Source organism: Pseudomonas sp. AIG (genome assembly GCF_977020205.1).
Genome location: NZ_CDROCK010000006.1, coordinates 1 through 113,031 on the forward strand (window position 1 = coordinate 1; position 113,031 = coordinate 113,031).

106 protein-coding genes, 2 pseudogenes and 1 riboswitch (1 of these 109 only partly in view) are annotated in these 113,031 nt (G+C 59.0%); of the genes and pseudogenes, 57 read left to right on the plus strand and 51 right to left on the minus strand.

The genetic code is table 11. The features are described from left to right. Positions 1-341: pseudogene (locus ACWR1S_RS05655) on the plus strand (TetR/AcrR family transcriptional regulator); the annotation flags it as partial. Here the strand turns inward: ACWR1S_RS05655 and msrA are convergent. Then, the gene (gene msrA, locus ACWR1S_RS05660) at positions 304-810 is read right to left on the minus strand and encodes a peptide-methionine (S)-S-oxide reductase MsrA (protein ID WP_454562751.1); all 507 of its coding nucleotides are present in this window, start codon (positions 808-810) and stop codon (positions 304-306) included. The pseudogene ACWR1S_RS05655 and the gene msrA overlap by 38 nt on opposite strands. Before the next feature lie 169 nt (positions 811-979). Between msrA and ACWR1S_RS05665 the strand changes: the two genes are divergently transcribed. Next, on the plus strand, positions 980-2,188 hold the full coding sequence (locus tag ACWR1S_RS05665; RefSeq protein WP_454562752.1) for a hypothetical protein: 1,209 nt from the start codon (positions 980-982) through the stop codon (positions 2,186-2,188). Between the two features lie 21 nt (positions 2,189-2,209). Here the strand turns inward: ACWR1S_RS05665 and ACWR1S_RS05670 are convergent, their stop codons facing one another. The 3 genes from ACWR1S_RS05670 to ACWR1S_RS05680 all read right to left on the minus strand — a co-directional run bounded on the left by ACWR1S_RS05670 (position 2,210) and on the right by ACWR1S_RS05680 (position 6,504). Continuing rightward, positions 2,210-3,220, minus strand: coding sequence for a S1C family serine protease (locus tag ACWR1S_RS05670; protein WP_454562753.1), 1,011 nt, complete (start codon positions 3,218-3,220; stop codon positions 2,210-2,212). A 12-nt stretch (positions 3,221-3,232) separates the two neighbouring features. Continuing rightward, entirely contained in the window at positions 3,233-4,873 is a 1,641-nt protein-coding gene (locus ACWR1S_RS05675) for a hypothetical protein (protein ID WP_454562754.1), read from the minus strand. A gap of 413 nt (positions 4,874-5,286) precedes the next feature. Then, complete coding sequence (locus ACWR1S_RS05680; protein ID WP_454562755.1) at positions 5,287-6,504, minus strand: MFS transporter; 1,218 nt, start codon at positions 6,502-6,504, stop codon at positions 5,287-5,289. Between the two features lie 131 nt (positions 6,505-6,635). Between ACWR1S_RS05680 and ACWR1S_RS05685 the strand changes: the two genes are divergently transcribed. Beyond that, positions 6,636-7,271 carry a TetR/AcrR family transcriptional regulator gene (locus tag ACWR1S_RS05685; protein ID WP_454562756.1) on the plus strand — a complete coding sequence of 212 codons (636 nt, stop codon included), beginning with the start codon at positions 6,636-6,638 and terminating at the stop codon, positions 7,269-7,271. Positions 7,272-7,323: 52 nt separating this feature from the next. On the opposite strand, the gene ACWR1S_RS05690 is transcribed toward ACWR1S_RS05685, so the two are convergent. Both ACWR1S_RS05690 and ACWR1S_RS05695 read right to left on the minus strand, forming a co-directional pair. Continuing rightward, positions 7,324-7,632 carry a plastocyanin/azurin family copper-binding protein gene (locus ACWR1S_RS05690; RefSeq protein WP_454562757.1) on the minus strand — a complete coding sequence of 103 codons (309 nt, stop codon included), beginning with the start codon at positions 7,630-7,632 and terminating at the stop codon, positions 7,324-7,326. 15 nt (positions 7,633-7,647) lie between these two features. Further along, a complete protein-coding gene (locus tag ACWR1S_RS05695; protein WP_454562758.1) occupies positions 7,648-8,616 on the minus strand; it encodes a metallophosphoesterase family protein in 969 nt (322 codons plus the stop codon). 153 nt (positions 8,617-8,769) lie between these two features. Here ACWR1S_RS05695 and ACWR1S_RS05700 point away from each other — a divergent pair, with 153 nt between their 5' ends. Further along, the gene (locus ACWR1S_RS05700) at positions 8,770-9,282 is read left to right on the plus strand and encodes a sigma-70 family RNA polymerase sigma factor (protein ID WP_454562759.1); all 513 of its coding nucleotides are present in this window, start codon (positions 8,770-8,772) and stop codon (positions 9,280-9,282) included. After that, positions 9,275-10,018, plus strand: coding sequence for an anti-sigma factor family protein (locus ACWR1S_RS05705; RefSeq protein WP_454562760.1), 744 nt, complete (start codon positions 9,275-9,277; stop codon positions 10,016-10,018). The genes ACWR1S_RS05700 and ACWR1S_RS05705 overlap by 8 nt, the downstream gene beginning before the upstream one ends. A 233-nt stretch (positions 10,019-10,251) precedes the next feature. Here the strand turns inward: ACWR1S_RS05705 and ACWR1S_RS05710 are convergent, their stop codons facing one another. Together ACWR1S_RS05710 and ACWR1S_RS05715 are read right to left on the minus strand one after the other, a co-directional pair. Further along, on the minus strand, positions 10,252-10,506 hold the full coding sequence (locus ACWR1S_RS05710; RefSeq protein WP_454562761.1) for a hypothetical protein: 255 nt from the start codon (positions 10,504-10,506) through the stop codon (positions 10,252-10,254). A 94-nt stretch (positions 10,507-10,600) separates the two neighbouring features. Continuing rightward, the gene (locus ACWR1S_RS05715) at positions 10,601-10,966 is read right to left on the minus strand and encodes a hypothetical protein (RefSeq protein WP_454562871.1); all 366 of its coding nucleotides are present in this window, start codon (positions 10,964-10,966) and stop codon (positions 10,601-10,603) included. A gap of 400 nt (positions 10,967-11,366) precedes the next feature. On the opposite strand from ACWR1S_RS05715, the gene ACWR1S_RS05720 reads away from it, so the two are divergent. The 6 genes from ACWR1S_RS05720 to ACWR1S_RS05745 all read left to right on the plus strand — a co-directional run bounded on the left by ACWR1S_RS05720 (position 11,367) and on the right by ACWR1S_RS05745 (position 16,725). After that, a complete protein-coding gene (locus ACWR1S_RS05720; RefSeq protein WP_454562762.1) occupies positions 11,367-12,158 on the plus strand; it encodes an enhanced serine sensitivity protein SseB C-terminal domain-containing protein in 792 nt (263 codons plus the stop codon). Positions 12,159-12,160: 2 nt separating this feature from the next. Continuing rightward, complete coding sequence (locus ACWR1S_RS05725; RefSeq protein ID WP_454562763.1) at positions 12,161-12,769, plus strand: hypothetical protein; 609 nt, start codon at positions 12,161-12,163, stop codon at positions 12,767-12,769. Positions 12,770-13,401: 632 nt separating this feature from the next. Continuing rightward, on the plus strand, positions 13,402-13,764 hold the full coding sequence (locus ACWR1S_RS05730; protein WP_454562764.1) for a DUF6124 family protein: 363 nt from the start codon (positions 13,402-13,404) through the stop codon (positions 13,762-13,764). Between the two features lie 202 nt (positions 13,765-13,966). Beyond that, positions 13,967-14,509 (plus strand): PAAR domain-containing protein, encoded by a 543-nt coding sequence (locus ACWR1S_RS05735; RefSeq protein ID WP_454562765.1) that lies wholly within the window; start codon positions 13,967-13,969, stop codon positions 14,507-14,509. After that, entirely contained in the window at positions 14,509-15,237 is a 729-nt protein-coding gene (locus tag ACWR1S_RS05740; protein ID WP_435036963.1) for an N-acetylmuramoyl-L-alanine amidase, read from the plus strand. Before ACWR1S_RS05735 ends, ACWR1S_RS05740 begins: the two co-directional genes overlap by 1 nt. A 507-nt stretch (positions 15,238-15,744) precedes the next feature. Beyond that, the gene (locus tag ACWR1S_RS05745) at positions 15,745-16,725 is read left to right on the plus strand and encodes a hypothetical protein (RefSeq protein WP_454562766.1); all 981 of its coding nucleotides are present in this window, start codon (positions 15,745-15,747) and stop codon (positions 16,723-16,725) included. A 227-nt stretch (positions 16,726-16,952) separates the two neighbouring features. Here ACWR1S_RS05745 and ACWR1S_RS05750 read toward each other — a convergent pair whose 3' ends face one another. Continuing rightward, entirely contained in the window at positions 16,953-17,765 is an 813-nt protein-coding gene (locus tag ACWR1S_RS05750; protein WP_454562767.1) for a 2OG-Fe(II) oxygenase, read from the minus strand. Positions 17,766-18,031: 266 nt separating this feature from the next. Between ACWR1S_RS05750 and ACWR1S_RS05755 the strand changes: the two genes are divergently transcribed. Then, entirely contained in the window at positions 18,032-19,003 is a 972-nt protein-coding gene (locus tag ACWR1S_RS05755) for a helix-turn-helix domain-containing protein (RefSeq protein WP_454562768.1), read from the plus strand. A gap of 668 nt (positions 19,004-19,671) precedes the next feature. Here ACWR1S_RS05755 and ACWR1S_RS05760 read toward each other — a convergent pair. Next, the gene (locus tag ACWR1S_RS05760; protein WP_454562769.1) at positions 19,672-21,591 is read right to left on the minus strand and encodes a tyrosine-protein phosphatase; all 1,920 of its coding nucleotides are present in this window, start codon (positions 21,589-21,591) and stop codon (positions 19,672-19,674) included. A 649-nt stretch (positions 21,592-22,240) separates the two neighbouring features. Between ACWR1S_RS05760 and ACWR1S_RS05765 the strand changes: the two genes are divergently transcribed. Continuing rightward, entirely contained in the window at positions 22,241-23,758 is a 1,518-nt protein-coding gene (locus tag ACWR1S_RS05765) for an EAL domain-containing protein (RefSeq protein ID WP_454562770.1), read from the plus strand. A 63-nt stretch (positions 23,759-23,821) separates the two neighbouring features. Here the strand turns inward: ACWR1S_RS05765 and ACWR1S_RS05770 are convergent, their stop codons facing one another. Beyond that, positions 23,822-24,088, minus strand: a complete 267-nt coding sequence (locus tag ACWR1S_RS05770; protein ID WP_331691229.1) for a hypothetical protein — start codon at positions 24,086-24,088, stop codon at positions 23,822-23,824. Positions 24,089-24,231: 143 nt separating this feature from the next. On the opposite strand from ACWR1S_RS05770, the gene tspO reads away from it, so the two are divergent. Together tspO and ACWR1S_RS05780 are read left to right on the plus strand one after the other, a co-directional pair. Beyond that, complete coding sequence (tspO, locus tag ACWR1S_RS05775) at positions 24,232-24,672, plus strand: tryptophan-rich sensory protein TspO (protein WP_077572574.1); 441 nt, start codon at positions 24,232-24,234, stop codon at positions 24,670-24,672. After that, positions 24,672-25,649 carry an alpha/beta hydrolase gene (locus ACWR1S_RS05780; protein WP_454562771.1) on the plus strand — a complete coding sequence of 326 codons (978 nt, stop codon included), beginning with the start codon at positions 24,672-24,674 and terminating at the stop codon, positions 25,647-25,649. Before tspO ends, ACWR1S_RS05780 begins: the two co-directional genes overlap by 1 nt. On the opposite strand, the gene mug is transcribed toward ACWR1S_RS05780, so the two are convergent. Both mug and ACWR1S_RS05790 read right to left on the minus strand, forming a co-directional pair. Then, on the minus strand, positions 25,637-26,152 hold the full coding sequence (mug, locus tag ACWR1S_RS05785; protein ID WP_454562772.1) for a G/U mismatch-specific DNA glycosylase: 516 nt from the start codon (positions 26,150-26,152) through the stop codon (positions 25,637-25,639). The two genes, ACWR1S_RS05780 and mug, sit on opposite strands and share 13 nt — an antisense overlap. A gap of 8 nt (positions 26,153-26,160) precedes the next feature. Further along, positions 26,161-26,784 (minus strand): TetR/AcrR family transcriptional regulator, encoded by a 624-nt coding sequence (locus tag ACWR1S_RS05790; protein WP_454562773.1) that lies wholly within the window; start codon positions 26,782-26,784, stop codon positions 26,161-26,163. A gap of 269 nt (positions 26,785-27,053) precedes the next feature. On the opposite strand from ACWR1S_RS05790, the gene ACWR1S_RS05795 reads away from it, so the two are divergent. The 5 genes from ACWR1S_RS05795 (at position 27,054) to ACWR1S_RS05815 (ending at position 33,318) form a co-directional block, all read left to right on the plus strand. Beyond that, on the plus strand, positions 27,054-28,184 hold the full coding sequence (locus tag ACWR1S_RS05795; protein WP_454562774.1) for an HlyD family secretion protein: 1,131 nt from the start codon (positions 27,054-27,056) through the stop codon (positions 28,182-28,184). Positions 28,185-28,189: 5 nt separating this feature from the next. Continuing rightward, positions 28,190-29,653: a DHA2 family efflux MFS transporter permease subunit gene (locus ACWR1S_RS05800; RefSeq protein WP_454562775.1), complete on the plus strand. Its 1,464-nt coding sequence runs from the start codon at positions 28,190-28,192 to the stop codon at positions 29,651-29,653. A gap of 19 nt (positions 29,654-29,672) precedes the next feature. Next, complete coding sequence (locus tag ACWR1S_RS05805; RefSeq protein WP_454562776.1) at positions 29,673-31,139, plus strand: efflux transporter outer membrane subunit; 1,467 nt, start codon at positions 29,673-29,675, stop codon at positions 31,137-31,139. Between the two features lie 22 nt (positions 31,140-31,161). Then, a complete protein-coding gene (locus ACWR1S_RS05810) occupies positions 31,162-32,115 on the plus strand; it encodes an aldo/keto reductase (protein WP_454562777.1) in 954 nt (317 codons plus the stop codon). Positions 32,116-32,382: 267 nt separating this feature from the next. Continuing rightward, on the plus strand, positions 32,383-33,318 hold the full coding sequence (locus ACWR1S_RS05815) for a LysR family transcriptional regulator (RefSeq protein ID WP_454562778.1): 936 nt from the start codon (positions 32,383-32,385) through the stop codon (positions 33,316-33,318). A gap of 44 nt (positions 33,319-33,362) precedes the next feature. Here the strand turns inward: ACWR1S_RS05815 and ACWR1S_RS05820 are convergent, their stop codons facing one another. Next, positions 33,363-33,620 (minus strand): DUF2790 domain-containing protein, encoded by a 258-nt coding sequence (locus tag ACWR1S_RS05820; RefSeq protein WP_454562779.1) that lies wholly within the window; start codon positions 33,618-33,620, stop codon positions 33,363-33,365. Positions 33,621-33,783: 163 nt separating this feature from the next. After that, positions 33,784-33,978, minus strand: coding sequence for a hypothetical protein (locus ACWR1S_RS05825; protein WP_108225435.1), 195 nt, complete (start codon positions 33,976-33,978; stop codon positions 33,784-33,786). 235 nt (positions 33,979-34,213) lie between these two features. Here ACWR1S_RS05825 and ACWR1S_RS05830 point away from each other — a divergent pair, with 235 nt between their 5' ends. Then, positions 34,214-36,073, plus strand: a complete 1,860-nt coding sequence (locus ACWR1S_RS05830; protein ID WP_454562872.1) for an ABC transporter ATP-binding protein — start codon at positions 34,214-34,216, stop codon at positions 36,071-36,073. Positions 36,074-36,626: 553 nt separating this feature from the next. Here the strand turns inward: ACWR1S_RS05830 and ACWR1S_RS05835 are convergent. Continuing rightward, complete coding sequence (locus tag ACWR1S_RS05835; RefSeq protein ID WP_454562780.1) at positions 36,627-37,040, minus strand: PaaI family thioesterase; 414 nt, start codon at positions 37,038-37,040, stop codon at positions 36,627-36,629. Between the two features lie 215 nt (positions 37,041-37,255). On the opposite strand from ACWR1S_RS05835, the gene ACWR1S_RS05840 reads away from it, so the two are divergent. Next, positions 37,256-37,783 (plus strand): ATP-binding protein, encoded by a 528-nt coding sequence (locus tag ACWR1S_RS05840; protein WP_454562781.1) that lies wholly within the window; start codon positions 37,256-37,258, stop codon positions 37,781-37,783. A gap of 18 nt (positions 37,784-37,801) precedes the next feature. Here the strand turns inward: ACWR1S_RS05840 and gbdR are convergent, their stop codons facing one another. From gbdR to ACWR1S_RS05860, 4 genes are all read right to left on the minus strand, one after another. Further along, entirely contained in the window at positions 37,802-38,902 is a 1,101-nt protein-coding gene (gene gbdR / locus ACWR1S_RS05845; RefSeq protein ID WP_454562782.1) for a choline metabolism transcriptional regulator GbdR, read from the minus strand. 88 nt (positions 38,903-38,990) lie between these two features. After that, on the minus strand, positions 38,991-40,391 hold the full coding sequence (gene gabP / locus ACWR1S_RS05850; protein WP_454562783.1) for a GABA permease: 1,401 nt from the start codon (positions 40,389-40,391) through the stop codon (positions 38,991-38,993). Positions 40,392-40,673: 282 nt separating this feature from the next. After that, positions 40,674-46,154, minus strand: coding sequence for a trifunctional serine/threonine-protein kinase/ATP-binding protein/sensor histidine kinase (locus ACWR1S_RS05855; protein WP_454562784.1), 5,481 nt, complete (start codon positions 46,152-46,154; stop codon positions 40,674-40,676). 71 nt (positions 46,155-46,225) lie between these two features. Further along, positions 46,226-46,903, minus strand: coding sequence for a response regulator transcription factor (locus tag ACWR1S_RS05860; RefSeq protein WP_454562785.1), 678 nt, complete (start codon positions 46,901-46,903; stop codon positions 46,226-46,228). 200 nt (positions 46,904-47,103) lie between these two features. Here ACWR1S_RS05860 and ACWR1S_RS05865 point away from each other — a divergent pair, with 200 nt between their 5' ends. From ACWR1S_RS05865 to ACWR1S_RS05890, 6 genes are all read left to right on the plus strand, one after another. After that, on the plus strand, positions 47,104-48,120 hold the full coding sequence (locus ACWR1S_RS05865; protein WP_454562786.1) for a GlxA family transcriptional regulator: 1,017 nt from the start codon (positions 47,104-47,106) through the stop codon (positions 48,118-48,120). A gap of 129 nt (positions 48,121-48,249) precedes the next feature. Continuing rightward, positions 48,250-48,606, plus strand: a complete 357-nt coding sequence (locus tag ACWR1S_RS05870; RefSeq protein ID WP_454562787.1) for a response regulator transcription factor — start codon at positions 48,250-48,252, stop codon at positions 48,604-48,606. Positions 48,607-48,837: 231 nt separating this feature from the next. Further along, positions 48,838-50,040, plus strand: coding sequence for an NAD(P)/FAD-dependent oxidoreductase (locus tag ACWR1S_RS05875; RefSeq protein WP_454562788.1), 1,203 nt, complete (start codon positions 48,838-48,840; stop codon positions 50,038-50,040). A gap of 53 nt (positions 50,041-50,093) precedes the next feature. After that, the gene (locus ACWR1S_RS05880) at positions 50,094-51,023 is read left to right on the plus strand and encodes an MBL fold metallo-hydrolase (protein ID WP_454562789.1); all 930 of its coding nucleotides are present in this window, start codon (positions 50,094-50,096) and stop codon (positions 51,021-51,023) included. A 235-nt stretch (positions 51,024-51,258) separates the two neighbouring features. Continuing rightward, on the plus strand, positions 51,259-52,578 hold the full coding sequence (locus ACWR1S_RS05885) for a HEAT repeat domain-containing protein (protein ID WP_454562790.1): 1,320 nt from the start codon (positions 51,259-51,261) through the stop codon (positions 52,576-52,578). Positions 52,579-52,683: 105 nt separating this feature from the next. After that, positions 52,684-53,160, plus strand: coding sequence for a short chain dehydrogenase (locus ACWR1S_RS05890; RefSeq protein ID WP_454562873.1), 477 nt, complete (start codon positions 52,684-52,686; stop codon positions 53,158-53,160). A 47-nt stretch (positions 53,161-53,207) separates the two neighbouring features. On the opposite strand, the gene ACWR1S_RS05895 is transcribed toward ACWR1S_RS05890, so the two are convergent. Beyond that, entirely contained in the window at positions 53,208-53,642 is a 435-nt protein-coding gene (locus tag ACWR1S_RS05895; RefSeq protein ID WP_454562791.1) for a DNA methylase, read from the minus strand. 195 nt (positions 53,643-53,837) lie between these two features. On the opposite strand from ACWR1S_RS05895, the gene ACWR1S_RS05900 reads away from it, so the two are divergent. Further along, entirely contained in the window at positions 53,838-54,086 is a 249-nt protein-coding gene (locus ACWR1S_RS05900) for a DUF6555 family protein (RefSeq protein ID WP_077572547.1), read from the plus strand. A gap of 140 nt (positions 54,087-54,226) precedes the next feature. Here the strand turns inward: ACWR1S_RS05900 and ACWR1S_RS05905 are convergent, their stop codons facing one another. Then, entirely contained in the window at positions 54,227-54,544 is a 318-nt protein-coding gene (locus ACWR1S_RS05905) for a DUF7677 family protein (RefSeq protein WP_454562792.1), read from the minus strand. Positions 54,545-54,643: 99 nt separating this feature from the next. Then, a complete protein-coding gene (locus ACWR1S_RS05910) occupies positions 54,644-55,135 on the minus strand; it encodes a hypothetical protein (protein WP_454562793.1) in 492 nt (163 codons plus the stop codon). Between the two features lie 176 nt (positions 55,136-55,311). Between ACWR1S_RS05910 and ACWR1S_RS05915 the strand changes: the two genes are divergently transcribed. Continuing rightward, positions 55,312-55,599, plus strand: coding sequence for a hypothetical protein (locus tag ACWR1S_RS05915; RefSeq protein ID WP_454562794.1), 288 nt, complete (start codon positions 55,312-55,314; stop codon positions 55,597-55,599). Position 55,600: 1 nt separating this feature from the next. Beyond that, positions 55,601-56,029: a hypothetical protein gene (locus ACWR1S_RS05920; RefSeq protein ID WP_454562795.1), complete on the plus strand. Its 429-nt coding sequence runs from the start codon at positions 55,601-55,603 to the stop codon at positions 56,027-56,029. A 110-nt stretch (positions 56,030-56,139) separates the two neighbouring features. On the opposite strand, the gene ACWR1S_RS05925 is transcribed toward ACWR1S_RS05920, so the two are convergent. Further along, a complete protein-coding gene (locus ACWR1S_RS05925; RefSeq protein WP_454562796.1) occupies positions 56,140-57,147 on the minus strand; it encodes an NAD(P)-dependent oxidoreductase in 1,008 nt (335 codons plus the stop codon). Positions 57,148-57,642: 495 nt separating this feature from the next. Between ACWR1S_RS05925 and ACWR1S_RS05930 the strand changes: the two genes are divergently transcribed. The 4 genes and pseudogenes from ACWR1S_RS05930 to ACWR1S_RS05945 all read left to right on the plus strand — a co-directional run bounded on the left by ACWR1S_RS05930 (position 57,643) and on the right by ACWR1S_RS05945 (position 60,381). Beyond that, complete coding sequence (locus ACWR1S_RS05930; protein ID WP_454562797.1) at positions 57,643-58,005, plus strand: DUF6124 family protein; 363 nt, start codon at positions 57,643-57,645, stop codon at positions 58,003-58,005. Positions 58,006-58,251: 246 nt separating this feature from the next. Then, positions 58,252-59,385 (plus strand): annotated as a pseudogene (locus tag ACWR1S_RS05935) (polymorphic toxin type 44 domain-containing protein). Beyond that, positions 59,366-59,758, plus strand: coding sequence for a hypothetical protein (locus ACWR1S_RS05940; protein WP_454562798.1), 393 nt, complete (start codon positions 59,366-59,368; stop codon positions 59,756-59,758). Before ACWR1S_RS05935 ends, ACWR1S_RS05940 begins: the two are co-directional and overlap by 20 nt. 476 nt (positions 59,759-60,234) lie before the next feature. After that, the gene (locus ACWR1S_RS05945) at positions 60,235-60,381 is read left to right on the plus strand and encodes a DUF6124 family protein (protein ID WP_404942996.1); all 147 of its coding nucleotides are present in this window, start codon (positions 60,235-60,237) and stop codon (positions 60,379-60,381) included. Between the two features lie 136 nt (positions 60,382-60,517). On the opposite strand, the gene ACWR1S_RS05950 is transcribed toward ACWR1S_RS05945, so the two are convergent. Then, positions 60,518-61,732 (minus strand): aldose 1-epimerase family protein, encoded by a 1,215-nt coding sequence (locus ACWR1S_RS05950; RefSeq protein ID WP_454562799.1) that lies wholly within the window; start codon positions 61,730-61,732, stop codon positions 60,518-60,520. A gap of 389 nt (positions 61,733-62,121) precedes the next feature. On the opposite strand from ACWR1S_RS05950, the gene ACWR1S_RS05955 reads away from it, so the two are divergent. From ACWR1S_RS05955 to ACWR1S_RS05970, 4 genes are all read left to right on the plus strand, one after another. Then, a complete protein-coding gene (locus ACWR1S_RS05955; RefSeq protein WP_007916145.1) occupies positions 62,122-62,340 on the plus strand; it encodes a hypothetical protein in 219 nt (72 codons plus the stop codon). Positions 62,341-62,581: 241 nt separating this feature from the next. Further along, positions 62,582-63,142 (plus strand): nucleotidyltransferase family protein, encoded by a 561-nt coding sequence (locus tag ACWR1S_RS05960; RefSeq protein WP_454562800.1) that lies wholly within the window; start codon positions 62,582-62,584, stop codon positions 63,140-63,142. A gap of 140 nt (positions 63,143-63,282) precedes the next feature. Then, on the plus strand, positions 63,283-64,284 hold the full coding sequence (locus ACWR1S_RS05965; protein WP_454562801.1) for an acyltransferase family protein: 1,002 nt from the start codon (positions 63,283-63,285) through the stop codon (positions 64,282-64,284). A 135-nt stretch (positions 64,285-64,419) separates the two neighbouring features. Then, positions 64,420-64,887, plus strand: coding sequence for a thiol-disulfide oxidoreductase DCC family protein (locus ACWR1S_RS05970; protein ID WP_454562802.1), 468 nt, complete (start codon positions 64,420-64,422; stop codon positions 64,885-64,887). On the opposite strand, the gene ACWR1S_RS05975 is transcribed toward ACWR1S_RS05970, so the two are convergent. The 3 genes from ACWR1S_RS05975 to ACWR1S_RS05985 all read right to left on the minus strand — a co-directional run bounded on the left by ACWR1S_RS05975 (position 64,871) and on the right by ACWR1S_RS05985 (position 70,508). Next, positions 64,871-65,362, minus strand: coding sequence for a DUF2269 family protein (locus ACWR1S_RS05975; protein ID WP_454562803.1), 492 nt, complete (start codon positions 65,360-65,362; stop codon positions 64,871-64,873). The genes ACWR1S_RS05970 and ACWR1S_RS05975 overlap by 17 nt on opposite strands. A gap of 1 nt (position 65,363) precedes the next feature. Beyond that, complete coding sequence (locus ACWR1S_RS05980) at positions 65,364-66,491, minus strand: saccharopine dehydrogenase family protein (protein ID WP_454562804.1); 1,128 nt, start codon at positions 66,489-66,491, stop codon at positions 65,364-65,366. A gap of 186 nt (positions 66,492-66,677) precedes the next feature. After that, a complete protein-coding gene (locus ACWR1S_RS05985) occupies positions 66,678-70,508 on the minus strand; it encodes an autotransporter outer membrane beta-barrel domain-containing protein (protein ID WP_454562805.1) in 3,831 nt (1,276 codons plus the stop codon). Positions 70,509-70,673: 165 nt separating this feature from the next. Further along, positions 70,674-70,879: riboswitch (cobalamin riboswitch) on the plus strand. A gap of 92 nt (positions 70,880-70,971) precedes the next feature. Between ACWR1S_RS05985 and ACWR1S_RS05990 the strand changes: the two genes are divergently transcribed. The 7 genes from ACWR1S_RS05990 to ACWR1S_RS06020 all read left to right on the plus strand — a co-directional run bounded on the left by ACWR1S_RS05990 (position 70,972) and on the right by ACWR1S_RS06020 (position 77,833). Next, positions 70,972-72,909: a TonB-dependent receptor plug domain-containing protein gene (locus tag ACWR1S_RS05990; protein ID WP_454562806.1), complete on the plus strand. Its 1,938-nt coding sequence runs from the start codon at positions 70,972-70,974 to the stop codon at positions 72,907-72,909. Further along, positions 72,909-73,268, plus strand: coding sequence for a (2Fe-2S) ferredoxin domain-containing protein (locus tag ACWR1S_RS05995; protein WP_454562807.1), 360 nt, complete (start codon positions 72,909-72,911; stop codon positions 73,266-73,268). The genes ACWR1S_RS05990 and ACWR1S_RS05995 overlap by 1 nt, the downstream gene beginning before the upstream one ends. Continuing rightward, complete coding sequence (locus ACWR1S_RS06000) at positions 73,265-74,185, plus strand: ABC transporter substrate-binding protein (RefSeq protein WP_454562808.1); 921 nt, start codon at positions 73,265-73,267, stop codon at positions 74,183-74,185. Before ACWR1S_RS05995 ends, ACWR1S_RS06000 begins: the two co-directional genes overlap by 4 nt. A 50-nt stretch (positions 74,186-74,235) precedes the next feature. Next, positions 74,236-74,436, plus strand: coding sequence for a PLDc N-terminal domain-containing protein (locus ACWR1S_RS06005; RefSeq protein ID WP_077572531.1), 201 nt, complete (start codon positions 74,236-74,238; stop codon positions 74,434-74,436). Positions 74,437-74,675: 239 nt separating this feature from the next. Then, positions 74,676-75,152 carry a hemerythrin domain-containing protein gene (locus tag ACWR1S_RS06010; protein ID WP_454562809.1) on the plus strand — a complete coding sequence of 159 codons (477 nt, stop codon included), beginning with the start codon at positions 74,676-74,678 and terminating at the stop codon, positions 75,150-75,152. 104 nt (positions 75,153-75,256) lie between these two features. Beyond that, positions 75,257-76,321, plus strand: coding sequence for an NAD(P)/FAD-dependent oxidoreductase (locus ACWR1S_RS06015; protein WP_454562810.1), 1,065 nt, complete (start codon positions 75,257-75,259; stop codon positions 76,319-76,321). Positions 76,322-76,423: 102 nt separating this feature from the next. Further along, positions 76,424-77,833 carry an aminotransferase-like domain-containing protein gene (locus ACWR1S_RS06020; protein ID WP_454562811.1) on the plus strand — a complete coding sequence of 470 codons (1,410 nt, stop codon included), beginning with the start codon at positions 76,424-76,426 and terminating at the stop codon, positions 77,831-77,833. Here ACWR1S_RS06020 and panB read toward each other — a convergent pair. Continuing rightward, positions 77,821-78,636, minus strand: a complete 816-nt coding sequence (gene panB / locus ACWR1S_RS06025; RefSeq protein ID WP_454562812.1) for a 3-methyl-2-oxobutanoate hydroxymethyltransferase — start codon at positions 78,634-78,636, stop codon at positions 77,821-77,823. The two genes, ACWR1S_RS06020 and panB, sit on opposite strands and share 13 nt — an antisense overlap. 264 nt (positions 78,637-78,900) lie before the next feature. On the opposite strand from panB, the gene ACWR1S_RS06030 reads away from it, so the two are divergent. The 5 genes from ACWR1S_RS06030 to ACWR1S_RS06050 all read left to right on the plus strand — a co-directional run bounded on the left by ACWR1S_RS06030 (position 78,901) and on the right by ACWR1S_RS06050 (position 83,062). Further along, positions 78,901-79,383: a GNAT family N-acetyltransferase gene (locus ACWR1S_RS06030; protein ID WP_454562813.1), complete on the plus strand. Its 483-nt coding sequence runs from the start codon at positions 78,901-78,903 to the stop codon at positions 79,381-79,383. Positions 79,384-79,402: 19 nt separating this feature from the next. Next, positions 79,403-80,119, plus strand: coding sequence for a phytanoyl-CoA dioxygenase family protein (locus ACWR1S_RS06035; protein WP_454562814.1), 717 nt, complete (start codon positions 79,403-79,405; stop codon positions 80,117-80,119). A gap of 17 nt (positions 80,120-80,136) precedes the next feature. Next, a complete protein-coding gene (locus ACWR1S_RS06040) occupies positions 80,137-81,678 on the plus strand; it encodes a class I SAM-dependent methyltransferase (protein WP_454562815.1) in 1,542 nt (513 codons plus the stop codon). A gap of 174 nt (positions 81,679-81,852) precedes the next feature. Further along, on the plus strand, positions 81,853-82,761 hold the full coding sequence (locus ACWR1S_RS06045) for an alpha/beta fold hydrolase (RefSeq protein ID WP_454562816.1): 909 nt from the start codon (positions 81,853-81,855) through the stop codon (positions 82,759-82,761). 145 nt (positions 82,762-82,906) lie between these two features. Beyond that, the gene (locus ACWR1S_RS06050; RefSeq protein WP_077572520.1) at positions 82,907-83,062 is read left to right on the plus strand and encodes a DUF2986 domain-containing protein; all 156 of its coding nucleotides are present in this window, start codon (positions 82,907-82,909) and stop codon (positions 83,060-83,062) included. Between the two features lie 108 nt (positions 83,063-83,170). Here ACWR1S_RS06050 and ACWR1S_RS06055 read toward each other — a convergent pair whose 3' ends face one another. Then, entirely contained in the window at positions 83,171-84,055 is an 885-nt protein-coding gene (locus ACWR1S_RS06055) for an ETX/MTX2 family pore-forming toxin (RefSeq protein ID WP_077572519.1), read from the minus strand. A 243-nt stretch (positions 84,056-84,298) separates the two neighbouring features. Here ACWR1S_RS06055 and ACWR1S_RS06060 point away from each other — a divergent pair, with 243 nt between their 5' ends. Both ACWR1S_RS06060 and ACWR1S_RS06065 read left to right on the plus strand, forming a co-directional pair. Continuing rightward, complete coding sequence (locus tag ACWR1S_RS06060; RefSeq protein ID WP_176091719.1) at positions 84,299-85,021, plus strand: helix-turn-helix transcriptional regulator; 723 nt, start codon at positions 84,299-84,301, stop codon at positions 85,019-85,021. Between the two features lie 149 nt (positions 85,022-85,170). After that, on the plus strand, positions 85,171-85,722 hold the full coding sequence (locus ACWR1S_RS06065) for a GNAT family N-acetyltransferase (RefSeq protein ID WP_454562817.1): 552 nt from the start codon (positions 85,171-85,173) through the stop codon (positions 85,720-85,722). Here the strand turns inward: ACWR1S_RS06065 and ACWR1S_RS06070 are convergent. After that, positions 85,719-86,603: an EamA family transporter gene (locus ACWR1S_RS06070; protein ID WP_454562818.1), complete on the minus strand. Its 885-nt coding sequence runs from the start codon at positions 86,601-86,603 to the stop codon at positions 85,719-85,721. The two genes, ACWR1S_RS06065 and ACWR1S_RS06070, sit on opposite strands and share 4 nt — an antisense overlap. A 108-nt stretch (positions 86,604-86,711) precedes the next feature. On the opposite strand from ACWR1S_RS06070, the gene ACWR1S_RS06075 reads away from it, so the two are divergent. Next, positions 86,712-87,479 carry an AraC family transcriptional regulator gene (locus ACWR1S_RS06075; protein WP_454562819.1) on the plus strand — a complete coding sequence of 256 codons (768 nt, stop codon included), beginning with the start codon at positions 86,712-86,714 and terminating at the stop codon, positions 87,477-87,479. On the opposite strand, the gene ACWR1S_RS06080 is transcribed toward ACWR1S_RS06075, so the two are convergent. Continuing rightward, positions 87,476-88,186, minus strand: coding sequence for a class I SAM-dependent methyltransferase (locus ACWR1S_RS06080; protein ID WP_454562820.1), 711 nt, complete (start codon positions 88,184-88,186; stop codon positions 87,476-87,478). The two genes, ACWR1S_RS06075 and ACWR1S_RS06080, sit on opposite strands and share 4 nt — an antisense overlap. Before the next feature lie 214 nt (positions 88,187-88,400). On the opposite strand from ACWR1S_RS06080, the gene ACWR1S_RS06085 reads away from it, so the two are divergent. From ACWR1S_RS06085 to ACWR1S_RS06095, 3 genes are all read left to right on the plus strand, one after another. Next, the gene (locus ACWR1S_RS06085) at positions 88,401-88,634 is read left to right on the plus strand and encodes a hypothetical protein (protein ID WP_454562821.1); all 234 of its coding nucleotides are present in this window, start codon (positions 88,401-88,403) and stop codon (positions 88,632-88,634) included. A 168-nt stretch (positions 88,635-88,802) separates the two neighbouring features. Then, positions 88,803-91,187 (plus strand): DUF3772 domain-containing protein, encoded by a 2,385-nt coding sequence (locus ACWR1S_RS06090; RefSeq protein WP_454562822.1) that lies wholly within the window; start codon positions 88,803-88,805, stop codon positions 91,185-91,187. Between the two features lie 108 nt (positions 91,188-91,295). Continuing rightward, positions 91,296-91,757: a DUF3574 domain-containing protein gene (locus ACWR1S_RS06095; RefSeq protein WP_454562823.1), complete on the plus strand. Its 462-nt coding sequence runs from the start codon at positions 91,296-91,298 to the stop codon at positions 91,755-91,757. Positions 91,758-91,906: 149 nt separating this feature from the next. Here ACWR1S_RS06095 and ACWR1S_RS06100 read toward each other — a convergent pair whose 3' ends face one another. The 19 genes from ACWR1S_RS06100 to ACWR1S_RS06190 form a co-directional block, all read right to left on the minus strand. Continuing rightward, positions 91,907-93,307, minus strand: coding sequence for an APC family permease (locus ACWR1S_RS06100; RefSeq protein WP_454562824.1), 1,401 nt, complete (start codon positions 93,305-93,307; stop codon positions 91,907-91,909). Further along, a complete protein-coding gene (locus ACWR1S_RS06105; protein WP_454562825.1) occupies positions 93,297-95,684 on the minus strand; it encodes a TonB-dependent receptor plug domain-containing protein in 2,388 nt (795 codons plus the stop codon). The genes ACWR1S_RS06100 and ACWR1S_RS06105 overlap by 11 nt, the downstream gene beginning before the upstream one ends. 453 nt (positions 95,685-96,137) lie before the next feature. Then, a complete protein-coding gene (locus tag ACWR1S_RS06110; RefSeq protein WP_454562826.1) occupies positions 96,138-96,803 on the minus strand; it encodes a sulfite oxidase-like oxidoreductase in 666 nt (221 codons plus the stop codon). Between the two features lie 148 nt (positions 96,804-96,951). After that, positions 96,952-98,007 carry a substrate-binding domain-containing protein gene (locus tag ACWR1S_RS06115; RefSeq protein ID WP_454562827.1) on the minus strand — a complete coding sequence of 352 codons (1,056 nt, stop codon included), beginning with the start codon at positions 98,005-98,007 and terminating at the stop codon, positions 96,952-96,954. 23 nt (positions 98,008-98,030) lie between these two features. Beyond that, positions 98,031-99,056: an ABC transporter permease gene (locus ACWR1S_RS06120; protein ID WP_454562828.1), complete on the minus strand. Its 1,026-nt coding sequence runs from the start codon at positions 99,054-99,056 to the stop codon at positions 98,031-98,033. Next, complete coding sequence (locus ACWR1S_RS06125; RefSeq protein ID WP_454562829.1) at positions 99,049-100,605, minus strand: sugar ABC transporter ATP-binding protein; 1,557 nt, start codon at positions 100,603-100,605, stop codon at positions 99,049-99,051. Before ACWR1S_RS06125 ends, ACWR1S_RS06120 begins: the two co-directional genes overlap by 8 nt. 8 nt (positions 100,606-100,613) lie before the next feature. Next, positions 100,614-101,285 (minus strand): methionine ABC transporter permease, encoded by a 672-nt coding sequence (locus tag ACWR1S_RS06130; RefSeq protein WP_007950374.1) that lies wholly within the window; start codon positions 101,283-101,285, stop codon positions 100,614-100,616. Next, positions 101,282-102,082 (minus strand): methionine ABC transporter ATP-binding protein, encoded by an 801-nt coding sequence (locus tag ACWR1S_RS06135; protein ID WP_454562830.1) that lies wholly within the window; start codon positions 102,080-102,082, stop codon positions 101,282-101,284. Before ACWR1S_RS06135 ends, ACWR1S_RS06130 begins: the two co-directional genes overlap by 4 nt. Further along, positions 102,079-102,888, minus strand: coding sequence for a MetQ/NlpA family ABC transporter substrate-binding protein (locus ACWR1S_RS06140; RefSeq protein WP_077572497.1), 810 nt, complete (start codon positions 102,886-102,888; stop codon positions 102,079-102,081). Before ACWR1S_RS06140 ends, ACWR1S_RS06135 begins: the two co-directional genes overlap by 4 nt. Before the next feature lie 27 nt (positions 102,889-102,915). Then, positions 102,916-103,962, minus strand: a complete 1,047-nt coding sequence (locus ACWR1S_RS06145) for an isopenicillin N synthase family dioxygenase (protein WP_454562831.1) — start codon at positions 103,960-103,962, stop codon at positions 102,916-102,918. Positions 103,963-104,329: 367 nt separating this feature from the next. After that, a complete protein-coding gene (catA, locus tag ACWR1S_RS06150; protein WP_454562832.1) occupies positions 104,330-105,247 on the minus strand; it encodes a catechol 1,2-dioxygenase in 918 nt (305 codons plus the stop codon). 162 nt (positions 105,248-105,409) lie between these two features. Next, positions 105,410-105,700: a muconolactone Delta-isomerase gene (gene catC, locus ACWR1S_RS06155; protein ID WP_105707701.1), complete on the minus strand. Its 291-nt coding sequence runs from the start codon at positions 105,698-105,700 to the stop codon at positions 105,410-105,412. Positions 105,701-105,715: 15 nt separating this feature from the next. Further along, entirely contained in the window at positions 105,716-106,837 is a 1,122-nt protein-coding gene (locus tag ACWR1S_RS06160; protein ID WP_454562833.1) for a muconate cycloisomerase family protein, read from the minus strand. Between the two features lie 22 nt (positions 106,838-106,859). Beyond that, positions 106,860-107,621 (minus strand): 1,6-dihydroxycyclohexa-2,4-diene-1-carboxylate dehydrogenase, encoded by a 762-nt coding sequence (locus ACWR1S_RS06165; RefSeq protein WP_454562834.1) that lies wholly within the window; start codon positions 107,619-107,621, stop codon positions 106,860-106,862. Positions 107,622-107,642: 21 nt separating this feature from the next. Further along, positions 107,643-108,656 carry a benzoate 1,2-dioxygenase electron transfer component BenC gene (gene benC / locus ACWR1S_RS06170; protein ID WP_454562835.1) on the minus strand — a complete coding sequence of 338 codons (1,014 nt, stop codon included), beginning with the start codon at positions 108,654-108,656 and terminating at the stop codon, positions 107,643-107,645. A 20-nt stretch (positions 108,657-108,676) separates the two neighbouring features. After that, the gene (gene benB, locus ACWR1S_RS06175; RefSeq protein WP_454562836.1) at positions 108,677-109,165 is read right to left on the minus strand and encodes a benzoate 1,2-dioxygenase small subunit; all 489 of its coding nucleotides are present in this window, start codon (positions 109,163-109,165) and stop codon (positions 108,677-108,679) included. Continuing rightward, positions 109,165-110,520, minus strand: a complete 1,356-nt coding sequence (benA, locus tag ACWR1S_RS06180) for a benzoate 1,2-dioxygenase large subunit (protein ID WP_454562837.1) — start codon at positions 110,518-110,520, stop codon at positions 109,165-109,167. Before benA ends, benB begins: the two co-directional genes overlap by 1 nt. A gap of 152 nt (positions 110,521-110,672) precedes the next feature. After that, positions 110,673-111,629: an AraC family transcriptional regulator gene (locus tag ACWR1S_RS06185; protein ID WP_454562838.1), complete on the minus strand. Its 957-nt coding sequence runs from the start codon at positions 111,627-111,629 to the stop codon at positions 110,673-110,675. An 879-nt stretch (positions 111,630-112,508) separates the two neighbouring features. Beyond that, positions 112,509-113,031 carry the 3' portion of a bifunctional helix-turn-helix transcriptional regulator/GNAT family N-acetyltransferase gene (locus ACWR1S_RS06190; protein WP_454562839.1) on the minus strand. 401 nt of this gene lie beyond the right edge of the window, so 523 of the gene's 924 nt are visible here — the last part of the coding sequence; its start codon lies beyond the right edge, outside the window; it ends in the stop codon at positions 112,509-112,511.

A 113,031-nucleotide genomic window follows, 5' to 3' on the forward strand; every position in this document is an offset into this window, starting at 1 on the left:
ACGAAGCGCAGATGCGCGGCGCACTGAACGACGCCGCCCCGCTCTACCGCAACGCCCCCGAGGCCCACGCAGTGCGCGCGGCCGGGCGGCAGATTTTCGCCACGTTCATGGACGAATTGCTGCCTGAGGTCGGTGAGCAGATCCGTACCGCAGCATGCGATTTGATCCTGACCACGCTCAGTTCGGTCGGCAAGGATTTTTCCGGCAGCCCGCGTACCGAGGAAGAAATCTCGGTCTGCGCCGACGGGCTGGCGGATATGTTCAGTGCTTATGTGCTGGCGCTGAATGAGCGGCGTGCACCTTTCACGCGCGCTTCGGAAGCTTCCAGTTGGGGCGAATGAAATGGCAGGTGTAGCCATTCGGGATACGCTCGAGGTAATCCTGATGCTCCGGCTCCGCTTCCCAGAACGGCCCCGCCGGTTCGATCTCGGTGACCACTCGGCCAGGCCATAGCTTTGAAGCATCCACGTCGGCAGCGGTGTCTTCAGCGATATCGCGCTGCGCTTCGTTGAGGTAATAAATCGCCGAGCGATAGCTCGGGCCGAGGTCGTTGCCCTGACGGTTGGGTGTGCTCGGGTCGTGGATCTGGAAAAAGAATTCAAGAATCTGTCGATAGCTGATCACGGCAGGATCGAAGGTGATTTCGATGGCCTCGGCGTGGTCGCCATGGTTGCGATACGTGGCGTTCGGCAAATCACCGCCGCTGTACCCGACGCGGGTCTGCAACACACCGGGATAGCGCCGCAGCAAATCCTGCATGCCCCAGAAGCAGCCGCCAGCGAGGATGGCGGTTTCGGTTGGAGTGGTCATCTGTATTGCTCCTCTTGGGGACGGTGGAGATGTGTAATGTTATGTGGGTGAATTGGACGATTCCAAGGGGCATGCAAATAGATCTTGAAAGCATGCTAGCTACAGGCGAATTGCCACAAGCTGAGCTATACACATCCTTCATGGACATCCTGCCCGGAGGGATCTGTAGATGAACAACACCGCGCCAGCACGCCCGCTGACAAACCGGTGGGGATTTCGCCCCGAATCGTCACGAGTGTCATTCTTTTTGGTGGCGCTGTCTCTGACGGCGGTGTCCGGGCCGACAAGTGCGTATGACATGAACCCTGTAGACGTCGATTGCTGGGGCCTGGACGTGCTCTGCCCGGCAACCAGGTTGACGTCAAACATGAAACAACCTGTTCACGAGACCCTTACGCTACTGGCCTACGACTATTACACGCACCCGGAACTGGCCGCAGGGGGGCGCGCCAAAACATCAGCGGACAATTTGCGCAAAAGCGGAGTTTTCAGAGATCTGGTGTTAGGCAGTGAGTGGAATGACGACCCCGACTCGTTGCTCAGACAAAACATCGTGAAGGCCGTCCAGTGGAATGCACTTTTCAAGAACGCCCAGGACCAGGCACGATGCAAGAAAGACAGCCGTCAGGCTTTTTGCAAAAACATCACGATTACCGACACTCCGATGATGCTGTACCGAAGCCACTTCGGCGACTTCCAGTTTCTTCACGCCATGGCTTCCCAACCCTCTGAAACTGCGCAGGAAACCAAAGATAAGATCATGGCGTGGGCAAAGTTCACCTACACCCTTTCGATCTCCTCCAATGACCTCGGTAACGAGGCCATCGACGGCCCCGTGATCTCGTCCTTTTCCACAATTTCCGCCACTCTACTGAGACAGGGCTGGACGGTGGGGGCACTGTTCGACCCGGTTCCGGGAGGGGAATGGGAGCGCTCGTATAATCCGCTGAAGCTGGGCAGGTTTAAACCTTCCGGCGTGATGAGGACCCAGGCAAAAGGAGCGAGCGTTAAACATATCGCCTTGGGTTCGCTGCTTCATATGGTCCAGGACTCCTATTCCGATGCCCATGTAGAACGAGTGGATGGCTGTAATCCGCTCAGTAAACAGCGCTATGAAATCATTTCGTTCAGGGACTATGTCGCTCAATCGAGTGAAGACCACGGGCTGGCGGACACTCGCCCTGACTGGTTAGATACCGGCGATCTGGAGAAAAACAATCCCATCTGGGCGTCGGCGCAACTCATTCAGTATTCAATCAAAAAAGTGCCATGGGACAAGGGCGTAGAGCAGTTTCTCGACAAGGAGGTCTTCCCGCTGGCGAACCCGAACAATCCGTCCTCAACGGGAGATCTCAAATGCTACCTAGGCACCAGTTAACAACGGCACTCGATGCCCAGGTTATTGCAGACAGAATTCGGATTGGGCCAGTTTGTAGATAGGGCCCTCGAGTCGCTGGAACCTGCAGTAGTAAATATGCTCGCGCTTGCGGCCATTCATGCTGGTGTACTGGCCAGATTGCAGATACGTGAAATCTGATTTCGGGAATTGAGTTCTCAGTTCTGAAAGAAACCCATTGCAGAACACCGGGTTGCTGGACTTTTTCGTCTGCCACTCGCCCAGTTTGTCGACGGTCATATCCACGGCATAACGCTCAATTCCATGGATCTTGTCCCGACATGCCGGGAAAGTGGCACAACTACCGTATTTGACGGACTGAGCTCCGGCCTGATCGAGGAACGGCTTGGCGTAATAGATAGGGATGACATACGAAATCAACTGACTGGACCTTTTGTAGGCCACCGAAATACCAATGACCGTGCCACTGTTGCCAAATACGGGACCGCCGCTATTACCCTCGTTCAATGCCAGATTAGTTTGCCACCACGGTTTGTAGGCGCCATCGATCTCGGCCAGTTCTGCCGTTTTCATACCATTGGGGATCATGGCCAGCTCCCGCCCGGCGAATCCCAGCGCCATCAAGGGGTCACCCACCGGTGTAGCCACGGCCGGGCCGATCGCTACGGTCTGCCAGACCTCCCCATCGTCGCGCGCCGATAATTGCAGCAAAGCGATATCGTTGACCTTGTCACGCGCGACCACGGTGGCTCGCACGCTACTGGCACCCAGGGTGCCGACTTTGACATCGATTGCCTCGGATTCAACCGTACCATCGCCTGCTGGACGGATAACGTGATCGTTAGTGATGACCAGCCCTGATTCGGAAACAATGAAGCCCGAACCACTGCTTTCACAATTGCCATCGCCGTTGGCCAGGACGCAGGTGTAGTGAATTCGCGTCGTGGCTTCCCTGTTGCTATCAAACAGGCAGCCGTCTTCCATGGCGTAAGCGTTACTCAAAGGCACCGCCGCCAACAGCAGTGTGGTCGTGTACTGACTCCTGGCGCTCATGCGTTGCATCCTTCAGGGAATAAGGTCCAGTCGAGAAAGTGGTTTGTAGCCCGCTCGCATCAGCTCAGCCTCGCTGTAGGATCGGCGACAGACGCCACCGCAGGCCGCATTGGCCGCTGATTCAATCACCGTATGGAAGCGCCCTTTCGGACCGTTCGCGGTGCTTTCGAGAAGTCGAACATGGGACCCGGCCTTGTTGACAATGTCGCCAGGCTGCACCGCGTCCCAGCGCACCGCGGTGCTGACTTTGGCACTCGGCAGGCTGCTCGTGGTGTAGTAGGCCCCTGTCTGCCAGGCATAGGAGACGAAACCCGAACAGTCGAGCCCCGTTGCACCGGGATAGACGCAATCAGCGTTGCGGCAGGTGCAATCCGAACCTGCCAACCGGCCGTCATTGAGGTGTTTCTTGAAAGTCTCGAGTGAACTGGCGTAACCGCCCCATCGGTAGGGAATGGCGGTAACTTCCTTCTCCAGCAGCGCATCCAGCCGGCTTGGGCGGTGCCAGATATTAGCCGTGGGGTTACATTGGTTGAGAATACCCGCGCGGCTGTAGTTCTTTGCATGCAGGGTCCACTTCAGCTCAAGCGCCTCGTGCGCTTTGCTCACGATGCTCTGGCGGCTGACCTTCTGCAGGGCCACCAAACCCACGGAGCTGGTCCCGTTCAACTTTTCCAGCTGCTTGAGCGTGTCCTGCTGCGAGGCAACCAGCGCAACATCGGAAGACCGGGCGATAGCGATCGGTTTGGCGGTGCCGGCCTTAAGAAACGCCACAGGCTCGACGGTAACCTTCCCTTCCTTGGCAAATGAAAGACTGACGATCTGGCCGTTGGTTAATCGCGCAAAGGGGCGGCGGATATTGCACGCATAGGCATCGGGCGAAATATAGGCCTCAGTGGTGGCCGTGCCTTGCGCATCGGTGTTGATCAGCCGCACGAAGCTCAGCTCTTCGGGCTCCTTCACAGTTTCCTGCGTCGCGATCAAAGCACCGTCCTTGGCGCTAGCCCAGAGCATGCGCACATCGACCAGACGTTGCTGTGAGGAAATGTTCGTCTGCTTGAACCCTGTCGTGGAGAGCGTGTTGCTGCCCACAGCAAGCGTTGGCTTTTCCATTTTGAAATCAAAGGACGCTGCCGCCAGTTGGCCGGTGTCGGTAGGCGTGCCCAACTGCTTGCTGTCGATACCGACAGGCACCTGTTTTCCGGCGAGGTTCTCCAGTGTGTATTGACTGTCCGACAGCACCACCAAGCGCGGCGTGCCCGACTCGGGGTCATAGTTCGTCGACACGCGTGCGCTGATCGTGCCCGGCCCTGAAACCAGAGCGACATCGCCCAACGCCCCTACCACCAGAAAGCCAGACGTTGTCGAGATCAGATCGACAGGATCGAGCAAGTCGGACGGCAGTTTTATTTCCGTGATGGCCTTGGTACCGGCAAGCAGAATCTTCTGATTGACGCTATCCAGAATGGCCAACTGGCCATCGGGACCAGGAGCGATCGTGGTCGGCCCCCTGCATTCTTCGTTGGGAATGCGCTCGACGCCGATCTGGCCGACGCCATTGCCTATCGGCAAGTCAAACGAATCGATAACTTGAGCTTGGGCAGCAATGGAGGGAAGTGTCAGCAATACAAACCCGCAGTAAATCCTGGCGCGCATATGAACCTCCCACTGGAGATAGCGTAAGTGCCGTTTACTGCTGGCAAGGGGTGCTGTCAATACGCTAGCACCGCTTCGATTTTTCTCAAGGTGCGTTTGCTAAAAACGACCATGACGCGCCGAACGGTGTTCGAGGAAGTGCGTGATCTGCGCTGCGATGGGAGTGTCCCGATCAGTGACGCTGACGTTGGGAGCTGGGAGTTCGTCGAATCACCTGCATGAACAGGGGCTGGGGGAAATGATGAATCTTGAGTATGTGCCAGCGCTTCAGAGCTTGGTACATGCTCCGATGCCGTTGACGGGTTTGGTGGGGGGCGTTGATTTTGTGGAGGGGTTAAAGCGTTTTTACAAGTCCCACCTCGCCCAAGGCAACTTCTTGCGCACTTCAAAAAATGAGCTGCGTTGAAAAACCTTCAGTGCCCAACCACGGCCGCCGCTTCCGTCCCACGCGGCCCAGCTCTGAACCCATGCGCTCGAGCACTCCAGGCAATCACAAAACCCACCGCCACCAACACCGCCATCGCCCATGGGAAAGAGGCAACACCCCATCGATCCAGCAGCACCCCGCCGACCACGCCGCTGCCCGCAATCGCGCTATTCCACGCCACCACATTCAACGACAACGCCACGTCCGCGCCATCCCCCGCCGCATCCGCCAGAGCCGTCTGCAACAGCGTCGCCGCACCGCCAAAACTCAATCCCCACACCAACACGCCCAGATAAATCACCTCCGGCACCCGTCCGTAAAAGCCGAACCCTACGCACACCAGTGCAAACGTCGCCAGACTCACCAGCACGGTCTTGCGCAACAGCGGCTCAACCAGTTTCGCCGTCAACCAGATCCCCGCCAACGCTGCGAGACCAAACACCAACAACACCAGATCTACACGATCCGCCAGCCCCGCCGGCGCCACAAACGGTGCGATGTAGGTGTAGAGAATGTTGTGCGCCAGCATCCAGCTGATCACCACCGCCAGCACCGGCCGCACACCCGGCGTGGTCAACACGCGGCGCAGCGACAGACGTTGATGCGCAGGTTGCGGCGGATAATCCGGCACCTTCACCAACACCCAGACGATCAGGATCAAGGTCAGGGCCGACATCAGCCCGAACGTCGTGCGCCACCCGACGAGGCCACCCAGCCATGTGCCGAGCGGCACCCCCAAAGACAGGGCAATCGGCGTACCGACCATGGCCAGCGCCAACGCCTTGCCCTGCTGATCCGGCTCGACCATCCGCCGCGCATAACCAGCCAACAGACTCCACGCCAGACCTGCCGCAACCCCGGCGAAAAACCGCGCCACCAGCGTCACACCATAGTGCGACGACAACGCCGTAATCGAGTTGAACAACAGAAAACCGACAATGGTCAGCAACAACACATTGCGCCGACGCCAACCGCGCGTGGCGATGGTCATCGGAATCACCGCCAGCACTGAGCCCAGCGCGTAAGCGGTGACCATTTGCCCGGCCATCGAAGGCGAAATCGCCAAGCCTTCGCTGATCAGCGGCAACAGCCCGGCGGGCAAGGTTTCGGTGACGATGCAGATAAAACCAGTCATGGCCAGCGCCAACAGCGCGCCGATGGGCAGGCGTTTGGGCGCCGCCATTAGAGTCAATGAAGGTGTCACGGGAAACTCCTTGTGAGCAGATTGTCAGACTTGAATACCGATCGATATAAAATACTGGCGGCAGCCGAGGCACGTTGTCAACGACTTATGTATCGACTAGTATCCAAATCACTTTCCGAGGAGTCTTTGCTATGGCCAGAACCGGCCGCCCCCGCGCATTCGATCGCGACGACGCCGTCGACCAGGCCATGCAATTGTTCTGGCAACACGGCTACGACTCGACATCCCTCGCCCTGTTGAAGGCTGAACTGGGCGGCGGCATTTCCGCGCCGAGCTTCTACGCCGCGTTCGGCTCCAAAGAAGCCCTGTTCGACGAATGCGTGCAGCGCTACCTGGCGACCTTTGCCCAGGTCACCGAATGCCTGTGGGACGAAACCCTGCCGCCACGCCAAGCCATCGAAACCGCCCTGCGCCAGTCAGCACGCATGCAATGCGACGACGGCCACCCCAAAGGCTGCATGGTCACCCTCGGCGTCATGAGCGCACCCAGCCCGGAAAACGCCCACGTCGCTCAAGCCCTCACCCACTCCCGCGCCCGAACCCGCGCAGGGATTGTTGCGTGCGTCGAACGTGGTGTGAGTGAAGGACTGTTAGCGGAGGACACGAACGCAGCCGCCATGGCGACGGTGTTTGACAGCTTCCTGCAGGGGATTTCCATACTTGCTCGGGATGACACGCCGATTGAGAACATTGACGCGGCGATTACGCAGGTGATGCGCACGTGGGATTTGGCCCGTGCCACCGCACCTGCGTCCGGACAGTCATGAAAGTCGGCACGATACCTTGGCCGCACAAAAGTACGGACGTTTGCCGGGAAGATTATTGAGTCACGATAATCTTCCCGATCATCTGCGGATGCAGCGCACAGAAGTACTCAAACTCCCCCGGCGTATCGAACACCCAGGAAAAACTGTCGTCGGTGTCCAAAGCGCCCGAGCGAAACACCTTGTGGGTTTCCGCCACCGTGTGCGGGATCTGATCGTCATTCACCCACGTCACTTTGGTGCCCACGGTCACGGTCAGATCCTTGGGGCCGAACATGAACTGCTTGATGTCGATCTTCACGTCCTGCGCCCACACTGGCATCGATAACAGCAAACACAGCAGCCCCGCCAATCGCGTTTTCATCTCTGCGCCCTCCCCTTAAACCAATGTTGAATCGATCAGCGCCAACGGATGATCGCCCTGTGTCGCGCGCACATCGGTGAGCCCCAGATAATTGCGTAACTGATCCGCCGCCACCGTCATCGGCCCTGGTGACGGCGCCGCGCCCGGTGCCGGTTGCGGATACGCGGTGCCACGGGCGGTGTGGAAGGTGATGTTGCCTTCGACCTTCTGAATGACCTGATGAATGTGCCCGTTCAGCACCGTCACCGAACCGTACTTGCGCAGCATCGCGATCGCCTGATCGCCGTCCTCGGTGCCCCAGCCCCACGGCTGATAAATCGTCCACAACGGAATGTGCGTGAACACGACAATGGGCGTACTGCTCGACACCGCGCGCAGGTCATCGGCCAGCCACGCCAGTTGCTCGGCACCGAGGTTGGCTTCCCGTCCGGCCTGAAAATTGAAGACATTTACCAGCGCAATGAAATGCACGCCGTGGTCATCGAAGCTGTACCAGCCATTGCCTTTGGTACCCTTGCCGTAGCGTTCGAGGTACAGCGCGCCGCCGCCCGCATCGAGGGTGTCGTGCTCACCGGGCACGTAATGCACGGTGGCCGGCAGCGCCTTGAGCAACTGCGCGGCAGTATCGAACTCTTCGGCTTTGGACAGGTGGGTGATGTCGCCGGTGTGGAGGATCAGCGATGGCCGTTTCGGCAGTGCGATCACTTTGTCGATCGCCACCTGCAAGGTCTTCACCGGTTCAGGATTGGCTTCCTTGTTGAAACCGATGTGCGAGTCGCTGATCTGCACGAAATGAAAGGTGCTGGCCAACGCTTTGGGATCGCTGACGTTGCCCGCTGCATCCAGCGCAAAGGCTTTCGGAATGCCGCCGTGCAAGGCCCAGATGACCCCGGCTCCGGCCCACGCCGAGCACTTGAGCAGCGAGCGCCGGTCAGGGTTGAGCAAGCCGTCGGTGCGGCGTTGAGATTTTGTGTGCATGTCCATCGGTGTGTCCTCGCGGGCGAACTACAGTGAGGTAGCTGACACGAGGGAAACCCGGCGCGGCGGCGGTTTATTCCGCGCAAAAAAATAAATAATTTGGCGGGAATAAACGCCCACGCAGCACGGTTATAGAGGGGTGACGGTGCGGAACCGACCATGAAGCAATTCGAGGAACTGATAGCGCCCCATCTGGACGCCGCCTACAACCTTGCGCGCTGGCTGACCGGCAACGACAGCGCCGCGCGCGACGTCGTGCAGGAAAGCGCCTTGCGCGCCTTCAGGTTTATGCAGCGCTTTGCCGATGGCAACGCCAAGGCGTGGTTCCTGACCATCGTGCGCAACGAAAGCTACACCTGGCTCAAAGCCTCGGCCGGACGGCATTGGGTGCCACTCGATGAAGACCCCAGCGAACACGAAGGCGCGCTCAGCCACAGCCAGACCCCGGAACTGCTGGCCATCCACATGGAAAACGCCGCGTTGCTCCAGCGAGCCCTCAGCGTTCTGCCGCCAGCGTATCGCGAGGTGATCGTGCTCAAAGAACTCGAAGACCTGCCCTACAAAGACATCGCTCTGGTCGCCGACATTCCGATCGGCACCGTCATGTCGCGACTGGCCCGGGCCCGCGCGATGCTCAAGCTGGAATTACTGAAGTTGCACGATCATGAATGAACTTGATTGCCCGGTGTGCCGGGTACGGTTGCAGGGTTATGTGGATCAGGAGCTTGATTCGGCTTTGGCTGCGGAAGTGGCTGCGCATTTGGCTGCGTGTGCGGAATGTGCACGGGTGTGTGAGGAAGTGAGAGCGCTGAAGGTCAGCGTAAAGCGCCATGCTGCGTATTACCCGGCGCCTGCATCGCTGGCCGCCAGTCTCTTTACGCCTGAAGCACCCGCGATTGGTTTTATGGCGCGCTGGCGCAAGGGGTTCGCTCCAGCGTTTTCCGCAACGGCGTTAGCGCTGGCGGTGATGCTTTACGTCGCCACGCCCGGCAGCGAACAACCATTGATGGACGAAGCCGTCTCCAGCCACGTGCGCTCGCTGATGGGCGAACACCTCAACGACGTCGTCTCCTCTGATCGCCACACCGTCAAACCGTGGTTCACCGGCAAACTCGACTTCTCGCCACCGGTGTTCGACTACACCGCGCAAGGCTTCCCGCTGCTGGGCGGTCGCCTCGATTACCTGCAGCACCAAACCGCCGCAGCGCTCAGCTATGGCCACGCCAAGCACATCATCAACGTGTTCATCCTGCCCACCCCCGACGCCGACAAACCTCAGCAAGCCCAATCAATCCGAGGCTTCAACGTCGTCTCGTGGCAAGCCAACCACATGCGTTACGTCCTCGTCTCCGACGTCGAAAAAGGTGAACTGCAGACCCTCGGTCAGCTCCTGCAAAACACCCCTTAACCACCATCCGACACTTTTTTGCACCGAACCACACCCCCCGAACCACCCCAGATCCCTGTAGGAGTGAGCCTGCTCGCGATAGCGGTGGGACAGTCAAAAAAGAAGGTGGCTGGACGGACGCCATCGCGAGCAGGCTCACTTCTACAGGGGTTTGCGTGTTTGCCAAGGCTCTAAGCACGCAGCAGGCACTGTGGAAGCTGGTTTGCCAGCGAAGGCGTCCGCCCAGCCAACCGCTAGACAGAATCAGACGCAAGCTCCAGCATCCTGGTGAAGTGAGCAATGGCCAGATGGATTTCATCCTGAGTATCGCCATCCCAATCCTCAACCGTCGCCAACTCAGCCCTTAGCGCGCCAATTCGATCGCGTATTTCAGCAACCTCTTCGTCCCCACATTGCCGCGCAATTGCCGTCCACTGCTCTTCCGAAACACGCTGCTGCACGGAAAGCCCCGCACTCGCTTGCGCGATCATTGCTGACAGTTTGCTCATCAAAAACCCCTTATCTATTCCGGGTAGACCGTCGGCCCGATACTCCTACCGGTGACTTTGGATGACGTAGTCAATCGATATCGTTGCGCTCGCGCTAGGTAACAATTTCAACATAACTCGACTCCCCGCCCCCGCTGGCGCCGGACAACCACCCCCACACAAAACTCAACGTAGTTCGTCCTGCGTCATTCACGCCAACAATGCCGCGGGACCAACCGGACAGCATTTCACTCTCGGTTGTCAGGCAATGAAACAGTAACTCGATGGTGTCAGGGCCGGTCACGCGGCCAACCTGATGCCCCATACGAATCCGCCCGCCCTGGTAAGTGCCGGAAATGCCCGAACTCTCAACACGGTAATGAAACACCGTCCCACTACCCGACAGCCCCTGCGTGTTATCCGCTACCGCGAATCGGCGATCATGCAAACGTTCGCTGACTTGAGAAAAGAGGTTTTCCATAAATGTCGCGTCCTTGATGAAGAAGGCTATTCCAGTGTGTGAGCATCCTACCCCATCAAATTTCAGATTTATCAGAAGGCTTTTCTTCACGTTTTCACAGGTGCGTAAAAACCTGCTCACGATTCTGCCGGGCAAGCCGTTACAACAATGGAGGCGTATAAACGTTTTAAACGCGAAGAAATTACGCAACTTGCCAGCAAGATGATGCAACTTGCACATGTCGATGAGGCTGACCAGATAAGCGCCTTCAGATACGTAAAGGGGCATCCGGGTTATCCGGTTTTCTGGGAGTTTGCCTACGACGTACACGTTCTAGGGAAACGCTGGATCCTGCTAGGGTGCAGCAGCGACTGATCTACTCTTTGCCATTCATTTTTTGTCTGTTTTTATGGAACGACCGATGGACATCAGCAATACCCAGGAAGAAAACACCCTAGAACAATCGCTGGAGTTGGCTGCGAAAGAACCTGCCCGCCGACCTGATTTTTTCAAGACGTTGCTGAACTCAACAGTTTATATCCCAGGCTCAACCGGCGCAGGCAAGGGGCACATTGACCTTGAGGCTGGCAGCCAAATCAGCATCGCACATTGGGAAAAGCAGGACGGCACGGCAGTCATCCCGTTTTTTACCTCGTTGCAAACCCTGGAACAGTCCATAGCTCGTGGCGAGTCCTATCTGGAAATTCCGGCCAGATCCCTGTTTGAAATGACACTGGGCACTCCGCTGTTCCTGGAACCGAAGTCGCCCTATGGCAAAGAGTTTCTCCCGGAAGAAGTGCAAAACCTGCTGTCCCCCGAGATGGGCCGGACCACACAACGCACATTGGAAAAAGACGCCCACGTGCAACTCGGGCAGCCAGCGCAATATCCGACAAGAATGGTGAACGCGCTCACACCGTTATTCGCCAGACATCGCAACATCAAGCGTGGGTTTCTGGCGCTGATGTACAACGTAACGACGGATGAAAAGCCTCACCTGGTGGTTGGCATCGAAGCGGACGGCGATATTGAATTGATCTTGCGCGAAGCCAGTCAAGTTGCCAGGGACACCGCACCCGATGGCGAAGACGTTGGCCTGTATCGCATTCAGGAAGGTGAACAGGACCTGAGCGATTACTTCTTTACACAAACCACTCCGTTCTATCAGCGGACGTTGGGCAGCAAACTGCGTTCATTGTTTGGCTTTGGCTAAGCATGAGTGAGCGCAACGCCAAACTGACCGCAGATCAGGCGTGCACAATCGTGCTCGCGCTGTTTGACGGTGTGATGAGAGATGGCAAACCCGAGCGGTTTGTCATTCAGCACTGCGAGCTGTCCGCCAACGGTGATTACTGGGTCATTCGCAGCAACAGCGAGGACTGCGTCGTCCACGGCATGACAGAGTTCTGCTACGTCGGTGTCAATGCGCACTTGATCAATGTGGTGACCGGCGAGCGCGAGACGGTCGCCAGTTGCGTCGGAGTTGAGGAGTATCTGCAGGACAAATACGACCTCGACACTGCGGCGGGTAAACAGTACGTACTGACCCCGGCGCTCGACCGGGCCGATAAACCGGCACTGATCAATCTGCGCCGAAAACTGCAATGCACCTACCCGCAAACCCTCGCGTTGCTGACGGGCCCGCAACGGCTATGGCTCGCGGGTACACGCAGATGTCTGCAAGACGCACAGCGACTGCTTGGCGAGCAAGGGATCACCACTCAAATCGAGTTAGTGCCTGATGCCGGTGAAGCAGTCGTCATCGGCGTCGAAACCTGGTACATCGAAGCGGTGTTGAAAGCGGTGCGCAAACGCTTGGGTTAAGCGGTGAATTACCCGCCGCTGCCTTTCAGACTCAGTCGATCAATTTGCTCAAGACTCGGTGCCCATCAGGGTTGCATGCTGTCGGCGGGTGAAGGCAAGGTCTACCAAATGAAATGGGGCGAAAAAGCCGAACAAAGCTGCCGCATCGAACTGGACGTGAGCAAAGCACCGCTGGTGGATGGTTATCGCGTGGCGGATGCCGTGTGTCAGTAAAACCGGGATTTGATGCGCGTTGATGATCGACGCTGTTTAAGGATGCCAGGCCTCACACGCCTGGCATTTCAACGACAGGTTTAAAAACGTTCCGAGATACGTCCGACAGGCTACAACGCCTTGCGCCGTTGCCTACGACTACGCCAGAATCCGCCGGCTTGTGCGCCGGGTGGGCGGGTTCTATCGTGGGTCGGTCACTGAATAGCAGTGATCGGGTTTGGTAGCCCGTGTATACAAGGTGCGCAATTTCACTATTGGCGAAGATCTTCGCCTGGCTTTTATGGTGGTCATGCGCAGGGCGCTTTCGAGCGCGCCGGTTTTCCTTGTGTCCCGGTCTACCAACCTGTGCATGGCCGCCACCCATCGTTTGGTAGCGAGAGGGTGATGGCTCCTTTTTAAGCGACACAAGGAGTTACATCATGTTCAAAATCACACCGAATCCGCCAGAAATTGATCCTATCTCGGGCGACGAATCCCCAGATGCAAAGAAATTCAACGAAGCCGTCGACCGCGCGCTCTCCCACTACCTCGGCCCAGCCCCGGAAATCATGTGTACCCCGTACCAAACCAACAAGATGTTTATCGCCAACCCGAACACCAAGACTGAGGAATTGCTGGTAAATGCCAGTGAATCACTCGGCTCGGCTTCGGTGATGCTTGGAGATGTGATCGGGCTGGTGCAAGGACCGGCACGCAAGACGCTGCAAGGCATTGCGCAAGTGGTGATGCTTGGGGAGTTGGCGGTGAATCGGGCGTTGGATAACGTGGTGCCGGTGGAGTAATGAAGTCCCCTCCATTGCGGCGGTTGACCTGTCGCCATGGAGGGATCAGCCGAAAAAACGAAAGCGGGGACGCTCCTGCTTTCTGGCCAGTCTTCATACCTCATTACCTCGTCCTGCTTGCTCGCCCCTTCACTCCGTATGGTCCGGGCCCGGTCTTTTATGCCAAACTTCGACTGACGTAATTTCTACAAGGATGTTTGAGATGTCGGGAAAACCTGCAGCTCGTATTACTGATCCCACTTCCTGCCCTGTGCCTGGGCATGGGGTCAATCCAATAGCCTCTGGATCTCCAGATGTTTTCTTCGACGGCTTAGCCGCCGCACGACAAACAGACAAAAGCGCATGCGGAAGCGCAATTGTCGGAGACGTCGCCTCTACGGTTCTCATCAATGGCTTGCCTGCCGCAACCTTGGGTAGCACCGGCGCCCACGGCAACAATGTCATCGGCGGTTCCGGCACAATCATAATCGGCAACTCCCACACGCCCGCTCCATTTACACCACCACTGCCATTAGTCCTGCCAAATACCTTCGGTCAATCATTCAGCGTCCTTAACAGCGAAACGGGCGAGCCGTTGGCACTTAGGGATTTTGTTGCCATCGTCGACGGAGTGACGATTACGGGCGTGACGGACGCGAGTGGCGTAGCTCATATAAAAGCCCCATCGAAAGACTCAAAAATCTCACTGCATATCAAGTTCAGTGCGCCAGCGAGAACGCTTGATGAACTATCGGAGGGGCAGTAATGGCCGAAAATTTTTCAACGAAAGCAACTGCTCAAAAAATAAAGCCCGGTGAGTTCATGTGCCCCATCCCCGTGAAAGTGGATGATCGAGCGGCGACACGGGAAGCCATAATTAAAAATATTCGCTCATCGGGAGGCACCTTTACTGAGCGCTCTAGCTGGGGGGCAGCCAAGGCCAAGCCTGACATGGAGATGGATTGGGATTATTCAATGATTGCGCTGCATCATGCCGGCCGCTCATACGAATGCACCCCGGGCGGCGTCAAGCAAATGAAGGGAGTTCAATCTCATCACATGGGCAACGGATTTGATGATATTGGCTATCACTACGCGATTGCTTGTGACGGAACGGTTCTTGAAGGGCGTGACATCAGATTTTTAGGATCAAACGTTCATCTCTTCAATACAGGCGTAATCGGTATTGTGCTTCTGGAGAACTTGACTACCGCCGAGGAAGGCGGAGACATAGTAGCGAAAGGCAGGGAAACACTGGAGTACTTCGGGGTCAGCACAACAAACGTCATTCCTGCGACACAAATTGATTCGCTGCTGCGTTTGATCGATGTTTTGAAGGGAGTTTTTGTCATTAAGAATTTCGGTGGCCATCGTGAATACCCTGGCCAAGTGAGCGAAGGGAAAATCTGCCCCGGCAATATTGGTATGGAGCTTGTCAGAAACATCCGTACCAAGACCGGACTTTTACCGCCACCGAAGCCAGGTGCGGAATGAAATACTTCATACTCACTATTTTAACGTCGCTGCTACTCATTCTGAATATTGGCTTCTACAACGAAGTCTCTGATGCCGAAGTCAATAGAATATTTTTCATTAAAAAGCATCCAACGTTTCGAGTGCAGTTTTTTAACATTCACGCCAATGATGGCAATCTTCGACGCATAGAAAAACTGACGAGCGAGCAGAGACAGGACATAATCGACTATTGTAAATACAGGTTAGGTATCGATTCAGAGGTTACGACCCAAGCTGACATTGAAATGTGCGCGAGGAGGTAGGATCAAAAAACGGGAGCATTCAGTAAATACCTGAAGACAGTCCAATTCAGATAAATTATGAACCACCCCTTGTTATTTACTCGCTATTAAGAATAGTGGTTTAGCCGTATTTTCTCCCTCACTCTAGCTATGAAGTCAGGTCAGCCATCGCAAAGACTGAAACCTATAAATAAACTCAAATAACTACTTTATTCGCTAATTTTACTACTTGCATGAGGCTACTATGAGTACTGTGGTTCGCTCGGAAGCTGTAAAGTCGTTGCATACAAATTACGACACATTAATAAATAATTACAGGATACTCAAGGAAAAACTTGGATCTGGAGCTCCAGTTGAAAATACAAAGCTATGGCATTATAAAAAAGAGTTGAACCGAGTTGGCGAAATGGATGTGCCGGCAATTGCCAGGCTTTTCGGAATAGTAAATAAATATTGCGCCCTTAACGAGCTATTCAGGAACGACAGGAAGACAATAGTTGAAGATCAAAAACTGATAGATCTTCTAGGGGGCAAGTTTGTTTTAGATGACGAAAATGAAAAATACAACCACAGTTTCTTTGAAGTCTCTATGGCTGGTAGGTTTAGCAAGCTTTTTTCACACAGTGTAGAAGTCGACCTATCGACTGAATGCGATATAATCATAAGCTCTAAAGGACTTGCGATAGAGTGCAAATACTTACACAGCGAAAAGAAATTTAGAAGTGAATTTTCAGATGCCGCTTCTCAATTAAATAAACGTATTCAAGCAGGGCAAGCGAAAACCGGAATAATAGCTATAGATATCTCAAACATGGTTGACAGGCAAAGAATTTTTGAGTTTAGCCAAGAACTGTTTGCTACATTTGTTAGAAATTATGAGCTTCTTATAGAGAGCAGATGCTCGTTTTCCCATGGAATTGCTGAGGACGGAGTATCGGTATCAGTCCTTGAAGATAAAAATTTCGTACATCTTATAAATAGATACATCGGTCACGAACTAGAAATGGTATTCCACAGAAACTTCAAAAGATCTGAGCACGACAAGCTAAGCGCCGCAATTGTTGGCGCATTTTACCAAGCCAACTTAGACCTGTGCTTTGAGTATCAAGGACTTATCCATCCAGTCCCTCTAAGAAGCGCGGGTCATTTTGTCAACATGGCTCTCGAAGATTCTGCTTACGACAACATTCAAAAGCTTTTTAAATCCATGGCTGTCGGAAACTAGGTCGTACGCGGTGAATTCGTTAATAAATAGCTACTTAAAATCATCGAGCGAAACAAAATTAAGTAGATAAACGAATTAACCGCTCGCTACATTAGCAGCTGTGGGCGTTCCACCTTGGGCTGTTTCTAGCAAACAGGGTCGTCCGTGAAAGTTAGTTATTGGCCGAAAGCTGAACCACCACCAGCTGCTACCACCCAGTCCAAAAAAACGGCTGCTTCCCTGATTACTCAGCCTCTTCCCCCCTTTTTCTTAAACAATTTATTCAAGTAATACCTCAAACTCCACCGATCCTTCGGCCGCGGCTTATAGTGCGTTTTATTCCTCTGCCCCGGCTCAACCCCCGCCCCACTCGCCGTGTAGTAATAAAGCGCAATCGACCGCCGAGTGATGCCTTCCGGCGTAGTCAACGGCTCCGGATGCCCGTGATTGCTGTCCTTATCCGTATTGAAAATCACACACCGGTTATAAATCGGCAGCACCTTCTTCAGGCACTTCTTCATCCCCACATCCCAAAGCTCCAGGTTGCCGCCGTACGCCTCCTGCCAGTCCTCGGTCAGGTAAATAATCACGTTCAACCGCCGCTCAACGTTGAGCTTTTTGTTCAACCGAAAATCCGAGTGCACGCCGAGGAAGCCGCCGGTTTTGGTTTCATGTAAGCCACCGCCGGCGAAGTAAGGATCGGGGATCAGCCCTTGAATGCCGGTGAGTTTTTCGAGGAATTCCAGCATGGGTGCGGAGTTGAAGATGTTGAAGACGTTCTTCAGGTATGGGCTGCAGGCGTTGGGGCTGATTTGGCGTTTGAGTTGGCCTTTGTAGCCGCGCTCGTAGATTTGTTCGTTGTCGGTCGGTTCGACCGGGAAGTGTTCGCGGATGCTGGCGATGACGTCGGCTTGCAGGAAGTTATCGATGACGATGTGTGGGAATGGCGTGGCTTGGGTGTATTCGTGGGTCAGCGATTCGCCGAAAGCACTGGCGGCGTTTTGGTCGAAGTCGAGTTCCGGGGTCAGGGTGATGGGGAGTGTTTGTGTGTTGGCTTGCATTGCCGCTCCAATTAACTTGAATGCTTTCAGGTCTCGGTAAACAAGGCTGGGCGCTGGGCGCGGTGCCTTTGTTTTTTGCTGAGTACGAATGCGAGCAGGTTGCCATGTCGGCAATGGCCTGCCGAGTGTCCTTCGCTTAAACATGGCACGGCGGTGTTACGGCATGTTTCTGGCTGTCACAAACGCGTCATATTGCCTCTGCTAATCTCCTCGGCGCCCTGCCCTACACCCCAGTCCTAGAGCCCCCAACCGAAGGTGCCGCCAAGGTGTTTCCGACTTCCGTTCGCCAGCCAATCATCCTGCGCTCCGACAATCTCCGTTCCGATGACTTCGGCGCGTTGTTCTCCCGATTCTTCGGCAACCGATATTCCGACTCCCCGCCGCTGCCGTCGAACATCATTATCGGCGGCGTTTACGGGCGGCACGATGGCGTCAGTTTCCGGCGCATGCATTACCACGGTGATTTCAGCGTTTCGTTTCCCGATCCGCAGGATGAGATTACGTTTGTGATCCCCACGGCGGGCAAGATTGTTTTCAATCACGCGACCGAGTCCATCGGTGTGACGCATGTGGGCCTGGCGGTTGATAAGGCCGATATTCGCTCGATGCGCTTTGTTGATGATCATGCGCATCACGGCATGTCGATCAATCGTCATCAACTCACCGAGCGGTTGTCGATGCTGTTGGATAAACCGATTCTGGAGAAAATCGTTTTTGCACCCAGCGTGGACCTGAACACTGCAGCGTTTCAGGGGATTCGGGCGTTGATTGATCTGGCGACGGGGGCGGAGTTTGATCTGTTGCTCAACAGCGGGACTTTGATGCCGTCGCGGTTGCGCGAGATGTTGATTGATGCGGTGCTGGAGGCCTGGCCGCATAACTTTTCCGAAGCGTTGCGACGGCCGACGCCGTTGGTTGCGCCTCGGCATGTGAAGTTGGCAGTGGAGTTTATTCAGGCGCATCCGGAGCAGTTGGTCAGTGGTGTGGATCTGGCGCGGTTGAGCCATGTCAGTCAGCGCGCGTTGCAGGAGGGATTTCGGCGGTTTGTCGGGATGTCGATTGTGGCGTACCAGCGGCAGGTGCGGCTGGAGCGGGCTTATGAGGTGTTGAAGCAGCGGGGTTCGGGGTCGGTGACCGAGGTGGCGTTGCGGTTCGGGTTTAGTAATGTGGGTCGGTTTTGTCAGTATTTTCAGGGGGCTTATGGGGTGAGTCCGGCGGAGTTTCGGGCTCGGGGGTGATGGGGTAACAGGTTTGCAAGGTAACGTGTGGTGGGAAGATTTAGCTAAAACGTCGCACCGCGCCGATGGGTCGCTAAGCGTGGGGATGGCACGCCGGCGCGGTTGATCGAGGAGTGGGCGCGGAGGCGTTTGACCGAGTTGGCCAGTTGATTTTGCGGTGACTGCTTTCCCCTCACCCTAGCCCTCTCCCCAAGGAGAGGGGACCGAGCCGGGGATATTGAAGATCTACACCGACCTGAGAGTCTTGCTTTGAATCCATAATCGCCTCGATCTTTCAGGTCGATGCATGACGCAAGACGCCTCGGTAAGTCCCCTCTCCCACAACTTCATATACAAGCGCAAGGGACACTCGCAGGTTTTGTGGTGCGGCTGCCCCTCACTCCAGTGCTCTCCCGAGGGAGAGGGAGCGGATTGGTGGGCTTTTCAAAATTTGAGCTCGACTCGGTATGCCACGTCGGTGTAACTCTTCCAATCCACGCGGTCAGTCCCCTCTCCCTTCGGGAGAGGGTTAGGGTGAGGGGCTTTTGCGGGAGCGGGCTTGCTCGCGAACGCGGTGGGTCAGTCGATTTGATGTTGACTGGTCTGGCGCTTTCGCGAGCAGGCTCGCTCCCACAGTGGGTTTTGGGGTGTTTGTTGGATTGGGGGTCATCCTTGATCCCGTGTGTTTTTTAGAAGGCGTAACTGGCCTTGAGGCCGCCGTTGAAGCCGTGGCTGTCACCGCCGCCGTTGGCGCCCACTTCTGCACCCAGGCTCAGGGCGCCGAGGCTGGCCATGACGTTGACGCCGCCGCTGAATTGGTCGCGGTTGTCGAAAGCGGCGCGTTGTTCGATATCGAGGCCCAGCAGGTGGCTTTGGCTGTCGACCTGGTTGTCGCCCAGTGTGCGTTCGTAGCCCACTTGTACGCCCGGCACCAGTTGCCATGCGCCCATCGTCACCGGGGCGAAACCTACGTTGAGGTTGGCGACTGCGCTGCGGCGGGTGGCGGTGTTGTCGTCGACGTCGAGTGAGAGTTCGCTGCCCTTCTCTTTGAAGCCGTTGAGGTCGAGGTGGCTGACGCGAAAACCGAGGCTGGGTTCGAAGGTCATGCCGTTGACCGGGGCGCGGTAGCCGAGGGCGACGGTGGCGCCGCTGAGGTTGCCGTGGCTGTTGCCTTTCGCGGTGCCGAGGCCGCCGCCGAGCTCGCGTTTGCTGTCGTAGTCGACGTAGCCGGCGCTGGCATTGGCGTCGACGAACAGGCCTTGTTCGAGGCTGGTGAAGCCGTAGCGGGCGCCGATGTTGAGGAAGGTGAAGTCGGTGTCGGCTTCGCCACCCGCTCCGCCGACCGTACCTTTGCTGTAGCCGAAGCCGCCACGTGCGCTGAGTTGTTCGCTGAAGCGCTGGGTGATGCCGACCATCAGACCTTGGCTGTGTTCGTTGCTGCTCTCGGCGTGGGCCGAGCCGTCGGTGCCGAGGTAGCTGGCGAGCGCGGTGGTCCAGAGGCGATATTGGCCGACCTTGAGGTCAGTGCCGCTGGCGAATGGCGCGGCGGCTTGTTCGATCATCGCGTTTTGCCGCAGCAAGTAGCTGGCGGCGTCGGCGTGAACCTGGCCGCCGACCTGGGATTCGACACCGCCGAGGGTGCCGGCGTCGATGGCCGATTGCAGGTAGTAGTTGTAGGCGCTGTAGGTGCCGGACAGGTTGGTGTTCTGCAATTGGCGGAGCAATTCGGCGCCGGCGGCGGCGTTGCCGATCAGCCCGGCCTGACCCGGCAGGCTGTTGTATTCGACCAGTTTGCCGCGCAGCACATAGATGGTTTCCTGCGACAGACCGAGGCCTTGTTTAAGGTAGTTGTCCATGCTGCCGTATTGCGCGGTGACTTCGTCGAGGCCGGCTTGCAGGTAGCTGGCCTGCACGCCGAGCAGCGGCTCGTAGATGGCGGCCATGCTCGGCGGCAGCGCTTTGAGCGTGGCGGCGACGCGGGCGGCGGTGTAGTCGTTAGTAGCGAGGTAGTTGGCCATGATGGTCGCATTGTCGACCCCGGCGATGCTCTGCAACACGGCGGCGGTCCAGCCGGTGCGGTCCTTGCCGGCGGTGCAGTGGAACAGTTGGGCGCCGTCGGTGCTGGCCAGTTCGTTGAAGAGTTGGTTGAACTGGCCGCGCATGCCGGCGTCACTGACGAAGGCGCGGTTGGTCTGTTCCATCATGGCGATGGCGTCGGCGGCGCTTTTGAAGGAGATGTTGGTGATGTTCGAGCCAGAGGTGGTGCTGCCGATGATGTCGATGTTCTGCCAGGTCGCGCCGCTGATCATGGTGTCGGGGGTGGCGGCGATTTCGCTGGGGGTACGCAGGTCGTAAACGGCTTTGATGCCGAGGCCGTTGAGAATCGCCAGATCGGCGGCGGTCGGCGTCAGCGCGTTGGAACGGTAGAACACCCCGGCGCGCATCGTGCCGTCGTGGGCCGTGGTGTACGCGGTGGTGATGCCGGCGACGTCGCGGAAGTTGTCGATGCCTTGCAGGCGCGGCGTGTCGAGCGGTACAGCCTCGGCAGCATGGGCGGCGGCGATGGACAGGCTCAGTACGGACAGCGAACACAAAAGACGTTGAAACACGGTGCAGCCTCATTTCGGTTGGCGTTGGGCTGCCTACTATCTGCACCGGATTTAGACCGAATATGACAAATTCACGCCGCACGAAAATGCCTGCGCGAATGGGCCGTGGGGTGCGTGAATTGTCCATCGGGTCGGATGGTGGAGTTTGAGCGGCGACCCTGTGGGAGCGAGCTTGCTCGCGAATGCGGTGGGTCAGCTAAGGTGATGTTGGCTGACAGGGCCCCTTCGCGAGCAAGCTCGCTCCCACAGGGTTCTTCGGGATGCTGGATATCCTGGATTTGACACAAATTTTGTAGGAGTGAGCCTGCTCGCGATCGCGGTGGGTCATTTAGCAATAATGCGGCTGATAGACCGCGATCGCGAGCGGGCTCACTCCTACAGGGTTCTTTGGGCTATTGGATATCTGTGTTTTGCCACAAACCTGTGGGAGCAAGCCAGCTCACACAGGGATTGAAGGCCGGCAGTGGAATAGTTGATCTACAACAATATCCGCCGATCCCGGCGGCGTTATTCTGGTGTGGCTGAAAACAGCCGTGCTGTGCGCACGTCACAGGCCTTGTGGCCAAGGTGGCGCTAAATGAACAAAAAACGCATTGTCTGGGGGAGCGTTCTCCTGGGCCTTCCGTGTGTCTTGCTTCCGCTCCTTTTGATGGGTTACGTCGCCTGGATGTTGAATCTGGCGGCGGCGCAACAACGTCTGGAAACCCTCGCTTCCGTCGCCTCCAGTCGCGCCCACGGGACTTTCAGTGAAGCGGCCGGCGCACTGAAATCCATCGCGGGTTCGCGGCTCGCGCCGTGCACGCCGGAAAGCATCGACGAGATGCGTCTGCTGACCATCAACACCCTCTCCGTGAAGTCGATCGGCTACGTCGAAGAAGAGATTTACGCCTGCGGTTCCTGGGGACCGGTCGGGCAGCACGCGGCGCCATGGCGCGAGGATTTCACCACCTCGGACGGCGTGCGCGTGTCGCTCGGCGTGCAGTCGCGCATCGTTGCGGCGAAACCGATGATGGCGCTGCAGTATGCGGCGTTCAACGTGCTGGTCGATCCCGAGCAGTTTCTGCATGTGATGCTCGATGAGGATCTGCATCTGACGGTCGGCACCGCGTCCGGGCAATTGATCAGCACCTCGCGCCCGGGCGCGGAACACTTTCTCGCTCGTGTGCATTCCGGCCCGCATTCGGGCCTTGCCGACGGTTATCTCTACACCCTCGTGCACAGCGGCGACTGGGTCGCCATCGCCGCGCTGTCGCGCCATGAGCTGATGCAAGGCCTGATCCGCCGGGAGTTACTGCTGTTGCCCATCGGTGGCTTGCTCGCGGGGGTGCTGGTGTTGCTGATCGTGCGCCGCACCCGGCAACGTCTGTCACCGCTGGCGGAACTGCAACTGGCGGTGCGCAATCGCGAGTTCGTTGTTCACTATCAACCGATCATCCGCCTCAGCGACGGTGCCTGCGTCGGTGCGGAGGCTCTGGTGCGCTGGCAGCATCCGGATGGCTCGCGGGTGTGCCCCGATGCATTTATCCCACTGGCCGAGCACAGCGGTTTGATTCTGCCGATCACCGATCAGGTCATCGACAATGTGATGCGCGACCTCGGCCCGTTGCTGGTCAAGGAGCGCGGCTTGCACGTGGCAATCAACCTGGCGGCCAAAGACGTCAGCAGCGGCCGCTTTCTGCCGAAGCTGGAAGCCGCATTACGTCGCGCCGATGTCCAGCAACAGCAGATCTGGCTGGAAGCCACCGAACGCGGTTTCGTCGAGATCGACTCCGCGCGCACGACAGTCAATCGCGCCCGAGAACTGGGTTATCTGGCGGCCATCGACGATTTCGGCACGGGGTTTTCCAGCCTCCAGCATTTGCAGCAACTGCCGCTGGATGTGCTGAAGATCGACAAATCGTTCGTCGACAACATCGATCAGGATGCCGCGACCGGCACCGTGACCGGCCACATCATCGAAATGGCCAAGAGCCTGCGCCTGCAGATTGTCGCCGAAGGCATCGAGACTGAAGCGCAGCGCGAATACTTGCGTAATCATGGCGTGCATTTTGGTCAGGGCTGGCTGTTCGGCAAAGCGATGCCGGCGGAGGAGTTTTTGCGGTTCTATCAAGACTGCACGAAAGAAGCGGTTGAGCAGGATGCGCTGGAAGCAGCGATGCCGATTTAAGCGCGCATAAACACCTGGGCAAACCCATCTTCGGTCGCGCGATGGGTTTGCAGATAGCCCGCTTCAGTTGGTCTGGCTGACAACCTTGATGTCTGTAATCCCTACCCGCCTGGCCTGCTCGAGAATCTCCTCGGCCGTTGAATCCGCTGTGGGCATGATCAATCCGTTTTCCGCGTCGCCCAGATGTAGTTCCAGCAGATGCATCGCGGCCTCGTGCTCGGCCAGTTGCTGTTCTTTGAGTTCAAGCAGAAAGGTGCGAGGCTCGCCGTTGAATCGGTAATCGATGTGATAGGTGTACATGATGTCATCCGCGTCAGTAGGAAAAGGCAACTGATTATCCTGACGCAGTGGTCAGTTTTTAGTTCAAATTGAATAGCCTCTCCGGTCAATCTGGATTTCACAGCAAACTTTTCGCGCGCCGGGGCGTCCTTTTCTTAAACCCCTTAGCGGCTGATTTCAGCCAAGGATCGGCGATGACCTTCTTCATTTTTCTTCTGGCCTGCGCAGCAGCGGCAACCACTGGCGTGATGTTCAAACCGGGGCCGTGGTACGAAACGCTGAACAAACCCGGTTTTACCCCGCCCAATTGGGCGTTCCCCGTGGCCTGGACGATTATCTATCTGCTACTGGCCTGGGCCGGTTACCGCTTGAGCCTGATCCCCGGCAGCCAGACCGTGCTGGCCCTATGGGCGGCGCAGATTGCGTTGAACACGCTGTGGACGCCGGTGTTCTTCGGCGCGCATCAGGTGCTGGCGGCGATGGTGATTCTCACCGTGTTGTGGCTGGTGGTTGCGGCGATGGTGGTGCTGGCGATACAACTGGACCTGATCACTGGCTTGATCCTGTTTCCCTATCTGGCGTGGCTGTGTGTGGCCGCCGCGTTGAATTTCTCCATCCTGATCAAGAACCGCTGATGACCCATGCCAATTGGGGTGCTGCAACACCGTGGCCGCAAGGCGAGCGCGAGTTGGCGCAAGTGCGCGCCTTCAACCGCAAACTCGCCTGGCTGCCGCGTTTCAAGATCCGCAATCGCCTGACGCCGCGTTTGATTCAGGCGCTGTTGCGCGTCAGTCAGGTCGGCGGTGCGAGGAAGTTGCGCGAGCATGACCTGACAGCTGAGCAGAAGATGCTGGGTAACGTACCGGTGCGGATCATCCGCCCCAAAAGTCAGGCGAAAGCCGTGGTGCTGGACTTCCACGGTGGCGGCTGGGTGATCGGCAATGCGCAGATGAACGACAACTTCAACATCGCCATCGTCAACACCTGCCAGGTGACGGTGGTCTCGGTCGATTATCGATTAGCGGTTTCGACGCCGCTTGAAGGTCTGCTGGAGGACTGCCTCAACGCGACTCGCGGGGTATTGAGTGATGCCGAATTTGCCGGTCTGCCCGTCGTGGTGGTCGGTGAATCGGCGGGGGGTCATCTGGCGGCGGCGACCTTGCTGGCGCTCAAGCAATGGCCGGAGTTTTTGCAACGCATCAGCGCCGTGCTGCTGTATTACGGCGTCTACGACCTGACCGGAACCCCAAGCGTGCGCAGCGCGCTGGCGGATACGCTGGTGCTGGACGGCCCGGGCATGGTCGAGGCACTGCGCTTGCTGACCCCGGAACTGACTGACGAACAACGCCGCCAGCCACCGCTATCACCGCTGTACGGCGACTTCGCCGGTTTCCCGCCTGCACTGCTGTTTGCCGGTGAACTCGATCCGCTGCGCGACGACACCCTCGATATCGCCAAACGCTGGGCGCAATCGGCGCCGGTCGAGATGTACTTGCTGCCCTGCTCGCCTCACGGTTTCATCCACTTCCCCACGGCCCTCGCTCAGGGCGTTCTGGCCTACAGTCGGCAATGGATTTCGGCGCGCATCGAGGCCGACACTCAAGCGCTTTGAAGCGCTGTGGCTTGGTACAACTGCCGATAGGCCGCGACCAGTTGTTCGAGGGAAAACGCCAGATTGCGCCCGCTGGGATTGGGCAGCACCCAGACCGCCGCACCGCCGAAAGTTTCCGGCTGAAGCCCCCAGGCAATGGCTTTTTTCCCGGAGAGCCCCGCGTAAGCCGCTTTGCCGAGAAACGCCACATGCCGTGGTGTGTAGCGGGCCATCTTCGCTTCGAAATCAGCGGCGGCAGCGATGAATTCCTGCGCTGACACTTGATCCGCCCGCGCGGTTGGCCGGGCGACCACCGCCGTCAAACCGCACTGATGTTGCAGAATCGAGCGGTCGTTTTCCGGGCGCACTTCTTCGGGCGTGAACCCGGCCAGATGCAGCGTGCGCCAGAACCGATTGCTGCGCCCGGCGAAATGATGTCCCTGCTCCGCCGCGAGCAAACCGGGATTGATCCCGCAAAAGACCACTGACAGATCCTCCGCGAGAATGTCTTCGAGAGCGTTCATGTTCGCGCTCAGCCGCAAATCACGCTGACGGCGTTGCGCACAATCGCGGTCAGTTCTTCGCGGGACTTGCCCGCCCGCGCGCGGATCGAAATGCTGTGCAGCAGCGAAGAAGCAATCACCGCCAGCGCGGCCAAATCACTATCGGGCTTCAGTTCGCCAGCCTCGATTGCCGTTTGCAGGCGTGCTTGCAGATCAGCATCCAATTGGCTGAGGCGTGCCGACAGCACATTGCGGATTTCCGGGTCTTCAACCGCTTCGGTGGTCGCCGTGCCGATGGCAAAGCAGCCACGAGGTTGACCGTCGCCCGAGAAGTAGATCGCCAATTGCCCCTCATAAAAACCGCTCAGCGCCTGGGCCAGGGTCAGGCTGCTGTCGGTCAGCGCGGCCTGCATGGCGGCGTGCGCGGTGTCCCAATATTGATCGAGAGCCTTGATGTACAGCGCGTGTTTATCGCCAAAAGCGGCGTACAGGCTCGGCCGGTTCATCCCTGCCGCCGTGGCGATGCTGTCCAGCGAAGCACCGGAATAGCCGGTATTCCAGAACACACCGAGGGCCTGCTGCAGCGCCGTTTGCGGATCATAGGCGCGAGGACGGCCACGGCCTTTTCCTTCTGTCGGTTTATTTTGTGCCATGTCGTACAAATTCCTTGCATGGATGGGAAGTCGCTCATATTCTTACACCATCGCACAAAATTAAGGAACCAGAAATTCCTTGGTTAGCAGCTTTGTTATGGCGCAGCCCCAATGGGCTGTAGCAACGACGAACAGCGGTAAGGAGCGATCCTCCCCCACCGCGCACCGATTTGATTTTTCGCAGCCATTAATCACGTCGCGGCGACAGGCGATTGCCCCGGTCGGCCCGATGTTCCGTTTGCGCTTCAGCATTTTGGATAGAGCAGATCATGACCCAGCCAATTGATCTCACCGCAGCACATGCCAGCGCCCAGCCGATCCGCGATCTGCCGGACGCCCCATCGAAAAAACCGCTCAAGCAAAGGGTGCGACCACTGTTGATGGCAGGCGTGCCCGCGCTGTTCGCGGTCATCGGCTACAGCCAATACCGGGCGAACGAGCCTTTCGTTTCCACCGACAACGCCTATGCCCGCGTGGCCAAGGCATCGATCAATGCACGGGTGTCCGGGCAAGTGGTCGAGATTACCGTGGACGACAACCAGCCCGTGCGCAAAGGTCAGGTGTTGTTTCGCCTCGACCCGCAACCGTTACAGATCGCAGTCGACCGCGCCGAAGCGCAGTTGGGCAATGCTCGCCTGCGCATCGACGGCCTCAAGGCCAGCTATCGCCAGCAGCAGGCCGAACTGCAATCGGCGCGGGCGTCGGCGGACTACGATCAGAAAGAGTTCGCTCGCAAAAAAGCACTGATCGCCAGCGAGTTCGTCTCGCGGGCAGCCTATGAACGCGCCGACACCGACCTGAAAGTCTCACGCCAACGCATCGCTTCGATCGAGCAACAGATCGCCAGCACCGTAGTCGCCCTCAGTGGTGATCCGGACATCGCCATCGACCGACATCCAACCGTGCGCGAAGCCAAGGCCCAGCTCGACGAGGCGCAGCTCTATCTGTCCTACGCCACAGTGACCGCACCGGCCGACGGCATCGTGGCCAAGGTCGACGACTTGCAGGTGGGCAATTACGTCAGCAACGGCAGCGCGGCGTTCGCATTGATTTCCGACCATGAGACCTGGATCGAAGCCAACTTCCGCGAAACCCAGCTCAACCACATGCGCCCCGGCCAGACGGCGACGATCACCCTCGACACTTATCCTGACCGCCCCTTCAAGGCCCACGTGATCAGCATGAGCCCCGGCGCTGGCGCGGACTTCGCCCTGCTGCCGCCGGAAAACGCGACCGGCAACTGGGTGAAGGTGGTGCAGCGGGTACCGGTGCGCCTCGAACTCGACGACGCTGACCCGGCCATGCCGTTGTTCTCCGGCACCAGCGCCACGGTCGAAGTCGACACCGGCCACCGCACGCCGTGGTGGTATCCACTCAAGTCGTTGCTCAGCGCGGGGTAATGGTGATGAACAACACGGCTGATCTGCGCGCATTACGCTTCGTCGCCTTACTGACGACTTATCTGCAATCGATGAATCTGCCATTGCCCAATGCCGCCCTGCGTTTGATACAGGGCAGCCTGTCGATGACTGACGATCAGGCCGGGTGGATTTTCACGGCGTATCTGGCCGCCAGCGCGATCACTTTGCCGATCGCGCAGTGGCTCGCCGCGTCCTTCGGCTTGAAGCGGGTTTATCAGATTGCCCTGGTGTTGTTTGCCCTCGGCCTGTGGCTCGGCACGTTGGCGAGCACGCCGCTCGAGTTCATCGCCGCGCGCATTCTGCAAGGCCTGGCCAGTGGCGTATTGGCGCCGCTGTCGATGGCGATTGCCCTGAAAACCCTGCCCGCTGAAAAGCGTCCTGCGTTCGGCGCGAAATGGACGGCGCTGGTGCTGTTCGGCATCGTCAGTGGTCCGAGCATTGGCGGCCTGATCTGTGAGTACCTCGACTGGCGGCCGATGTTTTACCTGAGCCTGCCGCTGATCGCGTACATCTTCATGACGGTGGCGTTGCTGCTCGCCGAGAAAAAAGCCGAGCAGCGTCCGCCCTATGATTTCTTCGGCTTCGGCACGTTCACTGTCGGCATGATCGGCCTGCAGATGCTCCTTGATCGTGGCGAGCGCCTGGACTGGTTCGACTCGCTGGAAATCTGCATCGAAGCGCTGGCCTGCGCGCTCGGGTTGTACCTGTTCATCGTGCATCGGTGGACGGCCAAAGTGCACTTCGTCAGCAAGGCGCTGCTGCGCGATCGCAACTTCGTGCTGTCGACGGTGATGTTCTTCGCCCTCGGTTTTGTGCTGCTGTCGACCATGGCGCTGACCTCGCCGATGCTCGACGAAATCATGGGCTACCCGCCAGACACCACCGGGTTCCTGACCATTGCGCGCGGCATCGGCCTGGTCGGCGCGTTCCTGCTGATGGGCCGTGCGCCGGGCTGGATCGACACACGGGTGTTTATCACCGCCGGTATCGCGCTGGTGGTCTACGCCAATTGGCTGATGCTCGGCTACTCGCCGCTGATGGACTGGACGCCCGTGGCGTGGAGCGGATTCCTTCAAGGCGTCGGCCTCGGCGTGCTGATGCCGGCGCTGAGCAAAGTCGCGTTCAGCACGCTCAATCCGGCATTGCGCGCAGAAGCCACCGGCCTGTTCAACCTGATGCGCGTCTACGGCAGCACCCTCGGGGTGGCGGTGGTGCAGATCTTTTTCTTCAACAACACCCAAGCCATGCACGTCGCGCTGGTCAGCCAGTTGACGCCCTATCGAACGGCGCTGCCGACCTCGTTATCGGCGCTGGAAGGTCTGAACCACCTGGTGACCCATCAGGCTGCGTTCGTCGCGGTCATGGGCCAGTTCAAGATTTTGATGCTGGCGATGCTCGTGGTGAGCCCGCTGGTGTTGTTGCTGCGCAAACCGGCTGCGGCCAACTGATCTTTGTGGAGTCTGCAAAATGAAAACGTCTACACGCTTCACTCGCTCTGCAAGCCCCGGCGTTCTTAGCGTATTGGCCATGATGGTCATGCTTTCTGCCTGCACCGTCGGCCCCGACTTTCAGCGCCCTGCCGCTGATTCGTCACAGCACTACGATGAGCAAGCCGAGCAGTCGTCCGGTGCTCAGCGCTTCGACATGGGCCAGGGAATCAACGGCGATTGGTGGACCGCGCTGCGCTCGCCAAAACTCGATCAAGTGATGCGCCGCGCCATCGACGGCAACCTCGAACTGGTCGCCGCCGATGCGACCCTGCGCCAGGCTGCGGCCTCCGTTGCAGCGGCGGAAGGCGCGCTGTACCCGCAAGTGGATTTTGCGGCGGCGGGCGGTCGGCAACGCACTCACAGCGGACCGCAGCCGAGCGTTGCCAATGTCTACGCCATCGGCCCACGGGTGACATTCGACCTGGATGCTTTCGGCGGCATCAAACGTGAAGTCGAAGGCCAGCAGGCGTTGGCCGATTTGCACAAACACCGCTACGAAGCGGCCTACCTCACTTTGACCGGCGAAGTGGCCCGGCAGGCGCTGCTGATCGCTTCGGCCAATGCGCAAATTGAGGCTGTGCAAACACTGCTGGCCAATGACTCAAAAAACCTTGATCTGGTGCAGCGTGCTCAGCAAAGCGGCAGCACCACGCGCATCGATGTGTCGCTGGCCGAAACCCGCCTCGCGCAGGATCGCACGTTGCTGCCGCCCCTCGCCCAACAGCGTGATGCGGCGCGGCATGCCTTGTCGATCCTCGTCGGCAAAGGCCCGGCCGACTGGATCGCGCCGGATTTCACCCTCAGCGACTTTGCCTTGCCGACGACGCTGCCGGTCAGCCTGCCTTCGGAAACCGCCCGCAATCGCCCGGATATCTTGCAGGCCGAAGCCGAACTGCACATGGCCAGCGCGGCCGTGGGGGTGGCGACAGCCAATCTCTATCCGCGCATCGAGTTGTCGGCCTCACTGGCACAAGCCGCGTCCGGCAATGGCGGCGCCGCACTATGGGGGTTCGCGGCCGGCCTGACTGCGCCGATTTTCAATGGTGGCACGCTGAAAGCCGAACGTCAGGCCGCCATCGATGGCTACAACGCCTCGCTCGCGCGCTATCAGCAAACCGTGATTGAGTCGTTCGGCCAGGTCGCGGACAGCTTGCAGGCGATCCATCACGGCGCCGAACAAAATCTGGCGCAGGACGATGCGTTGCGCGCCGCCGACAGCAGTTTGCGCCTCAACCAACAGGCTTACGCCCAAGGCGAAAACAGCGTCCTGCAAGTGCTCGAAGCCGAGCGCGCGTACGAGCAAGCGCTGCTTGGGCAGATTCAGGCGAAAACCACGCGCTATCTCGACACCGTGCAATTGTTCGTGGCGCTGGGTGGCAATTCCGTAGGCGTCTTCGCGCAAAAACTCGCCGCCCGTGCAGGCACTGGGCAAACCCCGCTGTAACCATCGACACTGGAGAAAAACCATGACTTACGAAGCCTTTCACGATGCGCTTCGCGACACCCGCTGGCCACTGAACAACGGTGCAGGCTCGATGCCGGCCGTTGGCTTTGGCACGTTATTCCGCGACTTGAGCACCACCACCGAAGCGGTCAAATGCGCGCTGGAGGTGGGTTTCCGCCACTTCGACTGCGCCGAACGTTATCGCAACGAAGCGCAGATCGGCGTAGCGTTTCAGCAGGTTTTCGCTGCCGGGCAGATTCGCCGCGAAGACGTGTTCATTACCACCAAACTGTGGAACACCAACCACCGCCCCGAGCGGGTCAAACCGGCCTTCGAGGCGAGCTGCCAACGCTTGCAAACCGACTATATCGATTGCTACCTGATCCACACGCCGTTCGCTTTTCAGCCGGGTGACGAACAGGATCCGCGCGATGTATTCGGCCATGTCATCTACGATGGCGAGATCACGTTGCTCGACACCTGGCGTGCGCTGGAAAGTCTGGTGGATGAAGGTCGCTGCAAATCCATCGGTTTGTCGGACATTACTTTGGAAGCGCTGAAAGAAATCGTCGCGCACGCACGGATCAAACCGGCCGTGGTGCAGATCGAGTCGCACCCGTACCTGCCGGAATGGGACATGCTCGAGTTCTGCCAACAGCACGGCATCATTCTTCTGGCGTTCGCGCCGCTGGGTCACGGGATGCAGCCGAATGTGCTGGAGGACGCCGTGCTGACCGGGATTGCCCGGCATGTACAGAAAACCCCGGCGCAAGTGGCACTGGCGTGGGCGGTGCAGCGTGGCACGGCGTTTCTGACGACCTCGGCGACGCCAGCGCATATTCAGGAGAATTTTGATGTTGCGACATTGCCGCAGCGGGCGATGCGTGAGATCAAGGAAGACATCAGCACGCGGATCCGCTTCAATTCGGTGGTGGAAACCGGGGTGCCGGGGTTTATTCCCGGGCGCAAGTCTTGAAGTTTGTGGCGTGACGCAGAGTGTAGCCCTCACCCCCCGCCCTCTCCCGGAGGGAGAGGGAGCCTGATCGGGGGATGTTCAAGTGATGTGAACATCCAGAATGCTTTGTCGAATCCATAATCGCCAAGGCCTTTCAGGTCGGCGGACAGCGCGAGACACCTCGGTCAGTCCCCTCTCCCTCCGGGAGAGGGTTAGGGTGAGGGGCTGCCATTAGAAGTGAACACCGACCCACCAACACCACACAACCCACCATAAGGCGGAACAACGATGGACGTTTTCCAGAGCATGCGTTTCTTCGTCGCCGTCGCGCAAAGCGGCAGCTTTACGGCCGCCGCCGAGTTGCTCGACACCACCACAACCAACGTCTCCAAAGCCGTGTCCGCCCTCGAAGCCCGCCTGCACACGCGTCTGATCAACCGTACCACCCGCCGCCTCGCCCTGACCGAGGCGGGCCTGCGTTACCTGCAACGCTGTGAACGCATTCTCGACGATGTCCGCGAGGCCGACGAAGAGGCCGGCACCGCACAAACCCTGCCCGTGGGCCGCTTGAAAATCCACGCGATGTCGGCCATCGGCAACCACTACGTGATCGACGCCATCGCCCGCTATCGAGAAATTCACCCCACGGTGATGTTCGACCTGACCCTGACCAACCGCGTGCCGGACTTGCTCGAAGAAGGCTACGACATGTCCATCGTGCTGGCCCGCGAACTGCCGGATTCCGGCTTCGTCGCGCAACGTCTCGGCATCACCTACAGCATCCTCTGCGCGTCGCCGGCTTATCTGGAAAAACGCGGCACACCGCACTCGCCCGACGCCCTGGCCGAACATGAGTGCCTGCGCATCGTCAACACGGTGATGCCAGTGGAGCACTGGACGTTCGAGGGGCCGCAAGGCATGGAGACCATCACTATTCCCCTGTCACCCTTTCACATCAACACCGCCGACGGCATGACCATCGCGATCAGAAAAGGCATGGGTATCGGCATTCAGCCGATAGCATCGGCCGTGGATGGCCTGCGGGCGGGGACATTGGTGCGGGTGCTGCCGGAGTACCGGCTGGAGGAATTGAACCTGTTCGCGATCTATCCGTCGCGCAAGTTCGTTGATGCGAAAACCAGAACCTGGGTGGATTTTCTCAAGCAGTCGATCCCGGAATTACTGGCATCGGATGAAGATATTGCGGGAGCAAGTAAGCACTGAGCGCAGCAGACCAGGAGTGTCGACCCTCCCTTCTCTGCAGTGAATCAACTGGAGCAGCCAGTGCCCATGACCTGGTATTGCAAAACATGGCGCTCGCCATGGGAGTCTTCATAAGTCATCTGAACCGGCACGGGTGCGCATTCATTGGCCGGCTCAGTGATCGAGATCACGTGCTCGATGTCGAGTTTGCTCGAGTAGCCATAGGTTTCGACCGGCAGGTTTTGCGTTTCCGTCGTATCCGCATACGCCTGCGCGCCCAGACTGCCAAGCAGTAACGCCATTGCGATTTTCATTGTGTTCATGATGTTCACCGTCTCGTTGAGTGGGCCGCTTCAGCGTGATTGCTGCTGGCCTGGAGACGATGCTAGGGAATGACAGTGGCGGGAAAAATCGGGTGGTGGGACAAACACTGTTGCCGAATCGTAGGTGAATGGCAGCATACCTATAGCGGGCGTTCGACCAGACTCAGGCAAGGTAAAAGAAGTACAGCGCCAAACCCAGCAACTGCATGATCAACAGGATCGCAAGGACGTGGTTGCAGCCCTTCCACGCCTTGCTCACCGGTTGGTTTTTTGCCACTCGGTAACGAAGATAACTGTCGAGTGACAGCGAGGCCGTGGGGATGAGCACGAACAAAAACGTCAAAAAGAAATTAAACATTTCCCTTGCCCATCGACTCCCAACATGAAACCGGATTTGTTCGCTGCATCGTGCACTGCTCAAGTCGTCTGAGCAGACAGCTTAGCTGATCGGCATGTACCCGGAATCCTTGGGGTTGTGCACCGCAGTGATCCCGGGCGATAACACTTGGTGGGGACAAGTCAGTGACATGCAAACCCGCAACACCGCCATTCAATGGCAGAATCCCCTGACCCTGATGATTTCGGAGACCACAATGCTGCGCGTGTTTGAACAACGGCTCGACCCATTTCCTCCCGACGAAACACCACCCCCGCCGGTCGGCCTGATGCGGTTCCTGTGGGCCTGCACGCGCGGCGCACGCGGTTATATCCTCGCACTGGCGCTGCTGAGTGCCGGTGTTTCAATCTACGAAGCCTGGCTGTTTTCCTTTCTCGGCCAGGTCGTCGATCTGCTCTCGACCTGGCAGGCCGGTGGCGGTGTCAACGCGCAGGAAAGTCGTGTGTTGTGGGGCATCGGCATTGTGTTGTTTATCAGCATCGGGCTGGTGGCGCTGCGCACCATGGTTCAGCACCAGATCCTGGCGATCAATTTACCGTTGCGGCTGCGCTGGGACTTCCATCGACTGATGCTGCGGCAAAGCCTTTCGTTCTTCTCCGATGAGTTCTCCGGGCGGGTCACGACCAAGGTCATGCAGACCGCGCTGGCCGTGCGCGAAGTCTTGTTCACGCTGATCGAAATCGCACCGGGCATTGGCGTTTACTTCATCGCGATCATCGCCCTGGCCGGCGGCTTTGCGCTGAAACTGATGCTGCCGTTCATTGCCTGGCTCGCGTTGTTCGGGCTGGCCATGCTGTACTTCGTGCCCCGTTTGGGGAAGGTCGGCCAGGAACAGGCCGATGCGCGATCGTCGATGACCGGGCGCATTGCCGACGCTTACACCAACATCACTACGGTGAAGCTGTTCTCCCACTCCAAACGCGAAGCGCACTTCGCCCGTGCGGCGATGGAGGATTTCAAACTCACCGGTTTTCGCCAGATGCGTCTGGTCAGCCAGTTCGAGATCGTCAATCAGGCGCTGGTGGTCGGGCTGATTATCGGTGCCGGCGGCTATGCCCTGTGGCTGTGGCATCTGGGTCAGGTCGGCACCGGCGCGGTCGCGGCGATCACCGCCATGGCATTGCGCATCAACGGCATGTCGCACTGGATCATGTGGCAGATGACGTCGCTGTTCGAAAACATCGGCACCGTGCAGGACGGCATGGCCACCCTCACCCGTGGCCCCAAAGTGCAGGATGCGCCGAACGCCGGCGTGCTGGTGCCGGCTGGCGGCGCGGTGTCTTTTGACAAGGTGAATTTCAACTACAACGGCGAACGGCAGGTCCTCGACAACTTGAGCCTGCACATCCGCCCCGGCGAAAAAATCGGCCTGGTCGGCCGCTCCGGCGCGGGCAAATCGACGCTGATCAATCTGCTGCTGCGCTTTTACGATGTCGACAGCGGTGAGATCCGCATCGACGGGCAAAACATCGCGCACGTAACGCAGGACAGTCTGCGCAGCGCGATCGGCATGGTCACCCAGGACACGTCGCTGCTGCACCGCTCGATACGCGACAACATCGCCTACGGCCGCCCGGACGCCACCGACGAAGACATCCGCCGCGCCGCCGCCAATGCGCAAGCCGACGGTTTCATCAGCCAACTCAGCGACAAGCAAGGCCACAGCGGCTACGACACCCTGGTCGGCGAGCGCGGCATCAAGCTCTCCGGCGGCCAGCGCCAACGCATCGCTATCGCCCGGGTGATGTTGAAGAACGCACCGATCCTGCTGCTCGACGAAGCCACCAGTGCGCTGGACTCGGAAGTCGAAGTGGCCATTCAGGAAAGCCTCGATGAAATGATGCAAGGCAAAACCGTGATCGCCATCGCCCATCGGCTGTCGACAATTGCGGCGATGGACCGACTGATTGTCATGGACGAGGGACGCATCATCGAACAGGGAACGCACACTGAACTGCTCAACAGAAACGGCATTTATGCGCGGCTCTGGCAGCATCAGAGTGGTGGGTTTCTGGGTGAGGAACAGGGCGTGGCGGCGGCGATGGATCAGGCTTGAGGGTGTGGGGCTGAAGTATGTGATGGAAGAGCACAAGGCCAAGCTCGCCGACTACAAGATCTCCATGCCGTAAGTTGAGTGCTGCCCTATTGATGAATGCCGCACGAACGCCGTACGGCACTTCACCCGTGATTGTTGTTCGTTTTATCTGAGGTAGTACTTTTGAAAAAAATAATGTCAGCCGGATGCGTAATCTTGCTCGTGAGTGGCTGCACCTTTACGGCTGTCGATAAGCTCGGACCGGGGGAATATATGATCACCAGCCATGGCAGCATATTCAATTCAAGAGAGGGCATGCTGGAGAACATAAACCAGAAAGCCGCAAAGGCTTGTAATAACAAGCCTTACCATCTAGTAGGTGACTCAAACGCGAATATGGTTATCGCCACGCAAACCCAGATTGGAAGCACTCCAACCACCATCCTTGGACTAAAAGCGATTTGCGAGGATGGCAGTTAATAGCCGAGACTTTCGCCAAGCGGAGTGCGACGGCAACCTTTGAGCAGGGTACGAACGTTGCACTCCCTCCCGACACCTTGATGGCCGTGCACCTTCAACTCGCTGGCACCGCAAACACCGCACTAGCGCGCGCAACCGTGCGCTCCCCGACATGCAGACTAACGGCCGCAAACGCCAATTGACGCCCTTTTTTCGAGTACTCAAGACGCACTTCCAGCCACTCGTTCATTTTTACGGCGCCAAGATAATCCAGAGTCATGCTCGCCGTGATCAATGGCTGCGGAGGATCGCTGGAAAAGGCCATGGCGTAACCCATACCGACATCGGCCAACGTCGCCAATACGCCGCCATGCAAGGTGCCACGGCCATTGGCGTGGCGTGAGTCCGTCAACAATCCCAGTTCCAATTGCAGCCCACTGCCCCTCGCGTAGATCGGGCCAAGCAAATCGAGCAACGGGCTGCTGCGGCTGAATGGGGTGAATCCTTCGGGAATTGCGGTGGCGTCCATGGTCCCTCCGTGTGCCGGCGACTCACCGGCGTCATTGACCTGAATACTTCGATTCAGTTGGAAGGTTTATGGGGAAAGATGTAACGGGGCAAGCACTATACGCATTTGGAATCTGCAGTGATAAACCGTGCGCCTAGAATGAACGGTACTGACACCCGGGGAGCTATCTTGATACCTTGCAGAACCCGAAACAGGCTCTTGTTCAAGGAGGAAAATTGCGGATCTACATTACAGGCGCTTCGTGTGCAGGTGTGACTACATTGGGGCAGAACCTCGCCCTTTTGCTCGACCTGCAACACGTCGATGTCGATGATTATTACTGGATGCCCACCAATCCTCCGTTCACGACTAAACGACCACCCGATGAACGCGTTTCATTAATGCAGCGAGAACTCGACGACGATTGGGTGCTGACCGGCTCGTGTATCAATTGGGGAGACACGCTGATTGCACATGCCGATCTGATTATATTCGTTGTCACTCCAACGCCCACTCGCCTTGAACGGTTGACGGCACGTGAAAAGCAACGCTTTGGCGACCGGATTGCACCCGGTGGTGATATGCATGAGATACATGCGGCCTTTCGAGAATGGGCCTCGCAGTACGACAATCCAGACTTTTCAGGACGTAATCGAGCGTGGCACGAGTCGTGGTTATCCGCGCAAACAGCCCCGGTGTTACGAGTTGACGGCATGAGAAGTACTGAAAAAATGGCGGTGGATGTCATTCAGGCTTTGTCGTGATCGCGGGAACCAGAACGATCAGCCCGTCGACGCCAGATCCGTACGCTCCATCATCCGAACACTGGCAAACGTCGATTCATTACGTGCCTGATCAAGCGTCGTCAGCGGCTTGATCATTGACGGCTGCGTTACCGGTTTACGACTCATTTCAGAACCAGAGCGCTCGTCACTCGGTGGCACGCCAAAGTGCTCGCGATAGCATTTGGAAAAATGCGGCGTGGAAACGAAACCGCAGACATACGCCAGCTCAACGATCGACAAGGAGGTTTGCTTGAGCAGTTGCCGCGCTCGAATAAGCCGCAACCTCAAGTAGTAGCGTGACGGCGTGCATTGCAGGTATTTCTGAAATAGCCGCTCCAGCTGCCGACGTGACAGGTCGACGTATTCGGCGAGGTTATCGAGATCGATCGGTTCCTCAAGATTGGCCTCCATTAACGCGACCACTTCCTGCAGCTTCGGCTGATGCGTACCGACCACGTGCTTGAGCGGCACGCGCTGATGGTCCTGCTCGTTGCGGATGCGCTCGTAGACAAACATCTCGGAAATGGCGGCGGACAGTTCACGACCATGATCACGAGCAATCAGGTGCAGCATCATGTCCAGCGGTGCGGTGCCACCGGAGCTGGTGACGCGGTTGCGGTCAAGGGTAAACAGACTGGTGCTGACGTTGACGCACGGGAACGCCTCCTGCATTGCAGCCAGAAACTCCCAATGCACACTGCACTCATAGCCGTCGAGCAACCCGGCTTTGGCGAGCGCCCAACTGCCGGTACACACCCCGCCCAAGCGTTTCGATTGACGCGCCAACGCTTGCAGCCAGACCGTGTGTTCGCGGGTGATTGCGCTCTGGATGCCGACGCCACCGCAAACGATGACGGTGTCCGCCACGCAGGGATTGCTCCAGGCGCCATCCGGGGTGATCGGCACGCCGTCGCTGGCCCAGACCGGGGCGCCACCGGGGCTGTAGGTATGCCAGCGATACAGCGTCCGGCCCGTCAGTTGATTGGCCATGCGCAAGGGCTCGACAGCGGACGCCAGCGACATGAGGGTGAACTTGTCCAGCAGCAGAAAACCCACGCATTGAGTTGTCGCGTTGGCCACGGAGGGGGTCGATGACATCATGTCCTCATAAGAGTCGGTCTGAGACACAGGCGTCTGTCATGCCCCTCGACATTCGCGAAGGGCGTATCAGGTTCGGCGCAACCGCCTACCCCGCTGACGTGACCCTCGCCGCTGGCGCAGGATGACGCGACGTCACCAGGCCGATAAAGGAAATCGCCAGTGCCAGTCCGATGGTTGTAGTGACCTCGGTGCGGTGTTGCGGGGTGATCATCATCACCGCCAGCGCGGCGCAGATAAACACAATCACCAGCCACGTCAGCCAGGGAAACAGCCACATGCGAAAGGTCAGTTCGACGTTGCGCTGTTGCAATATCCGCCGCATGCGCAACTGCGACACCGCGATCGCCAGGTACACCAGCAAGGCAATTGCACCGGAACTGGCGAGCAGGAACTCAAACAACCCGGCGGGCATGAAATAGCTCCACACGGTGATCGACGCACCCAGCACGGTGCTGGCGATGACGGCGGCACGCGGCACGCCTGCCGAGGAAGTTGCCTTGAGCATCTTCGGCGCATCGCCACGCCGACCGAGCGAGTACAACATGCGCGAGGCAATGTAGATCGAGGAGTTCATGCAACTGGCCACGGCGATCAGCACGACGACGTCGACCATGAACTTGGCGTGGGGAATGTTCATGATTTCCAGGGCGCGCTGATAAGAGCCGACCGAGGCCAGCAACGGATCATTCCAGGGCACCACGGAGATCACCACGAAGATCGACAGCAGGTAAAACACGCCGATGCGCCAGATCACCGAACGCGTGGCCTTGGCAATATTTCGCGACGGGTCGCTCGATTCGGCAGCGGCAATGGTCACCGCTTCGGTGCCGATAAAGCTGAACATGATGGTGATGAACGCGCCGACAACCGCCGACAGACCGTTCGGCGCAAAGCCACCGTGGTCGGCCATCAACCCGCTCAAGCCGCTGACTTCCCTGTCGGGAATCCAGCCCATCAGCACGGCAAACCCGACACCGATAAAACCGATGATCGCCACAACCTTGGCCATGGCGAACCAGAATTCGAATTCACCGTACTTGGACACGCTGAACAGGTTGGTCACCACCAGCGCAATGATCGAGCCCAAGGCGAACAGCCAGGCATCGACCTGAGGAAACCACTGGTTCAAAACATGCCCGGCCGCCAATGCTTCGATGGGAATCACCAACACCCAGAACCACCAGTAAAGCCAACCAATGGTGAAGCCCGCCCAGCGCCCGATCGCCTGATCGGCATAGGTCGAGAACGAGCCGGTGTCCGGGTTGGCCACCGCCATTTCGCCGAGCATGCGCATGACCAGCACGACGAGCAGACCCGAAAACAGATAAGCCAGCAGCACCGCCGGCCCCGCTGCGGCAATGGCATGCCCTGAACCTACGAACAATCCGGCGCCGATAATCCCGGCAATGGACAGCATGGTGACGTGACGAGGCTTGAAGCCCTGCGCCAATTGGCTACTCGAATCCATGGAGTTCGGGCTGATCATTCGTTTTTTTATTCTCTGCTGATCGACATTTAAGCGAGTTGACTCAGGCAAACGATCATCATCGTCGCCTGTAAAACTCCCCGAAAGAAGCCCCCTCAACCGCCGCAGTTCTTATCAACCCCATGATCTGTATGGGGTTATCTTGACTTAAAGACACCTCACCTTACCCGGCCTGCCCGATGAGTCAGTAGCCTGATTGCGCCATGATCGTGTCTGATATCGACATTCGAGAACTACGTGTTCACGATTAAAACCATTTGGTCACCGCGCGCACATTGCAACCTATGTTTGCTGCAATGCCTCATGACTCGGCAACGCAAACACAACCCGCGCCCCACAAGGCGCATTCGCCTCCGCCCACAAGCGTCCCCCATGCGCCTCAATGATCGTGCGACAGATCGACAGCCCCATCCCCAGCCCGGTGGCTTTGGTGGTGTAGAACGCGGTGAAGACTTCTTCCGCGCGCTCACAGGCAAACCCCGGCCCGGAGTCGCTGACCGTGATCCGCACGTTTTCACCGGCGCAAGTGCTGCTGATCGACAGTCGACGCGCGCCCTCCTCCATCACCGCCATGGCTTCGAGACCGTTGACGATCAGATTGAGCAGAACCTGTTGCAACTCGACCCGGTCCGCCAATACCGCCGGCAAGTCGCTGGCCAGTTGCACGGACACCACAGCCCTATACCGAGTCGCCTCACCGCGCGTAAACCCGACCATTTCGTCCACCACCGCATTGAGGTCCAGCGCTTGCCGTTGCGGCGGCGTCTTGCGGATCAATGCGCGGATTCGGCCGAGTACGTCGGCCGCGCGGTTGCCATCGCTGATGATGCGCCTGAGGCCATGCTCGACTTCATCGGTGTTCGGCGGTTGTGCGCCGAGCCAGCGCAGCGCGGCGTTGGCATTGGTCACGGTGGCGGCGATCGGCTGGTTGACTTCGTGGGCGATGGACGCCGCCAACTGGCCCATGGTCGCCACGCGGTTGGCGTGGGCCAGTTCCGCTTGTACCTGACGGTAACGGCGCTCGCCTTCGCGCACTTGTTCTTCCGCTTGTTTGCGTTCGCTGAGGTCGAGGACGAACGCCACGCCCTGTTGCTGACTGGCTTCAAACGCGGCCAGACCGACGATCACCGGCAGGCAACTGCCGTCCTTGCGGATGTATTCCTTTTCGAACGGCTGAGTGCGCCCGGTGCGGATCGCCGTCGCCAGCGCCGCTTCGCTTTCGGCGCGCCGAGCCGGCGGGGTCATGTCGCGCCAATGCACGTTCCCCGAGAGCAGATCATCGCGCTGGTAGCCAACCATGCGCAGGAACGCGTCGTTGGCCTCAATGATTTCCCCTTCAACGCTCCAGACGATAATGCCGATGATGTTGGCATCGACCAGCCGGCGAATCTTCGCTTCGCGCTCGGCGACGTCACGATACAGCCGCGCGTTGTCCAGCGAGATGGCCGCTTGTGAAGCGACCAGCCGCAGCACGGCAACACGCGCCGGGCTGAACACCCCCGCCGACAGATTGTTCTCCAGGTACAACGCCCCGGCGACTCTCCCCTGATTCATCAATGGCAGGCACAGGATCGAGCGGGCGCCGTGCTGTTGCATATAGGGATCGGTGGCGAATGCCGGATCGGCGCCGGCATCGTCCAGACACAGATTTTCGCCGGTGCGCAAGGTCTGGTAGAGCACCGATTCGGCCAGCGCCGTCGCGTTGACCGGCTCATTGCACAGTAAATTGCTGCTGTCGCCAATGCGCGTTCGCGCGGCGATATACGGAATCTCGCCTTCGGTGAGAATCAGCACACCCCGCTCGGCGCCGGCCTGTTCGATGGCGGTGCGCATGATCGTTTGGATCAACCGGTCGAGAACAATTTCGCCAGACACGGCTTGGGAGACCTTGAGCACCGTGGACAGATCCAGATGCTCGACGGCAGTGATGATGGTCGCAGTCGGGCTGGGCAGCGCGTCTTCCTGGCGCAGAAAACGGTGCCGTCGTTCCAGTTGTCGCACCTTGCCATCGGCGCCCCAGCGCAAGTAACCGTAGCGCGCGTCTTGCAGGTAAACGCGGGCGATTTTCGCCAGACCGCGAGCACCGTAGAAACGCGCCGCCAGTTCGTTGGCCAAAGCCTCGATGTGAACGAAACCGTTATCCGCCGCCAATTGAATCGCCTGTTCATACAGCAACTCTGCTTCGATCAGTTGCCCCGCAACCCGCGCGATTTCCGCGCCGACCAGCGCCACGTGGCTGGCGAAGGTTTCGGCACACTGTTGCGCCCAGGTCTGCAGTTGATCGTGGTGTTCTGCCAAGCGTTGCAGTTGATGGCTATTGGCATCGCCGTGGGCGGCCAATGTCAGCGCTGCGTAGAAGTGGTATTCGGCCTCCTCGAAAAAAGAAGAAATCACCCACATTAATTCCTGCGCTTGAGCCGCGCAGTCAGCGGCCGCCGCGTAATCTGCAGCCAGATAACGCGCCTGCAATTTGCGCACCCAATATTTGCCCCGAGCCAGCGCCAGATCAGGCGCGGCGAGGTTCGCCTCGAAGTGCGTCTCATCAAATTGTTCATCGTTGAAACTGCTGAATTCCAGTGTCTGCCCGCGCAACATGCGGATCAGTGCCCGCTGGCAACTCATGAAGCTGATCACCAGTCCGAAGCGGATTTTCTGCGCATAAGCCAGCCCCGCCTCGGCTTGAACCTGCACTTCCGCCAGCGGTTCGCCAATAAACAGCAGGTCGGAAATCAAGCTGTTGCCGGCATAAGCTGCATAGGGCAAATCGCCGCTGCGGTTGCCGGCGCTGAGCGCACGTCGCAACAATTCACGGCACTCGCGCACCGGGCGCATCCAGCGCACCACGAAAATCGAGAAGCACAGGTAGGTACGCGCTTCGTATTGCGTAAGGCCTCGGCGGTCAACCAGATCGCAGCCCAAACGGCCGAAGCGGTAACCGCTGGTGTAGTCACCGAAGCGCCGCCCGGCGACCCGCACAACGTTGGCGTAGAGCATGCAGGAGGCGTCGCAATTGCCGTGCTCCAGACTCAGACTGACGGCTTTACAGATGGTCAGGCATGCGAGGTTCGCATCGGACTGCAACGCCGGGGCCAACAGTTTGCTCAACGCATCCAGCGTCACCAGTGAGGCCGGATCTTCCATCAGCGGCAGGTCGATCAATTGTTCTATGCTGCGCTCACCCAGTTGCGTCCAGATCTGCTGGTATTCCTGGCGCACTTGCTGATCGTCCGGATGCGCCGTCCAGTCGATGCCAACCTGACGCAAATAGGCTAGGCAGACCGCCACCGCGCGGTCGCTGCGATCAAGCAACAGATAGACGTCCATGTGCAAACACGTCACGGCCGCACGCTCTACGGTGGTTGCCGCGCGCTCGGCCAGACCCTGCAAACGGGCATCCGCCAGTGCCAATTGCCCGGTGAGAAATTCGCACTCGGCGCGGTTCAGCTCCAGGGCAAACGCCAACTCATGGCGGCTGTCGAAGCCTTGTGCGCCAAGCACTGTTGCACCCGCGCCCAGGTAGGTCAGCGCTGAGGTGTAAGCGGTCGAAGCCTTGGCGCGCTGACCGGCGAGCAGATTGAATTCGGCCAGTTGTTCACGCTCGGCCCGGGCGCTGATCAGGCTGGTGCCACGGTTGAGTTGGCCGACGATTTCAAAGATCGCCTCTTCGCGCCCCTCGCCCGGCGTTTGCAGCGCCAATAGCCGGCCGATGCGCAAATGCGTCTGCGCACGTTCGGCTTCGGCGATCAGCGAGTAAGCCGCCTCGTGCACACGGTCGTGGGCAAACGCACAGGCGCCGTCCAGACGTCCAACCAGATCCTGGCGCACCGCCGGCCACAGCGCCGCGTGCACGCGAGCCGTGGACAGATCGAGCACGGTGGCCAGGGTGTCGATCCGCGCGACGTTGCCCAGGCACGCCAATTGTTGCAAGGCCTGCCGGGTTTCCAGTGGCAAACGCGCAAGCTTGCCGACCATCAGATCGACAACGTTGTCGGTGTAGCCTTTGCCGTTGATCAGCTCAAGATCCCAGCGCCAACGATTGAGCTGATGGTCGTAAATCAGCAGTTCTTCCTCGGCGAGGGCTTGGAGAAACTGGATGACGAAAAACGGATTGCCGCCGGTCTTGTCCAGCACCAGTCGCGCCAACGTGACGATGCTCGCGGGTGGACAGCGCAACGATTCGGCGATCAGTTGTTCGATGTGCACACCCGCGAGCGGGGTCAGGCGAATCTCGGCGATGTGCGCGCCGGCACTACGAATGGCTTTGAGTTTGCTGCTGAGCGGGTGGTCGGCATCGACCTCGTTATTTCGGTAGGCGCCGACCAGCAGCAGGTGGCCAACCTCTGCGCGGGTCAGCAGCTCTTCGAGCAGATCCAGCGTCGCCGCATCCAGCCATTGCAGGTCATCAAGAAACAACGCCAACGGGTGTTCCGGTCGGGCAAACACGCTGATAAAGCGCTGCAACACCCGCAGGAAACGCTGCTGCGCTTGTTGCGGTTCAAGCTCCGGCACCGCTGGCGGCTCGCCGATGATCAGTTTCAGTTCGGGGATCAATTCGGTCATCAGCCGCGCGTTCGGCGACAGTGCCTGCAACAGCGCCGCGCGCCATTCAACGAGCACTTCGCGGCGCTTGCCCAGCAGCGTGCGCACCAGCCCTTGAAAGGCTTGAACCAGCGTCGCATAGGGAATATCGCGCTTGTACTGATCGAACTTGCCGGAGGCGAACAGCCCCCGCGACGGCACCAGCACTTTATGCAACTCGCTGACTACCGAGGATTTGCCAATGCCTGAGTAACCGGACACCAGCACCAGTTTCGGCGATTGGCTCTGCACCACGTGTGCGAACGCATCGATCAGTGTTTGCACTTCGCGCTCGCGCCCGTAGAGTTTCTCCGGGATCAGCAGGCGATCGATCGCGCCCTGTTCGTTCAGGGTAAATGTCTCGATGTGCCGGGCGCGCTGCCAATCGTTCAGGCAACGACGCAGGTCATGCTCGACGCCGGCTGCGGTTTGATAGCGCTCTTCGGCGGTCTTGGCGAGCAACTTCATGACCACCCGCGAAAGCATCGCCGGCACGGTGGCCACCCGTTCGCACGCCGGCATCGGTAAACGCGCGATGTGGCAATGCACCCATTCCATCGGATCATTGGCGCTGAACGGCAGTGAGCCGGTGAGCATCTGATAAAGGGTCACGCCAAAGGCATACAGATCACTGCGCGAATCGATCGAGCGGTTCATCCGCCCGGTTTGTTCCGGCGCCATGTACGCGAGGGTGCCGGCGATGGTTTCCGGTGGTTCCGGCGCCTGCCGTTCACGGGGCAGACGTGAGGCGAGGCCGAAGCCGGTCAGGCGTGTCTGGCCGTCGCTGCAATTGACCAGAATGTGTTGCGGCTTGAGGTCTTTGTGCACCAGCCCGCACTGGTGCAGGCGGCCCAGCGCCACGGCGATGTTGATGGCCAGCAGCAGGCCGGTTTCGGTGTCCAGCGGCGCGATCAATAAACGCGACAGCGGCTCGCCGCCGGGGTCGTCGAACAGCAGACGCGTGGTTGCGCCTGCGCGTTCAATGGCTTGCGGTTGCAGCGCCCATTCACCGTTGAGATCGTCCTTGAGGCTGTATTCGTGCGCCAGTCGATCGAGGGTCGCAGGCAGCGGCTGAGCGAGGGTCGGGCGCATTACCAGAACATTGCGGCTGCCCTCCCCTTGGCCGCGTTCGCGGGTAAACACCCGCTCGCCGTCGTCCCACAAAATCTGTTTTTTGCTGGCCATCTGTGTCGACACCGTCAAAGGGTTTTCTGCCACGCGGTGGATGACCCGCGATTTTTAGCGAAGACCGCCGTTCAAGCGTTGCGCCGCGCCGGCTCGATGCCCAGGGCTTCGGCGATGCGCACCAGATCCGCCACCGAGCGTGCCGAAAGTTTCTTCATCATCTGGCCGCGATGAACTTTCACCGTCACTTCACTGAGGTTGAGTTGCGCGGCGATCTGTTTGTTCATCAGCCCGACAATGACAAAACTGAGCACCTCACGTTCGCGCACCGTCAATGTCTCGTAGGCCTGGCGCATAACCGCGCCAGACTGCTCGGCAAGCAACCGCGCACTGTCGCGGGCCAGCGCGCTGGCCACGGCGTCGAGCATGTCCTGATCGCGAAACGGCTTGGCGAGAAAGTCCACCGCGCCGGCCTTCATCGCCTTGACGGTCATGGCGATATCGCCGTGTCCGGTCATGAACACAATGGGAATGCGCACGCCGGTCTTTTCCATCTGCTCCTGTAAAGTCAGACCGCTTTCACCGCGCAGGCGCACATCGAGCACCAGGCAACCGGGCACGTCACGTTTGGCCGATGCGAGAAAATTCTGTGAGGTTTCGAAGGTCTGCACCTGCAGGCCGATGGAGCGCAGCAAACCGTCGAGCGCTTGGCGCATCGAGGCGTCGTCGTCGACCACATAAACCACTGGCTCGCGCAACGTCGGCGGGTTGGCGCTGGGGCTGGGGCTGGAATGCGACCACAGGGTCATGCTGTCTCCTCGGCGAGATCGCAACGCGTACGATGTGCAGGTGAATAAATCTAGTCCATGATGGCAAACGCAGCCAGAGGCCAGCCAAACGGTCGCGCAGCAGGCTAGCAGTCGGCGCGCGTTGCCGACAGGCCAGAAAACCCTGAAAATCGGCCATGTCGCCGCCGCCCCACTTCAGCCGATTGAACAGGCAGATTTTGATGTCCAGCGCCTTCCCACAGCCTCGCACTTCTGCCGCGCAATCACGCGACGTGGTGTTCATTGCCTACCCGCGCATGAGCCTGCTCGACCTCAGCGGCGCACAAACGGTGTTCTGGGCGGCGAGCAAAGCCTTGGCCGAACGCGGTCAACCCGGTTATCAACTGCACACCGCCAGCCTTGACGGCGGTTTGGTGCACACCGTCGAAGGTCTGGCCGTGGACACCTGCACGCTGCGCGATCTGGACATTGCCACGCTGGACACCCTCGTCGTCCCCGGTGCACCGGACATCTGCCAGACCCTCGATGAACACGGAGAATTGACCGATTGGCTACGTCGTGCGGCCCCGAGCGCGCAACGCGTGGTCTCGGTGTGCAGCGGCGCCTTTCTGCTGGCCAAGGCTGGCCTGCTCGACGGCTGTCGCGCCGCGACGCATTGGGCCATGTGCGAAACGTTGCGCGAACGCTTCCCGGCGATCGAAGTGGATGCCGATGCAATCTTCATCCAGCAAGGCACGGTGTGGACATCGGCCGGGGTCACGGCCGGAATCGACCTGGCGTTGGCATTGGTCGAAGCTGATGCCGGCCGCGAAGTGGCTTTGCAGGTCGCCCGCGAACTGGTGGTGTACCTCAAACGCCCCGGTGGTCAGGCGCAATACAGCACACTGCTGCAGGCGCAAGTGCAGGACAGTCCGTTGTTCGACTCACTGCACCTGTGGCTGATGGACAACCTCGGCGATCCCAAGCTGAGTGTGGAGCGTCTCGCCGAGCAGGCCAGAATGAGCCTGCGCAATTTCACCCGGGTCTACAAACAGAACACCGGGCGCACGCCGTCCAAAGCCATCGAATTGTTCCGCCTCGAAGCGGCCAAGCGTCTGCTGGAAAACTCAACGCACAACATCGACAAGGTCGCGCGTCTCTGCGGCTTTGGTGACGAAGAGCGGCTGCGCGCCTGCTTTCAGCGGCACCTGTCGATTTCACCGCGTGATTACCGCAGCCGCTTCAGCCGTGAAGGCTGATGGCCGGAACGGCTGAGGGCCAAAGGATCTCGACCGACTATACCTAGGTATAGTTTTGCGCCGGTGCGGACGGCGTATGGTGCAAGAACGACAGGAGTCGTCACGCATGCCATCCGGCCAGGGAGCCTTATGCACAACACGGTTGTCATTGCAGTGGTTGACGACGACGAGGCCATTCGCAGTGCGCTGAGAAGCTTGCTGCGCGCCAGTGGCTACCGGGTGCAGACCTATTGCGGCGCCCGCGCTTTCCTTGCATCAACAGACCTTGCGCAGGTGCACTGCCTGATTTCCGATATCCAGATGCCCGGCATGAGCGGACTGGAACTCCTTGAAGCGTTGCGCGCGCAAGGCTTGCGCATTCCGGTGATTTTCGTCACTGCTCATCCCGATGACGTGAACACCCGAGTCCCCGAAGTGGTGGCTTGCCTGCCCAAGCCCTTCCAGGCCGATGACTTGCTCAAGCACATCGACATAGCCCTGAATTGAACCAAGCCTGTGTAGGTTCGATACCTTCGTATACCTCCCTTCCACGCATGCGTAATCGACGCACACCGATGGACAACTGCGCCCGCAGCCCCCACGCCATAGCATCGTTTTCGACAGCAGGCGATTAAGCGCCATGCAGTACGGCAAGCAGTTTGCGGCGGCCAGTGATCGTCACGCCAGAGTCGAAACCACGACTCGGTTTATCCATCCATCAGCGTCAGGGAGCATTTTATGAAACAGCAATTATTGGTGATCGGTGCAGGGTTCGGCGGACTCTGGAGCACGTTGAGCGCCGCGCGTTTGCTGGACATGCATGACCGTCACGACGTGGAGATCACTCTGCTCGCCCCGCAAGCCGAACTGCGCATCCGTCCGCGTTTCTACGAACCCGACGTGCACAGCATGTATGCGCCGCTCGACGCGCTGTTCGACGCGGTCGGAGTGCGTTTCGTCAAAGGCACCGCCGAGAGCATCGACGGCCAGGCACGTCGCGTGGGTTATCGCGATGAAAGCGGTCGCCCGGGTGAGCTTTCTTACGATCGCCTGGTGCTGGCCAGCGGCAGCCAACTGGCCCGTCCGCCAGTGCCGGGCCTGAAAGAACACGCCTTCGACGTTGACCAGATCGAATCTTCGGCGCGGCTGGAACGCCACCTGATCTCGCTGGCCAGTCAGCCGGCCAGCAAGGCCCGCAACACGGTGGTCATCGCCGGCGGAGGCTTCACCGGGATCGAAACCGCAACCGAAATGCCGGCCCGTTTAAGCGCCATTCTGGGTGAGGGTCAAGACGTTCGAGTGATCATCGTTGATCGCAGCAAAGACATCGCCGCGACCATGGGCGACGGGATTCGCCCGTCCATCATCGAAGCCTCGAAAGAACTGGGCATCGAGTGGATCGTCGACGCCTCGGTCGCCGGCGTGGATGCCAACGGCGTAACCCTCGCCGATGGCCGCCACATCGAAAGCAACACGGTGATCTGGACCGTGGGTTTCCGCGCCAGTCCATTGACTGAACAGCTCAACGCCGAACGCGACGTCCAGGGTCGTCTGCACGTCGATGGCAACCTCAAAGTGCAAGGTCTCGATCACGTATTCGCCGCCGGCGATGTCGCCCGCGCCGCCACCGACGACGTCGGTAACTTCTCGGTGATGTCTTGCCAGCACGCCATCAGCCTCGGTCGTCACGCTGGCAACAACGCCGTCGCCGATCTGCTCGGCGTGGCGCCAACCACTTACCGTCAGCCGAAGTACGTTACCTGCCTTGACCTGGGTGCCTGGGGCGCCGTGTACACCGAGGGCTGGGATCGCCAACTGAAACTGGTGAAAGCCGAAGCCAAAGAATTGAAGACGCAAATCAACAGCGTGTGGATCTACCCGCCGGCCGCCGAGCGCAGCGCCGCGCTGGCCGCTGCCGACCCTGCAATTCCGGTGGCTTGATCGCCCCCCTTCAACCTCGAACCGATGTCTTGCCTGAGTACAAGGAGAACACCATGACCGTGCATCTGGATTCATTCACCGCCAATAGCGCAATCCTGCAAACCCCGCCCGAAGAACTGGTGCCGTCGCGCTACGCGCTGCGCCTGGGTGACATCGACGTGATGGTGATCAGCGACGGCGTCCTGCCGCTGCCGACCCAGACCATGTCGACCAACGCCGATCCCGAAGCCCGTGCTGCGTGGTTCAAGGAGATGTATCTGGGCCCCGACGCATTCGACTGGGCACTCAACGTGCTGGTGGTGCGTAGCGGCGAACAGGTGATCCTCGTCGACGCCGGCCTCGGCGGGCAGTTCCCCGGTTTCCCCCGCGCCGGACAATTTCCCAAACGCCTCGCGGCGGCCGGTATCGACCTCGGCGACGTCACCGACATCGTGATCACCCACATGCACATGGACCACATCGGCGGCCTGCTCGTCGACACGGTGAAAAACCGTCTGCGCGACGACGTGCGCATCCACGTCACCGCCACCGAAGTCGACTTCTGGACCTCGCCGGACTTCACTTATACCGACATGCCCGCACCGGTGCCGGATGTATTGCGCTCCACCGCCAACGCGTTCATCCAGCAATATCAAAGCAAACTGCGCATCTTCGAAGACGCGTTCGAAGTCGCCCCTGGCGTCGTCGCCAAACTCACCGGCGGCCACACCCCGGGCCACTGCGTGGTCTACGTGAGCTCCGGCGACGAACGCCTGACCTTCGCCGGCGACGCCCTGTTCCCGGTGGCCTTCGACCACCCGGACTGGCACAACGGCTTCGAGCACGACCCCGATGAAGCGGTGCGCGTGCGCGTGCGGCTGCTGCAGGAAGCTGCGGCCAGTGGCGAACTGTTTGTCGCCACGCACCTGCCGTTTCCATCGGTGGGCCGTGTTGCCGTGAATGGCGAGGCGTTTCGCTGGATTCCGGCGATCTGGGATTATTGATCGCGATTGCGTTGTGCACCTTCGCCCGGCCTGTGTCGGGCGAAGGCGTGTCTGGGCCATGGACAATCCATCCTGAATTATGGCGACGCGCCGTGGCTCGTCGCACTGCCCGGATGGCAGCGAAGATATTTTGTGCTCGGGCGCCAGTCGCGTAGGCTGACGCTTTTGCGCAAAACAATTTGCCCCCGCAAGGACGCACTGCCCGATGAACACCACACAAGACTGGCTGACCCGGTTGGCACGCAAGCAAGGACAGCCTGCCACTTATGAGGACTACCGACGCAACGAGGCGCTGGAAATACTCGCTCACGTCGGCAGCACCGGCACATGGGCAGACGTAAGTAATCACGCCAACGGTTTTGTTCGTGAAGTCGCTGTGCGAGAAATGTGCAGGCAAGCGTCTGCCGAAGCATTGGCGGTGTTGATCGAACGCCTGAACGATTGGGTCCCGCAGGTGCGCGACCTGGCGGCGGCGGGCCTGCAACACTACCTCTCCCCTGTTCATACCCAGGCCTGGTTGTCCGCTCTCGAACCCTTGATGGCATTGGCAGCGCAACGCCGAGTCGACCACAGCCAGACCTTATCGACGGTTCGCGCAATGCTGCAATCGGCGAAATGCCGGGACGAGGTGTACGCCGATTTCTTGGATCGCCAAGGCAAAGCCGCGCGTTACCTGTTTACGCTGTTGCTGGAAAATCCTGAGAACCCCGAAACCCTGCTCTGCAGCGCTTTAGCTCATCGCGAGTTGACTGTACGTTTGATGGCGGTGTCGGCGACTGCAATGTTGCCGGCGCCGCAAAGTCTGCCGTTGCTCCTTGAAGCGATGTCACGGCCCGGCGGCAAAATCCGTGTGCGTGTGCTTCATGCGCTGCTGCCGCTACTCGCCGATCCGAAACCTGTACTGCACGAAGCCTTGTTGGATGTGTCACCTGCCGTCCGCAATCTGGCGCTGTGGGCGGCACCGCGTAACGACGTTGATGCGCACGCGGTCCTCGCCGAGCGCTTGATTCAGCCGTTACCCACGGCAAAACAACACTGGCTGGGCGTGATCGGCCTGACCACTGAACTCGCTGGCACGTTGCCAGAGCACTGGCACGCCCGCGCATTACGCTCGGCTTTTGTTACCGTGCGACAAGCCGCCGCGCGCCTGCTTCGCGACGATCAATTGCCTGAACTGTTCGCGGCACTCGACGATCCGTCGGATAAAGTTTTTTCGGTGGTGATTGCGCGACTGGACAAAGTTTCCTGGCCGTTGTTGAGGAACGAATTAACAGCCAGACTTGATCGAGACTGGCATGAACTCCCGCTGGAGCGGCGCAGCGCCATTTTTCGACTGCTCCCGAGATGGCAACAAATCGGCTACTTGTTAGGCCGCCTCGATACAGGGCACGCCGGACAAACCTACTGGATCGGCCAAATCGAATCGTGGTGCGACAGGCAATATCTGGTTGTCGATCCGGTAACACCGAAGGCAGAGCGCGAAACACTGCGGGAAAAAATTCGGGAGTTGACGGCAAAGGGACTGATCCGCTCAGGCGTACGTTTGCTCTCCTGAATGATCCAGGCTGTTGATCAAGACAACCGCTACCTTTCCTCCTTTACATGGAACGACGGTCGCTCCCTGCTCTCTACCGCTGAACCTACAGCGGAGGGATTGACCATGATTGCCCCTGAAACCGGTATGAAACCGGGTGAGCGTTATCGCATTGAAAGCGTCGAGCGCGCGCCGCAATTTTCCGGATTTTTCCTCGACGGCAAGTATTACCTGGGCCCCGAGTTGCAAACGGCCGTGGGCTGGCTTGAAGGGCAGAATTTCCTGTATGACCAACTCGATCCCAATGGCGAACCGGTTTATCCAGACAGACTCGTCGGCACGATCACCGCACGGACACTGGAGCTGACAGACGGCCTGCGTCTGAGCATCGAGGAAATGCCGTTTCAGGCAGAAGCCGTTACGCCATTCCGGTCATTTGACGAAGTGACCGTTGAACCCCGACCACTGGCGATATCGCAGCGGCATACAGCAGCAGGCTTGCGCCAACCGATGCAACCTTCGGCGCTCCTGGTTGCAGGCGCTGCATTGCTGGTCGGGCTGTGCCTGTTGGCGATCAATCGTTCTGGTGGTCGCGTCAGATAGCCTTTGCACGACGCGGGTGGTGGCCGCTGCCTTGTCACGGCCCGCGCTCAAAAGCCAAGTACAGCGCTTGCTTCGCGCATGAAAATTTCCACGGTTTTCGGACCGATGCCCTCGAATTGCGCCAGTCGCTTCTCAAACGTCGTGCGGTCAGCGCTGGCCTCGACCATCTGGCTGACCTTGCCCGCGTACTCGTCGTTTAACCGGCGTGCCAAGGCGTGAAGCCGTACGGCGGTAGTCTCGTCATAACGCACGTAATGCGCCTCCCCGAGCATCGCGACCAGTTCGCGATGGCTGCACGAAGCCAGTTTGCGCGGTGTATCGCGCCCGTGTTTATCGGCAATCACCCGATAGGCTTCGGCGGCGATTTCGGCCTGTATCCGCTTGCCCATCAGGAAACTGGCAAGCAGCCATTTGAACAGGGAACCGTCATCGTTGTGCTTGAGCTGAATGTTCAAATCCCTGGCACTGATCGTCTTGGTCACCGGCTACCTCCGGGAGTTGAAATCGATGGGATTTTTCGTGCCCTTGTCTACTCGGCAAGGCTTGATCTTTAGGCTTGCGCCCGCTCCAGCCGTTCAACTCAAAACAATTGTCGGCAGCCTGAAACAAACTCCGAAAATCCTTTGAATTTTTTCCATCGGCAAAACTCATTTGCGTATGAGCGTAAGGAGGAACGCATGAGCAACGTCGACATCTTCGTCATCGAATACAAACTTCACGGCCAGCCAAAATCATTCGTCATCCGCGCGAAAACCATGCGCAATGCCGATGCCTGGCATTGGGCGAGTTGCGATGCCGGCATCGCGCCAATACCAAAACCCGGCAAACCGCCGTTGAAAGTGATCTCCAAACCCCAGGCCGAGCGCTTTGGCATTACCGAAGTTAAGTGGCGTGAAACGGCGACCGTGGACTGGACAGAGGCATAGTCATGCTCAAACAAATCGGGAATACGCTGGATGGTGGGATTGGGCAGTCGCCGTGAGGATCCTCAAGCGCCTCGCCGACGCCAGGCGGATACAAACCCGGGCATCCCGCGGATGTCTCGGGCTGGCACCTAAACTAGAAATTAGCGACAGCTTTTGGGTGGCCCATAGAGTTCGGTTTCCCAGTCCTCAAAAGGCGGTTTTACTTCGAAAGACCGATCGCAGTATGACCGTAGGTAGTCAGTCGCCCTTTTTTGCGCGTGAGTGAAATTAAGGACATTGCCTTCGTCGTCCATCTCTATGACATTCGCAAATATCGCAAAGACCTGTTCAATTGCACTGGGCTCTGAGCCATACATATCGAGGTACTTCACGTCCTCGAGCATGTAGTGGCTTCCACTGGCCATGAAGTATGCGAACGTTCGGAGTGCTCCGCTGAAATCGTTACTTAGCTTTTTCATATCAGGATCTTGTAGCCAACATTAAGGATTTGATTGAGAAGCGATTTTCATCCCCCTCCTGAACGAGCAAAGCAAATGGCCCTGCCCGTTAGCAGGACGCTAGGAATACTCCTCAATGCCGGGCGGTAGTTTTATGCCGCGCAGGGCGCGATAGCAAACGCCACTTCCATAAACCAGCCACTTCTCTCCGGCTTTGGCTTTGTGAACCAAGGCTTGCAGCATGCGGACAAGCCGCAAGACTCGGCTCCTGAACAACAAGGGTTGAACCGGCCGCACGGGTTGCCCTGGATAGTGAACGGTACCTAGATGCTCGCGCCAACGAGCCGGTCGCTGACAGCGCTCCGTTTCCAGGTTATTTAAAATCTCCAACGCGTCATCCAGGTCATCACGTTTGAGCTGGAACTTCACGTTTATCGTTCCAATGCCTATTCCCGCATCTCTCTGCGCATATTGTTCAAAAGCAGATGCAATCAGAGAAAAGTATCCATGCGAATGAAAGGAATCAGTATTGAAAGCAATTAGGTCCTGATCGTCCAGCAACCATGATCGGTCTATATTTTTCGGGGTGTATAAGCCGAGGACGTGACGCACGGGACTGCACCTGATTACTGGCTGACTAACGGAAGACCTAGCGTAAGAGGAGCTCCATCTATTTGCTATCATCCTGATGCTTTTTCGTGGCCGAATGCGCGAGCGGCACGCCCACGTAGCGGCTCGCGTTGGCCACCAGCGGTCCGGCAATTCGACTATTCATGTAAGGCACGTTAATGATCCCCGAATTGGCAGTCTCGAATCTTTTAGGGCCATGGCGCGGGGATGCCGATACCGGGCTGATGCAACGCTGCAAGGAGTCATGGGACACACCGCTAATCCATTTGAGCGATCTGATGGTCGATACTTTTTTGAATCAGAATATCGCGCCCGCACACCTCTTGATCGAGGCAAAACACCGCATCGAAGCGCGGGAAAGAGATGGCTCCGAGTACTTCGACGGCCAGCTTCTCGAAGCGATAGAACATGTGAGGTCTCGGGGGCTGGATTCTTCTGGAGTTTGATATGGGGTTCTCCACCACGCTATGGGGTTGGTACGGTCAAAATGAGTACAAGCAGGTTCTTGCCGTATGCGAGGTAATCGAAGCGCTTGGGTTTCTGGCCCAAACCTCGGGCATACAGCAGACAACTATTCCGGATTGCCCCGCCTGTGAAGTCTGGTCCGACATGATTCTTCCGATAGAAAAGGTTCTTTCAATCTGCGGCAGCGGGCTACCGGAGGACGTGAAAAGCCGGCTGGAAGACATTTGGGAGCGCTGCAATAGCCTTACCGAGGCCGCATTTCATTGCAATGATCGGCTGATATTTGATCATGAAGAATGGATGCCCATCAGGACGCGTGCCACAGAGCTGATGGCTTTAATGGAGTTGACGGAAATCCACCCATTCCTGGGTGACCTGCTATTGGACTGTAAAAAGTCGCTCGCGGAATAATTCGCTGGGTGGTTCACGCTTACCAGATCGGTTTTCGTTTCAACAGTTGAGTGAATGCGCATCACCGCCGACCTGAATGAGCGGCAAGTCGGCGGTGCTGCGCAGGACGGTTACTGCACTCGTAGTTCCAGCAGCTCACCGCCCTCTTTACTCAAACGCTCCAGGTAAGCATCGGCATCGAGCAACTGATAAGGGAAGTACAGACCTGCCGGAGTGGGTGGTTTGCCATCCAGCCCGAGCAGTCGCTCCAACAGCATGGCTACGCTGAGCGCTGTCAACGCTGCGGCGCCTGCCGGGTGAACGACGGCATGCCGTGTGTGCAGCGTCCGCACCTGGCGATCCTCACCGACCATTTCGATGAGGATCTCGGTCGACATTGGCCGACCCGCGCGCCGCGAAGAACTCACCCCGCTGGCCAGATTGAACTGCACATTCGGCGCGTCGGTGGCGGCAGCCAGCCCGGTAACATCGATGGACGAGAAGCCAGAGGCTTGCATCAACGTACCGTCCACCGCACGGAAGCTGACGTTCTGCTCCTCACCTTCACGCCAGATGTAATTGCCGTCGCGCCGCGTCAGGGCGGCGGGCAGCATTTTGCTCAAGTGTTCAAAATCTTTGGCCACGGTCGGCCCGCCGCCGTCCTGCTCGTCAACCAACGCATCAATGCGAATATCGCGCACCTGGGCAAACGCCTCAGCAATGTGCAGCGCCGCCACCGTCGTTGCACCCACCATCCATTCGTAACCCAGCACGATGGCGGATGCGTCAGGGCGATGCATGTAACTGGCGATTTGCGGCGCAATCTCGAAAACGCCGGAAGAAATGCTCAAGTGCGGCACCTTGCGCTGCTGCGCAAAACGCAGCCCGGCCAGGGAATGATCCATGTAGAAAACCGCCACAGCGCTGACCGGGCGATCGCCCAGCCCCAGGTCGTCGGCAGCAGGATCAATGACCACGCCCTGCGCCCCGCCCATTTCCTCGGCGGCTTGTTGAGCCTTGGCCAGGTCGCGGCCGCCGATCAGCAAAGGGACATCGGGATGGGCGGCGCGCAGGGCTTTGGCAGAACGGTGGCCGATGGCGCCGGAGCCGCCCAGAAACAAAATCGGATGAACTGACATGGGTATCCTTCCTCGTCTTTTTTGGGTTGCAACTTAGTGTTGGTGCGTTCCCTGTCGTGAGGGTTCCGCACCATTACTGAGCTGGAGGGTGGACCGACGAATGTCATTTTGAACGGCGTGTTGATGAGGCGCGTTTAGGAGTTTTTTGTAGCTGTTTAAAAGACACGTCGCGTTACCTGCTTAAGGCTACAACTTCTTGCGCCATTGCCTACGACTGCGCCAGAATCCGCCGGCTTGTGTGTCTGGGGTGCGGGTTTTATCGTACCGGGGTCACTGAAAAACAGTGATGGGGTTTGGTAGCCCGCTTCCATATGACGCATAACGTCACCGTGCGCAGATGCTGTTTCAGCGTTTGTCTTATGGTGGCCATGCGCAGGGCGTCCTCGGGCGCGCCGGATTTTCCATATGGGCCGGTCTACCAACCTTCGTATGGCCACCACCTTTCGTTTGGTAGCGAAGGTGATGGCTCCTTAAGTCCCATATGGAGCTTCATCTATGTTCAAACCAACGCCGAATCCCCCAGAAACCGATCCAGTCTCACCCTACAAATTCCCGGACTCCCGAACACTCAACGACGCAGCCGAACGCGCCCTCGATTACTACCTCACGCCAACCCAGCGCATCATGGGCAGCGACAAAAAACACGCTCCCATGTTTCTCGCCAATTCCGACTACGACAGCGAGTCCCTGCTGGTTAACGCCAGCGAATCCCTCAGCTCAGCCACCGAAATGCTCTGCAACTTCGCCGCCCTCCTTGACCCAGGCCACCGCAAAACTGCGCTGGGGATTGCGCAAGTGGTGATGCTGGGGGAACTGGCGGTGAATCAAGCACTGGATAAAGTTGTGCCGGTGGACTGATGGGAGTTCCCACTGTGGCGGCTGTGAGGTCGCCGCCACAGTGGGGAACGTATATTTAACGCGTCTGTTATCGGCCAAGGACTGAGACTCCCGGCCGATAGCTGCCGGATAAAATATGTCGGCCAAAAACACAAACTCAGATCGCTCCTAAAGACTCACCTGAGCCGGTGCGGTAATCTCCCCGTGTCTAAAAAGCACTTTCAGTCTTCACGATTTGACATTTTTATTGCACGACAAGGATGCCGTATGACTCCCTCCGCTCGATTGGGTGACAAGCATGTCTGCCCAATGCCCGGTCACGCCACTACCCCGATTGCTTCCGCCAGTGGTGATGTAAACATTAACTTCATGGGATCTGCTCGCGTTGGCGATACCTGCGGCTGTGGAGCTGTGATCACCACAGGATTCCCATCCATTCAGGTGAACGGGCGCCCCATGGCCCATTTGGGCAGTCCAACCAGCCACGGCGGAACAATCATTTCCGGGTCAGGCGATGTGGGTGGTGGTTTTGTCATGGGGGATGCGGGTGGTGCAACCATCATCAACTTCATGGCGCTCGGTGCGTTCCGTCCAGATGGCTCTGTGGATGACGAAAAAATGGCCACACTGCTCGCTGACCCGAAATTGAAAGAGAAAGCAGTAGCCGCAAACGCTCTTGTAACGCCCAAACCCACCCCGAAAAAGCCCAAGGCAAAGCCTGAACCCAAAGCTGCCGTCACGTGCAAAGACCCTGACATGATGGAACAGGTGGCCAGCTATATCGCCGGGGAAATGAACCGCAACATCACCCATCCCTCTGTACTCAAAATGAAGAAGCTGTTGAGCTACGACGCAGCAGCCGAAAACGCAGAATTTCAAAAGCTACCTTTGTATGCGCGCCTTGCCCCTCCTAACTTCCAAGCAATTGCACTTGCTAACACTGTCACTGCAATGGGCCTTTGGGCTGAGCGGGTAGGTCAAAATCGGCCTTGGGATCATAAGGTGACAATTGGGCAAAAGTTCGGTGGTCCTTGGCAGAAGCAAGGTCAGCTCGATTACTTCTACGACATCTGGTCGAACATCCACTATGGCTACGTGGGGCGCTACGGTGGGCTTTCTGAAGAGATTCTTCTGGACGGAGCCGGTCTTGAACAAGTGGCATCTGACTCCCTTCGTAAAATTCAGAAGTGGAACGAACGGAAAGGGCCTCACCGCTCAGCGGACATCGAAGGCATGCGGGCTTGGGACGACATAGGCGACTGAGTCTCGATCAGCATTGGCGTCAAACTCTACAAGCAGCACCCCAACGGAGGGATTACGGCAAAAATGGTAATGGGCGAAGTTTTAGCACTACCACGTTCAAGCTGGGGAGACGGCACACGTGACCACGTCTGCAAATAAACCGAAACGGCATTTCCGGCGCTGGGCGGTGGCGTTGTTGCTCGCACCCATCGCCTTTTGGTATGTCGCGACTCCACAAGTGAGCTTCCACTTCTCTGAGAAGGGACAAGGGCGCCTCGGTTACATTTTGAATGTTCAACACGACATCTCAAAAGGCGAGATCTACCCGGGTGAAGTTACTGGGGGCGCAGGACATATTTTCCCGAACAGCCAGTTTTTTATGGAGTTCGACTGGAACAACGGCGGGAAATCACATTGCATCCGGGGTAAGCCGCAATGGCCGAATACTGATGTTTACATCGGGGAGGATGGTGGTATCGATAGCCGTACTGATGACGAAGCGATTGAAGCCTGTGGGCCATTTCCGGAGTAGAAAAGGTCGAGGGATCATGCGAGACCAGACCATGTATCTGCGCGTGGTTTGCCTCAAACCCGTCCCCAGGTTCTAGAAATAAAACCTACCGTTTTTTGTTGGAGGACAGACTGACGAGCGTCATTTTGAACGACGTGTTTAGGAGTTTTCCATCACTGTTTAAAAGACACGTCGCGTTACCTGCTTCAGGCTACAACGTCTTGCGCCATTGCCTACGACTACGCCAGAATCCGCCGGCTTGTGCGCCTCAGGGACCGCCGGTAACTTGGTTCGTGTCACTGATTCCCAGTGATCGGGTTTAGTAACCCGTGGTAAATGAAAGTGCACAAGCGTCCATCAAAAGGTATTCAGGTACCTGCACTTGATGGCGGCTGTGCGTAGGGCGCCCTCGGGCGCGCCGGCTTTCTTCTTTTCCCCGGTCTACTAACCTGCGTACAGCTGCCACCCCCTGTTTAGTAGCTCGGTGCGGCGGCCACATAACAGGAAAAAGAAGCAATGTTCAAGATCACGCCAAATCCGCCGGAACAGGCCACCGCAAAACTGCGCTGGGCATTGCGCAAGTGGTGATGCTGGGGGAATTGGCGGTGAATCGAGCGCTGGATAAGGTTGTGCCGGTGGATTGAGGGTAAGCCCTTTGTGGCGGCGGTCAGGTATCCGCCACAGAGGGATCAAGAACGCTTAATGCGTCTGCTTTTGGCCAAGAGCCGACAGTCTCTGTCATTGCGAGCAGCTCATCGGCCGACAATGCCCTGGCCGGTGTCACCCCTTGGTCAGATCAACCAACGGCGTCTGCCGCACCTCGGTCTCGCGTCCGCCCTGAATCTCGCTCACCTGCTTTAAGGCCTTATCAACTGCTGCCTTATCCGCCAACAAGCTGTAGCTGATGCGGAACTGCTTGTGTTCCTTCGGCCCAATTGTCGGCACCAGGTTCAGTGGCCGCTGATAACGGCGGTTGTAAGAAAAACTTGTCCCCGGCTCCAGCCCCGTGACATAGCCCTGGCCTTGGGTATCGGTGTTTTTCCACAAGGAAAACACCGGCAGTGTCTGCGTATTGAAGCCAACCGAAACGCCCAGGCTGCCGGCCTTGTTATGCAACACGGTCAACGTATCGCCCTTGGCATCGGCATACGGCACCACGTTGTAAACCGTTTCGTCGTAGTCCTTGGTCGGTGCGCGGTAGGTTTGCCATTCGGGCAGATCGCCCTTGGCCTTGTCGTTGAACGGCGACACTTGCTTCACCGGCGCGGCGAAACGAGCGCCCTGCTCCAGGAACGGGGTGCTGAAGTTACTGTGATACAGCGCCTGGTATTCCTTCGGATAGTCGCCGTTGTTGGTCAGGGTGTCGTTGAGGGCGAACACTACGCTGCCGGGTTCGGTGACCAGTTCCGTCGCGACGGAGAAGTCGACCTTCTTGAACGCCTGCTCTTTCAGTTCGCCGCGCAGGGTGATGGCGTACGGTGGTGTTTCATCGATGTGCAGGGTGACTTTGCTCGCAGGAATGTTGGCGGCTCGACCGTGCAGGGTCAGCAGTTCGCCGTTGTCGACGCCGGGGTGGCCGACCCATTCGTATCCGCAGCGGGTGACCAACTCATTGAAACCTTCCAGCCAGCCCAAACCGCCGCGGCCATTGAGTTCGATGAAGGACGGATTGACCACTTCCTTGACCGGCGAATCCCAGCCCATGCGCACATTGCCGACCGAGGCCTGCAAGACATTCATTCCCCGTGTCGGCACTACCGAGAGTTTCATCGTGCCGTTATCGATGTCGACAATGCTGACGCCTTCCTGCCGACCGCCATGCAAGGTGCGCAGGCCAACGCTGAAGGGTTTGTCGGTTTTTATGCCGAGTTGCTGGCTGGTGATCTGCCAGTTCTGGGCGGCTTTGTCGGTGTCGAGCAGAACGTAATCCCAGGCCATGGCGTGGGAAGCAGCGGACAGTGCGCTGAGGGCAACAACGAGTTTGAGCGGGGTCATGGCAGCAGCCTTTCTTGGAGTTGTGCGCTTTTTATAAACCGGGTGAAACGTTTCAGCAAGCTTAAATGGTGACGCTACGCTGGTGTATGTCGAGAAAGATTTTGATAACCCGAAAATCGAGTCGACACCCTGTCGCAAAATCCGCCGTTAGCTTCTCCCGCTCTCTGGCAGCCACCATCACCGGCCCATTCGCCCACGGTCAGCAGATAGTGGCCGCTCAGGGACGTCTGCTTTCGGCCAGAAGCGACCGGTCTGCCTGATGAATAAATCCGTCCCCATTCCAGCCGGCAATGAGTTCCCCTTCCTTGAACCGTGAAGGCAATGTGATAGCATGCGTTCGCCCCCCGGAGAGGGGGAATTTTTCTACATCCTGCAAGGAATATGCCCCCGTGAAAGACTTCGTCATCAGCGTCAACAACACCGTCCTCTATCTCTCCCTGGCGTTCATCTGGCTGGTCGCTATCGTCGCGATTTTCACCAGCGGGTTCCTCCCGGCGCTGGGTATCTTCGTGGCCGGCACCCTGTGCTGGTGCATCATTTCCGGCTTCTGGTTCGTCCAGTCGGCGACCTACGAAGAACTGCGCAAGCTAAACGCAAACAAAGGCTGAAACGCCAGGGTGGAGCCGTAAGTGCCCCGCCCTACCCTGAGCGCTTGGTTCCGTGCCGAGCGCTCTCGCCCACCGCGAATGGCTCAACGATTAACCGGTCGAATACGACTACGTAGAGCAAAAAAGGGACAAACTTATTCTCTGAAAATAAATCTGTCTCTTTTTTAATGGCCGAAAGCAGACAATAGCCAATGCCCATTCTGGCTCCTAAGCAGTCACTGGATGTGATAGAGAACACGCGATGAAGCACGAAGCACAACTTAAGGCGTTGCTCACTCACGACCCCGTCAGGATGAAAATCCTGCGCATCGCTCGCGATCTGAACTTGCCGGATTGCTGGATTGGCGCAGGCTTCGTGCGCAGTCTGGTATGGGATCACCTGCATCAACGCAAGCCCTCAACGCTGCCGGATGACATCGATGTCATCTGGTTCGACCCGACACGTGCCAAAACAGAAACGGATTCGGCTTTGGACAAAAAGCTATCGGGCCTCTGCAGTGAAGTGAACTGGTCTGTAAAAAATCAGGCGCGAATGCATCAGCGCAATGCCGATGCCCCTTATCGATCGGCTGCCGATGCAATGACTTACTGGCCCGAAACTGCGACTGCCGTTGCTGTCAGGCTTGACCATCACGGTGAAGTGGAGGTTTCAGCACCGTTGGGGCTGGAAGACTTGTTCTCGGGGGTGGTACGCCCGACCGATCGATTCAAATCCGAAAAGTCCCATCTGTTTCTGGATCGCATTCGATCAAAAGCGTGGCGTGAGATTTGGCCTGAGTTGACATTCGTCACGCAACAATAAGGTCCATGACGACTGGCCTCGTTTCCAGATCGCATCTATCGCTGAATTCCTTTAGCCCCGAGCGCGGAGAAAAACCTGTAATCCACCCACAAACCATCGTAATTTACCCGCCATAACTACAAGGTCGTTTGGGGATACACGTGGGAGCCTACCGTCTGCTGTTGGCCGTTCTGGTCGCTGTTTCGCACATGGGCAAGTTGTTCATGGGGTTCAACCCGGGTGTGGTTGCCGTGATTTCCTTCCTGCTCATCAGTGGTTTCGTGATGACTTCACTGATCGAGCGCAACTACAAGGCGCCCGAGAAAGTCGGTCGGTTCTACCTGGACCGGGCCTTGCGTCTTTACCCGCAATTCCTGTTCTACTTCGTCGCTTCTTGTACGGTGATCTATTTCCTGCTGCCCGGCACGCCACAGTGGGCCGAACTGACCTTCAGAAACATCGCCGCGAACCTCGCGATCGTGCCCCTCGGTTTCTATATGTTCGGCGCGAGTGGATCGTGGATTGTGCCGCCGGCGTGGTCGCTCGGCCTGGAGATGTGCTTTTACCTGGTGATCCCGTTTCTGCTCATCTACCGAGCACGGGGCGTGGCCTTCGCCTTGTCCGTTGCAGTGTTCATTCCCGCGTGCCTTGGCTTCATCAACACCGACTACTACGGCTACCGCTTGTTGCCGGGTGTCCTGTTTATATTCCTGTGCGGCAGTTACCTCTACAAACCGCAGGCGAAGGGTTTAGCGATTGCCGCAGGCACCGCTGTGGCGGCGGCATTGATCTTTGTGGCGATTATGGCGGGCTGGATCGAACGCCGGCCGTCCAACGCGGAAGTCGCCGCCGGCATTGCGCTGGGCATTCCTGCTGTGTACGTGTTGACGAAGCTGAAGTTTCACCGGATTGACGAGTTTCTCGGGAACATCAGCTACGGCGTGTTCCTGAATCACTTCGTGGTGATTTACTTCCTGCACGGGCTTTGGCCGATCACCTATTTCGATTGGCACAAGGTTGCGACGGTGCTGGTGCTGTCGTTCTTGCTGAGTGGTGTTTCGTACTATTGCGTCGAGCGGCCGGCGTTGAAACTTCGGCATGCGCTTCGGGCCGGATCGAAGGCTCGACTGAGGGAAGTTCGGGAAAGTGAGGCAACTGCTTGACGGCGCCAGGAGACAGATCACGCGCCTAAACGTCGTCTGTCCCTTCCATCCAGGTTTCTGACCAAGTGCAGTCATTCGCGAACAACGGCTTGCGGCGCTATGATCGCAACACTCGACCTCTTGAATACAAACCCCATGCCCAGCCCAAAAACCCGCCCAACCCCCGCCCCGCTCCTCAACCCCGGCGAATCCGTGGTCCTGTTCGACGGCGTCTGCAAACTCTGCAACGGCTGGGCGCGGTTCCTGATCCGCCACGACCACCTGCGTCGCGTACGTTTGGCAGCGGTTCAATCGCCGGAGGGCCAGGCGTTGCTCACGTGGGCCGGCCTGCCCATCGATCAATTCGACACCATGGCCGTCATCCGCGACCGTCACTACTGGGAACGTTCCGACGCTTTCTTCGAGGTCATCAGCCAATTACCCGCCCGCTGGCAGCCATTGCGACTGCTGCGGGTATTCCCCCGCGGCTTGCGCGACTGGGCCTACGACCGTATCACGCTGAACCGCTATCGCCTGTTCGGCAAGTACGACACTTGCCTGTTGCCAACTCCAGACCATGAACAGCGCTTCCTCAAAGCAACTGCACCTACGCCAGTAAACTGAACAATTGCAGCGGCGTCATTTTCGTCACCATCATCAGCACGATGACAAACATTCCGGCGAACCCCATCACGCCCATCCAGAACCATTTCCGGTAAACCGCTTGATACTGCTCATCAAGCGCCGCGCCCACCTCGCTCGCACTTGCGGCCATCACGCACAGCCGCTTCTGAAACAGCAGCACCGGTAACCACAGCGAGCCGACGCAGAAGAAGATGATCAACGAGGTCAGCACCCACTCGGTGCTCATGCTCAGCCCGGAAAGTCGCATCAGCAGATACCCCGTGATGATCTGCACAAAGCCCGCCGGCGTGGTGATCCACGTGTCGAAGCCCACGACCATGCGCGCGACGTGCGCTATCACTTGCGGGTTGCGCGTGCGGCTGGCGGCGATCAGGTAGAGGTAGGAGCCCATGCCGAAACCGAACAGGAAGATCGCGGCGATGATGTGCAGGTATTTCAGGCACAGGTAGAGCATGTCAGCGCTGCCCGTCCGAGAAGTGCACAGCCAGGCTCAGGTTGTCCGGATCGTTGATCGCGGCCATGTACTCGGCGACACTGATTTCGCCCACGCACGGTCGGGCGCCGGCGGCCGGCACGTAGCCTGAGGCCATTTTTGTCGCCAGCGCGACGGCGGCGCAGCTGGGGATTTCCGGGCCTTTGTCGTTCAGAGCGGTGAGTTGCGCGGTCATCGACAACGGTTTGCCGTCAACGCCAAGGCCTTGAATGTCGATGTACATCGCGCTTTTGCCATCGCCGAAACGTTCGAAACGCAGGCCGAGGCGATGCAGTCTTGCTGCCCACAGGGCATGGTCGCGCACCAGTCCGACCTTCAGCGCTTGAGCCAGCAGACCGTTGGCGATGCCGCCGAGTTTAAGCCCGGCGCCTGCCTTGAACTTCAGGGTCTGCGCGCCATAACGGCCGGCGAAAATATCCATGTCCGGCACATCAACGTTGGCCAGCAGACGAGTGCCCATCTGCGGCATTTTGCGCAAGGTCAGGTCCAGCCAGCCGGACACTTCATGCACCCTGCCGTTTTTCAGTTGCTTGATCGGTTTGCCGGCGTAGGCGAGTACGCCTTCGATGGTCGACAGCCCGGGCATTTTCGCCGAGGAGGAAATGCCGTGTTCGATCGAGTCGATGCGGGAAAAACGCTGGCGCTGTTCATCGATGATTGCCGACGACAGCGTCGGCACCGAGCTGCAACCACTGAGGATCGCCACGCCGGCCTGCTTCGCTCTCGCGTCGAGCACGTCGATACCGTTGACGAAGGTGCGGCAGTCAGCCAGATCGCAGTAGTTCACACCGGCGTCGATGCAACTTTCGGCGAGCGCATAGGATTGCCCCTGAAACGGCCCGCCGGTGTGGACGACCAACTGAATGTTCAGCGCGCGCAACGCGGCTTTGAACTCCGCCCCCATGGCGTCGCCGCACCAGCCTTCGCAGACGTTGCCCGATTGGCTGTTCAGCTCATCGAGTTTGCGCTGCAACTTGCGCGGGTCACGACCCGAGAGCACCAGTCCGATGTCCGGCATCAGCGCCAGATGCCGGCACACGATGCTGCCGAAATTTCCGTAACCACCGACCACCATCACCCTGAACGGCATGCAATTCTTCCCTAAGTCAGTCCATCAAACAGGCGGGAAGGATATAGGGCCGAGCGTCAGCAAGCCATCCACTGTAGGCCTTCGCCTGCTCGCGATAGCGGTGTGTCAGGTGTTGATTTGCTATCTGACACACCGCCATCGCGAGCAGGCGAAGGCCTACAAGGGTTTGCGGTGTACCCGAGTGCGTTAGAAATTGATCTTGAACCCCAGCATCGCGTCATACCCGTGGCTGTCACCGTCGAACCCCTGCCGATAGCCGGCCGACGCGGTAAACGTGGTGCGTCGGTTGGCCTGGTAATCCACCCCCACATTGACCTCACCCCACGTGCCCTGAAGGTCTGACTCGAACGGGATATACCCCGATTCAGAGGAAAACTCGGTCTTCGGCTGTCCCTTGAATTCATGCCAGATACTCGGCCGGATCCAGCCGTTGGTGCGCCGTGCGCTCTTGTCGACGCCTTCGGTGTCCCAGTCCTTGGCGATGCGCACGCCAGCGCGGCCGATCAGTGAGTCCACATCCTTGAAGCGAATGTTCGCGCCGACGTCATCACTGCTGTCCAGATCGACATAGCTGTAGATCGCCTGCAATTGCGGCTCGATGTACCAGTCTTTATCGACTTCGAACGGGTAGCCGTTTTCCAGCGACGCGGTGTAGCCCCAGCCACGGGTTTTCAGTTTGGCCATGTCGTTGGGTTTGGCTTCGATGTCGAAGCGGTTGACCTGCAACACCCCGTCCAGATACCAGCCCGAGGGGCCGAAGTGCGTCCAGTATGCCCCGACGCCGTAAGCGCGCACGGTGTCTTCGCCGGCGGCGCGCCGGGTGTAGTGGCTGACGCCGGCGTCGATGGTGCCGGCGGACAACGACAACCCGGCCTGTTCGTGACTGCCATCAGGCCGGACCTTACGGTAGAGGTCTGTGCCGACCTGAAATGCCGTCAGGTCATAGTTGTATTCGGGGGTTTTGCCCACGGCGTTTTTGCGATCACCATCCTGTTTGCCGCTGCGGTAGATCACCCGCCCCCAACCCATTGACGGCGCCAGGGTGGATTCGTCTTCCTTGGGCAACGGATCACCGCGATTCAGACGCTCCTCGCCGACCCGCTCGTGAAGGGTGTCGACCATCGTCCGGCCGTAGACCAACGCCAATGCGGGGACTGCGCCGTACAGCGACACTTCCGGGCGGTAGTTGGGCACTGGGGATGGATCGGGATCAGGACCGGGAGGACCGTCCGGCGGTCCGTCCGGAGGCACCGCGTCCGAACGCAGATACCAGGTGTCCTTGCCGCTACCATCCTCGGCACCTTGTTGCAGACGATATTCGTAGGGGCCGGCGACGACACGCCGGGCCAGTTGAAACGCATTGGCGTCACTCGCGGCTTCGGTTTTATTGAGCAGTTCGACCACCGCAATGCCGTTGCCCTGAGTCAGTTCGCCCTGCCCGCCGACGTTGCTCACGATCACGCCGGTGGTGCGGCCACTGGTGGTGGTCGTCGAATCCACCACCAGCATGTCGGAGAGGCTGTTCGCGCCGCCGCCATTCAACGTGGTGTTAAGCAGCAGCCGGCCGCCATTGGACACGAACACCCCGCCGCCATCGGTGCCAGCCGTGGTCGCGCCGCTGATCAACAGCACATTGCCGACGGTGTTGCTGCCAGCAGCAAGGTCAATGGTGCCGCTGTTGGTGAATCGGTTGACCCCGAGCAACTGGCCCTGCACCGCGCCACCCAGCGTCGGCGTATTGGCCGTTTGCCCCAGAGGCAGATAGGCGCCACTGGCGTTGAAGTTGACGATGCCCGTCGCCGGTTGCGCCGCCAGACGAATCACACCGCTGTTGTCGATGCTGTTGGCACCCGATGCGCCGAGATCACTGACGGCAACACCCCAGGTATCGCGAGCACCACTGCCGCTGCTGTCAGTAAAATTGCGCAGCGTCCAGGTGCCGCTGTTGGCCACTGAACTGGCCGCGCTGACGGCATTCACGGCGCCGGTCATTTGCCCGGTGTTGTTGAGCGCAAACGTCGTGCCCGGTGTGGTCGCATCGGCGCGTACGGCGACATCGCTGAGCGCACTGATCGCACCTGAGTTGTTCAACGTCTGGCTCGCACCGCCGAGGGCGACGCCGCTGCTGTCGCCTCGCCCGCCCTGAAGGGTTGCCGTGTTGGTGACGGTGGCGCTGCCACCCTCGGTCAACGCGTCGATGGCTGACGAACCAATGCCACGAGTGGTGATCGCACCGCTGTTGCTGACTGTCAGATCGGCTGCCCCCGACGCCTCGGCGAGAATGCCCTGACTGTTGCTGGCACCGAGCGTCTGGATCGAGCCGCTGTTGACCACGTTCTGCGCGCCAGTCACCGACAGCGTACGGATGCCGCGCTGTTGATCGCCACGCGCAATCAATTCCCCGCTGTTGCTCACATTCAATGTGCCCAGCCCGCTGCCCGCGTTGAAGGCATTGCCAGCGAGAATTGCCGCGCCCTGGCCGTTGACGTCGATCAGCGGACCATTGAACACGACACCCACATCGCCGCCCAGCGTCAGCGCCTGGATACCAAAGGAACCGATGCCCGTGCCGTCGCCCGAGCCGGCGTTCGAGTGGGTGATGATCGTACCGCCGGAATTGACGTTGACCGTCCCCGTCGGCGACTGCGTCGAGACATAGATGCCGTTGGCGTTGCTGTTCAGGGTTTCGATGCGATTGCCGCGATAGTTGACCTGGACGCTGCCCCCGGTCGAGTCGACCCGTATACCGCCCGCGCCAAAACCACTGGCAAACAGATCACCCGAGTAATCGATCAGCACATTGTTGTTTTCCGCGCTGACAATGATCGCGTAGGCCCGGGTGGTGTTGATGTCGCCGAGGACGTTGATGTTGCCGCTACCGGTGATCGCAACATCACCGGTGCCGCGCTTGATCACGTAAATCGCCCGCGAACCGGCGCTGTTGGCCGTGCTGCCGACGTTGATGGTGGCGTTGTTCTCTACGCTGATCGAGCCGCTGCCGCCGACGTTGTCATTGGCATAGATACCGTGCGCGGCGCCGCCCGTCGTCGTGATAGCGCCGCTGTTGACGATGGCGATGCTGCCGGCCGTGGCGAACGAACGGATGCCGAAACCGTTGAGGCCGCTGGTGGTGAGCGTCCCGCTGTTGGTGAGGCGGGTTATGCCATTGCCGCCTTCGGTGAACAGACCAAAGGCGTTCATGCCGATGCTCTGCACGTTCGCCGCGTTGATCAGTGTGGTGTTGCCATTGACTGCGCGGGTATGCACGCCGGCGTGGTTGCCAATGCCCGCCGTGGGCAACGTTTCGTCGCCGATAGGAGATCCGGCCGACAGAGCATCATCATTGTTGACCAGAATGCTCACGCCGCTGCCGACGTTGACGTTGTTGTCGCCGCTGCCGCTGGCTTTGCTCCAGATACCGTTGCCGCCGAGCAAGGTGATCTGGCCGCTGCCCTGATGGTTCAGATTGATCGCGCCGCCGCCGCTGGCATTGATGTCGATGCCGTCGTGTTCATTGCCGACCACGGTGTTGAGGATGTTCAGCGGGGTACCGGAACTCACTGAAAACGTCGATGACCCGGCGCCGGCATTGGTGATCGCCAGCGCGTCCAAGCCACTGCCACCGACATTGACGGTGTTGGTTGCGCCATTGACGCTCAGGCTCGCGTTGCCGGTGGTGCCGATGACATTGGCAAACACCGCGTTGGCGGCTGTCGGGGGTGTGCTGTCCACCGTGGTGCCGCTGAGCGTCAGCGTGGTGTTGGCGTTGTTGCCGCGACTGTTCAGCGAAGAACCGGCCGTGGTGGTGATGGTGGTGCCCGTTTGGGTGCTGATCGACGCATCGACGCCAGCCGCAGGCAAGCAGGTTTGCGAAACGTTATAGGCACCTGCCGCCAAAGGCCCGCACGCTGCTTGCGCGTCGCTCAGCGCCAGCGCATTGGCCATGGCGACCAGTAAAGCGTTGCGAATGAAGTGCGGGGCGAACACGCCATGAACATGGCCGCTGGCACCATGCATAAGAACCTCCTTGTTCGACTTCTTCGCGAAGGAGTCGCGCCTGTCGACACCACTGAATATTGCGTTGTGGTTACCGTCATAGACCTTAGTAGTTATTTCGAAAGTTGGTAATTCCTGGACCGAGAGTCGGCACTGGCAAGTTGACGAACGGTCACTCGAATGTTCAGATGCCGCCCAGTTTCAGGTGTCCCATGCCGCCGTGCATGGGGTGAAACGGGAAACCGGTACGTTCTTTTCGAACAAGTCCGGTGCTGCCCCCGCAACGGTATGCGCGTGATGCTTTCGATACACCACTGTGGCCAGACGGCCGTGGGAAGGTGAAAGCCTCGATACGCGCGAGCCCGGAGACCGGCCTGAAATTTCGTTTGGCAAAATCCTGCGGTGGGCGGGCATGGGCCGGTATTGGCTGTGCGCGATGCCTTCTCCTGCATGCTCTTCTGCGAAGATCCTTTTCGAGAAGACAATGATTCGACCTTTCTACACTTCTGCTCCAACCCTGTTCCTTGGTTGCCTGTTCAGCCCGCTGCTGCTGGCCGATGACGCGCCACTGGAGCTCAATCAACAAATCGTTTCTGCGCCGTCGGTGGAGTCCACCACCGTCGCTGATATGGCGAAGTTCGGCAGCAAAGTCGAGATTGTGACCCGCGAGCAGATCGAGCGCGCCGGCCCCAGCGCCGATGTCAGCCGCGTGATGCAGATGTTCATTCCCGGCCTGTACGTCGCGCCGAAAAACGGCCCGTTCGACTACGGCACCTATTCGCTGCTGGGCGGGCGCAACGACGACACACTGATCCTGCTCGACGGCGTACGCCTGAACAATCGCCTGTACGGCGGCCTCTATCTGGACACCCTGCCAGCCAACGCCATCGAACGCATCGAAGTGCTCAAGGGCGGCCAGAGCCTGTTGTTCGGCACCCAAGCCGTTTCCGGCGTGATCAACATCGTCACCCGCAGCCCACAATCGCGCAAAGTCGCCGGCGAAGTGAATTTGGGTGTGGACAGCTTTGGTGGCACTACCGAAGACGCCCGCGTCGAGAACATCTTCACTAACGGTTTCGGCGATCTTGGTTTGCTGGCGTACGTCAGCCACAACGTTTCCGACGGTTACCAGCCGTATCGCAACCGCGACATGAAAAACGTCAGCGAGAAGAACCGCGCCTACGAAGTCACCACCTTCGGCGGCAAGGCAATTCAGTCGTTTGGCGATGATTCGCGGCTGGAACTGTTCTACCAATACGCCGACGCCAACCTCGACTTCGCCCGCCCGGTCGACAACCACAAGACCACCAACGATCGCGTGCAGCAGATCGCCACGGCGACCTTCGAGCAGACCCTTAATGAGCGTCTGAGCTACTTCGTCAAAGGCCATATCAACGACTGGGACACGCGCTACACGCGGGTCTACAACGTCGAGGGCGGCGGCACCAAAGTCATCAACCACAACGACTATTGGGGCTTCACCGACTGGGGTGTGCAGGCCGAAGGCAAGGCTGAATTGCCCGGCGGCCATGTGCTGGTGTTCGGCAGCGACAACCAATGGTTCAAGGGCCAGGACGATGTGCTGATCATCGACAACGACAAGGCTGAAGCGCACGCGTTCTACACGCAATTGCGCCCGCAGATCGACGCCCTGCCCGACTGGCACCCGAGTATCGGCGTGCGTCACGAGGCCATGAGCGGTGGCGACAGCGCCACGGTCGGCCTGCTCACTTCGCTGTATGACCTCAACGACAACTGGTCGGTGCGCGGTCAATATGGCAGCGCTTACAAACTGCCGAACGCCGAGCAGCTGTTCGTCAACGAGCCGGGCGACGAGATCGGCAACCGCAACCTGAAACCGGAAAAAAGCCGCAACGCCGAACTGGGTGTCGACTACAAAGGCTTTCTGCTGGATCGTGAATTCAGCGCCAGCGTGACCCTGTTCAAACGCAAGATCGACGACCTGATCACCCTCGATGACATTCAGTGGGTCAACGGCGAAGGCACGATCCAGATGCGCGGTTTCGAGGCCGACGCGAAACTGGCGCTCAACGATCAATGGAGTCTGCAAGCGGACATGACCCGCAACCTCACCGAGTCGCGCACCGGCGTGACGATCAACGACATCCCGAGCTTCTTCGCCCGTTCGCGGGTGGGTTATGAGTCGGAAAATCGCCTGTGGGGCGTTGGCGGTGCGATCCGCTATATCCGCGATATCAAAAGCTCGAAGCAGGTCGAGTACGGCAATTATTCAGTGGTCGACGCCGACGCTTATCGCTACCTCGACAACGCCCACCAACACCGCGTGAGCCTGCTGGTGGAAAACCTTTTCGACCGCGATTACGTCACCAGCCGTTCAAGCAACGTCGATAACCTTGGCCGACCGCTCACCTCCGAAGTGCGCTACACGTACCGCTTCTGATGAGTGAAATCAAAACCATCGACGGCGTCGACAGCCACCCGGATTGGTCACATGTGCCCGAGCACGCGCGCCATGTGTTCCTCTGCACCGGCCCGCGCTGCACCCAGCGTGGTGCCTTGCAGTTATGGAAAACCTTGCGCCGGCATTTGCTCGCGCACGATCGCATCGAGACGCCGGGCGGCGTTTTGCTGACGCGCACGCACTGCCAGTTTCCGTGCAATCTGGGGCCGATTGTGACGGTGTATCCCGAGCGTTGCTGGTATGGCGTGCGCAGCCATGAAGATGTTCAGCGGCTGGTCGAGGGGCATCTGGTAGGCGGTGAAATTGTCGCGGATTTGCTGATCAAGGCGCGGGCATGAGATCGATCCTGTTGGCGCTTGGCGCCCTGCTCTGTTCAATGCCTGTAATCGCTGACATTTATCAAAATTGCGGCGAAGACTGGCGCGCCGCTGCGCCCTCACGCATCGTCGCGCTCAATCAGCATGCGGCCGATCTCGTACTCGCACTGGGTGCCGGGCCAGCGCTGGTCGGCGTGGCGTATCTGGATGACACCGCTGCCGGGCAGCGACAGTCCATGTATTTCGGCGTACCGGTAATCGCGCGGCAGTACCCGGCCAGCGAGGTGCTTTACGCACAGAAGCCGGATCTGGTGATCGGTGGTTTTGCCACAGCATTCGGCGACGGTGTGACTTCGCGCTCGGGGCTGGCGCGTAATGGCGTGGGTTCGTATCTGCTGGAATCCGCCTGCAACGGGCATTCGCTGGATTATTTCGCGCATGTACGCAATGACTTGCTGACGCTGGGCAAGCTGCTGCACCAGCAGCAAAAAGCCCAAGCGTTGATCGACTCCATGGAAAAGGATATTGCCAGCGCCCGAGCCTTGGCCGGTACGGCTAAACCATTGTCAGTGTTCTATCTCGACAGCGAAGTCAAAGGCCTCGACAGCGAAGGCCGACGCGGATTTGTCACTCCGCTGCTGGCGGCTGCCGGGGCACGCAATGTGTTCGCCGACATCAACCTGTATCGAGTCACCGTCAACAGCGAAACCCTGCTGGCCAGCGACCCGGACGTGATCCTGCTGGCCGACGCCGAATGGTCGCCCGCCAGGCGCAAACGCTACCTGCTGACCCACGACCCGGTGTTGTCGCAACTGCGCGCGGTGCGTGAAAACCGAATGATCGACATCCCCTTCACCCACCTGTTGCCGACCTTTAACAGCGGTCGGGTGGCACTGGAGCTCGCTCGCCAGCTCAACGCCCTGAACAAAAATAAATGAACCCGTCGCACCGCACGCCACCTAACGCACAGACCATCAGGAGGTAGCCAATGCAAATCGAAACCGTGTGGATCGTACTGGCGGCAGTTCTTCTGCTAATCGAACTCTGGGCCATCAATCGGGTGCGCAAGAGCGAGGGGAAAGCGAGCAACAAAGGCGTGTGGATCGTGCTGATCGTGTTTGTGCCGTTGTTCGGCTTGATTGCCTGGGCGTTGGCGGGACCCAAGCATGTCAGTCATTCAGCGTCGTAATCCGATTGACTGCCCGGCACGCGGCGCTTGTCATCTGACGAAGCCGTGATCTGCAATGCCTGCAATGTCCTCTTCATGCAGGCTGCACGAAGGCTTTTTGCCCGTGTCGGCGCAAGCCCTTGATCCAGAGCGATTGAGCATTCGCCACGGACTGGCATGGCAAATGCGACTGAATCAGGGCATTCACAGCGCCGTGAAACAACGGCCTGTGTTCACTCCGTGACAGCAGAGGCAGCGCCATGAACGCCATCGACCTTCTCAAAGCCGATCATGCAAAAGTCAAAGACATCCTTAGCCAACTCAGTGATTCAACCGAGCGCGCGCTGAAAAAACGTGTCGAGCTGTTGGGCAAACTGGAAATGGAAATCTCCATCCATACCCGCCTCGAAGAGGAAATCCTCTACCCCGCGTTCAAGGCCGCCGGCAGTAAGGAACAGGACGTCATGTACTTCGAAGCCAAGGAAGAACACCGCACCGTGGACTCACTGGTGCTGCCCGATCTGAAACTGACCGACCCGGGCACCCCGGAGTTTTCCGGCCGAGTGAAAGTGGTCAAGGAATTGCTCGAACACCATATCGAAGAGGAAGAAACGGAAATGTTTCCTCAGGCGAAAAAGCTCCTCGGCAAGGAAAAACTCGAAGAACTGGGCGCGCAGATGGAAGCCATGAAGGCCAGCTGCAAGAAGGAAATAGCCACGGGAAATATGGCTGCTTGATCCGTTGCAAGTGGACGAGCCCGGCTTTGGCCGGGCTTTTTTCTGGTTGCTCGCATTGTCACCCCTGTTGCAGGATCAGCCGATCGACAACAGGGAATGTTGAAATGGATCAGAAAGCACGTGGGCGAATTGTGGTGGTCGGTGCGGGCATCGTCGGCGCATCCCTTGCGTATCACCTGTCTGGCAAAGGAGCGCACGTCACGCTGATCGAGGCTGACGAGGTCGCGAGCGGCGTCACGGCAAGCTCTTTCGCCTGGATCACTGCCACGCACGCCGGCGCTGATCCGATTGCGCAGTTGCGCGGTATGGCCATAGAAGCATACCGACGACTCGAAACCGAGCTGCCGGATGTGCAGATTCGCTGGACCGGGGCTTTGTCGTACAACGAATCAGCAGAGTATCCGGCGTCGGCGACATTGTTATCGTCTGCCGAGGTGCTTGCCCGCGAACCCAATCTGAAAAATCCTCCGCCGTGCGCGTTATTTCGCGCGGAAGAAGGCGCGCTCGACGCCGTGCAGGCCACCCACGCCTTGATTGCCGGCGCCCGAGCGCTGGGGGCGCAATTGCTCACGCAAACCCGAGTGACCGCTTTCAAAACCTGCAACGCAGAGGTCACCGGCGTTGAAACAACAGCGGGCACGATCGATGCCGACCTTGTTGTGCTTGCCGCAGGAATCGGCACCCGGCAGTTAGCACAGATGCTCAACGCCTCCCTGCCCATCGACGCCTCGCCCGCCATTTTCATCCGCTACAAGACCCAACCGGGCCTCGTCAAAGGCATCATCTCCAGCCCCGAAATGGAGATTCGACAAAGCGCCGACGGCACGTTGCTTGCCGCTGAAGATTATCTGGGAGAGGCGCCGGGTAACTCGCCGACGGACATCGCCCGGCAAACCGCCGAAGCCATACGCAAAGAACTTCACGGGGTGGTTTTGATTGAGCCGCAAACCGTCGCCGTCGGAATCCGCCCCATGCCCGCTGATGGCATCCCCGTGGTCGGTTACCTGCCCGGCGTCGGCGGAGTTTACGTTTGTGCGATGCATCCCGGTGTGACGCTGGCGGCCATCGTCGGGCGCCTCGCCAGTGAAGAGCTGCTGGATCACCAGTCCTCTGCGACCCTTGAATCGTGCCGTCCTCAGCGCTTTTTTCAGAACTCAGGCGACGCTTGATTTAGACTCGCCGACGTCTGCTGCAAGGAATGCGCACCAGCAACGCATGGTCATTTTGCGCGACTCGGACAGCGGAAAATCGCAGTGAAAAGGAGAACAACATTGCCGGCCCCCAAGGACACCGCGTTCGCCTATCAAGCGGTCTACCACTACCTCGTCGGATTGATCGAGGCGGCCAGTGGCACGACTGAACAGAAACTGCCGTCCCTGCGACAACTGGCCCTGCGCCTCGGCGTTTCGGTGTCGACGACCAAATATGCCTACGCACTGCTCGAGGACGAAGGCAGAATCCACGCCAAACCCAGGTTCGGCTATTTCACCCGGTCGATGCCGGCGGCGCCTGTGACGACCAGCTCCGGCAATCTTCTGGACCACGTCTTCGCCAGCGCCCGTCAGCCTGGCATGCTGGCGCTGAGCAGCGATGCCCCGGCGATGCTGCTGTCGCTGCAGGGGCCGTTGTTGATGATGGAGCGTGAGCTGACTCGCCAATACCCGCCCTCGAATGCACCGCTCTATCAGCTACTCGGCGAGCCGGAATTGCGCGTCGCCCTGGCGGAACGCTACACCCGTTCCGCTCACAACCACTGGCAGGCCGAGCAGGTGTATATCGGCGCCGACCTGCGCAGCGTATTGGAGTTGTCGCTCAGTGCCTTGAATCTCGGTGGCACTGTGGCGCTGGTGGAGTCGCCCTGCTCGTGGGCGATTCTGCGCCAGTTGCAGGCGGCCAACATTCGTGTCATCGAAGTGCCCCTCGGTGAAGACGGCCGCTTCGATCTGCCCGCGCTGAACGAACTGCTCAAGCGCGAACCGATACGGCTGGCGGTGCTCTCCTCCACGGTCAACATTCCCCAGGGCCAATTGATGCCGGCGCAGGATAAACAGCAGATCTGTCGCTGGCTGACCGAGCGGGAAATCTGGCTGTTCGAAAACGACACTTGGGGCGAGTTGTGTTTCTCCGATTCACCCGCGCGCTATCGCGATTTTGCCGACCCGGACAAGCTGCTGGTGTTCTCGACGTTCGACAAGATCATTGGCGGCGAAGCGCCGTACGGCTACGTGCTGTGTCGCCAGCAGGCCGCGCAATTTCATCGATTGTTCATGCAGCGTGGATTCCGCCTCTCACCGGTTCGGCAGAAAGCAATTGCCAGACTCTACAGCTCCAGGCGCATCGACCAGCACCTGACCACCCTGCGAGCACTGTTGCGCCAGCGCATGCAACAGCTACAGACCTTGTTGGAAGAACACGGTAACGGTCAGTGGCAGGTAGTCGCCCCACAGGGCGGTGCGAGCTTCTGGCTCAAGACTGTGCGGCCGATCAACATGCAGCGGGTATTCGAGCGCCTGCTGACCGAGCGGATCGTCATCGCCCCCGGCGAGATTTTCAGCCAGCAAGGCGCCTGGCAGCAGCACCTGCGCCTGAGCTACACCCTCGATTGGGACAAGGACATCGGCCATGCGGTGCAACGACTGGCGCAGGCGTTCACCGAAGAAAACCGCGTCTACAGTCCATAGCAATGCCGCGCCTCAGGAAACCGACCATGACGCACATCGTCGGCAAACTGCGCACAAGCCTCGCTGATCACCGCACCGACATCGGCGTAGCGTTTGACGAAACGCGGCAGATGCTCACCGCCCAGGCCGAGTACATCTTCGGTGACCAGCACCTGTCCGTCGCAGGCCGGTGAGGCGCCGATGCCGATGGTGGGCATTTTCGAGTCCAGGGTAATCTGCCGCGCCACGCCTTCGGCCACACCTTCGAGCAACAGGCTGAAGGCGCCCGCCTCAAGATTGGCCCGCGCGTCTTCAGCAATCACCGCACCAGTCTCAGCCGTCAGACCTTGAGCCTTGAAGCCGCCCATGACATTGACGAACTGCGGCATCAGCCCGACGTGCGCCATGACCGGAATCCCGCGCGCCACCAGAAACTCGACCGTCGGCGCCAAGGCCTTGTTGGCCTCCAGTTTCACCGCATCGCAACCGGTACGCGCCAGCACCTGAGCGCAATTGCGAAAGGCCTGTTCATTGGATTCCTGATAACTGCCAAACGGCATGTCGGCCACCACACAGGCCAGGCGCGTGCTATCGACCACCGCCCGCGTGTGGCCGATGATTTCTTCAAGCTGCATGCTCAGTGTCGAGGCGCGGCCATAACCGACCATGGCCGTGGAATCGCCGACCAGAATGAAGTCGACGATGGGGTCGATCAGCTTGGCGATACTGCTCGAATACGCCGTGAGCGAGACGATTTTCTGCTGGCCTTTCATGGCGACCAGTTGCGGCACGGTCAGGCGTTTGGTGCGGGTATGCAGGCTCATGGGCGACTCTCCGAGGCTGTCGTCCGTGAACGATAAATGTCGCCAGATTGAATGCGTAACGCTTCCATACAGTGCCCAACTCCAAAAGATTCGAGCGCTCGATTATTCGTTTAACGCAGAAACATTCAATGCACAGATTGGCCTGAAAAAGCGACCCAGGCGTACCCTGCCTCTTTGAAATGCACGCGGGATTCGGGATGCTTTATTTCGCCGTTTACCGCAGGATGCGAAGCTTAAGCACATACCCAAGGACCCATTTTTATCATGGAAGATGTCATCACCTACCGCACCGCCACTGCCGACGATGCACTGGCAATGAGCGAGCTGGGCCAATTGCTCAACTCGGTACACCACGCCGCCCGCCCCGACATCTACGCCGCCGCGACGGCGGATTTTGCCCGCGACTTGCCGCACTGGGCCGGCGTATTCGAAAAGCCCGGACAGATTGCCTTCATCGCCAGTGTGGGAGATCAGCCCGCCGCGTTCATTACGGCCAACCTGTCCGCCAGTTCCGGCCCGCTGATGCAGCCGCAGAACGTGGTGCGCATCGGTTCAGTCTGTGTCGCCGAGCCGTTCTGGGGCAAAGGCATTGGCCGCGCGCTGATTCAACGGGTGAAAGACTGGGCCATCGAGCAAAATGCGCAGGACTTGCGCCTGACGGTCTGGCCTTTCAACGAACGCGCGGTGCGCCTGTATGCCGAGTTCGGCTTCGAGACCCGTGCCCTGGAGATGGGCGTGCGTTTGTGAGGAGCGAACACGTCCGATCATGAATAACCGTGAACAGCTCCATCAGCAGGGTTTCGCCCTGCTCCGTCGCGCCATACCCGCCGAGTGGCTGGACGACCTGCGCCAGGCGTTCGATGCGGGCGTGCTGCCATCCGATCGATGGCCCGTGCCACGGGGTCAGGACTGGCACCATTCGCTGCTGGATGACCATGCAAGCGTGCGCGCGGTGTGCCGCTTGCCCGTGCTGTTGGCCGTGGTGGGTGAGCTGATCGCGGAGCGCTTCTTTCTGTCCCAGGTTGAGGGTCGCGAACCGCTTGCCGGAGGCGGCCATCAGCAACTGCATCGCGACTTGTCCGCGCAACGCCCCGGCGACTGTGTGGTGGCCCTGGCTTTTTTCGATGACTTTGGCGCCGACAACGGCGCGACCCGCCTCATTCCCGGCAGCCATCGCCCCGCGCCCGGAGCGCCGCCCGTAGACGTCAATGATGAGACGCGAGCAGTTCAGCTCGCGGGCTGTGCGGGCGACATTCTGGTGTTCGATGTCGACCTGCTACATGCCGGCAGCCGAAACCTGCTGGGTGGCCGCCGGCGTTCGATTCTGATCAACTATTGGGCCGAGCCGCTGTACGCGTCTCACCTTCAAACGGTGGCTCTGCGAAATATCCGCATGGACCCTATCGAATGGTTTGATCCTGCCGACAACATCCCGGTGGACAGCGCAAGATTGAACGACGCAAGTCCAATCCCTCATTTTTGATTCAAGAGGCTGCATCCATGAGCAACGCCTGGAACGAAGGTTATTTCACCGACGAAGGCTACACCTACAGCTATAGCCGGGAAATCAATCCGGTTTTCCAGCGTTACTGCCTGTTGTTACGCGGCTTTGCCGGCCTGGACAATCCCGACGGCTATCACTGCGAACTCGGTTTTGGTCAGGGTGTGTCGATCAATATTCACGCCACGGCCAGTCCTGCCGGCTTCGTCGGTACCGACTTCCACCCCGGTCAGGCGGCCCACGCCATTGAGCTCGCAGCACTTGGCAACAACGGTGCGAAGCTGTACGACGACAGCTTCGAGCAACTGCTGGCGCGCCATGATTTGCCGCAGTTCGACAGCATCAGCCTGCACGGTATCTGGACCTGGGTCAGCCGTGACAACCAGAAGCTGATTGTCGAATTCGCCCGGCGCCACCTCAAACCGGGTGGTCATCTGTACGTCAGCTACAACGCCTTCCCGGGTTGGTCGCCTGCAGCGCCGTTGCGCCAATTGTTCAGCCTGCACGACCGCTTCGCCAATCACTCGGCGCGGGCGGATCAGCGCATTGATGCCGCGTTGCAATTTTCCGAAGCGCTACTGGCAGCCAATCCCAAGTACGCCCTGGCCGCGCCGAGCCTGGGCGCCCGGTTGCAGACCATCAAAGGCCAGGACCGCCAATACGTCGCCCACGAATATTTCAATCGCGACTGGAACTGCATGTATTTCGCCGACATGGTGGATGCGCTGGCCCCGGCCAAGCTCGATTACGTGACGACGGCGGTGCCGCTGGATTCGGTCGATGCACTCAATCTGAGTGCCGAAGCCCTGGCCTTTCTCGACGGTATCGAGCACCCGGTGATGCGCGAGCAAGCGCGTGACTACTTCGTCAATCAGTCTTTCCGTCGTGATCTGTACGTGCGTGGTGCCAACCGGCTCTGCGCCGCCGAGCGCCGGTCGCGCATGCTCAATACACGATTTGTGCTGATGCAACCGGCAGAAACCGTAGCGTCCAGCGTCACCGGCCCCGCTGGCGAAGCGTCACTGCAAGCGGAAATTTACGGCCCGGTCCTCAATGCGCTCGCGGGCCAGACGTATGAAGCCCAAACGATGCACCAGTTGCTCGATGCGGTGTCGCCAATGGCCTATGACGATCTGGAACAGGCCATCGCCATCCTGGTCGGCATGGGCGCGGTAGCCCCTTGCCAGAGCGAAGCCGCCGAGGCGCTGGTGTACGAACGCTGCGCCGCTTTCAACCTGCAACTGTGCAAACGCGCGCTGTTCAATGCCGACATTCAGGTGTTGAGCAGTCCGGTCACCGGTGGCGGCGTCACGGTCAGTCGTTTCCAGCAACTGTTCCTGATTGCAATCCGCCAAGGCAAACAGCACCCGGCGCAGTGGGCACAATTGGCGTGGAGCGTCATCGCCGAACAAAACGAAGTGTTGGTCAAGGACGGCAAAACACTGACCACCGCCGAAGCGAACATCGCTGAACTGACCGAACAGGCCCAGGCGTTTGCCGAGCAATCGCTGATTGTGCTGAGTGCTTTGAAAATCGTTTGATCAGGTGGGTGGCGCGCAGTGCTGTAGGGGGGGAATCTTCTAATGGATCCGATTCTCGAAGAACAGGCGCTGGGGGCGTTTATCGTGGCGGCGTTCGCTTCAGGATGAAACTCCGCCGGCCCTGATCGATACGTCTACGCTCTCTCCATCGCCATCACGCCTGGAGACTTCGCCATGACTCGCCCGCTACTGACCGCCCTCGCCCTTCTTGCCCTGAGTTTCCACGCGCAGGCTGACGTGATGCCCTTCCCCGCGACCTTCCACACTCAAGACATCAAGGTCGAAGGCGCGACAATGCACGTGCGGGTCGGTGGCAAGGGTCCCGCCGTGGTGCTGTTGCATGGTTTCGGTGATACCGGCGACATGTGGGCGCCGCTGGCGGCGGATCTGGCCCGCGATCACACCGTGGTGGTGCCGGATCTGCGTGGCATGGGCTTGTCGTCGATTCCCGAGGGCGGCTACGACAAGAAGACCCAGGCCGGTGACATTCGTCAGGTGTTGAGCGCGCTGAAGATCGAACACTCGGTGGTCATCGGGCATGACATCGGCACCATGGTCGCGTTCGCCTATGCCGCGCGCTATCCCGAGCAGACCGAGCGGCTGGTGGTGATGGACGCGCCCGTGCCCGGCATTACTCCGTGGAACGACATTGTCCGCTCGCCAATGCTCTGGCACTTCGACTTTGGCGGCGCGGACATGGAGCGTCTGGTGGCCGGGCGCGAACGCATCTACCTCGATCGCTTCTGGAATGAGTTTGCCGGCACACCGGCGAAAGTCGATGAAGGCACCCGCCAGCATTACGCCAAGCTCTACGCCCGCCCTGGCGCCATGCACGCCGCATTCGCCCAGTTCCGCAGCATTCGTCAGGACGCCCTCGACAACGCTCCGGTCCTGCAGAAACACTTGAGCATGCCGGTGCTGGCCGTGGGCGGTGAAAAGTCCTTCGGCAACAACGAAGCGATCGTCATGCGCAATGCTGCGGACAACGTCACCGAGGTAGTGATTCCGGCGGCGGGACATTGGTTGATGGAAGAAGCCCCGGCGCCGACCATCAAGGCTGTGCGCGACTTTATCGCAATGTGAGGAATTGGCATTGCCTTGGCCCAAGGCTTACGTCAGGATTCGCCCCTTTTTGAGGGCAACGTGCATATCTTGTGGCTCGTCCATTGATGTGTACGTTTATGCCCTTCGCTAACCGATATTCAAACGTGCAGGCCGGACAGAAAACATGAATCGTCAAAAGAAACTCAAGCAGTTGTTCAAGGAAAAGGCCAAAAAGGCCAGCGCCAAACTGGCGCCGAAAAAGCCCAAATACATCAGCAAGGCTGATCGGGCAAAACTGGAAGCTGAAGCCGCAGAGCCAGTCGAAACCAGCGAAAGCTGAAATCCCTCTCAGCTTCCCCTTGAATGGCCGGAAACAGACTTTGAGCCTGGCCAGCCCTTCTTTCTTCAGAAGTGCTGGCCGGGTCTACTGATTAATCAGAGACGATCGTTAATCCACGTTATCTCTCGATTCATTGATAGCTGAGATGCTTTTAAATTCTACTTCCGGTCGAGTACTCACATAACCGTAATAGGTTTTGACCGCTTCGGATTTTCCGGGATATGGCTGTTCATGGGCGACGGTTTTCAAGCTCAGGCCCATGCTGCTGTGGAACGTTCCGCTGGCCTGAGCAGTCACTCCGCCGCCCTGTACGATGTAGCCGGAAGTGCTGATGATGTTATGTTGAATACACTCGGAGAAAACCTGTTGAACCGGGATGAACCACAAATAGTGGTAATCACCGTTATTGTTGATTGCCACTTTATTATTGAACCAGATGGCAACGTATCCTTGCAGCCAGACGTTCCCGACCCACTGGGTGTTTAGTTCGGTGAAACTCAAGTCAACCTCACCCCAACCGTGGGTGTGGGGAGAAATTGGCACTTTGGTCGACGCACCATAGTTGGAGGCCTTGGACTCGCTCGCGCCCTGCGTAGAAGACAGGGTCATTTCAACGGTACTGCTTGTCTCCGCGCCACCTACAAGTGGAATGCCCGCGTTGGCTTTTACCGTGACGCCGACTTTGAGTTGTTCCGTAACGCTCCAGGTAAAGGTATCCGTCAACCCTTGTTGCAAGCTCACCACATGTTCTATGACCTGACCGCCGTCATTGACAGTGTCGTATTTACCTAACAAAGCGCTGCCACCATCTTTTTGCACAAAACTCGAGTACACCAGATCTTTTGGTGGCGTCACATTGGTTTGATATTGCATGTAGTTCTTGGTGTCTTTGTTACGGGCATATTGTGTGCTTTCAGTAAACCAGCAGGTTGTTCCGTATTGAGCAGTTTTCCAGCGCCCCCATGCGTTAGTGATCGTGTCGATATCATTCATGATAGTTTTCTCCATTATTTTAGGCAGATTCTTCAGCGTACTCGGCTGCCCATCAACGGCAGCCACGATCAGGGTGGTTGAAAAAAACGCCCTATCACTACTAATGTTGATAGTTTTTCAACATATTCATGTGCTACGCGACCTTGTCCCTGAGTCGACTTGCGCCTGTCTGGTTGAAAACTCTGCAACCTCTAGCTAGCCTGACGGTTCGCCCCTGATACCGAATCAAGGATAGATATGGTCGTGGCTAAACATAACGTTGATTTTCGACAAGCATTTGACTACGCGCGAGTTTCATTCGCGGGCACGTTTCAAAGGGAACTAACAAGGAGGATCCTGCTAAAGACAAACTGCAGCCATTACGCAATTTTCTACAAGGCGGCGGTACCTGTATCACTTCCGAAAGTCTATCTCACCGACAACTTTGACTTTTCCTGTCGGGTTATCTACGACCAGGAAAAAATCTGGATGATGGACCCGGTTCTGGATATAGCCAGTGACGTAGAAATACATCACTGGAGCAGCGGGCTGCCCGTATCCTCGCCGAGCATTGTCACATTGATAAAAACGTCTGCAGCCAAACGCGTGGCAGATGCTTCGACGTTAATTTATCCCATGCGTAACGGCAGCGTGGCGTCATTGACTCTGATTTGGGCGAACACAGACCGACCCGACATTGACTTCAATGAGACCTACGAAACATTGTTCTCGGAATCACGAATGGTCGCCCAAAAAATAAGTCACCTGTCGAAATGCAGCCAATCCGTAGCAAGTAGTCAGCTAAATATTCGTGAAGTACGCATCATGCGCTTGCTCGCTGATGGCCTGACATCCAAGCAGGTGGCCGACACCATCAACGTCACGCGTGCGACCGTATACTTTCACGTCAAACAGTTCACCCGAAAAATGAATTCTTCAACACGTTCAGAAGCCATTATCAAAGCGGCGTTGCTTAGAATGATATAAGGCAGATTATTTGCCGGATAATCCCCCCACTCATCAGGCCGAGCTCCTGGACCGAGTGGCCCCACAAATCCTCCTCGAATTGGATCTTTCCTTAACCTCTTGCCGCCCTAAACTGGTCGCATTCCCCAGTTCGACCAGGAACGCAAACCATGCCTGTAGGCGACTTCGACTGCCAACCCGCTCTGTACGCAAGCACGCTGAAGCTGCGGGCATTGGCTGCCAGTGACTTTGAAGCGTTGTTCCTGGCCGCCAGTGATCCACTGATCTGGGCCGGCCACCCCGCCAGCGATCGCTATGAACGACGCGTATTTGAAGCGTACTTCGCCGCTCGGCTCGCCAGCCAGAAAGCACTTGCCGTCATCGATATCGAGTCGGGGCAGATCGTCGGTATGTCGAGCTACTACACGCCGCCCGATCAACCCGAGAGTATCGCCATCGGCTACACCTTTCTGGTACGGGAAAAATGGGGTGGCGCTGCCAATCGTGAGTTGAAGCGATTGATGCTGGAACATGCATTCAAGGTCTACGACACCGTCTATTTCCACATCGGCCCCGCCAACCTTCGTTCGCAAAAAGCGCTGTTGAAAATCGGCGCCGGGCACTTGTATGACGCCGAGCTAAACCTCTCAGGTGCACCTGCCCTGTGCAAGTGCTACGGGTTATCCAGGGCAAAGTGGCTGGCATCCACTGCTGAACGTTAATGGCGCACACGAAGGCGAAGAAACATTGCGCGCAGGTGCCCTGCCCCCAAGGGGATCGCCAGTAACACCAGCGAGATCGAAAGCCAGTCAAAGAGGCTTGGATACTGGCCGAAGATCGCCATCGAACTGAAGATCCCGAACACAGGGATCAACAGCGACAACGGTGCCACGCGCGACATCGGATATTCACGCAACAGCAGGTTCCACCCCCAATAACTGAAGTGCGTCGCGGCATAGACCTGAAACGCCAGCGAAAATACGGTTATCGCATTGAGCTGCGACGGCAGCGCAGTGAACGGTGCCGAGCCATGCAGCAGCCACGTCAGCAGCATGAGCGGGATGGGCGGAAACAAACTCGCCCACACCACAAACGCGAAAATCTCACGCACCTTCGAGACCTTGATCACGACGTTGCCAATGCTCCACGCCAAGGCGCTGCCAATGACCAGTGCCAAACCCGCCACCGATGCGTCGCCAGGGCGACTCAGTACGATGCCCATCAGGCCCGCGGCGGCCAACAAAGTGCCAAGCCATTGCAGCCGTCCCAGACGTTCGCCGAAGAAAACCACGCCCCAGGCCAAGGTGAAAAACGCACTGAACTGGATCAGTAGCGATGCCGTTCCCGGTGGCACGCCCCAAGCGATACCGAGGTTGATCAACGCCCACATCGCCACGCCAAAAATCAATCCGTAAGCAGCCAGCCAGTGGAACGCCACACGAGGACGCTCGACAAAAAACACCCAAGGCAATGCAGCCAACGTGAAACGCAGCGCGGTCAGCAGCAGCGGGTCGATAGCGGCCAGTCCGAGTTTGGTCACGGGGAAGTTCAATCCCCAGACAGCCGTCACTAGAACGGCGAGTACAAGATGTTTCTTTTGCATGGTCAATCTTTCCCGGCGCCGAGCGGAAGTACTCGGGCGCGGAGAAATATGCAGGCAATCGACATGGCCTGCTTTCAGTCACAGGCCAACTTTCATTAGAATCGGGCCATGCGAGAAATCTCCAGCCATCCCTATCAGAACACTCCGCGCGATGCCGTCGTGACTGCCATTGATTACGCGGACGGGACGCTGTTCCCGCTGCACGATCATCAGCGCGGCCAATTTGCCTACGCGGCCAGCGGCGTCATCACCGTGTTTACCGATGACGGCAACTGGGTCGTGCCGCCGCAACGCGGTATCTGGGTGCCAGCGCAATTGCCCCACTCCATGCAAATGCGCGGCCCCGTCACGCTGCACAACACCTACATCCGTAAACAAGCGGCGCAGCGCCTCGGACTGTCAGGGCAATGCCAGGTGCTGGACGTGTCACCGTTGTTGCGCCACCTGCTGCTAAAAGCTATCGATGTACCCGCACGCTATTCCACGCAAGGGCATGACGGCCATGTGATGGGATTGCTGCTGCACGAAATCGCCAGCATGCCCGTGCTTTCGCTCAATGCGCCATTGCCGGCGGAACCTAGACTGGCAATGGTGTGCCGCGCGTTTCTGCAGCAGCCTTCGCTGGAGGTCGGTATCGACGACATGGCGCAACGTGCGGGCATGAGCCGGCGCACCTTTACCCGACATTTTCGGTTGCACACCGGGATCAGCTTTATCGAATGGCGGCAACAAGCCTGCCTGCTGGCGGCGATTGTCATGCTGGGCAAAGGTCAGTCGGTCACACAGGTCGCCATGGATTTGGGCTACAGCAGTTCCAGTGCGTTTGCGACGGTGTTCAAGCAAGTGTTGGGGGAAGTGCCGAGTCGCTACTTTTAGCGGCTTTCGCTTTTACACGTCAGCCACGCGCCCCAGAACAGACTGCTGAAAAACCGCGTCGCCTCGCCAAACCCCGCCTCACGCAACAGCGCCTGAACCGCCGCCTCGGAATGCGGCGGATCGGCGCCTTGCAGAATCTTGCCCAGCTTGGCTTGCACCTCTTCTGCGCTGGCACCCTGCTGGCGCCAGCGCTGCCCCCACGCCTGGAGCAATAATGGTTGGCTGGCATAGGCGTAATGATTGCCCGCCACAATCAGCGGCGCGCCCGGTTTGAGACGCGCCTGAATCGACTGCAGGATCTGGCGTTTGGCATCGTCACCGTTCAAATGATGGAGCACGCCGATCAATGTCGCCGCGTCGAATTGCGCATCGGCCGGCAAGTCCTCGACATGCCCGAGATGAACCTGCGTGCGATGCAGCAAGTCGCTGGCCTCCAACTGCTGCACGGCGGCTTCAAGCATCGGCGCGGAAGGATCAACCGCAATGAAACGCCACTGCGGTTCCAGCGCCGCCATCGCAATGATTTCCTGCGCCGTACCGCCCGCGCCGACCACCAGTATGTTGGCCGGCCGCGAACCGAGACTGGCCGCCAACATGCAGGCCGCCAGATCGTGACAGGCGTCGTAGCCGGCCAGGGCGATGCGACTTTGTCGGGCGTATTCGCTGGCGCGGGAGGTGTCGAATTTTTCTGCTGATGTTGGGTTCACGACGAGGCTCCTTGTTGTTTCAGAGGAAACTACGCCGAGACGACAGATAAGAAAAATTCATTAATTTTATGCCCTGCATTCCACTCGGGAATGCAGCCTCACGCCAACCATTAATCGTATCAATAACAACCATTGATTCAATGAAGTTCTCTTATCAGGCTCGCGGCGTAAGATCGGCTCCAGACCCAACCACTACCCCACGGAGCACACCCTCATGAAACGCCAAGCCCTTTTCAGCATCGCTTTCTCACTGTTCGTCCTGAATGCTTTTGCCGCTGAACCTGCCACCCAGACTGATCCGCTGTTCAGCGATGCAGTCGCCGCTGCGACCCAAACCGATCCGTTGTTCAGCGACGCAGTAGCCGCCGCCACTGAAACCGACCCGCTGTTCAGCGACGCAGTAGCCGAAGGCGGTTCCGACCGTTTGCTCGAACGCCGCGCCGTCTGAATGCGGCGCTTCAGCGCAGTCACCGAAGAAAGGCCCGACCTTACCCGTCGGGCTTTTATCGTCTGAACGCGCTGCTCTCCTGTCCTGCCCTGCGTGAAAGTTTTCCTCCCCAATCGGCTCGATCACCTAACCTCAAAGACTGTGTGATCCATTCGAGCCGTGTCACCCATGCGCAACACATTGAAGTCGTTGTTTTTTGTCGCGTTCATACTGCTTGTTTGCGGCAGTCCGCCGCTGTGGGCAGCCGATTTGCCGGCACCGGTAACGACCGCTGCCGCGCCATTGCCAGTGATTTCGCAAAGCGACCTGCAGGCCTTGCAGCTACGCCTCGACGGCCTCAAGCAACAGATTTCCGCAGCAAACAACTACAACCAGCTCGAAGGTCCGCAGGATCGGGTGCAGGCGTTCATTCTGGATGTCGATCGGTTATCGGCGGCGTTGTTGCCGCAGCAGGCGCAACTGGCGGTGCAGTTGGGCGTGCTGGGGGCTGCGCCGGATGCCGATCTGGCGGCTGAACAGGCAGACATCGTTGCGCAACGGGCATCGCTGGCCGAGCAGAAGAGCAAGGTCGACGGCACGCTGAAGAGCCTGGCGGCGCTGAAGCAGAGCGCGGCGGATCTGATTACGCAGATCGCCGGCATCCGTCGCACACTGCTTGAAAGTGAACTGACGCTGGGCACTGACAGCGTGCTGAGCCCGAGTTTCTGGTCACCGCTGGTGAGTCCGAGCGACGACGATCGTCAGCGTTTACGCTTTTTCGTCGCTCAGGTGCGCGACACCTGGGCCACCGTGTGGGCACCAGGAGAACGCTTCTACACCAGTGTGTTGATGGCGTTGGCGCTGATCATTTGGACATTCGGCCGCAGGCTGGCCGAACGCGGTCTGACCTGGGTGTGCATTTACCGCATGCCCGAGGGACGTCTGCGCCGCAGTGCACTGGCGTTCGCCTCGGCGCTGGCGACCATCGCCACCACCGGCATTGCCTTGAAATTGCTGTTCTACGCCTGCACCCGCCACCAACCCTTGCCACCCGTGCTGGAAACCTTCTCTGAGGAGTTCGAGAAGGTTGTGTATGCCTGCGTGTTGATCACCGGTTTGAGCCGCGCGTTGCTGTCGACCGAACACCCCTCGTGGCGCCTGCCGGCGATTGCCGATCAGGTGGCGCTGGCGCTCAGGCCCTACCCGCGCATTCTGTCCTGCACTTTGTTGGTGCTGGTGACGCTGGTGCAGGTCAGCAACGCCACCGGCATGAGCAGCCAGATCGTGATCGCCGGGCGCGGGGTTATTTCGATGGTCGTGCTGGCAATAGTCACGGTCCTGCTGTTGCGCGTTGGCAAGGTGCGCAAGGCGCTGGTCGCGGCCAATGACGCGGCAGCGGCCAACAGTACGTTTGCCGGGGTGATTTACACCATCGCGAGCATTTCAATGTTTGTCTCGGCCGTCGCTCTGCTCACCGGCTATGTGTCGCTGGCGCGGTTCATCAGTTATGAGCTGGTGTGGGCATACATTGTTTTGTCGGGTTTCTACCTGTTGATTCAGTTGATCAAGGACGCTTGCGAACACGTGTTTTCGCCCCGGCATGCGAGCGGCAAGGCGCTCAAACAGCTGCTCGGCATTGGTGATCGGCGGCTTGATCAGATCGAGATTCTGCTGTCGGGTTTCAGCCGGGCCGCGCTGTTGTTGCTGGCGGTCATCGCGCTGTTTGTCGGCGGCATCGGCACCACGCTGGGACAACTGGCGAGCAACATCATGGCGATCCTTGGCGGCGCCGGGCTGCGCAAGCTGAACATCGTCCCCGGCCATCTGCTCAATGCCGTACTGGCGCTGATGATCGGCATCTGGCTGATCCGCGCCCTGCGTCGTTGGCTCGACAACGAGTTCCTGCCCAAGACCGACATGGACCCGGGAATGTGTGCCTCGCTGAGCACGCTGTTTTCCAACATCGGTTATGCCTTTGTGATTCTGCTGACACTGTCGTCACTGGGCGTGCAGTGGACCAATCTGGCGTGGATCGTCAGTGCGCTGTCGGTGGGCATCGGTTTCGGTCTGCAGGAGATCGTGAAGAATTTCGTCTCGGGTCTGATTCTGCTGACGGAACGACCGGTGAAGGTCGGCGATTTGATCAGCATCAGCGGTGTGGAAGGCGATATTCGCCGCATCAATGTGCGCGCCACGGAAATCCAGCTCAGCGACCGCTCGATCGTCATCGTGCCCAACTCGCAACTGATCTCGCAGAACCTGCGCAACGTCACGCTGGGCGGCAGCGCGCAAGGCGTGGCGTCACTGGAACTGGTGTTCCCGCTGGACATCGATCCCGAAGAGGTCAAGGACCTGTTGCTCAACACGTATCGGGAGAACGAAACCATCCTCGATAAACCGGCACCGTTCGTGCGCTTCAGCAAATTGTCGCCGGACGGAATCACCTTGACGGTGACCGGGTATGTGGGCAGTCCGAGGATTGTCGGGGTGACCAAAAGTGATTTGTTGTTTGAAATTCTCAAGCGTTTGGGTGCGGCAGAGATTGCGTTGGCGAAACCGCCGGGGACGACATAAACGGGTTATTCCCGAAGCGCCTAAAAGCCTGCTTTTTAGGTCTTTATTCGCGGTCAGACAGCAACCTTATACTCGAGCGGTTTACTCATCGTTCAATAAGGATGTTCCATGCCTCAACGTCTTTTACTGGCGGCTTTATTCCTCGCCGTCGCCGGTTGTGCCAGCCCTCCTCCTGCGTCCGTTCACACCCATGATCCTGCCAGTTCGACCTTGCAAGGCGATGCCTCGCGGCCGGCGCAGGCGCAGTGGATTCGCACCGAGTTGTACTTCTCCGTGGGGTCGATTGATGGCAAGGAAGGTGCGGTCAGCCCGGCGCGCTGGCGCGAGTTTCTTGATCAGGAAGTCACGTCGCGGTTTCCTGATGGTTTCAGTGTGTTCGATGCTTATGGGCAGTGGCGGGATAAAGGCGCGAAGGAGCCTGAGCGCTTGAGCACCAAGGTGATTGTGATCCTGCATGAGAACAGTGCGAAGAATGTGGCCAGCATCGAAGCGATCCGATTGGCTTACAAGCGTATTACCGGGGATTTGTCGGTGCTGCGGTTGTCGCAGCCGGCGGAGGTGTCCTTCTAGAATCAGAAGCCCCTCACCCTAACCCTCTCCCAGAGGGAGAGGGAACCGATCCGGGGATATTGGAGATTTACGCCGACCTGAGCATGGCTCACTGAATCCGTAATCGACTTCGATCAGTATTTGCTTCAAGCCATAATCGATTCGGTCTTTCAGGTCGATGTATCCCCCAAGACAACTCGGTCGGCTCCCTCTCCCCCTGGGAGAGGGCTGGGGTGAGGGTCTGCCTTCAAGCGACTCAATCCAGCCAAAAGCAACACACCCACCAGCAACACCGCAATCCCCAAAAACGCCCCATACCCCACCACTGTCACGCTGGAATACAGCATGTACAGGCACAACCCGAAAAACAACAACGGCAACAGCGGATACAACGGCACCTTCACCGGCCGCGGCACCTCGGGAAAGCGCCGCCGCAGGATGATCAGCGCCACACTGCTCAAACTCAAGAACAGCCAATAAACCGGGGTCAGGTACTCGACCATGGTGTTGAAGCCGCTCTGAGTAAAACTGCCGAACAACACCAGCAACAATGCCACCGCACCTTCCGCCAAAAGCGCTTTGCGCGGCACGCCATGGCGATCATCCCAGGCGCCGAAACTGCGCAGTTGCGGCACATCGCGCGCAGCAGCGTAGGTCGTGCGAGCGCCCACCAGCAGGGTCGAGTTGATGGTCGCGATCGCGGCGATACCGACCATCAGCAAAATCAGCATCACACCCGGTGCACCGAAGGCCCGGTTCAACAACTCGACCGCCGGTGCATTGCTGGCCGCTAATCCAGCGAACCCCAGGCCCTGAACGAACGCCCAATTGAGCGCCAGATAGATCGCCATCAACACGCTCAGCGCGCCGAGCATGGCGATGAAAATCCCCCGCCGGCCATCACGCACTTCCGCCGATAATGTCGCCGCATCGCTCCAGCCGCCGAACGCCAGAAAGACGAAAATCATCGCCGCCGAAAACCCGGCCATACCGGTGTTTTTCGCGACGGGCGAGAGATCCGGCACAGGCGCTTCGATGCCTTGCCAAGCCAAAAAAACGCCGGCACTGGCAATGCTCAAAAAGCCCAGCGCCAACAGCCCCACCAACAAGGTCTGGGTGATAAAACCAATGTGTTTGCCCGTCAGATTGAGCAGCACCAGCGCGGCAATCACCGCCCCGGCAAACAGCCCGGAGCCGTACTGCCCCAGCGGCACCACCGCATCGACGTAATCGGCAAACATGAACGCCGACAAGGCAATCCACCCGGTGTGCATCACCGAAAACCGCGACCAGGCGAACAGGAATCCCATGCGCTCGCCATACGCCGTGCGCAGAAAGTAATAGTCGCCGCCGGGGTGCGGAAACGCCGTGGCCATCTCGGCAAAACACAGCGCGCCCATCATCGACGCGACACCGCCCAGCACCCACACCAGGTAGAAATATTCCGGCCCGACAGTGAGGGCGACGGTCGGCGCGGTTTTCAGGATGTCGGTGGTGATCACCATGCCCAGCGTGATCAGCAACGCTTGAAACACCGGTAGATGCCGCCCCGGCCCCGCGTCAGAAACCATAGGTAGCGCGGGCGTAGTAGTAGGCGCCGTTGGTGCCGATTGGCGAGAGCACGTCGTACGGCAGGTTGCCGCCGTAGTTGATCGCCGAACCGGAACGTTCCGGGTAGTTGTCGGTGAGGTTGTTGCCGCCTACCGCGATGTTGAATTTAGGCGTGAATTTGTAAGCCACCTCGGCGTCCAGTTGCCACACCGCGCCGTAAGTTTGCTCCGGTTGCGAGTCGCCGAAATCGAACACCCGGGTAGTCTCGCCCTGACGCGTCAAGCGTCCGAGCAAGCCCCAATGCTCGCTGGCCCAATTGGCGGAAAAGATGAAACGGTCCTTTGGCGCTGCATCGGTCAGGGTGTTGGTTTCCTCTACGCCAACGAGGGCGTCATTGCCGATGCCCAGCGCCGTCAGTTGCGATGGCGTGCCTTTGGTGCTGGTGACTTTGGTGTGGTTGTAGGTGTACGCCGTGGTCAGGCCCAATTGCCCTTCGTAGAACGGCTGATGGTAGTTGAGCACCAGTTCGGCGCCGTGGGTGCTGGTGTCGGCAGCGTTGGTGAAGAAGTTGACGTCGTGCACGCCAGCAACGCCGAAGTTGTCGTTGATGTAGTTTTCGAGGGCATCGCTGCCAATGCGTTGTGACAGGGTGATGCGGTCTTTGACGTCGATGCGGAACACGTCCAGGGAGGCATCGAAGCGTTCATTCAACTGGAAGGTCAGGCCAAGGCTGAAGTTCTTCGAAGTTTCCGGATCGAGTTTCTCAGCGCCGAGTGCACGGGCGATCGGGTCGTTGACCGAGAGCACGCGGATGTCGGTCAGCGTGCCGCCATCGCCGAAGTTGCTGGTGGTGTTCTGGAAGCCGCTCTGGGCCAGAGACGGCGCGCGGAAGTTGTTCGAGACCGCACCGCGCAAGGCCCATTGCTCGGTAAGTTTGTAGCGACCGCTGAGTTTGCCGGTGAGTTTGCTGCCGGCATCGTCGTAATGTTCCCAGCGCGTGGCGGCGTCGACGAAGAAGCGGTCGGTGAGATCGCCGGACAACTCGGCGTAAGTGCCGAACACGTTGCGATCCAGATCCGACTCTTCGCTCGGCCGCAGGCCGTTGGCGCCGTCGGCTCCGGAGCCGATGTAGGAGGCCTCGTCACCGGCGTAGGTCAGGTAGTTTTCGTAGCGGTATTCGCCGCCAACCGCCAATACAAAGGAGCGCTCGCCGAGTCGCAGTTCGCGGCTGAAGTCGAGGTTGCTGGTGGTCTGACGCAGCTCGTAATCGCCGGTGTCGAACTTCGTCGGTGAGTCTTCACCGAGGCTGACGTTAAGCGTGCGCCGGGTCGAGCCCTCGAAGCGGTTGCGACCGTGGGTGATGCTGCTGTCGAAATCCCACTCGTCTCCGAGCAGGCCTTTGAAACCGGCGGTGGCGGAGATGTCCTTGTTGTCGCCGAGCGATTGCGGCAAGTAGCCGTTGGGGTAGAACTGCGGCTGTTCGTACGGATAGCGATAGAACTCGGCGCCGGTGGTGTGGCGCTGGTTGTACGTGCCGAAACTGTAGGCTTTGCCGTCGGCCAGCGGCAGTTCGCTGTTGAACCAGAGGTTGACGTCCCGGGCGACGCCGTCGCCCATCACATAGTTGCGCTGGCCGGGGCTGTCGGCAAAACCGTCGAAACCGGCGCGGTTGGTCGGGTTGCGATCCTTGTATTCGGTGCCGCCACGAATAAACCCGCCCTCCTCGCCCAAACGCGTGCCGATCTTCGCCGTGGTCACGCTGTTCTGGCCGTCGGTGGTGGTCTTGTCGATGGCGTCCTGATGGGTGTGATAGGCGCCATAACTGGTGGACACTTCGCCGCCCTCTGGGGCGTCGTCGAGGATGATGTTGATCACCCCGGCGATCGCGTCGGAGCCGTACTGCGCGCCGGCGCCGTCACGCAGCACTTCAATGCGTTTGATCGCGCTGATCGGTATCGAGTTGAAATCCACGGGTGCAGTACCGCGACCGATCTTCGAAGAGTCGTTGACCACCGCTGACGTGTGGCGGCGCTTGCCGTTGACCAGCACCAGCACCTGATCCGGGCTCATGCCACGCAGTTGCGCCGCGCGCACATGGTCGGCGCCGCCGGAGTTGGATTGGCGCGGCAGGCTGAAGGATGGCAGCAACGTCTGCAACGCCGCGCCCAATTCACCGTCAGCGGCGCCAGCGGATTTGAGGTCTTCGGCGGTGAGCACATCGACCGGCACCGGCGAATCCAGCACGGTGCGCGAAGTTCCCCGGGTGCCAGTGACCAGCACGGTACCGAGTCGGGATTCGCTGTCGGCGCTGGCGGAAGTTTCTTCGGCGTTGGCCGGAAGTTGCCAGATGGCGGACACGACGGCAGCCGCCAGTAATGAACGGGAACGGTAATGCATATAACAGCTCCTTGAATCGCAGTTAATACCCGGCCGTTGCCGACAATAAAGTTCGGCAAGCCATGCGCGGCAATGTCTGCTGTAGTTTTGGATTTCTGGAAGGCGGTGAAGGCTTTTTTACGGTGAGTTGCAGTTTCCCCAGCGTGAGACGTTTCCCCTTGAAGCCCGATGCTAGACGAGCTTCAGTTGATCGCAAAAGAACCAATAACGCTTAGGTTAGATCGCTCTAAAGGATTGTTCTTAGTTCAGCAGAAGTGTTGCTGAGCCAACACCTGAACCAACTAATCAGCAATTAAGTTTCTATGTAAATACACATCCCCTGTGGGAGCGAGCTTGCTCGCGAATGCGGTCGATCAGTCAACGGAGAGGTCACTGAAAGGGCCCCTTCGCGAGCAAGCTCGCTCCCACAGGTTGATCGTATTCCAAGGTGTGAACAGGCTGCGTCCAGAAAACTTAATCGAACGCTTTTTCCAACCAGGCATCCTCGGCAATCTCCAGTTCATCACCACTGAATCGCTGTTCGGCAAACGGATCGGCGTGCAGATGAAAGCCGTTCTGCTCCCAGAACCCCGGTTGTTCCTGCTCAACGAATTCAAGCCCGCGCAGCCACTTCGCGCTCTTCCAGAAATACCGCCCCGCCACCACCAGCCGCAGTGGCCAGCCATGTTGCGCGGTCAACGGTTCGCCGGCGTAATGGGTAGCGAGCAGACTGTCGGGATGCAACAGGTCCTTAAGTCGCAAGTTGGTCTGGTAGTCGTGGTCGGCGTGAGCCATGACGAAGTCCGACGTCGGCTGAATATCGAACGCCTGCAACAGATCCCGCAGATGCACCCCGCTCCACTCGGTGTCGAATTTCGACCAGCGTGTCACGCAATGGATGTCGCAGCGCAATTGCCGTTGCGGCAGTGCCTGCAGGTCGGCGTAACGTAATTCGATTGACTGGGCGAGTGTGCCGAACAGGCGCAGCGACCAGTTGGCGAGGTCGTATTCCGGTACTTCGCCTTCGTGGAGGATTGGAAATCGCTCCGTCAGCACTTGGCCTGGGGGTAGTCGTTTACCGAACAACGGATCCGCTGCCGGGGAACGGCTTTTGCGTAAGCGCGAGGCTTTGTTGTGCATAGTCACTCCATTTTCAAGGGTGCCCCCAATTCCCTGTAGGCCTTCGCCTGCTCGCGATAGCGCTGGGTCAGGCGCCAAAGATGTCGACAGACCTGACGCCATCGCGAGCAGGCGAAGGCCTACAGGGGATCGTTGTCGGTAGGAGGATCTAGTTGGCCACCGGAATCCACGCCGCCCGTGCAACATTCGCGGTATCACCAAAACTCGGGAGCTTCTGCGCCAGATCTCGAACATTCTTCACATCCAGATCCAGCAACTGCTGGCGAGTAATCAGCGTCGGCGGCACCAGCACCTGATGCCCTGGGTTTTCCCCGGCAATCAACATCGCCAGGCTGCGCACACTGATCGCCCCGGCCACTTGCGGATTGACCGCTGCCGTCGCCGCCCAGGCGCTGTCCGGTTCTTTCATGATTTGAATATCGGCGGTGGAAATGTCGGCGCTGTAGATCTTCCCCTTGCTGGTCAGCCCCGCCTCATCCACGGCGATTTTCGCGCCTTTGGCGAACTCATCGAACGGCGCAAAAATCACGCTGATGCCTGGGTTGGCTCGAAGCACGGCGCTGGCCTGATCCGCCACGGAGTTGGCAATCGGCGGATTCAGCGTGCCAAAGCGTGCCTTTTCGACGATTCCCGGATTGGCTTTCTTGACCTGACTCCAGATCTCGTCGCGGCGCTCCATCGGCGTAAAGCCGCTGATGTACACGTAGCCGGCATCGAACTTCGTGCCGTTGTCCTTCACGGCTTGATCGAGGGCCAGACGCGCCAGCGCATGGTGATCCTGCTCGACCTGGGTCACTTGCGGCGTGTTCAGATCGACATCGAAAGCGACGACTTTGATGCCTTTGGCGATGGCCCGATCAATCGGCGCTTTAAGGGTTTCCGCCAAGCCGAGCTGGACGATGATGCCGTCGACGCCCAGATCAATCGCCTGATCGATCATCTCGCCCTGGCTCGCTGCCTGCTGCCGGGCATCGAATACGCGCAGGTTGGCGCCCAGCGCTTCGGTCTGCTTTTCGACGCCGCGCAAATACGCCTCGGGGAAGTCCCCGGAGAACAAGTAACCCACCAGTGCGATCTGTACCTGACCTTTGTCGAACGGTGCCGGCGCACCTGGCAAGGCTTTAGCCTGAGCGCCCAGCGCCACTGCCGAGAGCAACGCACCAGCGAGGCATTGACGGGCGAACTGTGTGATTGAACCGTGCATGCAACTTCCTTGAATAAAGCGGCTCAACACGCCCGATGCGCGAGGCCGAACGTGAACATCAGGGCCAGCACCAGCACCAGTCCCTTGACGAAATCCTGCGCGTAATACGGCGCGTTGAGCATGGTCAGGCCATTGAGCAGCGCCGCCACCAGCAGCGCCCCGACCAGAGTGCCAAAGGCATTGGGCTTCTTCGCACCGAGTACGGCAAAACCGATCAGCGCCGCGCCGAGAGCATCCAGCACCAGGCCATTGCCCGAACTGACGTCGCCACGCCCCAGCCGCGCTGCCAGCAACAATCCACCCAGCGATGCAAGCAGCGCCGAAAGCACGTAAGCCAACAACTTGAAGCGCTGCACCGGCGCACCGGCCAGTCGCGCCGCTTGCTCGTTGCCGCCGATGGCATAGAACAGCCGACCAATGCGCGTGCGTTCGAGAAACAGCCACACCGCCACCGCTACCACCGCCGTGATCAACACCGGAATCGGCACCACCTCCCACAACCGTCCGCGCCCCAGCGCAAGAAACGCGGCACTGAACGTACCTTCGGTTTCCTCACCGCTGGGCAAGGTCATGCCCACCGCAATCGAGCGTCCGCCCGTGGGAATAAGTTGCACGCCGATTACCAGAAACATGCTGCCCAGCGTCGCCAGAATGTCCGGCACCCGCAGTTTGACGATCAGCCAGCCGTTGAGCAGGCCAACCAGCGCCCCACCGGCCAGACTGATCAACACCGCCGGCACCGCGCCCCAGCCGAGCACGACCATCACGTAACTGGCGATCATCAGGCTCATCGCCGCCACCGCGCCAATCGACAGATCGAGGCCGCCGACTGCCATCGTCAGCGTCACACCCAGCGCCAGCAGCGCGACAATCGACACCGATTGCAGGATGCTGAACAGGTTGCCGACGCGCAGAAATGCCGGCTCGGCCACACTGAAAAACACCACGATCAGCGCCAGCAGCCACAACAGGCCATAGCGGATCAATACGTGTAGCAGACGTTCGGCGCGTGCCGGCTCGGTCGATAACAGTGAACTTGAATCAGGCACTCGCTCTGCTCCTTGGCGTGGCTTGAGGGGAATGTTCGGTGACGTCGCTGCCGGCCAGTGCAGCGACCAGATCAGCACGATTGAGGCCGGCGCGCGGGTACTCGGCAACCACGGCGTGATCGCGCACCAGCAGGATGCGGTCGGCAATTTCCAGGGCTTCATCGACATCGGCACAAATCACCAGCGTCGCCCGGCCCTTGGCGCTGTCGCGCAGCAGCTGGCCGATGTCGCGGCGGGCGCGCACGTCGACGCCTTGGAAGGGTTCATCAAGGATCAATACTCGCCCTTCGCCGAGCAGCCAGCGGCCGAGCACGACTTTCTGTTGATTGCCGCCCGACAGCGCAGTCATCGGCACATCGATACCGGCAGACTTGATCCCCAGCGCCGCCACTTGCACCTCGACCGCTGCGGCCTCGGCGCGGTTGCGGATAAAACCGCCACGTGTGAAGCGCTCCAGAAACGGCAAGGTCAACGTCCGGCGCAGGGAAAAATCCGCCACCAGCGACTGACTGGCGCGGTCTTCGGCAGCAAAGAACACCCCGCTTTGAATAGCTTGGCGCGGTGACTCTGCGTGCCACTCAGCACCCTCCAGTTGCACCTTGCCCGAGGACGCATGACGCAGGCCGAACAGCACCTCGGCGATTTCAGTTTTACCGGCGCCCAACAGCCCGGTCAGCACCACCACTTCGTTTTCGTGCAGGGTCAGATCGAACGCAGCGGATCGCGGCAGGACTTTCATTGCGCTGAGCTTCAACACCTCGCGCCCGGCTACGCGCGGCTGGTAAACATGCTCGGCTAAAGCCTGCCCGAGCATGGCACTCACCGCTTCGGGCAATTGCCGCGCGGTGAACTCGCCCGCGAACTGGCCATCGCGCAGAACGATGGCGCGATCCGCCACGCGTTGCAGGTCGGAGAGTCGATGGGAGATGTACAGAATTGCCACGCCGCGACTGCGCAAGGTGTCAATCAAACCAAACAAGCGCTGCGCCTCGGTGTCGGAGAGCGCGGCGGTCGGCTCATCGAGAATCAGCAGGCGCGGTTGCAAGGCCAACGCCCGGGCGAGCACCACCAATTGCCGTTCGGCCTGACCGAGATGCTCGATCGGCTGCTCCAGCGGCAAGGTCAAACCCAGCCCGGCGGCAATGCTTGCGGCGCGCTCCAGCAGGCGTTTGCGATTGAGCCAGAAGTCTGCGTCCGGCTTGCACAGTTCATCGAGCAGGAGGTTTTCCGCAACGTTCAAACCCGGGGCGATGCCTTCGTTGATCTGCTGGTGCACCGCGACAATGCCGAAGCGCCGCGCCGACAGCGGCGAGCTGAAATGCCGGGGGGCGCCTTCCAGCCAGATCTCGCCCGCGTCGGCAGTCTGGCTGCCCGCGAGGATCTTCACCAGGGTCGACTTGCCCGCGCCATTGGCACCGAGCAACGCCACCACTTCAGCGGGATAAATCTCCAGGCTGACCCGGTCCAGCGCCCGGCTCGCGCCAAATATTTTGCTTAACTCACGCACGCGAATCAGCGGCTCACGGGCCACAGCGACCGGCACACTCATACAATTCCTTAGCGGCGATGCGCCAGCGAACGAACCAATCGATCGCCCAGGCTTTGCACGCCCTGAACGAGGATCACCAACACCACCACCGTGGCAACCATCACTTCATTGTTGAACCGCTGATAGCCGTAACGGATCGCCAGATCACCGAGCCCGCCGCCACCGATGACCCCGGCCATCGAGGAAAACCCGATCAGCATCACCAGCGTCAAGGTGATCCCGGCCAGCAACGCCGGCAACGCTTCGGGCAACAGCACTTTGAAGATCACATGACCGATGTCGCCGCCCATGGCGAGGATCGCTTCAATGCGGCCCTTGTCGACTTCGTCCAGGGCGTTTTCAACGATGCGGGCGAAAAACGGAAATGCGCCGATGGTGATCGGTACCACGGCAGCGGTGCTGCCCAGCGTCGTGCCGACCACCAGCCGAGTCAGTGGGATCAGGGCGATCAGCATCACCACGAATGGCAGTGAACGGCCGAGGTTGACCACGCCACCCAGCACGGCATTCAAACGTGGCATCGGCAGCAGTCCGTCGCGGCGACTGATAAACAGCAACACGCCCAGCGGCAAACCGATCAGCAGCGTGAACAGCCCTGCGAGCAGAACCATGTACAAGGTTTCACCGGTGGCGTTGAACACCAGTTGCAGGATTTCATCCCAATTGACCGTGCGGTTCATGAGTGCGCCGCCCGTACGCCGTATTGCTTGAGAAAACTCAGGCCCGGCGCATCGTGACCCAGTGGCAAGCCGCAGGTCGGCCGCAGCGAAGCGCCGAGTTGCGATTGCGCATCGGCCAGCAGTCTTGGCACCGGCCCGGCTTCGACCAGACGCCCGTTGGCCATGAATGCGGCGTGGTCGCAGATCGACTTGACCACCTCCAGCTCATGGGTGATCAGCACGATGGTCACGCCCAGTTGCCGATTGATGTCGCGCAGCAATTGCAGGATTGATTCGGTGGTTTCCGGGTCGAGTGCACTGGTGGCTTCGTCCGAGAGCAGGTACGCCGGCTCTGCGGCCAGGGCACGGGCAATCCCGACGCGCTGTTTCTGGCCGCCGGACAATTGCGAGGGAAAGGCCTGCGCCTTGTCACTCAAACCGACCAGTTCGAGCAATTCGCGAACCCGCACGTGGCGCCAAGGTTTGCCGACATTGGCAATCTCCAGCGGCACCGCGATGTTGTCGAATACCGTGCGCGAATGCAGCAGGTTGAAGCCCTGAAAGATCATGCCGATGCGCTGGCGTTGTTTGCGCAAGTCGCTTTCGGACAGCGTCAGCAGATTTACACCGTCAATCAGGATCCGGCCGCTGTCCGGTCGTTCGAGCAGGTTGAGGCAGCGCAGCAGCGTCGACTTGCCCGCCCCGCTACGCCCGAGAATCCCGTAGACCGCGCCGTCGGGAATGCTCAGCGAGACCTGATCGAGTGCCGGTTGCGCGGCCGAAGGATACGTCTTGCTCAACTGCTCGACGGCGATCATGGCTTGCCGCCCGCCACTGGAATCACCGAACCGGCGAAGTTGTCGGTGATGTATTTGGCGACCTCGGGCGACGTCAGGTCCTTGGCCAGTTGCGCGATACGCGGGTCGTGTTCGAGCTTGGGCGTGGTCACCAGAATGTTGGCGTAAGGATTGTGCTCGGCTTTTTCCAGGCCCAAGGCATCCTTGGCCGGCACCAGGCCCGCGTCGAGCGCGTAGTTGCCGTTGATCACGGCCAGATCGACGTCGTCGAGCGAGCGCGGAATCTGCGGCGATTCGATTTCCAGGATCTTCAGCTGTTTCGGGTTCTCGGCGATGTCCTTGGGCGTTGCCTGATCAGCCGCCGGATCGTTGAAGCCGGGTTTGAGTTTGATCAGGCCGTTGTCCTGCAACAGGTACAGCGCGCGGCTCAGGTTGGTCACGTTATTGGGCACGGCGACGGTGCCTTTTACCGGTACATCAGCGAAGCTTTTATGGCGGTGCGAGTAGATGCCCAAGGGTTCGATATGCACCGTGGCGGCCACCGCGAGTTTCTCGCCTAGGGCCTTTTCCTGGGATTTCAGGTACGGCAAGTGCTGGAAGTAATTGGCGTCGACGTCCCCATGCACCAACAGTTCGTTGGAGTTCACGCCGTTGGGGATCTCGATGACTTTGAGATTCAGCTGCGGATCGATTTTCTGGATGTACGCCAGAATCTGCGCGTGGGGCACCGGGTCGGCGGCGACGCGCAACGGCTCCAGCGCCTGCGCACCGAACGACGTCACCAGCGCGCCGAGCACGGCCAGGGTCAAACCTGCTTTCTTGATCATGTGCGAAGTCCTTGAGCGAGTGATGAGTCAGGCGGATTGACGAACCGGCGGTGGCGGCAGCAGCGCATCGGCGTAGAAGCGCTGCGCGACGTCGGGATGCGAGCGCAAACGACCCTTGAGGTAGTTCCAGCCGACATCACGAAACAGCGGATTGAGCGGATCACTCGCCGGCCCGCGCGCCTCGCGCAACAGTGCGGTGGGCAGCGGATACAGCGGCACCACGGCGTCCAGTTGCGCGCCGAGGAAGAACGCAACGGAAAGGCGTTCACTGCCCTCCGGCGGCGATACGACCCGGTGCACCGTGGCCCGTAGATAACCGTTGCTGGCCAGTTCGAGCAGTTCACCGATGTTCACTACCAGGGTGTTCTCGCGCGGCAACGCATCGATCCAGCGGCCCTCTTCGATCTCGACCTGCAGACCGGCTTGTTGGTCTTGCAGCAGGAAGCTGAGGAAACCGGAATCCTTGTGCGCGCCGACGCCTTGATGGCTCGACTCGTTCGACTGGCCGGGATAGCGCATCAGCTTGATATGTTCGTTGGGTTTGTCGCCGTAGAGTTGATCGAAGGCATCGGCGCGCAGCGACAACGCCTGAGCGAAGGCGCGCAGCAGGCGCAACGACATCCGCGTCATCGCCTCTTGCCATTCGAGCAGCAACGGTTTCAGTTCCGGCAGTGCCGCCGGCCATTGGTTGGGACCTTGCAGCCGCGCCCAGAACGGGCTGTCCGCGTCTAATGGCAACGCCTCGCGTTCGGCACCCAGATCGAACTGCTCACGCAGATCGGGCTGGCCACGGGTGATCTCCGAGGCGGCACGGTTGTAGCCGCGAAAGTGCGGTGAGTTGATCATGCCGACGGCGGTTTTCTCGCTGTCGGGCAAGGCGAAAAACTGGCGGGCGTGGGCCTGCACCTGCTTGAGCAAGTCGCTGTCGATACCGTGGCCGGTCAGGTAAAAGAAGCCGACGTCACGGGCGGCGTGGCGCAGGTTTTCGAGAAATTCGTAGCGCTGTTGCGCTGTGCCTTCGAACTGCGACAGGTCCAGCGTGGGTAATGCGGTGATGTCGAGGGTATGCGGCATGATTCACTCCCGTGTGAATCAAACCTGAAAAACCTGTGATCGATTCAGCGTGTGCCGTCATGGCAATCGGGGGTCTATCGGTTTGATGCGTTTTGATTCGTCGTTGAGACAAAACTAAACGATCTTAAAAACGCTGAGCCAATATCTTTTTCGCATTACCTTAGGCCTGATTTCCCCTCACCCCAGCCCACTCCCAGAGGGAGAGGGAGCTGACCGAGGTGTCTATCGCGATACATCGACCTGAACGACCGAGTCGATTATGGATTCGGCACAAACTGTTCAGGTCGGCGTGATGCTAAACAACAACGCGGTCGGTCCCCTCTCCCTCTGGGAGAGGGCTAGGGTGAGGGGCACTGACGACTCGGTATCAAGCGTCCTGCAACGCACGTGGCCGTTGGCTGCGTTGTTCGGCACTGGCGTCCGGCGCCGGTTGCAGCTGGAAGTCGAACTTCAGCTCGGCATAACGCCCCGACGCTGCATCCTCACCAAAGACCACCTCCCCGACCAAGCCTTCACGGGTCGCGTAAGCAAAGTCATCCCACAGGTATTGATCACCCGACAGATTGATCTGCGTGGTCAGATGCCGATGCCCCGGCGCGCTGATAAAGAAATGCACATGGGCCGGGCGCTGGCCATGGCGGCCGAGCTGGTTCAGGCATTCCTGGGTCGGGCCTTGCGGGTCGCAGCCATAGCCGGACGGGACGATGCTGCGAGCGCGGTAACGGCCTTCGGCGTCGGTGATGATGCGTCGGCGCAGGTTGTACTCGGACTGGCTCGGGTCGAAAAACGAGTACGTGCCCTTGGTGTTGGCGTGCCACAGATCAACGGTGGCACCGGCCAGCGGCTGGCCGTGAAGATCGAACACCAGGCCCTCGAGGAGCATCACCGTGGCGATGCCCTCCTCGCTGCCGTCATCCATGCGGCACTCGCCTTCGCACAGCGGCGCACCAGCCACGTACAGCGGGCCTTCGATGGTGCGCGGCGTGCCGCCGGTCAAGCAGATCTGTGCGTCCTTGGCGTCCTGCAACAGGTCAAGGAAGTGCTCGATGCCAAGGCCGGCGACCAGCAGTCCGGCTTCCGAACGCGCGCCGAGTCGGTTGAGATAGTCGACCGCTTTCCAGAATTCGTCATCACTGATTTCGAGGTCTTCGATGATTTTCGCGCTGTCCTGCAAGATGCGCAGGACGATGGTTTTCAGCCGAGAGTTACCCTCGTCGTTGGCGAAACCGGCGGCTTCTTTGAAGAATTCCTGCAGCTCGGCAGTGTGGGCAATTTTCACGGTCATGGTGGTTACCTCATTTTGTTGTTTTTCGGCGCAGTTCTTGAGTTCCAATACCATCCCTTGTGGGAGTGAGCCTGCTCGCGATAGCGGTCTGTCAGTTGCCATCGATGCTGAATGACGCAGCGCTATCGCGAGCAGGCTCACTCCTACAGGGACCGGGTTGGGTCAGCGGTCGTCGCTGTGGATCGACGACGGATGCCGGCACAGGCCATCGACCTCGATGTCCATGTAAGGAAACAGCGGCAAGCGCATCAGCGTGTCGTGCAGGGCCTCAACGCTCGGCACATCGAAGACGCTGTAATTGGCGTAGTGCCCGGCGATGCGCCACAAGTGCCGCCAAACGCCTTCGCGTTGCAGCCGTTGCGCCAGCTCCTTCTCATCAGCCTTGAGTCGGGTGGCCAGTGACGGGTCCATATCGACGGGCAGTTTCACGGTCATTTTTACGTGGAACAACATGCTGGTTCTCCTGATTCAGTGGCGGCGAAAACGCGCCAGACGCTCTTCATCCAGCGTCAGGCCAAGGCCTGGAGTTCGCGGGATGTGCAGGTGGAAATCACGGTACTGCGGCGTTTCGGTGACGATGTCTTCGGTCAGCAGCAACGGGCCGAACAGTTCGGTGTCCCAGGTCAGTTGCCTGAGCGTGAGAAAGGCGTGCGCCGAGGCCAGCGTGCCGATGGAGCCTTCGAGCATGGTGCCGCCGTACAGCGCGATGCCGGCGGCCTCGGCGATCTGCGCAGTTCTGAGCACGGCACGCGGGCCGCCGTTCTTGGCGATTTTCAGGGCGAACACACTGGCGGCGCCGTCGGCGGCGAGGCTGAAAGCATCCTCGACGCTTTCGATCGATTCGTCGGCCATGATCGGCGCCGGGCTGCGCTGATTCAGGCGAATCTGTCCGGAGCGGTTGACCCGCGAGATCGGCTGCTCAATCAGGTCGATGCCGTTGTCACCCAGTACCTGACAGCCACGAATCGCTTGGGATTCATCCCAATACTGGTTGACGTCGACCCGCACGCTGGCGCACTCGCCCAAGGCTTTTTTTATCGCCACGACATGCTTGAGGTCCTGCTCCAGCGGGTTGGCGCCGATCTTCAATTTGAAGATGCGATGGCGACGTGCTTCGAGCATCTGCTCGGCTTCGGCGATGTCGCGGGCAGTGTCCCCGCTGGCCAGGGTCCAGGCCACTTCAAGGCTGTCGCGCACGCGTCCGCCAAGCAACTCGCTGACCGGCAAACCCAGACGCTTGCCCTGGGCATCAAGCAGTGCGCTTTCGATACCGGACTTGGCAAAGGTGTTGCCCTTGGCAATCTTGTCGAGCCGCAGCATCGCCGCGTTGATGTTGTTGGCCTCCATGCCCACCAGCGCCGGGGCCAGATGCGCATCGATGTTGGCTTTGATGCTTTCCGGGCTTTCATAACCGTAGGCAAGACCGCCGATGGTGGTGGCTTCACCAATGCCTTCGATGCCGTCGCTGCAACGTAGGCGCAGGACCACCAGGGTCTGCTTCTGCATCGTGTGCATCGCCAGTTTGTGCGGGCGGATGGTCGGCAGGTCGACGATGATCGTCGACAGGCTTTCAATCAGAATTCGCTGCATTTCAATGTCCCTTGAAGAGTGATCAACCGAGATCGCCGCCACCGACCGGCAAGGTCACGCCGGTGATGTACGAGGCGTCATCGGAAGCCAGAAAGAGGATCGCGCCGACCTGTTCGTCGAGGCTGCCGTAGCGTTTCATCAGACTGCTGTCGAGGGTTTGCGCGACGATCTCCTGATACCAGGCCTGCTCCTGCGCCGACGGTTCGCCGGCATTGCGCGGGATGCGCCGGGGCGGCGCTTCGGTGCCGCCCGGTGCGGTGGCATTGACGCGAATGCCGCGCTCGGCGTTCTCGAATGCCAGGCACGCAGTCAGGGCATTGATGCCGCCCTTGGCCGCGCCGTAGGGCACGCGATTGACGCTGCGGGTAGCAATCGAAGAGACGTTGACGATGGCGCCGCGACCTTGCTTGAGCATGTACGGCAGCGCGGCATGGCAGCACCACAGGGTCGGGAACAGCGAACGGCGCACTTCAGCCTCGATCTGTTCGACTTCGTAGTGCTCGAAGGGCTTGGCCCAGATCGTGCCGCCGACGTTATTGATCAGGATGTCGAGTCGGCCGAAGGTGTTGATGGCTTCGGCCATGACCCGCGCACAATCGGCGTATTGCTCAAGGTCGGCGGTCAACGCGAGAACACCCTCGCCTTGCAGCTCGTGAACCAGCTCGGAGCGGTCGACGGCAACCACTTGCGCGCCTTCGCGCAACAGGCGTTCGCACACACGGCGGCCGATACCCTGCGCCGCGCCAGTGACCAGCGCGACCTTGTTGGAGAATCTGTTGTTCATGACAACCTCGAAAGAAGGGTTTCAGGCAGCCGCTGCGGCAAATTTTTCGTAATAGAAATTCGCCGGGGTGATGCCCTGCTCGCGGATGTATTGGCTGACCGCTTCGACCATCGGCGGCGGGCCGCAGAGGTAGACGTCGACATCGCCTTCATTGAGGTGGCGCGGCTCGATGTGCTGGGTGACGTAGCCCTTGAGCGGGTGCGTACTCTGTGGGTTGGCCACACAGGCGCCGAAACTGAAGTTGGGAATGCGGGCGGCGAAGGCTTCGAGACGATCGAGTTCGACCAGATCGAAATCATTGGTCACGCCGTAGATCAAATGCACGGGATGATCGCTGCCCTGCTCGGCGATTTTCTCCAGCATCGCGGTGAACGGTGCCAGGCCCGTGCCGCCCGCGAGCAACAACAACGGCCGTTTGATTTCGCGCAGATAAAAACTACCCAACGGCCCGGCCAGGGTCATGCTGTCGCCGGCCTTGGCCAGCCCGGTGAGGAAACTGCTCATCAAGCCACCGGGCACGTTGCGGATCAGGAAGCTGACCTCGCCGTTCTTCTGCAACGAGCTGAAGGAATAGGCGCGGGTCTGCTCGCTGCCGGGCACTTGCAGGTTGACGTATTGCCCCGGTAGAAACGCCAGTTTGCTCAGTGCCTCGCCCTTGATTGACAGGGCAATGGTGCTCTCGGACAACTGCCGGACAGCGCTGATCGAGGCGTGGAAATTCGCCTGTTCGGTCTTGCACACCTGCGAGCCGGCCGGCACGCGGACGACGCAATCGCTGACGGCGCGCATCTGGCAGGTCAGCACATAACCCTGCGCGAGTTCATCGGCGCTCAAAGCGTCTTCGATGAAGTCGTCGCCCATCTCGTAACGCCCGGCCTCGGCGAAACATTTGCAGGTGCCGCAGGCGCCATCGCGGCAGTCCAGCGGGATGTTGATGCCTTGGCGATACGCCGCGTCGGCAACAGTTTCATGGCCGCTGGCTTCGATGAAACGGGTGACGCCGTCTTCAAAATTAAGCGCGATCTGGAAGTTCATGGTGCACCTCGCCGTGCCGACTAGATGTGATAGATGTCGATGACCTGACGGACGTAATCGTTTTTCAGCACGACTTTCTTGGCCTTGATCAGCGGCTGTTCGCCGCGCAGATCGAGGGTGTAGAAACTGCTGCCGAAGTAGCTGTCGGTGACCTGATAGCGAAAGCTCAGGGTGTGCCAGTTGAAACGAACCCGACATTGGTCTTCGCAGCGCTCGACGATCTCGATGTTGCTCAGGTTGTGCGAGGTGCGGGTGTCGGGAAGGGTCGCGCTGGAGCGTTCGGTCTTGATCCGGAAGATGCGGTCTTCGAGGCCGCCACGGTTGCCGTACCAGATCAGCGAGATTTCGCTTTGCGGGTCTTCGGTGAGGGTGTCGTTGTCGTCCCAGGCCGGCATCCAGAAAGTCGCGTCGGCGGCGTAGAGTTCCAGCCATTGATCCCACTGACCGTCATCGAGATAGCGCGCCTCGCGGTAGAGAAAGTCGCGCACGCTGTCGTAGAGGTTGCTCATCACACGGCCTCCACAGGAATCAGTTGTGGCTCGGCAGCTACGGCTTTGAGCATGGTTTCCTGCCAGTACTTGTGTTGCAGCACGAACAGGCCTTCGTCTTCGGTGCGCATGCCGGAGAGCAGTGGTTTGAGGTCGATTTCTTCGGCCGCGGCATCGGCGCCTTCGACCCAGTGGGTGGCGCCACGGGACATGTCGTTCCAGCCACGGCCGGCGCCGTAACCGGTCTGGCACGAGCGGAATTCTTCCAGGTCATCCGGCGTGGCCATGCCGCTGACGTTGAAGAAGTCTTCGTACTGACGAATGCGTTTGGCCCGGGCCTCGGAGCTCTCGCCTTTGGGGGCGATGCAGTAGATGGTGATTTCCGTCTTGTCGACCGAGATCGGCCGGGCGATGCGGATCTGTGAACTGAACTGATCCATCAGATACACGTTCGGGTACAGGCACAGGTTGCGCGAGTTTTCGATCATCCAGTCGGCACGGGCCTGACCGAAATCCCGGGCCAGTTCGTCGCGACGCTCGTAGGCGGGACGGTCTTCGGGGTTGGCCCAGCGAGTCCAAAGCAGTAGATGGCCATGATCGAACGAGTAGAAACCGCCACCCTTCTTCGCCCAACTGCCCGCGCTCATGGTCTTGATCGCTTCACCCGCTTCACGCTGTTGGCGCTGATTTTGAGTCGCTGCGTAATTCCAGTGCACCGAGCTGACGTGGTAGCCGTCGGCGCCGTTTTCAGCGGTGAGTTTCCAGTTACCTTCGTAGATGTAAGAGCTGGAACCGCGCAGCACTTCCAGACCTTCTGGGGACTGGTCGACGATCATGTCGATGATCTTGGCGGACTCGCCCAGATGTTCCGCGAGGGATTTCACCTCGGCATTCAGGCTGCCGAACAGAAAGCCGCGATAGGACTCGAAACGCGCAACTTTGGTCAGGTCATGGGAGCCTTCGCAGTTGAAGCCTTGCGGGTAACCGGCTTCGCTCGGGTCTTTGACCTTGAGCAGTTTGCCGCTGTTGTTGAACGTCCAGCCGTGAAACGGGCAGGTGTAGCTGGAACGGTTACCGGACTTGTGCCGGCACAACATGGCGCCGCGATGGCTGCAGGCATTGAGGAACGCGTTGAGCACACCGTCCTTGTTGCGCGCGATGAAGATCGGCTGACGGCCCATGGTGGTTGTCAGAAAATCGTTATTGTTGGGGAGCTGGCTTTCGTGGGCGAGGTAGATCCAGTTGCCTTCGAAGATGTGCGCCATCTCCAGTTCGAACAGACGCGGATCGGTGAACATCTCCCGCTTGCAGCGGTAGGCGCCCTTCTCCTTGTCTTCTTCAAGCATGGCATTGAGGTAGTCGATTCCCAGGGACATGGCCGGGGCCTCCATTGTTATTGTTCAGGCCAGGTCAGATTAGGGAGGCGATGCACGGGGCAATAGCCGAATCCTGCAGATCGCTATCCGTTTTGTGCAGGATGGCGCGGCAGGTGATTCGGCATGTTTCGCAGAGGGTTTAGCGCAGTGTTTTAGTGGCGGCGTTTGAAGGTTTGCGACGGCAGTTCGCCGAACTGTTGGCGATAACTTTCGGAGAAACGGCCCAGATGCAGGAAGCCGTAGTCCAGCGCCAGTTCGGTGAGGTTGCGTACCGGACAGCTTGGGTCGCTGAGGCAGGCGTGGACGCGCGCAAGTTTGCGCTGACGGATGTATTGCATCGGTGTGACGCCGAGTTGGCGTTCAAACAAGGTGTACAGCGAGCGAGGGCTGATGCTCGCCTGTGCAGCCAGGTGTTCGGCCGGCAAATCCAGTTTCAGATTGCGTTCGATGTAATCGACGATGCGTTCGAAGCTGACGTTCGGTGCGCTCAGGCACTCACGGCTGACGTTGGTGTTCATCAGCGAGATCAGTTTGCTGCCGATGATCTGTGCGTAATGCTCCTGCACCCGCAGCAACGGGTCGCTGGCCTCGGCTTCCTGACAGATCATCGCCAGCAGGTTGGTGAAGCCTTCCAGCTCATCGAGCCGATAGTGATTGCGCAGGAAACGGATACCGCTTGTCGGACGCTGCCAGCGCTGCTCGTCGCACACCGACTCGAGCAGACTGACCGGCACTTTGAGGATGAATTTCTCGCAGTCGTCGGAGTACGTCAGATCGACCGGATCATCTGGATTGATCAACAGCAACTCCCCGGGCACCAAATGCTGCTCGCGCTTGTGCCCGCGCCACAGGCAATTGCCGTGCAGCAGAACCTGCAAGTGGAAAACGGTCTCCAGCGCCACCGAGGTCACGCGCACACTGCCGCCATAGCTGATGCGGGCCAGATCGAGATTGGCGAGTTTGCGATGGTTGAGGCTGGCTTGCGGGTGGGTGGTCCTGGACAGGCCGATGAAGTGCTGGCCGACGTGCTGATTGACGTAGTCGGAGACGGCATAAGGGTCAGCGTGACGGAACACGCTGCTGCGATCGCTCAGCAGATGGCTGTCCATGGGGCGTTGCTCGTTGTTGTCGTTATTTTGGGATCACGGGGTTTCAGGCATCACGGTCCACAGTACGCCGGAGTGCCAGGGTGGGCAATTGGACGAAGGTTTGGGTGCTCGATAATCGAACGCTTTTTGCGGATTACAGAGTGGTTTGAACAACGCCTACACTTGCCGAAGAAATGCCCTACACGCCAAAAAACCCGATACAGAAAAATCCTACTTATGACAGTTTTATAAGACAAAAAAAGCCCGTTTCAGTCAAAACTGAAACGGGCTTCTCCCACCTCAACGGCCGTTACTTCAGGTCGTCAAAGTGGTCTCGCAGGAACTCGTAAAAGCGAAAGGCTTTAAACAATCTCCATACAAGGCTCAGCGTACGCAGCAAAAGCTTCATACGTTTTGGCCTCCAGGGCTGGGGGCCAAACCTCCAGCAGACTTACCGGATCATGCGTGCCTTCAGCCTGCACGTTAAAGCAGCCAGTGAGGCGGCCGGTTGAAATCCCTCCGAAACATCATTCCGGCACGGGTGCAAAACCGTGTCAAAGGGCATGAAACCGTTGAGTCACCCGCCTGGCCTCACCGCTGCTTGAACAAGTGAGCGCCCGCATCATAACCTTCATTCAAAAGCTTTCAGGAAAAGTAATTTCCTGTTTTGTTAACCATTATTTCTGCCAGCTTTTTCTGGAAATGAAATAGCGCAAACAACCAGCTTCATACGAACTTTAACCTTGCAAGGGGGCACAAAGACTCCTACCATGAGCGAACGTTAAAGCAGCTAGTGAAGCAACAAACCTCGGCCGCAAACCAAGGTTTACAAAAGAACCGCCCCGCAAAGGCGGTTTTTTTTCGTCTGCCTTTTCACTGTACCCGACGACGAAAAACAGATCACAACACCCGCGCCCACGTCTGGCTCACCAGATCCTTGCCAAAGCTGTGAATCGCTTCTTCCTCCACCAACTCAAACCCGGCCAGCTGATAAATCTTGCGCGCTGCCGTCAGGTTACTGGTCGTCCACAAGGTCATTTTCCGGTAGCCAATCTGCCGGGCGAAACGCAGGCACTCCTCGACCAGACGACTGCCAATGCCCAAGCCCCGCGCACTTGCGTCCACGTAGAGCATGCGCAGTTTTGCGGTGGTGGCGTCCTCACGGACGATGAACACGGAGCCAATGACCTTGCCGTCCTTTTCCGCAATCCAGCAGCGCTCACAGGTGGGGTCGTAATCACGCAGGTACTTGGCGACCACCTCGGCCACCAGCACCTCGAACTCGGCATTCCAACCGTATTCGCGGGTATAGAGTGCCGCTTGCTGTTGCATCACCGTGCCCATGTCGCCGGGCTGCGGATCGCGTAACACGTAGTTCGAATCCTTGTTGCCTTGCAGCAGTGTCTGGATCAGCGTCATGGCG

Excerpts from the sequence above, each read along its gene's own strand:
- msrA (WP_454562751.1), bottom strand. The coding sequence starts at position 810 with ATGACCACTCCAACCGAAACCGCCATCCTCGCTGGCGGCTGCTTCTGG.
- ACWR1S_RS05665 (WP_454562752.1), top strand. The coding sequence starts at position 980 with ATGAACAACACCGCGCCAGCACGCCCGCTGACAAACCGGTGGGGATTT.
- ACWR1S_RS05670 (WP_454562753.1), bottom strand. The coding sequence starts at position 3,220 with ATGAGCGCCAGGAGTCAGTACACGACCACACTGCTGTTGGCGGCGGTG.
- ACWR1S_RS05675 (WP_454562754.1), bottom strand. The coding sequence starts at position 4,873 with ATGCGCGCCAGGATTTACTGCGGGTTTGTATTGCTGACACTTCCCTCC.
- ACWR1S_RS05685 (WP_454562756.1), top strand. The coding sequence starts at position 6,636 with ATGGCCAGAACCGGCCGCCCCCGCGCATTCGATCGCGACGACGCCGTC.
- ACWR1S_RS05690 (WP_454562757.1), bottom strand. The coding sequence starts at position 7,632 with ATGAAAACGCGATTGGCGGGGCTGCTGTGTTTGCTGTTATCGATGCCA.
- ACWR1S_RS05695 (WP_454562758.1), bottom strand. The coding sequence starts at position 8,616 with ATGGACATGCACACAAAATCTCAACGCCGCACCGACGGCTTGCTCAAC.
- ACWR1S_RS05700 (WP_454562759.1), top strand. The coding sequence starts at position 8,770 with ATGAAGCAATTCGAGGAACTGATAGCGCCCCATCTGGACGCCGCCTAC.
- ACWR1S_RS05705 (WP_454562760.1), top strand. The coding sequence starts at position 9,275 with ATGAATGAACTTGATTGCCCGGTGTGCCGGGTACGGTTGCAGGGTTAT.
- ACWR1S_RS05710 (WP_454562761.1), bottom strand. The coding sequence starts at position 10,506 with ATGAGCAAACTGTCAGCAATGATCGCGCAAGCGAGTGCGGGGCTTTCC.
- ACWR1S_RS05715 (WP_454562871.1), bottom strand. The coding sequence starts at position 10,966 with ATGGAAAACCTCTTTTCTCAAGTCAGCGAACGTTTGCATGATCGCCGA.
- ACWR1S_RS05720 (WP_454562762.1), top strand. The coding sequence starts at position 11,367 with ATGGACATCAGCAATACCCAGGAAGAAAACACCCTAGAACAATCGCTG.
- ACWR1S_RS05725 (WP_454562763.1), top strand. The coding sequence starts at position 12,161 with ATGAGTGAGCGCAACGCCAAACTGACCGCAGATCAGGCGTGCACAATC.
- ACWR1S_RS05730 (WP_454562764.1), top strand. The coding sequence starts at position 13,402 with ATGTTCAAAATCACACCGAATCCGCCAGAAATTGATCCTATCTCGGGC.
- ACWR1S_RS05735 (WP_454562765.1), top strand. The coding sequence starts at position 13,967 with ATGTCGGGAAAACCTGCAGCTCGTATTACTGATCCCACTTCCTGCCCT.
- ACWR1S_RS05740 (WP_435036963.1), top strand. The coding sequence starts at position 14,509 with ATGGCCGAAAATTTTTCAACGAAAGCAACTGCTCAAAAAATAAAGCCC.
- ACWR1S_RS05745 (WP_454562766.1), top strand. The coding sequence starts at position 15,745 with ATGAGTACTGTGGTTCGCTCGGAAGCTGTAAAGTCGTTGCATACAAAT.
- ACWR1S_RS05750 (WP_454562767.1), bottom strand. The coding sequence starts at position 17,765 with ATGCAAGCCAACACACAAACACTCCCCATCACCCTGACCCCGGAACTC.
- ACWR1S_RS05765 (WP_454562770.1), top strand. The coding sequence starts at position 22,241 with ATGGGTTACGTCGCCTGGATGTTGAATCTGGCGGCGGCGCAACAACGT.
- tspO (WP_077572574.1), top strand. The coding sequence starts at position 24,232 with ATGACCTTCTTCATTTTTCTTCTGGCCTGCGCAGCAGCGGCAACCACT.
- ACWR1S_RS05780 (WP_454562771.1), top strand. The coding sequence starts at position 24,672 with ATGACCCATGCCAATTGGGGTGCTGCAACACCGTGGCCGCAAGGCGAG.
- mug (WP_454562772.1), bottom strand. The coding sequence starts at position 26,152 with ATGAACGCTCTCGAAGACATTCTCGCGGAGGATCTGTCAGTGGTCTTT.
- ACWR1S_RS05790 (WP_454562773.1), bottom strand. The coding sequence starts at position 26,784 with ATGGCACAAAATAAACCGACAGAAGGAAAAGGCCGTGGCCGTCCTCGC.
- ACWR1S_RS05795 (WP_454562774.1), top strand. The coding sequence starts at position 27,054 with ATGACCCAGCCAATTGATCTCACCGCAGCACATGCCAGCGCCCAGCCG.
- ACWR1S_RS05800 (WP_454562775.1), top strand. The coding sequence starts at position 28,190 with ATGAACAACACGGCTGATCTGCGCGCATTACGCTTCGTCGCCTTACTG.
- ACWR1S_RS05805 (WP_454562776.1), top strand. The coding sequence starts at position 29,673 with ATGAAAACGTCTACACGCTTCACTCGCTCTGCAAGCCCCGGCGTTCTT.
- ACWR1S_RS05810 (WP_454562777.1), top strand. The coding sequence starts at position 31,162 with ATGACTTACGAAGCCTTTCACGATGCGCTTCGCGACACCCGCTGGCCA.
- ACWR1S_RS05815 (WP_454562778.1), top strand. The coding sequence starts at position 32,383 with ATGGACGTTTTCCAGAGCATGCGTTTCTTCGTCGCCGTCGCGCAAAGC.
- ACWR1S_RS05820 (WP_454562779.1), bottom strand. The coding sequence starts at position 33,620 with ATGAACACAATGAAAATCGCAATGGCGTTACTGCTTGGCAGTCTGGGC.
- ACWR1S_RS05825 (WP_108225435.1), bottom strand. The coding sequence starts at position 33,978 with ATGTTTAATTTCTTTTTGACGTTTTTGTTCGTGCTCATCCCCACGGCC.
- ACWR1S_RS05830 (WP_454562872.1), top strand. The coding sequence starts at position 34,214 with ATGCTGCGCGTGTTTGAACAACGGCTCGACCCATTTCCTCCCGACGAA.
- ACWR1S_RS05835 (WP_454562780.1), bottom strand. The coding sequence starts at position 37,040 with ATGGACGCCACCGCAATTCCCGAAGGATTCACCCCATTCAGCCGCAGC.
- gbdR (WP_454562782.1), bottom strand. The coding sequence starts at position 38,902 with ATGTCATCGACCCCCTCCGTGGCCAACGCGACAACTCAATGCGTGGGT.
- gabP (WP_454562783.1), bottom strand. The coding sequence starts at position 40,391 with ATGATCAGCCCGAACTCCATGGATTCGAGTAGCCAATTGGCGCAGGGC.
- ACWR1S_RS05855 (WP_454562784.1), bottom strand. The coding sequence starts at position 46,154 with ATGGCCAGCAAAAAACAGATTTTGTGGGACGACGGCGAGCGGGTGTTT.
- ACWR1S_RS05860 (WP_454562785.1), bottom strand. The coding sequence starts at position 46,903 with ATGACCCTGTGGTCGCATTCCAGCCCCAGCCCCAGCGCCAACCCGCCG.
- ACWR1S_RS05865 (WP_454562786.1), top strand. The coding sequence starts at position 47,104 with ATGTCCAGCGCCTTCCCACAGCCTCGCACTTCTGCCGCGCAATCACGC.
- ACWR1S_RS05870 (WP_454562787.1), top strand. The coding sequence starts at position 48,250 with ATGCACAACACGGTTGTCATTGCAGTGGTTGACGACGACGAGGCCATT.
- ACWR1S_RS05875 (WP_454562788.1), top strand. The coding sequence starts at position 48,838 with ATGAAACAGCAATTATTGGTGATCGGTGCAGGGTTCGGCGGACTCTGG.
- ACWR1S_RS05880 (WP_454562789.1), top strand. The coding sequence starts at position 50,094 with ATGACCGTGCATCTGGATTCATTCACCGCCAATAGCGCAATCCTGCAA.
- ACWR1S_RS05890 (WP_454562873.1), top strand. The coding sequence starts at position 52,684 with ATGATTGCCCCTGAAACCGGTATGAAACCGGGTGAGCGTTATCGCATT.
- ACWR1S_RS05900 (WP_077572547.1), top strand. The coding sequence starts at position 53,838 with ATGAGCAACGTCGACATCTTCGTCATCGAATACAAACTTCACGGCCAG.
- ACWR1S_RS05905 (WP_454562792.1), bottom strand. The coding sequence starts at position 54,544 with ATGAAAAAGCTAAGTAACGATTTCAGCGGAGCACTCCGAACGTTCGCA.
- ACWR1S_RS05915 (WP_454562794.1), top strand. The coding sequence starts at position 55,312 with ATGATCCCCGAATTGGCAGTCTCGAATCTTTTAGGGCCATGGCGCGGG.
- ACWR1S_RS05920 (WP_454562795.1), top strand. The coding sequence starts at position 55,601 with ATGGGGTTCTCCACCACGCTATGGGGTTGGTACGGTCAAAATGAGTAC.
- ACWR1S_RS05925 (WP_454562796.1), bottom strand. The coding sequence starts at position 57,147 with ATGTCAGTTCATCCGATTTTGTTTCTGGGCGGCTCCGGCGCCATCGGC.
- ACWR1S_RS05930 (WP_454562797.1), top strand. The coding sequence starts at position 57,643 with ATGTTCAAACCAACGCCGAATCCCCCAGAAACCGATCCAGTCTCACCC.
- ACWR1S_RS05950 (WP_454562799.1), bottom strand. The coding sequence starts at position 61,732 with ATGACCCCGCTCAAACTCGTTGTTGCCCTCAGCGCACTGTCCGCTGCT.
- ACWR1S_RS05960 (WP_454562800.1), top strand. The coding sequence starts at position 62,582 with ATGAAGCACGAAGCACAACTTAAGGCGTTGCTCACTCACGACCCCGTC.
- ACWR1S_RS05970 (WP_454562802.1), top strand. The coding sequence starts at position 64,420 with ATGCCCAGCCCAAAAACCCGCCCAACCCCCGCCCCGCTCCTCAACCCC.
- ACWR1S_RS05975 (WP_454562803.1), bottom strand. The coding sequence starts at position 65,362 with ATGCTCTACCTGTGCCTGAAATACCTGCACATCATCGCCGCGATCTTC.
- ACWR1S_RS05980 (WP_454562804.1), bottom strand. The coding sequence starts at position 66,491 with ATGCCGTTCAGGGTGATGGTGGTCGGTGGTTACGGAAATTTCGGCAGC.
- ACWR1S_RS05985 (WP_454562805.1), bottom strand. The coding sequence starts at position 70,508 with ATGCATGGTGCCAGCGGCCATGTTCATGGCGTGTTCGCCCCGCACTTC.
- ACWR1S_RS05990 (WP_454562806.1), top strand. The coding sequence starts at position 70,972 with ATGATTCGACCTTTCTACACTTCTGCTCCAACCCTGTTCCTTGGTTGC.
- ACWR1S_RS05995 (WP_454562807.1), top strand. The coding sequence starts at position 72,909 with ATGAGTGAAATCAAAACCATCGACGGCGTCGACAGCCACCCGGATTGG.
- ACWR1S_RS06000 (WP_454562808.1), top strand. The coding sequence starts at position 73,265 with ATGAGATCGATCCTGTTGGCGCTTGGCGCCCTGCTCTGTTCAATGCCT.
- ACWR1S_RS06005 (WP_077572531.1), top strand. The coding sequence starts at position 74,236 with ATGCAAATCGAAACCGTGTGGATCGTACTGGCGGCAGTTCTTCTGCTA.
- ACWR1S_RS06010 (WP_454562809.1), top strand. The coding sequence starts at position 74,676 with ATGAACGCCATCGACCTTCTCAAAGCCGATCATGCAAAAGTCAAAGAC.
- ACWR1S_RS06015 (WP_454562810.1), top strand. The coding sequence starts at position 75,257 with ATGGATCAGAAAGCACGTGGGCGAATTGTGGTGGTCGGTGCGGGCATC.
- panB (WP_454562812.1), bottom strand. The coding sequence starts at position 78,636 with ATGAGCCTGCATACCCGCACCAAACGCCTGACCGTGCCGCAACTGGTC.
- ACWR1S_RS06030 (WP_454562813.1), top strand. The coding sequence starts at position 78,901 with ATGGAAGATGTCATCACCTACCGCACCGCCACTGCCGACGATGCACTG.
- ACWR1S_RS06035 (WP_454562814.1), top strand. The coding sequence starts at position 79,403 with ATGAATAACCGTGAACAGCTCCATCAGCAGGGTTTCGCCCTGCTCCGT.
- ACWR1S_RS06040 (WP_454562815.1), top strand. The coding sequence starts at position 80,137 with ATGAGCAACGCCTGGAACGAAGGTTATTTCACCGACGAAGGCTACACC.
- ACWR1S_RS06045 (WP_454562816.1), top strand. The coding sequence starts at position 81,853 with ATGACTCGCCCGCTACTGACCGCCCTCGCCCTTCTTGCCCTGAGTTTC.
- ACWR1S_RS06050 (WP_077572520.1), top strand. The coding sequence starts at position 82,907 with ATGAATCGTCAAAAGAAACTCAAGCAGTTGTTCAAGGAAAAGGCCAAA.
- ACWR1S_RS06055 (WP_077572519.1), bottom strand. The coding sequence starts at position 84,055 with ATGAATGATATCGACACGATCACTAACGCATGGGGGCGCTGGAAAACT.
- ACWR1S_RS06065 (WP_454562817.1), top strand. The coding sequence starts at position 85,171 with ATGCCTGTAGGCGACTTCGACTGCCAACCCGCTCTGTACGCAAGCACG.
- ACWR1S_RS06070 (WP_454562818.1), bottom strand. The coding sequence starts at position 86,603 with ATGCAAAAGAAACATCTTGTACTCGCCGTTCTAGTGACGGCTGTCTGG.
- ACWR1S_RS06075 (WP_454562819.1), top strand. The coding sequence starts at position 86,712 with ATGCGAGAAATCTCCAGCCATCCCTATCAGAACACTCCGCGCGATGCC.
- ACWR1S_RS06085 (WP_454562821.1), top strand. The coding sequence starts at position 88,401 with ATGAAACGCCAAGCCCTTTTCAGCATCGCTTTCTCACTGTTCGTCCTG.
- ACWR1S_RS06090 (WP_454562822.1), top strand. The coding sequence starts at position 88,803 with ATGCGCAACACATTGAAGTCGTTGTTTTTTGTCGCGTTCATACTGCTT.
- ACWR1S_RS06095 (WP_454562823.1), top strand. The coding sequence starts at position 91,296 with ATGCCTCAACGTCTTTTACTGGCGGCTTTATTCCTCGCCGTCGCCGGT.
- ACWR1S_RS06100 (WP_454562824.1), bottom strand. The coding sequence starts at position 93,307 with ATGGTTTCTGACGCGGGGCCGGGGCGGCATCTACCGGTGTTTCAAGCG.
- ACWR1S_RS06105 (WP_454562825.1), bottom strand. The coding sequence starts at position 95,684 with ATGCATTACCGTTCCCGTTCATTACTGGCGGCTGCCGTCGTGTCCGCC.
- ACWR1S_RS06110 (WP_454562826.1), bottom strand. The coding sequence starts at position 96,803 with ATGCACAACAAAGCCTCGCGCTTACGCAAAAGCCGTTCCCCGGCAGCG.
- ACWR1S_RS06115 (WP_454562827.1), bottom strand. The coding sequence starts at position 98,007 with ATGCACGGTTCAATCACACAGTTCGCCCGTCAATGCCTCGCTGGTGCG.
- ACWR1S_RS06125 (WP_454562829.1), bottom strand. The coding sequence starts at position 100,605 with ATGAGTGTGCCGGTCGCTGTGGCCCGTGAGCCGCTGATTCGCGTGCGT.
- ACWR1S_RS06130 (WP_007950374.1), bottom strand. The coding sequence starts at position 101,285 with ATGAACCGCACGGTCAATTGGGATGAAATCCTGCAACTGGTGTTCAAC.
- ACWR1S_RS06135 (WP_454562830.1), bottom strand. The coding sequence starts at position 102,082 with ATGATCGCCGTCGAGCAGTTGAGCAAGACGTATCCTTCGGCCGCGCAA.
- ACWR1S_RS06140 (WP_077572497.1), bottom strand. The coding sequence starts at position 102,888 with ATGATCAAGAAAGCAGGTTTGACCCTGGCCGTGCTCGGCGCGCTGGTG.
- ACWR1S_RS06145 (WP_454562831.1), bottom strand. The coding sequence starts at position 103,962 with ATGCCGCATACCCTCGACATCACCGCATTACCCACGCTGGACCTGTCG.
- catA (WP_454562832.1), bottom strand. The coding sequence starts at position 105,247 with ATGACCGTGAAAATTGCCCACACTGCCGAGCTGCAGGAATTCTTCAAA.
- catC (WP_105707701.1), bottom strand. The coding sequence starts at position 105,700 with ATGTTGTTCCACGTAAAAATGACCGTGAAACTGCCCGTCGATATGGAC.
- ACWR1S_RS06160 (WP_454562833.1), bottom strand. The coding sequence starts at position 106,837 with ATGCAGCGAATTCTGATTGAAAGCCTGTCGACGATCATCGTCGACCTG.
- ACWR1S_RS06165 (WP_454562834.1), bottom strand. The coding sequence starts at position 107,621 with ATGAACAACAGATTCTCCAACAAGGTCGCGCTGGTCACTGGCGCGGCG.
- benC (WP_454562835.1), bottom strand. The coding sequence starts at position 108,656 with ATGAACTTCCAGATCGCGCTTAATTTTGAAGACGGCGTCACCCGTTTC.
- benB (WP_454562836.1), bottom strand. The coding sequence starts at position 109,165 with ATGAGCAACCTCTACGACAGCGTGCGCGACTTTCTCTACCGCGAGGCG.
- benA (WP_454562837.1), bottom strand. The coding sequence starts at position 110,520 with ATGTCCCTGGGAATCGACTACCTCAATGCCATGCTTGAAGAAGACAAG.
- ACWR1S_RS06185 (WP_454562838.1), bottom strand. The coding sequence starts at position 111,629 with ATGGACAGCCATCTGCTGAGCGATCGCAGCAGCGTGTTCCGTCACGCT.